The following is a 115,343-nucleotide window of genomic DNA, read 5'->3' as shown; positions in this document are numbered from 1 at the left end:
GCACCAGCATGCCCAGCGGCGGCCGGATCACCTCGGACACCTGCTGCGTCTGATCCACCGGCATACCGCACACCGAGCAGAACGCGGCGCGTGGATCGCTGGGATGCGCTCGCGCGCACTTGAATCCGAGCACCTTCGTGGTCAGCGCGGCCGCCTTGGCCGTCGCCTCCAGCCGGCGCTGCAGTCCCGGATCGGGTTTCGGCGCGGGGTTGGTGCCACCGGTCTCGGTGGGCGCGCGATGCGGATCGAATCCCGCGCTCGCGCGGGGTGATTCGGCGGTCGGGTCGAATCCCGCGGTGGCGGGCAGTGCGTCGGTGTTCGGTTCGAATCCGGCGGTGGCCGGCGGTTCGCCCAGCTCGGTATCGGATTCGGTGGGAATGCGATTGGAGGTGCGGGTCGGCGCGAGATCGGTGTCCGCCCGCGAATCCGCCGCCCGCGGCGTCGATTCCGGTTCGGGGTCGAAGGAGGCGGTGGGCGGCGGCGGCACGACGGGACCGCGCGCGCGAGCCGCGCCGGACGCCACGGACCACGCGCCCTCGGCGGGCCGCCAGGAGGTGACCGGAGCGCCCTCGAACCAGACGACCGCGCCCCCCGCGACCGCCACACCCTCGATGAGCGAACCGATTCCGCGTTCGGGCAGCTCCGGTGCCCGGCGCTTGCCCGCGTCGGTGAGCAGCGCCGCGGCCCGCGCGGGATGGGCGGCGACCCGGTCGACGGTGAAGGCGGCGTCGCTGCCGCGGTAGTACTCGAGCTGTTCCCCGGCCAGCACGGCGGTCACCGACCCGTGCAGGAAGATCGCCACCCCGCCCGTCTCGGCGGCGGACAGGATGCCGAACTCGATCGGTTCACCCGGTGAGATGCGCTCGGCGTCCTTCATCAGCCAGCGGGTGGCCTGGCGCGCGACCTGCCTGCCCGGCCCGTCCGGGGCCAGGCGGGTGGCCTCGGCCACCAGATCCGACAGCGCGGTCGCGGCCGCGAACGCCCGCGAACGCGCGGTGAGCGCGCCCTGTTCACGGTGCGCGACCAGGATGACCGCACCGGCCACCCGGGCGACGATGTGATTGCCCGCGACAACCTCGACCTGCCGATCCATCAATGGAACCGGCCCCCGATGTTCGCGCGGCACGGGATGTTCAGCACACGCACCAGATTACGTGGCCGGTTTCGTTACGTCCGGGCCGCCGTCGAACGATGAGCGGTAGGAAGCGCGACGATGCGCGACGGCCCACCGGCCGCCGGGTTCGTCCGCTACCTTGATGGCACCGTACGGGAGGAACGAGGACCTGACATGGTTCGCACAGCGCGCACACCACTATTGGCCGCCTGTCTGTCACTGACCGCGCTGTTGCTGACCGCCTGCGGCAGCATCGAGGGCACGCCGGTCGCCGGCGAACTCGATGTCCGCACCCTGGAGGTCGGCTCCTACCCGGTCGACAAGTACATCTACCCGCGCGACGCTGACGGCCAGGGCGCGCTGCTCGAGGGTTTCCGGATGGCCGATGCCGTGGTGCCGACGGTCGCCATCGACCCGTCGCTGACCTACGGTCGCGGCGGCCGGGCCACGGTGAGTACCGAGGACGCCACCAAGGTCGCTCTCGCGGCGCCCTCGCGCGCGGTCCTGGACCGCAACAAGCTGATCACCGCCTTCGCCGCCAGCGGCTCGGACAAGGTCGACGAGCCGGGCAAGCCGGATCCGGCGGGCGCCACCACCATCACCAACATGGTGCTGCGCTTCGGGGACGAGCGCACCGCCAAGACCGCCGCGAGCGAGCTCGAGGACGCCGACTTCGGTGTCGCGCCCGATCTCAACAAGAAGCTCACGCTGAGCCAGTATCCGAACGCCTTCATCCACTGGCGGCCGGGCATACCCACGATCGGCGCGTTCCTGCCCTACAAGGATTTCGTGATCTCGCTGTTCATCCAGCGCCCCGCCGCCGACGAGAAGGACCTGCTGGACTGGGTCCGCAAGACCTTCGACGCCCAGGTCCCGGTGCTGGCGAAGTTCGCGCCCACCCCCGAGTCCAATCTCGGTGAGCTCGAGGTGGATCCGGACGACCTGCTGGCCCGCGCCGTGGTCGCCGAACGAGGCGACGGCACACCGGAACCGCGCACCTTCGCCGCCTACGGCGGGACCAAGATCGTGCACAGCGCCAACGACCAGGGCAAGATCCAGCAGGCGGTGAACGCGTCCGGCGCGGACGGTATCGCCACCGTGGACACCGCGTCGGTCATCCGCACCCGCGACGACGCCGGCGCGACGGCGCTGCTGGACGCGCTGGTCGCCGACGAGAGTGATCACTACGACAGCATCGGCGCGCCCAACGACGTCCCCGGCGCCAAGTGTGTACAGCTGAACAGCAAGGGCGACACCGAAACCGAGTACAAGAACCGCTGCTACGTGACCTACAAGCGCTACGTCGGCGTGGTCAGCAGCGACGACGAACCGGACGTGCGGCAGAAGATCGCGGCGCAGTACGCGCTCCTCGCGAACAGCCTGTAATCGGTAGGCTCGCCAGCGCACCACCCGCCGTGCCGCCCGCGAGATGATCCAGGAGCCGAGTCTATGACGCTACGTGCCGGCGCCCTGCTCGGCGGGTACCGGATCGTCAGCGTGCTCGGCTCCGGCGGGATGGGCACGGTCTACCTCGGCAGGCATCCGAGCCTGCCGCGCATGGACGCGCTCAAGGTGCTCTCCGGCGAGCTCTCACACGATCGGGAGTTCCGCGGGCGCTTCCAGCGCGAGGCCGATGTCGTTGCGGGCCTGGATCATCCGAACATCGTCGCGGTGCACAATCGCGGCGAGGAGGACGGCCACCTCTGGATCGCCATGCAGTACGTCCGAGGCAGCGACGCCGCCGCCGAACTGCGGCGCGACCCGGCGGGTATGACACCTCTTCGCGCACTGACCATTACGTCCCAGGTCGGCCGCGGCCTGGACCACGCGCACCGCGCGGGCCTGCTGCACCGCGACGTCAAACCCGCGAATTTCCTGCTCGCCCAGCACGACGGCGAGGAGGAACGGGCGCTGCTCGGTGATTTCGGCGTCGCCAAGAGCACCGCCGACACCGTCGAGCTCACCAAGACCGGCAGTTTCGTGGCGACGATCGACTATGCCCCGCCGGAGCAGCTGGCGGGCCTGCCGCTGGATCCGCGCTCGGACGTCTACAGCCTCGGCTGCTCGTTCTACAAGCTGCTGACCGGCCAGAATCCCTATCCCGCGGCGCAACCGTCCCTGGTCATGCTCGGCCACCTGCATCAACCGCCGCCCCGGGCCACCGCGGTGCGCCCCGGCCTGCCGCCCGCGATCGACGCGGTGTTCGCCCGGGTGCTGGCCAAGAACCCGGCCGCGCGCTACGGCTCCTGCCGGGAGTTCACCGAGGCCGCCGCCGAGGTGCTGGTTCCCGGGTACCGCGCCTCCCACATCACGTCGCCGAGCGCACCCTGGTACACCGCTCCCCCGCGCCGGCCGAGCGAAAACGGTGCACCGGCAACAACTTCCGCGGCAGCGCCGGATGACCCGCACACGGCCGAGACCGCCGCACACACCACCGCCGGGCACACTGGTCCGGGCACACCGGGTTTCGACGGCCCGCATCGGGTCGGAACCGGCGATCCGGCCGCGTCGACGCACACGCATCCCACCGTCACCGGGAACACGGGACCACAGGCGTTGGGACACAACGGATCGGTACCCGCCGCGCCCGTCGCCATGGACATCGATCCGCCCCGGCAAGCCGCCTCGGACATCGATCCGCACCGGTCGGCCGCCGTTACGCGCGAACGTCGTGTCGGCTTGCGGCTCGGCCTGGGTGCGGCCGCCGTCGCGGTGGCGACCGCCGCGGGGTTCGGCGTGTACGCGATCGGCGGTGCGGGTGACTCCGGTCCGGGGACCACACCTGCCACCAGCGCCACCCCGTCGCCGCTGGAGACCGCCCGCGCGGAGAACCCCGCTTTCCAGGGCAAGACGATCACCGTCGTCGACTTCGCACAACACACCGCCGAGGAGCGCTACCGGGTCTACCTGGGCGGATCTCCGCAGGCCCGCTTCCTGGAAAACCTCGGCTTCGTCTACAACCCGGCGTACGCCCCGCGCGACGCCGAGATCTCGCCCCGGACAGAGGATCCGAGCGAATTGCGCACGCCCGCGGACTCGTATGTCCTGGCGCTGCACGGCAATCAGAAGGTGCGCGGCGGGCAGCCCACCGTGGTGTCGCCGTCCGAGATCATCGGCGCGCGCGGCAGGGTGATCGACCTCGAGGACCCCACCGCCGTCACCGCCTTCCAGCAGTGGGGACCGCGTACCGAGGAACTGCTGCTCGCCCGATTGATTCCGGTACTGCGCGGCGGCATCGAGTAGGGTGACCCCCGATTACCGGGGAGGGAATTGTGCGTAAGTTCGGGCGGTCCGTCGTGGCCGCCGCAATCGCGTTGACACTCGGATGCACCGCCGCCTGCGGGTCCGGGGACGGTTCGGGGGCGAGCGAACCAGAGGTGGATCTGGCCACGCTCGACGTCGGCAGCCTGCCGACCCAGCCGGTCACCTACGACAGGGTGACCAGCATCGAACAGGCCAAGGCGGTGGAGGCGATGCGGCTCGCGAACACCGTGCCGCTGCCGTCCGAGGTCATTCCCGAGGTCACCGTCCCGGCGCAGGCCGCGAGCGTCGTGGTGCGCACGTTCATCGACTTCTCCTCGCGCGCCATCAAATCGCGCACCAACGCCGCGCCCGCCGCGCTGAACGATGCCGCGCCCGGGTTCGTCGTGGGCTTCGTCAGCAGCGGCAAATCCGATGACGAATATCCGGCGCTCTCCTACGAATACGACAACCTCGTCATGCTGTTCGAGGATGACGCCGCCGCGAGTGCCGCCGCACAGGCGTTGGGCCGCCTGGACTTCGAATCCACCGCCGGCAACGAACGAGTGGAACTGGCCAAGTACCCCGGCGCGATCGTGCACGCCGACAGCAATCCGGCCAAGGGCGTCATCCGATCCTGGTACGCCACCGGCAAATTCGTCATCTTCACCTACGTGTGGGACAACCTCATGGCGGAGGCGAAAACCCGGGATCTGGGCAAGCTCACCACCCGCGTGGAAAGCGCCCTGGAGGTGATTCCCCCGGCGCTGAACGCTTTCCAGGCGACGCCGAAGGATCAGCTCATGAATCTGACGATCGACCCCGACCAGATCCTGGGCCGGACGCTGGCCACGACGGCGCTGGATTCGGCGCAGCTCGGCACGCCCGGGGTCTTCGACGCGCACGGCGGACGGCATGTCGTGCAGGGCGCCGACTCCGCAGAGTTGCTCGAACGCACCGGCGTGGACCGGGTGGCCTGGAACGGCGGCTACCTCTTCCGCGCCCGCGATGCCGATGCCGCCGCCGAGATCGTCACCGAGTTCAGCTCGACCACCCGGCTCTTCAAACGCGCGGACAGTCCGGAGAACCTGCCGAACGCGCAGTGCCGCAAGTACTCCGGCCCGGGTGCGGCCGACATTCCGTACTACTGCTACGTCTCGCACGGCCGCTACGCCGCGCAGGTGTCCGCGCTGCAGCTCAAGGACGCGCAACAGCGCGTCGCCGCGCAGTACGCCATTCTGGTCAACGCTCACTGACACGGTGCCGGGGGATTTCTCATGCTTTCACGACGTATTCGTCATGCCGCGGCGGCGACGCTGACCGGGCTCGCGCTCGCGGGCTGCACCGTCGCGGGCTCGGCCACACCGGGCGAAACAGATGTGCGCGCTTTCGATGTCGGCAAGTACGCGACCGGTCCGCTGGAGGAGCGGTACACCTACAACCCGGACCTCGCCAAGGGCCTGAACCTGGCGCTCATGCGGCTCGCGAACCAGGTGGTCACCGGTCCCGAGATCAACGCGCGGTTCAAGTACGGCACCGGGATAGTCCCGTTCCTGACCGCGGACAAGGCCACCAAGGTGCTGGCCGACGTCACCGAGCCCGTCCTCACCCGCAACAACATGAAATTCGGTGTGGCGGTGGGCCACAGCGAGCAGGAGCCGGTCAAGGGCGCGGCTCCCGAGGGCAGTCCGTTCACCACCGTCACCGTCATGCAGTTCCCGGACGAGGCGACCGCCACCCGGGCCGCGACCGAACTGGAAGAGGCGGACTTCGCGATCGCCGCCGCCGACAATCAGCGGGTCTCCCTGGCGAAGCACCCTACGGCCCTGGCACATTGGCGGCCCGGAGTGGCGAGCATGGGCGTCAGCATCGCGCGCGGCAGCTACGTTCTCTTCCTGTACGTCGGCGTTCAGGATCCCGAGCAGGATCAGCTGACCGCGCTCGCCGAGCAGGTGCTCGACGCCCAGCTACCGCTGCTGGACGCGCTGCGGCCGCTCGACACCGAGGCCGTGCTGCGCCAGCCGTACGATCCGGACAAGATGCTGCGCCAGACGCTCAACATCCAGGGCATCGGACTCCCGGACTTCGGGCAGCAGGCCGTCTTCGAGCAGCGCGCGTATCTACACCGGGTCGCGGACCAGGCGCACTGGCGACAGGTGCTGCAGGAGAACGGGGTCGATCGTTTCGCCATCTCCGGCGCGTCCTACGAGGGCACCACCACGCTGTTCCGCACCGCGGACGCGGACGCCGCGATCCGGTTCGGCGCGGCCATCTTGTCGGCCAACCACACCGGGCCCGCCGAGGCGCCCGCCAACGTCCCCGACACCACGTGCGGTGAGGCCCCGAAGGACTCCGCCAGCGGGCTGAAGCGCTACCGCTGCGTGGTTGCCTACCGGCAGTACGTGGCCGCCGTTCAGAGCGACCAGATCACCGATGTTCACCAGCGAGCGGCGGCCCAGTACGCCCTCATGGCGAATAGTTCCTGGTAACGGTGTTGTGAGCAGCCTCTCGAGTCGACCTTCTCACCCCTGACCCATCGGCTCTGGTCAGCTACAGCCCTCCTCGGTTAGGGTGCTGGCGAATTGCTGAACAGGGGTGGAACCGTCGGGCAGTGACCTACGTCCAATCAAGATGTAGAGCTCGTCCGCCCGTCATCGAGAGGAGGCACCGTGGCCGGTGCATTCGAAGCCAGTAATGAGCTCATTCAGGCCAAGGCCCGGGAGTTCAAGCAGACCCACGAGACGCTCATGCATCTCATCGCCGACCTCAAGCGCGACGAGGACGCGATGACCGTGGGCTCGAACTGGCAGGGTGGCGCGCGGAACGCCTTCAACGCGTTCATGGAGCGGTACTACTTCCAGGCCGACAAGCTCAACGACAAGCTGATGGTCACGACCGAGAACCTGATCAAGGTCGGGTCGAACTACGAAGAGCACGACCGCGATTACGAGGCGCAGGTCAAGGCCCAGACCTCGAGCCTCGATCTACCGCCGATCTAGGCCGCCGCTCTCCCACTCGACCCATCAGCAAAGGACACCACCATGGCAGCCGTATCCAACGGTCAGATCATCTCCGCACAGTTCGAGGGCGTCGCCGACGGCGCGAACTCGGTCATCCGCCGCGCGGAGAACATTCGCGACCAGCTCGAGGCGTTCCACCGCGCCGTCGAGGAGTTCGTCACCAACCACTGGAAGGGTGACGCCAACGAGGCGTTCGCCGACATGCAGCGCATGTGGAACACCCACGTCGGCCAGCTCAACGCCACCCTGAGCGGCGCGGGCACCCTGGTCCGCACGGGCAACGCCGAACTCCAGGCGAAAGACACCGCCCTCGCCGGGCTGTTCTGATCTGAATTTTCTGCCTCCGCTTCGCTCCGGCGGGTTCGCGGCCCTCTGGGCCCGGTTCTTCCCTCCCTCCGCTCCTCCGCTTCGCTCCCCCGCTCCACTCAGTCCAGAACCGGGCGGGCCGCGAACTACGGGCGGGGGGAGTTCCGCGTTAGTGACTCGCCGGGTAGGTCAGTCTGCGGGCAACCAGCCGAGCTGGATCAACTCCTCGCCCGACCGGGTCACGTAGGTGCCGCGGCCCGGGGGCATGAGGGACGGGCGGGTGTTGCCGAACAGGACGCCCTCGTCCCGGCTGCAGCTCATGATCAGGGCTGCGGAGTTCAGCTCCTTGAGGCGGTTGAGGGTGGCCTCGTACATCGCCCGGCCCGCACCACCCGACCGGCGGGCGATGATGAGGTGGAAGCCCAGGTCTCGAGCGTGCGCGAGATGGTCCAGGAGCGCGTGCAGGGGATTGCCGGTCGCGGTGGCCACGAGGTCGTAGTCGTCGACGACCACGTACAGCTCGGGCCCGGTCCACCAGGAGCGGTCGCGCAGCTGCTGCGGGGTGACGTCGGGTCCGGGCATCCGCTGGCTGACGTAGGCGGCCAGGTCGGACATCTGCCGGGTGAACTCCGGCGCGGTGGACCCGTAGCCCGCGAGGTAGCCCGCGGGCACGGTGCCGAGCATGGTGCGCCGATAGTCGCCCATGATGACGCGGGCCTGATCGGGGGTGTTGGCGGCACAGATGGACCGCACGATCGACCGCAGCAGGGTGGTCTTGCCGCTCTCGGAATCACCGATGGCCACGAAATGCGGACCGGCCGCGAAATCCAGGTACACCGGGGCCAATTCGGCCTCGTCGATGCCGAGAGGAAAGCGCATGTTCTTGTGCGCCGGGTCCGCGGCGGCGGGCCAGTCTTCCGCCAGCCGCAGCAGATCCGCGTACGGCAGCCGATCGGGCAGCATCCGCACGCGCGGCGCGGCGCGACCGGGCGTGCGCTGGGAGATCTCCGAAACAGCCTGTGCCACGCCCGTTCCCAGTGTCTCCGGTGCGGATTCGCCGTCGACGCGGGGCAGCGCGGTGAGCATGTGCAGCAGATCCGCGGTCATGCCCCGACCGGGACGACCCATGGGCACCAGCGCCGCGAACTTGCGCCCGAGATCGGAATCCATGGGGTCGCCCAGGCGCAGTTCGATCCGGGTGCCGATCTGATCCTTGAGCGCGGGCCGCGCCTCCGGCCAGCGGGCCAGTGAGATCACCACGTGCACGCCGTACGAAAGGCCCTGCACCGCAAGGTTCATGACGGTCTGTTCCAGCGCGTCGAATTCCTGGCGGAAGGTGCCGTACCCGTCGATCACCAGGAAGGCGTCACCGAAGGGATCCTCCTGCGCGCCGGCCGCCGCCCGGGCCGCGGCGCCGTCGGGCGCGGCGTTCTCCCCGGGCGAATCCGGCGCGCGCAGCCGCCGGAACTCGGCCATGGATTCGATGCCGAGCTGCCGGAATCGGGCCTCGCGCCGGCGCACCAGGGCGACCATCTCCGCGATCGTGCGCCGAACCTTGTCCGCTTCCATCCGGGAGGCGACCGCGCCCACGTGCGGCAGGCCCTCGAGCCCGACCAGCGTGCCGCCGCCGAAATCGAGGCAGTAGAACTGGGTCTGTTCGGCGGTGTGGGTGAGCGACATGGCCATGATCAGCGTCCGCAGTGCGGTCGACTTGCCCGACTGCGGGCCGCCCACCACCGCGACGTTGCCCCGCGATCCGGACAGGTCGACGACCAGCGGATCGCGGCGCTGATCGTAGGGCCGGTCCACCAGGCCGATGGGCGCGCGCAGGGTCGCGGTCCGGTTCCAATCGCCGGTGAGCACCGAACGCGGCAGCAGTTCATCCAGCGTCGGCGCCGCGTCCAGTGGCGGCAGCCATATCTCGTGCGCCGGGCGACCGTGCCCGCGCACCCGCGAGACCAGCATGCGCAGGTTGGAGATCTCCTCGGCGGGCGGCTGCGGCGTCACCGGCTCCGCCGGTCCGGGCGGCGGAATCCGGTCGGCGGCACGGAAATCCACGTGGGCCGCGGTGAAAGGCCGCGCCGTCACCTCGATATCCCCGGATCGGGTGGCCGCACCGGGATCGTGGGTCGCGCCGGCGCCGGTGTACGGCCCGGAGACATAGGCGGATTGGAACCGCACGATCTCCCCGGAATCGGATTTCAGATAGCCGCCGCCCGGGTTGCCGGGCAGGCTGTACGCGTCGGGCACCCCGAGCACCTGGCGGGATTCGTTGGCGGAGAAAGTCTTCAATCCGATCCGATAGGAGAGATGACTTTCCAGCCCCTTGAGCCGCCCTTCCTCGAGGCGCTGCGAGGCCAGCAGCAGATGCATGTGCAGCGAACGTCCCAGGCGCCCGATTCCGGTGAACAGTTCGGCGAAATCGGGGTGCTGGGACAGCAATTCGGAGAACTCGTCGAGCACGACGAACAGCGCGGGCAGGGGATCCAGATCGGCGCCCGCGGCCCGGGCCTTCTCGTAATCGGAGACATTGGCGAAATTGCCCGCCGCACGCAGCACTTCCTGCCTACGATTCATTTCCCCGTCCAGCGCGTCGCGCATGCGATCGACGAGATCGGCCTCTTCCTCGAGATTGGTGATGATGGCCGCCACGTGCGCGACGCCTTCGAGTCCCAGGAAGGTCGCGCCGCCCTTGAAGTCGACCAGGACGAAATTCAACTGGTCCGGGGAATGCGTCGCGATCAGCGAAAGCACCAGGGTGCGCAGGAATTCCGACTTTCCGGAACCGGTCGCGCCGATGCACAGCCCGTGCGGTCCCATACCGCCCTCGGCGGCCTCCTTGATATCGAGCACCACCGGCAGGCCGTCCGCGCCGACGCCGAACGGCACCCGCAGGCGTTCGCGCCCGTACCGCGGCTGCCAGGCGGTCTCGGGCGTGAACGCGCCGATGTCACCGAGGCCGAGCAGCTGCGACCAGCTCGAAATGACCTCGCCCGCATCGCCCGCCGTATCACCGGTGCGCTGGATCGCGGCCCGGTAGGGAGCGAGCCTGCGCGCCGCCTGTTCGGCCTCGCGCACGCCGATGCGGTCGATGCTCGCGAATCGTTCCATCGCACCGCTCGCGCCGCGGCCCGCGCATTCGCCGTTCTCGACAACCAACCCGATACCGCGCGCGACGGCCAGCCGCGGGGCGTATCCGCACAGATCGATCACCGTGACGCCCTCGAAACCGCTGTCGCGCAGGGGATCTTCCTCGGACTCCAGCAGCCCGCCGTCCACCACCAGCACGATCTGCACCAGATTCGGATCCGGCGGCTGATTGCGCGAGTACCGAACCCGGTTGAACAGCAGCGGATGCAGTCCCGCGTGCATCTCGCGAATGGATCCGTACACCATGCGCTCACTGCCGACGCCGTCGATCGAGTCCGGATGCTGGGTGTGCGGCAGCCATTTGGCCCACTCCCACTCGCGGGCCGTATCGGGACCGCAGACCACGGCGATCAGCACCTGATCCGGGCCCTGGAACATGGCCAGTTGCAGCAGCATCGCCCGGGTCAGCTCACGGGACTGGGCGCGGTCGCCGGTGAGCGCGATGCTCGCGAAGCCCTTCACCGCGATGGCTGTCGGCAGATCCGGCACCGTCGAATGCGTCCGGACGAAGCGCCGCAGCGACACCGCGGCTATCGGTTCGAGTTCTTCCACCGGACCGGTCTCCGGCGCCACCAGCCGGGTCGCGAGGCGCTGGCTGCCCAGCCCGATGCGGGCATGGCAGAAGTCCTTGTCCCCGGGCCGGCGCTCCCACATGCGGGTGGTGCCCGCGAGCATCCAGACCAGACCGGGCGCGGGGTGGCTCCATTCGATGGCGGTCCGCTGCTGCGCGGCGGTCTCGGCCACGTCGCGCCGGACCTGGTCGAGATAGCGCAGGTAGTCCTTGCGGTCCTCGTCCGCCTCGGATGCCTTCTGCCCCCGCCCGCCCTGCCCCGCGTACATGCCCACCATGGAGAACACCATCATCATGGGGAACATCAGGCTCATGGGGTTGGACGCGAACCCGCTGCCCGAGGTGAACATGAGCGCTACCATCCCGAGCATGCCGACCACCATGACCAGCGGCATGAGCTTGGTGAACAGGTTCGCCGGGACGGCGCGCGGGATCTCCGGCGGGGCCTGCAGCGTCACCTCGCCGCCCGGCGAGCGCGGGACCTCGCGCCGCGGGCGCCGCTGAAACCTGATGGTGCTGGGGATTTTTCTGCCCTCCGCTTCGCTCCGGGCGGGTTCGCGGCCCTTCGGTCTCGTTCTTCCCTCCCTCCGCTCCTCCGCTTCGCTCCCCCGCTCCACTCAGTCCAGAACGAGACGGCCGCGAACCTTCGAGGCTCAGGTCTCCGCGTGGACGGGTGCCGTGGTGCTTCGGGGTTCGAGTCCGGACGGGGGTCGATCGGCGGGGTCGCGGATGGGAATTGCGGCCCGCAGGGTTTTCGCGGGCTCAGTTTACGTGGGGTTATAGCCATCGCGTACAGTGCGGGCAACATTTCGGCACATGCCCGGCGCGGCGGCGGTGACTCGCGTGCCGGCGCGGACCAGAGGTCAAACCCGAGTTGGGGGCAGCGTGACGCTTGCGCGAAACGACCATATCGACGACGGGCGCGGCACGGTCCGGGCGCCGGACCTCGCGCGGGTGACGATCCTGGCCAAGCACACCCAGGTGGACATGGCCATTCCGGTCGACGTACCGGTCGCGCTGCTCATTCCGAGCGTGGTCGACATGGTCGCGCGGCACAGCCGGGCCAACGAGTTCGACAACGACGGCGAGACCTTCGAACCGCACGAATGGGTGCTGGCCCGCATCGGCGAACCGCCCCTGTCCAATTCGCTGAGTCTGGCCGAGCAGGGCGTGCGCGACGGCGAACTGCTCATGCTCGAGAACGCCGGGCACACCGCCCCGACCCCGCTGTTCGACGACATCATGTACAACGTCGCCATCGCCGACGCCGACCACTTCCGCGGCTGGAACCCGCGCACGGCGCGCTGGACCGGCTCGATCCTCGCGGTGCTCGCCATGCTGGTCGGCTGCCTCGGCCTGCTGGCCGCGCCCGCTGCCGTCCCCGGCTGGGTGAGCAGGACCATCGCCCTGTTCGTGACCGTGCTGCTGGTGGTCGCCGCCACCGTCCTGGCCCGCATGTACGACGACGCCGCCACCGCGCTGGTCCTGGGCGGCTGCGCCCTCCCGGCGGCGTTCACCGCGGGCATGCTCATCGTCCCGGGCGAGTACGGCTGTGCGAATCTGCTGCTCGGCGCGGTGCTCACCGGGGCCGTCGCCGTGCTGGCCCGGCGGGTGAGCGGCGTGGGCCCGGGCCTGTTCGCCGGCGCGGCCACGCTCGCGGTGTTCGCGATTCCCGCCGCCCTGGTCGGGCTGCTCACCGATGTGCCGAACAAGGCCGTCGGCGCGGGCATGGCCGCCGCCGGACTGCTCGGATCGGCCCTCGCGCCAAGGCTTTCCATTCTGCTGGCCGCGCTGCCCCTGCCGCCGGTGCCCTCGCCCGGCACGCCCATCGACCCGACCGAGGACGATCCCGACGATCATCGCGCGCTGCCCACCCTGGAGGCGCTGCGCGTGAAATCCGAACGCGCACGCGAGTATCTGGCCGGATTGGTCGCCGCGACGACCCTGGTGGTGGTCGCCGGTGCGCTGGCCGCGTGCGATCCGGCTGCCGCACAGCGCTACTGGCCCGGGATCGCGCTCGCGCTGGTGTGCGCGGCGGTCCTGATGTTCCGCAGCCGGACCTATGCCGGGGCGGAGCAGGCCGTCATGCTCATCGCGGGCGGCGCGGGCATCGTGCTGCTGCTGTTGATCGGCACGGCCGTGCGCTACGAGGCGCCGCTGCTGGTTTTCGGTGCGGCCCTGCTGATCCTGGCCACCGCCCTGGTGTTCGGCATCGTGCTCCCGCGCAGGCAGGCCACCCCGCCCGTGCGCCGGGCGGTGGAACTGCTGGAGTACACATGCGTCGCCGCCGTCGTGCCGCTCGTGTTCTGGGTGACGGGTCTGTTCGCCCTGGTACGCGGGCTCTGATTCCGCGATGCCGACCCGCCCGCCGAACCCGCTCCCGCGCGCGAGTGCCGCCGCGGCCGTGCTGGCCGTCGGCCTCTCCTTCGGCCTCGGCGCCGAACCCGTTGCGGCCCATGCCGACCGGCCGCCCGCCGTGGATCCGGGGCTGCTGCCGCCCGGCGGCCCCGCCGCGCCACCCGGCCGGACCGAACATCCCGCCAACTCCCCCTGCCTGAGCACGCAGTCCGGCGGCGACGGCCCGACCATTCCACCCACGCAGCGGGCGCTCGACCTCGAACACGCCTGGCGCTTCTCCCGGGGCGCGGGCCAGCTGGTCGCCGTCATCGACACCGGCGTCGTCCCGCATCCCCGCCTGCCCGGACTCGTTCCCGGTGGCGACTACGTCGCCAATTCCGGTGACGGAACCGAGGATTGCGACGCGCACGGCACCTTGGTGGCCGGGCTCATCGCCGCCACCCGCGTCGCCGGCCAGGGATTCGCCGGTGTCGCCCCCGAGGCCCGGATCATGACCATCCGCCAGACCAGCGCCATGTACCAGGCCGAGGGCGCGAGCCGGGACAAGGGCCCCGACGACATGCCCGACGGCTACGGCAAGATCTCCGCGCTGGCCTCGGCCGTGCGCCGGGCCGCGGACGCCGGTGCGCGCGTCATCAACATCTCGCTCGTCGCCTGTCCCGCGAGCCGGCCGGAGACCGTGGAGATGGGCAGGCTCGGCGCAGCGGTGCGCTACGCGGCGGTCGAGAAGGACGTCGTGGTGGTCGCGTCGGCGGGCAACACCGACACCTGCCGGGCGAGCAATCCCGGACCGGACCCGCTGCACCCGGACGCCGACCTCTGGAATCGCGTCTCCTCCTACGTGGTTCCGGCCTGGTGGGACGAGTATGTGCTCTCGGTCGGCTCGGTCGACGCCTTCGGCAGCCCGTCGGCGTTCACGGTGCCCGGCCCGTGGGTCGGCGTCGCGGCGCCGGGCGAGAACATCGTCTCCCTGGACCCCCGCAGCACCGGGCTGACGACCGCCAAGGTGTCCAACCAGGGCCAGGTATCGCGCTACAGCGGAACGAGTTTCGCCGCCCCCTACGTCTCCGGTGTCGCCGCCCTGGTGCGCTCGCGCTTCCCGGACCTGAACGCCCGCGCGGTGATCGACCGCATCCAGGCCACGGCCCACGCCCCCGGCGAGGGCTGGAACCCCTACGTGGGCTACGGCTCGATCGATCCGGTGGCCGCCCTGACCGCCGAGGTCCCCCGCACGCTCCCGCCCAAGCGCCCCAACGCCGCTCGCGATCAGCAGCTCCCCCTGCCCGCACCGCCGCCGCCCCCGGACAACACCCCGCGCAACGTGGCCCTGATCGGCACAGGCATAGTCGGCCTCCTGGTCGCGCTGGGCTTCCTCGCCTCGTTCCCTTTGCGCCGCAAGTTCGGGCTGGGCGACAAGGACTGAACGTCACTCATCCGCAGCGCATCTCGGCGACCTCGACTTCCGTCCGGCGATCAGCGTCGCCGTAACCGAACAGCCCGCACCGCCCGTTCAGTTCACCACCGCCAAGGGGCCGGAGTCGAAGGCGGTGGTTACCGCTCGGGACCGTACCCCTGTACTGCTCCCGGGCGGCGATTCCGGGCGCATCCGCATTGCCTATCGCCCTGACAGTCCGAACCTCACGGCCATCACCCGCATCGCCCCGCGGGACCAACAGCCGCCGGCATCCCATCCGTTGTGCAACGGGACGCCGGCCCGGCCTGGCACCGTCGACCGTCCGCCCGTACCGGCCCACGTGGCGCTCAGTTCTGTGTCTTGACAGGCTGTTTCGCCGGATCCGGGTCCGGCGCGACCCCGTCGTGGGCGACCATCGCCGCCTCGCGGCTCAGCGTGGGCCCGGGCGCGAGCAGGCCGATGATCTGCCACGGCGCGGGTTCCGGGCGCACCGACTCGGGATCCATGCCCAGTGCCTTCGCGGCCTCCAGGTTCTTGACCCCGTAGCGAACCCCGTAGTCGGACAGGAAGAACAGGCTGTCCCGGCGCTGGCTGTCCGGCTCGATCCCGGTGCTCTGGACGTACGCGCCCGTCCCCGGCGTCAGGTAGAACGCGTCGAGTTCGGGTCCGTCGCCGTCGGCCTGCGCCAGCGGAACCAGCCGCGCCCGATCGGGAATGGGCGGCGCGTGCCCGGTCAGTACCGTGAGTTCGGCGTGCCGGCTGCCGTCGGAGGTATCGGCGGAGTCGATGGGCCGCCACGAAAGACAGTCGACGGGTTGGTCTTTGCCGTCCACCAGGGTGGGCGCGGCCGCCGGGTAGTCGCCGACCGGCAGCGCGGCCGAGACCGGCGCGCCCGTGCGATCGGCCTGCGCGATGTCGTCGGTGGTAGCGGTGGAGCGGTAGGCGTTGCGAATGATGTCCGCGGTCAGCGGGGACACCGGCTGCAAACCGTCCGACAGCACCACGTAGTGCTTGTTGTCGGTGCGCACCCGGACCACGTCACCGATGCGATGCGCACCGATCGAATAGCTCGGCGCCGCACCGGCATCCGCGATGACCGGGGCGGTCAGCGGCAGCACCTCCGGAATGGCGTTGAGCAGTCCTTCGCTGATCGGCCGGGGCACGTGCCCGCGGATCTCGAGGGCGTCGACCACCGCGCGGTCGTTCATGTCCAGTCGCGCACGCTGATTGCCGTACACGAGGTACGTGTGGTCGCGCCCGCGCACCAGCAGGGCCCGGCCCGCGGCCAGCGGCGCGGCCTTGTCACCGAGATCGGGCGCGCCCGCGATGACCGAGGTGGTCAGGGTGGCGCTGCCGTCGTTGGCGAGCGCGTCGCACACGGTCCAGGCGCGGCCCGAACCGCCGCCGTCGAAGTTCAGCGAGGCGGGCGCGCCGGGAATTCCGATCAACTGCCCGCGCGGCTTCTTGGCGAGCTCGGATTCCTTGACCGTGCCGGGTTTGGCGGCCTCGCCCGCCGCCAGCCGCGCCGACGCCAGATTCAGCGCCGGGTGCACCACGTTGTCGATGACGACGTACACCGCGCCGGTGTTCTTGCCGAGCAGGATCTTGTTCGAGCCGATCTTGTCCTGCGGACGCAGGAGGGCTAACAATCCGCAACCGGCCAGTGCGACACACGCGAGGATCACCCCGACGGTGAAGGCGCGGGACTGGGCGCGCATGGGGTCGTGCAGCATCCGCACGTCCCTGCGAACCAGGGCGTGTTCCATGCGCCGAACCAGGAAGCGATAGCCACTGACCTGCCACCGCGTCGTAGGTTTTGACGGCATGCGAACTCCCCCGACCAGTCATTGCGTTCGCCGAACACAGTACAGTTCCCCCGAATCCGGATGAGCACTCGGCCGCCTCCGGCGGGCCGGGAATCGGCGATCGGGGAGCGATATGAGGCGCCGCGTGCGACTGATGAACCTGCTGGTCGCGCAGACGACCGCGGTGGCCGTCCTGCTCATCACGATGCTCTCCGGCGTGCCGCGCTGGCCCGCCGTCGGTGTGTCACTCGCCCTGGGACTGGCACTCCTCGCGCCGTTGGGCAAACGTTCAGTTGCCGAGTGGATCGCCACCCGCTGCCGCTTTCGCGCCCGCCGCCCGCGCGCCCTCGCCGACCCCGTCGACTTCAGCGCCGCCGACGGCCGTTCCCTCGGGCTGTACCCGGACCGCACGCGCGTGGTCGCCGTCGTGGAGGTACTGCCGCCCAAGGGCGGGCTCACCCGCCTGGGCCGTACCACCGTGCGGTCCTCGCACCTGCTGCCCCTGGCCGCCCTGGCCGAGCGGCTCGTCCAGCACGACATCCGGCTGGCGGGCATCGACATCATTTCGCACGGTCATCGCAGCCGGTCCGGAACCCCCGCGGGGGCCAGCTACGAAACCCTGCTCGGCCCGCTGCCCGCCACCGCGCACCGCACGGTGTGGCTGGCCATCGCCTTCGATCCCCTGCTGTGCCCGGACGCCGCGGCCCGGCGCGGCGGCGGCCCGGCCGGGGCATACCGCGCGGTCACCATCGCCACCCGGCGCATCGTGCGCACCCTGGAGGACGCCGGCTGCGCCGCCCGCGTTCTCACCGCACCCGAGATCACCCAGGCCGCCCTGCAGATCACCGGCGGCGCGGACCCCGGCGATCTCACCCAGCACTGGCGCTACGCCGAACTCGGCAACGGCGTGAACATCGGCGCGGCCCTGGACCCGGGCCGGATCGGCTCCGAGGCGCTGGATCGGCTGTGGGTGCCGCCGTCCCGCGGCACCACGGTCGCGGTGCGACTGCGTCCCGGCGATACCCCGGACACCGTGCGCGTCGGCGCGGCCTGGCGACTCACCGCCCGCGAGCTGCCCGACGAGCCGGTGCACAAACGCATGATCTCCATGAACGGCCGCCAGCGCGAGGGCCTGCTCGCCCAATTGCCCCTGGCCGTACCGGGATTGGACCACACCGTCCCGACCCTCGAACGCCCGCTGGCCGAGCTCGACGAGGTCCGGCTGCCCTCGGCGGGCTGCGGTCAACTCCTCGGCTCGGACGAGGCGGGCAACGGGGTCGCCGTACGCCTTGTCGGCCAGGGCATTTCGACCGTGTACATCTCCGGCGAGCTTTATCTGGCGCAGCAGCTGGTCTTCCGCGCGCTCGCCATCGGCGAACGGGTGCTCATCCGCACCGATCGCCCGGGGTCCTGGGACCACCTGCTCACCACGATCGGCAATCCCGAGCGACTGGCGCTCGCCGCCGAAACCCACCAGTCCGACGCGGGATTCACCGCCGTCCTGGTGGACGGCGTGCTCGCGCCCGGCCCGCACGCGGGCGTCACCACCCTGTACCTCACCGGCGATCCCCTGGGCTGGCCCGGCGCCGCCCCCGACCTGTCGATCCGCCAGCCCGGCGCGGCGGGCAATCGAATCACCCTGCGCTCCGGCATCACCGAGGTGGAACTGAACCTGGTCTCGATCCCGCGCGAGGCCACGTACATCGGCCGTCCCCGCGCCGCCCGGGCACTCGCGGACCAGGTGTAGGCCGGGTCGGGAGAGCGGCCGCGCCGGGGCGATAACCCGTAGCACCCGATCAGTACGGCCACCACACAGCCGGGCGGGCAGGCCTGCGGGGCAGGAGGTATCGGTGATCACGCCGAGCGCGCGGAGCCGGACACGATGCATTCGGCTGGACCCCGGCATTCCGGGTACCGGCCGCGCACGCGGAGGGCGTGATTCCGCCGGAATTGCCGGGCGGCCGACCCGCAGATCACGTGCGGGCGCGGTCTACCCCGGATACGGGTCGGTCGCCCGCGCCGCGCGCAAAGTCCGTCCCCACCACGCAAGTTGGTTCAACTGCCTGGCCGCGGCATCGACAGCCGCACCGTCCGAGGTCTCCCCCGCCGCGTCGAACTTCCGTTTGGCCTCGTGGAAACTGACCGTCTCGCGAATAGACACCATATGGATCTCGGCGACGACCTGGCGCAACTGCTCGACGGCGCGCAACCCGCCGGAGAGCCCGCCGTAGCTCACGAATCCGATGGGCTTGGCCCGCCATTCGCGTTTGGCGGTGTCGAGCGCGGTCTTGACCGACGCCGGGTAGCCGTGGTTGTACTCGGAGGTCACGACCACGAAAGCGTCTGCGGCGGCGATCCTTTCGCAGTAGGCCCGGGACTCGGCGGTGACGCTCAGATCCGTCGGCAACGGCGTCTCGGCCAGGTCGATGACCCGCACGTCGAAGCGCCCGTCGGCGCGGGCCGCGCGCAGGAACCACTCCGCCACCACCGGCGCGAATCGTTCCGGGCGCACACTGGCCACGATGACTTCGAGCCGCAGCGGGTTCTCCATACGCCGAGCCTAGTGCGGCCCGGCCCGTCCGGTCGCGTAGGACACCAGCCCCTCGGCGGGCGCGGTGCGCGCGGTGAAGTCGAGCGCCTGACGCGCTCGCTCGGCATGCGCGACCAGGTGCCGGATATCGGTGATCCGGTACTGCCCGGTGACCACCGGCGCGGGCCCGTCCAGCGCCTTGGCCATGGTCGAGGCCACCTCCCACAGCGTGAGCGGCTGTCCCGAACCGATATTCAGCGGCACGAAGCCGGGCAGCCCGCGCTCCACGGCGGCCACCGTCGCGGTCGCCACGTCCCGGACCTGCACGAAATCTCGGACCTGCCCGCCGTCCTCGAACACGTGCGGCGCTCGCCCCGCGCTCAGCTCCGCCCGAAACCGCGCCACCACACCGGTTTCCGCCGTCCGCACCGCCCGCGCGCCCGCGACCGGCTCACCATAGACGGGGTTGTACCGCAGCACCGTCGCGGCCGATCCGGTACTGACCGCCCACGCCAGCGCGTAATGCTCCTGCGCGACCTTGCTCGCCGCGTAGGCGCTGCGCGGCCGCAGCGGCGCGTCCTCCCCGAACGGCTCCCAGGTCAGCAACTCCCCCGTGCGCGGCGCCCGGTGATCGAACAGTCCTCGATCGAGATCACCCCGCCGTCGCAGCCCCGGAAAGAACGGCCCGCTCCGCACGGCCCGGTACCGCCCCTCCCCGTACACCGCCACCGTCGAGGCGAGCACGAGCCGCCGCACCCCCGCTCTTTCCATGGCGGCCAGCAGAATCGCGGTCCCCGCGTCGTTGTGCGTGGCGTAGGCCGCGGCCGCCTGCATCTGCAACGGGCCCCGCCGCGCCGGCGCGGCACTCCGCCCGCCGTCGCCACCGGTGCTCGGCCCACCATCGCCACCGGCGCTCCTCCCGTCATCGCTCTCGGTGCTCCGAGCTTCGTCGGGCCCGCGCACGCAGGGCCCGGCTCCGTGTCCGGCGTCCTCGCTGCGCCCACCGGCCGCGCCCCGGCCGCCGGCCTCGGCACCGCCGCGCACTCCACCGTGCCCACCCGGCGGCTGCCTATGGGTGGGAACTGTGCTGCGCCCCAATCTCTCTCCCGAATCGGGGTCACCATCACGACCCCCTGTGCCGGCCGAATCGCCACCCACGGCGGGGCCATCACCCCGCCCCGATGTGCTCGGCTTCCTTCCGGCAGAACCGGGTTCCCGCCCTAGTCTGCGACTTTCACGGCCGGAGCGCTCGGCAGCAGCACCGTCTCGTGCGACAGCAGCAGCGTCCCGTGCGGAAACAGCACCGTCTCGAACCGCAGCGGCACCGTCGCGTGCGGCACCGCCTACGGCACCGTCTCCTGCGGCGCGGCCGACGTCGCCAGTGCCACGGCCGGCGCGCTCTACCGAGCCTTCCTGTCGACCGGCCGGTTCACCCTGTCTCCCAACCGAATCGCTCGCACTCGGGGTGGCACCACCCGTCGGCTGGATCGAACCTGGCGATCGCCCGGCTGCGGACTTCCCCGAGGCGGAGTCGGCGGCTTCCCCCACCGCCGCAGCGGAACTCGCGCCCGACCCGGCGCGGCCGCCGGCCCCCTCGGCCCGCACCCGCACGCCCGGAGCAGCCACACGCTCCGGCCCCCGGGACATCGGCGGCGGATCCGGCAGCGGGACAGCCGCGGCCAGGTGACACACCACGTCGATCCCCCGCAGAAGTGGTTCCAGCGCTTCGGGATTGCGGATGTCGACCAGCGAAACCCGTTCGGGCGCCGTCGATGCCGGTCCGTGCACCGCGCCGAGCATGGCGTCGATGGCGACGACCTCGTGCCCCGCCTCCAGAAGAGCGCGATGCACGTGGGAACCGATGTAGCCGGCCGCCCCGGTCAGCAACACTCGCAACCGGCCCGCCACAGGTCTACCCGAGCTCATTCCTCCAGCGTAGGCGACCACGGCGGAGTGTGGACCGGGCACATCTCGATCCGGGCGCATCGGGCATGACAAAGGCCCGGCCCCCGATGGGGCCGGGCCCTGTGCGAGCGAGGGGTCAGGGCAGTTCGAAGGGCAGCTGCACGCCGGTGCCCGAGTGCACGCGGCAGGCGTCGCAGGTGTCGTCGCCCTCGACGGCGGCGACCGCGCGGCGCACCAATCCCTTGAAGGGCACCAGGTTTCGCTCGAACTCGGCGAACACATCGACCGCGCTCACACCGTGCCCGGACTCCACGCCGGCGTCCAGGTCGGTGACCAGAGCGATTGCGGAGTAGCACATTTCGAGTTCCCGGGCGAGCACGGCCTCGGGATGACCGGTCATATTGACCAGCTCCCAACCCAATCCGGCGAACCACTGGCTCTCGGCGCGGGTGGAGAAGCGCGGGCCCTGCACCACGACCATGGTGCCGTGATCCTTCAGCGGCAGTTCGTCGCCCTTGGCCCCGATGGCCGCGGTGCGCAGTTCCGCGCAGTACGGGTCGGCGAAGGAGACGTGCACGCCGCCCGCGTCGAAGAAGGTCTGATCCCGCCCGGAGGTGCGGTCCACCAGCTGGTCGGGCACGGCCACGGTGCCCGGCCCCCAGTCCGCGCGCAGACTGCCGACGGCGCAGGGACCGAAGATCCGCCGCACGCCCAGCGAGCGCAGGGCCCACATGTTGGCCCGGTAGGGCACGGTGTGCGGGGAGAACTCGTGTTTGCGGCCGTGCCGGGGCAGGAACGCCACCGACCGGCCCTCCACGGTGCCGATGGTGATGGGCGCACTGGGCGCGCCGTAGGGAGTCTCGACCTCCACCGCAGTCGCGTCGTCACCGAAGAAGTCGTAGAAACCGCTGCCGCCGATAATGGCCAGTGTGGCCCGAGTATCCGAACTCATGCGGCCAATTCTCGCCCATTTGCGCGTGAGTGGTGGTACCAGGGCGGACGCTGTACCCTAGGGGGGTATTGACGCCGGGAGTGAGGAAACCGTCGGTGACCAAGGATCAGATCAGCACGGCCGCAGCGGTGACGGACACCGCCGATGTGGCGCAGGCCACGACGGCGGCGGATCAGGCCGACAAACCCTGCCACGATCACAGCTCGCACGGCTACATCACCGCCAAGGACGACTACCTCAAGCGGCTGCGCCGCATCGAGGGCCAGAGCCGCGGCCTGCAGCGGATGGTCGAGGAAGAGAAGTACTGCATCGACATCCTCACCCAGGTCTCGGCCATGACCAAGGCCCTGCAGGCGGTCGCCATGGGCCTGCTCGAGGATCACATCAGCCACTGCGTGGTCGACGCGGCCGTCGCCGGCGGTCCCGAGGCCGAGGCCAAGATCAAGGAAGCCACCGACGCCATTGCGCGCCTGGTCCGATCCTGACCGTCAGCAGGCCGCCATGCCGGTCGCCGTCGAGCCGATGGTGAGCGGCATGGCCCAGCGATCCGAACTCGGAATCCGGCCGACCCCCGCCCGCGCGGTGCGCGCGGCCGTCTGCCCGCGCCGCTCGCGGGGGCGATGGGCGATTCCCACGTCCACCGTCCCCGTTCCGCCGCGCAGCTCCAGCTCGGCGTAGAGCAGGCCCTGCGCACCCTCGGCCAGCGGCGCGATGACCTCGATCCCGTCCGGACCGTAGATGCGGGCCCGCCCGGTGGGCCGCTGCCCGCCGTTCTCCCCCGCCCCGACCACCACGCACGGCGCGATCACGTACGCGCCCGCCTCGAGCGCGTACATCCGGCTCACGGTGGGTCCCGAATCCGGTCCCGGCGTATCGCCCGCCATCCCGCCCGGCCAGGCCGCGACGTGGATCTGCTCCCCGTCCGCGCGCAGCGCGCGGGTCAGCAGCGGCCGCTGGTTCTCCTGCCCGGTGAGCGCGCCCAGCGCCCCGAACGGCGTGCGATGCACGGCGGGCAGATTCGGCGCCCCCGAGGCGAACACCTTGCGCTCCACCCCGTTGAGCCCGGCCTTGCGCCGCACCGAGAGCACCTGCCCGGAATCGTCGATCACCGCCTGCGACATATAGATTCGGCGATCCTGCCGTTCCCCGAAACCCAGTACCACGTGGATGCCGTAGCGGCGCGCGGCCGCGGCGACGGTTCGCATTTCGGCGCCGTCGCGCGGCATCGAATTCTCGCGGCAGCGGGCCGAGTATTCGACGTTCCATTGATTGGTTTCCACCCAGCGCCACCAGGGATAGCCGGGAAGAAACGTCTCCGGGAATGCGACCAACTCCGCACCCGACACGGCCGCGGCGCCGATGAGTTCCACGACCTGCTCGACGCCTTCACGCAGCCGAAGCCATTTCGGCTCGGCCTGGACCGCCGCGACGCGCACCGTTTTTCTCATGGGACAACCCTCATGAGAGGTGATGCTCGCGAATGCCTTCCGATCACACCATGCCGAAAAGTGCCGTATTCCGGACTCTTCATGCCACCGCGATGTTCATACCAATGAACTGTTCAAAGCAATGTACGGAATGTACCCGGTGTAGTGCCAGTCTCGGTACGGAAGGAACGGTAGAAACTTCGCTCGGTAAGGAATCCCGAAGCGCTCGCGACCGCGGACAGCGGAAGCTGTGGCGCACTGCGCAACAACTCGCAGGCCCGTTCGATTCGCATGCGCCGCAACACCGCTCCCGGTCCGCCCTCGAACTCACCGAACACTCGATAGAGCGTACGCCGCGACATTCGGCAACCGGCCGCGATTCGATCAACTCCGAGTTCGGGATCGGTGCAGTTGTCCCGCATGAACACCAGCACGCGTTGACGATTCAGCGCGTCGGCCGAGCGTTCCCGCGCCACCCCGCCGGTGGCCGCGACCACCGCCGCTGCCAGCAGATCCAGTCCGGGCTCGGCGAGCAGCGCCGCCCCTCCGGGATCGGTACCCTGCAATCTCGCGATACCCCGGAAGAATTGCGCCACGATCGCGGGCGCCGAATCTCCCGAAAAAGCCGTAGCCGTAGGAACTTCCGAACCGAGAACACCGTGCCGCTCCCGCAGCCGGCTCAACGGGACCTGCAGTACCACCTGCTCCCACTCCTGCCCGAATTCCCAGTGGTAGGGCCGGGAGGTGTCGTAGAAGACGATGCCGCCGGGCCCCACTTCGGCGACTCGATCATCCTGATGCAGCCGCGCGGTGCCGGATAGTGGAATGCTCACCAGCAGGAACTCGTCCTCGGTCCGCGCGATCAACCGGGGCGTGCGCCGGATCTGCTGCGGCGTCGACCCGACGACGGTGAGCTCGAGATCCCCGTATCTGCCGTGTTCGATATGACCGCGAAAACCCCCGAAACTTCCGCTGGGCTCGGGTGAAACCGCAAGCGGCACATACGCCGCACTCACCTGCGCTTCCCAGCGCTCGAATGCCTCCACCGCCGGCGATTCCGATCCGGTTCGCACTTCGAACCGATTGATCGCTTCTGACCCTTCCACTCCCCATCCCTCGACAACCATCGACGGCCGCCACCCGGCCGAATATCGGGCAGTGTGTCAGATCCGCCCGTGGGCAGCCAGCGACGGCGCAGCCCTACGCCGCGGATTCACAGCTCGTATCGAGTTCCAGATCGGCGTACAGGATGCCTTCTTCGTGCCCGCCCAGCGGGGTCGCCAGTTCCTCCCCGCCCGGCGCGAAGATGCGCGAATGCCCGCCCGGGCCGCGCACCAACTGCTTCGCGGGTTCCGTTCCACCGTGCCGACTTTCGCTGCCGGCGACGTCCATGATGGAGCACGCCGCGACCACGTTCAACTGCCCCACCACCGCGTACCAGAGCGTCGCCGCGTTGTTCACTCGCACACCCCACTCCACGTCCCGCGCGATGATGAACCCCGGCCACGACACCACGTGCACCTGGGCGCCCGTGCGCTCGAGTTCGCGCCGGGCGGGCAGGTGCAGTTGCTCCGATCCACCCTGCACCCCGATCCGGCCGATATCGGTCCGGAACACGTAGGGCGCGGTCACCTCACCGCAACGAAAGATCTTGTGCTCCAGCGGCGTCAGCTCCGGCTTCCGCCGCACCCCGGCCAGCACGCCGCGATCGTCGATCAGGCACTGGGACATGTACAGCGAGGTGCCGCAGCGTTCGCTGAAGCCGAGCAGCACGTGCACGCGATTGCGGCGCGCGGCATCGGCGATGCGGCGGAATTCGGTGCGGCCCACCGTCATCGAGTTCGTGCGGTAGCGCGCGAAGAAGCCCTGTCCCCAGCTCACCGAATCCAGCCACAGCCACCACGGGTAGCCGGGCAGGAAGGTCTCGGGGAAGGCCACCAGCTGCGCGCCCCCCGCCGCCGCGGTCTCGATGAGTTCGATCGCCTGCTGGACGCCCGCCCGCAGGTCCAGCCATCGTGGTTCGGCCTGGACCGCCGCCACCCGCACCTTCGTCCGCACCTGGGCTCCCTTCGACACGCTCGGGAAGATCTGTGCAATCACCCTTCGCCGAACGGCCGCGAGGTGCAGCGACATACCGTGCCGAGCTACCGACCGGACGTGCCTGCGTCCATTTTTGGCGGAATTCGCCTCGATGGGCGGTCCGTGCCGCGCACGAGCGCGGGACCGGCAACACGCAACCCGGTCGTCGGCGGCTCGACGACGACCGGGCGGCGTCTCCTCCTCGCATGACCCGGCCGGTCGGCAACGTCGACGACTGCGCCTGACGTGCAAGCGGCGCTTCGCCCGAGGCACACGATCGGGACGCGAAGACCGGCGGTGCACGGGGTCAGCGATTTGGTTGGAGAAGATCAGCGGTGTGATCCGGATGCCCCCACAAGTATTCACATCGGGCACGATGCTGTGACTGTCCGGCCGTGCCAGATCACTGACCATTCACGTCATCGGGTTTACGGGCGACCCGTGCGCGGAATCCGATAGGGCTCAGGCGTACTCGGTCCGGAATTCGCCGGGCGTCATTCCCATCTCACGCCGGAAGGCGCGATAGAACTGCCGCTCGGAGACGAATCCCGAAGCGCGCGCGATGGAAAGCAGCGGCCGGGTCTGGTCGGTCCGGATCAGCGCCAGCGCCCGTTCGATCCGCAGTCGGCGCAGCACCGCCGCGACCCCGTCGTCGCCCTCCTCGAAGAGGCGATAGAGCGTGCGGCGCGAGACCGAGCACGCGGCCGCGACATCGTCGACGGTGAGTCCCGGGTCGGCGAAATGCCGCTGGATGTAGGACAGCGCGTGCTGCCTGGCCAGGGCCTGACCCGCCTCCTCGTGCGGGGTCTGCCCCGCCGCCAGCTGCACCACAGAGGCCAGCAGCCCGGTCCCGTGCCTGGCCAGTTCGGCGGCCTGCTCCGGCGCCGTCTGCTGCAATTGCGCCAGCCCGCAGAAGAATCGGCCGACGATGCCCGCCGCGCCCTCGGGCGGGAAGCGCACCGCGGTCGGGATGCGGTCGGAGGCGACCCCCGAGGCGCGTACCACCCGCGACAGCGGCACCTGCACCGCCACCAGGCCCCAGTTCTGCTCGAAATGCGCGGTGAAGGGCCGCGAGCTCACGTAGAGCATGAGCCCGCGATTCGCCATCTCCCCCACCCGGCCGTCCTGTTCGAGCCAGCCCCGCCCCTGCGTGGTGATGCTGGCGAACAGGTACGGCTCGTCGGGTTCGTGGATCAGCCGCGGCAGGCGCGAGATGTGCTGGCTCGTCGCGGTCACCGTCGACACGTCCATCTCGTCGAACCGCGACTGCACTATGCGAGCCCGGAACTCGCCCGGGTGGACCGGGGTGACGACCAGCGGTACATACGCCTGCGCGACCGCAGCCTCCCACTGCTCGAATGCCTGCTGTTCGGAAACCTCGGGAGTTGATCTGACATCGACCACCGCGGGATCGGAGCCGCCGCTCATGGGCCGATTGTCGCACCATTGGTGTTCCAGAAAGCCGAAATCCCTTCACATCTTCCAACTTTCGGAAGACGCGCCCGAAATAGGTAAGTTGCCCGAAGAAACCGAGACCGGTCGGCGAGTACCAACCGAACCGCACGCCCCGCCGCGAATCCATACGGCGGAGTTGAGCTTTCGCTCGGCAGTGCCCATGCCCGACCGCGACGGGCTGTCACCGGCGGAGAAAACGAAAACAATTCTCTCGAATTCTCGAACGGCATTCGGCCCTAAGACAATTCACTTCACCCCGCCGATCGACGGGGGCGGACGCGAGCGGGGGCGGGGTACGCAGCGGGAAACCCCTGCGTGGGCCGCTTCTTTTTTTTATCACCGCGGGGGGGGCCCGCGTGGGGGGGGGTGAGCCGCTCGTAACCCCGCCCCGCTCTGTCTTTCTCCCCGCGACTCAGTCGCCGCAGCACCCCTGCCCCGCGCTCGCGGGCCCCGGCACCGAACGCACCTCGCGGGTCTCCGCGTTCCGCGCCGCCAGCTCCGCGTCCGGCGGATAGTCCACCGCGACCAGACTCAACCCGTGCGCGGGCGCGACCGTCACCGCACTGGCCCGCTCGCGTTCATCCAGCAAACCACCGATCCACTCCGGCGTACGGCGGCCCTCGCCGACCGCGAGCACCCCGCCGACCAGACTGCGGACCATCGACCAGCAGAAGGCGTCGGCGCTGACGTACGCGGTGAGCAACTCGCCCTCGAGCTCCCAGTCGAAGCGCTGCAGCTCGCGAATGGTGGTCGCGCCCTCGCGCCGCCGGCAGAAGGCCGCGAAATCGTGCAGGCCCAGCAGCTTTCGGGACGCCGCCCGCATGGCCTCGAGATCCACGCCGGGACGGCACGGCACGATATGGCGGGCCTGCAGCGGCTCGGCGCCGAACGGCGCGGTGGTCAGGCGATACGCGTAGTGCCGCCGGATCGCCGAGAACCTGGCGTCGAACTCCGGCGGTACGAGCCGAACGTCCTTGACGCGCACGTCTTTCGGCAGGAAGCGCGCCAGCCGGTGCACCAGCCGCGGACCGTCCACCGCGGTGCGGGTGTCGAAGTGCGCCACCTGCCCCTGCGCGTGCACGCCGGCGTCGGTGCGCCCGGCGACGGTGAGCTGGATCGGCTCGCGCAGCACCTTGCTCAGCGACTCCTCCAGCACGCCCTGCACCGTGCGCAGCCCGGGCTGGCGGGCCCAGCCGGTGAAGTCGGTGCCGTCGTAGCTGATGTCGAGCCGAACCCGCGCGGGGTCCGATTCCGGCGCCGGCGACGCGGCCGCCTGATCGTCCACGGTCACAGCGATCTCCTGGTTAACATGAAAGAAGCCCGCCGACCCGGAGGGGACGGCGGGCTTCCTCATGGAATGAGCGGGAAGACTAGGCTTCCTTCTTCTCCAGGTCAGCGGCCTCGGCGGGAGCCTCGGCAGCAACCTCGACGGCCTCGTCGGCCTTGGTCTCCGCGGCCGGAGTCTCGGTGGCCTTCTGCGAAGCCGCGACGCGACGGGCACGATCGGCCTCGTTGGTCACGGTCTTCTCGCGAACCAGCTCGATGATCGCCATCGGAGCGTTGTCGCCCTTGCGCGGGATCGTCTTGATGATCCGGGTGTAGCCACCCTCGCGACCCTCGAACGACGGTCCGATGTTCGCGAAAAGCTCGTGCACGACGTCCTTGGAGCGGATCACCTTCATCACCTCGCGACGGTCGGCAAGGGTGCCGGCCTTCGCCTTGGTGACAAGCTTCTCGGCGTAGGGACGCAGCGCCTTGGCCTTGGACTCGGTGGTCGTGATGCGACCGTGCTCGAAGAGCGCCGTGGCCAGGTTGGCGAAGATCGCCTTCTGGTGCGACGCCGACCCGCCGAAGCGGGCACCCTTCTTGGGCTTGGGCATTGGAATCTCCTGTGTCTAAGACCGTCGGGGCGCCCGCCCCGTGACGGCCTAAAGCTGTTCGGTCTCGGCGTAGTCCTGCTCGCCGCTGTCGGTGTCGCTGAACGAACCGCTGTCGCTCCAGGTGCCGCTCGCCGCGTCGTAACCGACGACGGAGGACGGATCGAAGGAGGCCGGGGAGTCCTTGAGGGACAGACCAAGCGAATGCAGCTTGACCTTGACCTCGTCGATGGACTTCTGGCCGAAGTTGCGGATATCCAGCAGATCGGACTCGGTGCGGGCAACCAGCTCGCCGACGGTGTGCACACCCTCGCGCTTGAGGCAGTTGTAGGACCGCACGGTCAGGTCCAGGTCCTCGATCGGCAGACCGAACGAAGCGATGTGATCCGCCTCGGCCGGGCTGGGGCCGATCTCGATGCCCTCGGCCTCGACGTTCAGCTCGCGAGCGAGACCGAACAGTTCGACCAGAGTCTTACCCGCCGACGCCAGCGCATCCCGAGCGGAGATCGAGTTCTTGGTCTCGACATCCAGGATGAGCCGGTCGAAGTCGGTGCGCTGCTCGACACGAGTCGCCTCGACCTTGTAGGTCACCTTGAGAACCGGCGAGTAGATCGAATCCACCGGGATCCGGCCGATTTCCGCACCCGACGCCTTGTTCTGGACGGCAGGAACGTAGCCGCGACCGCGCTCGACGACGAGCTCGATCTCCAGCTTGCCCTTGTCGTTCAGGGTCGCGATGTGCATGTCCGGGTTGTGCACGGTGACACCGGCCGGCGGAACGATGTCCCCACCGGTGACGGCCCCCGGGCCCTGCTTACGGACGTACATGGTGACCGGCTCGTCCTCTTCGGACGACACAACCAGGCCCTTGAGGTTCAGGATGATGTCGGTGACATCTTCCTTCACGCCCGGAACCGTGGTGAACTCGTGCAGCACGCCGTCGATGCGGATGCTCGTGACAGCGGCACCCGGGATGCTCGAGAGCAGCGTGCGGCGCAGCGAGTTGCCGAGGGTGTAACCGAAGCCCGGCTCGAGCGGTTCGATGGTGAACCGCGACCGGTTCTCGGACACAACCTCTTCGGTCAGTGTCGGTCGCTGTGAAATCAGCATGGATTTCTCCTCCTTCGAGCGTCCGCTATTTGACGCTCACGATGGGAACTGTTCCCGCCCCGAACAATTCGAGGCGGCAACCAGCGGCGCGCGTCAGCGCACCTATTACTTCGAGTAGAACTCGACGATCAGCTGTTCCTGCAGCGGAACATCGATCTGCGCACGCTCGGGGAGCTGGTGCACCAGAATGCGAAGACGGCCGGGAACGACCTGGAGCCAGCCCGGAACGGGACGGTCACCAACGGTTTCGCGCGCAACCTGGAAAGGCAGGGTGCCCAGCGACTTCTCCTTGACATCGATGATGTCGTACTGAGAAACCTGGAAGCTGGGGACGTCGACCTTCACGCCGTTGACCACGAGGTGGCCGTGGCTGACGAGCTGACGAGCCTGACGACGGGTACGGGCCAGACCGGCGCGGTACACGACGTTGTCCAGACGGGTCTCGAGCAGACGCAGCAGGTTGTCGCCGGTCTTGCCCTTCTGGCGGTTCGCCTCTTCGTAGTAGCGGCGGAACTGCTTCTCCATGACGCCGTACGAGAAGCGAGCCTTCTGCTTCTCCTGCAGCTGCATGAGGTACTCGGATTCCTTGATCCGCGCGCGGCCGTGCTGGCCCGGCGGGTAAGGACGACGCTCGAACGCCTGGTCGCCTCCAACGAGGTCAACACGAAGACGACGCGACTTGCGGGTGATGGGGCCTGTGTAACGAGCCATGATTCTCTACCTTTTCCTTCCCGCTTAGACGCGACGCCGCTTGGGCGGACGGCAGCCGTTGTGCGGCTGCGGGGTGACATCGGAGATCGTGCCGACCTCGAGGCCTGCGGCCTGGAGGGAACGGATCGCGGTCTCGCGGCCCGAACCCGGGCCCTTCACGAACACGTCGACCTTCTTGACACCGTGCTCCTGCGCCTTGCGGGCAGCGTTCTCGGCGGCAAGCTGCGCGGCGAACGGGGTCGACTTACGCGAACCCTTGAAGCCGACGTGGCCCGAGGACGCCCACGAGATGACGTTGCCGGACGGGTCGGTGATCGACACGATGGTGTTGTTGAACGTGCTCTTGATGTGCGCGTGGCCGTGCGGGACGTTCTTCTTATCCCGGCGACGCGACTTCTGAGTCTTCTTCGGGCCCGAGGCCCGGCTCTTCGGAGGCATGCGCTATCCCTACTTCTTCTTGCCGGCGACGGTCTTCTTCGGACCCTTGCGCGTGCGGGCGTTGGTCTTGGTCCGCTGGCCGCGCACGGGGAGGCCACGACGGTGGCGCAGACCCTGGTAGCAGCCGATCTCGATCTTGCGACGGATGTCGGCCTGAACCTCGCGGCGCAGGTCGCCTTCCACCTTCATCGCCGAGCGCTCGATGTAGTCACGAAGAGTCGTGACCTGCTCATCGGTGAGGTCCTTGGAACGGATGTCACCGCTGACGCCGGTGGCCTCCAGGATCTCCTTCGCGCGGGTCCGGCCGATGCCGAAGATGTAGGTCAGCGCGATCTCCATGCGCTTTTCGCGCGGGAGATCGACGCCCATCAGACGTGCCATGTGGCATTTCCTTAATGGTTGCGGAGGTCTGCTCCCTGACCGTCCCCTCGTGTGGGGCCCCGGCCTCCGTACCGGGGGAAGGCCGCCATCCGCCCACTTGCTGGGCTCGACAACGGCGACTGGCGCTGGGAGTTACTTCTGTGTGTCTGCCAATCCGAATCGCGTTCGGTGCTTGGCTGGTGAACGACCGGAGTTTCCTCCGGCGATCCGGCTAGGCCGAGATCAGCCCTGACGCTGCTTGTGGCGCAGGTTCTCGCAGATCACCATGACCCGACCGTGACGGCGGATCACCTTGCACTTCTCGCAGATCGGCTTGACGCTGGGGTTGACCTTCACGTCAGTTCCAATCTGGTTCCGTGTGCCCACTGGCCGTGAACACAGTTTTTCCCCGGCCGGAAATGGCCGGGGAAGACCGGGGCTCAGGGCCCCGGAAACTCGGTTGTCCCCCTGCGGGGGCTCACTTGTAGCGGTAGACGATGCGACCGCGGGTCAAGTCGTACGGCGAAAGCTCCACGACGACGCGATCCTCGGGCAGAATACGGATGTAGTGCTGCCGCATCTTGCCGCTGATGTGCGCGAGAACCTTGTGACCGTTCTCCAGCTCAATCCGGAACATCGCATTGGGCAGCGGCTCGATAACCCGGCCCTCGACCTCGATGGCCCCTTCTTTTTTCGCCATATCCTCCGCGATCCCGGTTGGGCTGAACCTGGTTGGTTGCAGCTCATTACGGCTCCACCCGGCACGCATGCGGGAACATCGCTGTCCTGCACGAGAGCCGAGGCGGTGCGATACTTCGCTGGAGGTAAGTATGCGGACATGCCACAACCAGCGTGTAGATGCACCGCCGACTAACTTTACCCGGTCGCGTAGATCCGGCCAAACCAGGGTCGTCCGGGGTGTGCGGGAACACTCGCCGCACCCACCCGAAGCGTGCGAGGTGCAAGCGGGCTGAGCACGCCGGCCGGGGCGATCGCTAAACTACGGCCTGTCCTTGCAAGATCGTCCAGCACATCGGGGGTTGATGTGAGCCGCAACAACGACGGTCTCCCCATGCTTCCGCCATGGCTCTCCGAGAGCGACGTCTCCGAATCCGGCTACGAAGCGCCCGTCGAGAACCTCCCCCAGGACGACTTCATCCCCGAGGAGAAGGCCTCCCGCCGCCTCTTCGGCCGCCGCAAACCCCGCAAGGACACCGACACCGCGCCCCAGCCGGACTCCCCGCCGCCCGCCCGCCGTCCGCAGCAGCCGCCCGCGGCCGCCGCCCCGTCCCCGGGCCCCGGCGTGAGCTCTCCCCTCGAGTTCACCCCCGACCCGCCGCGCCCCGCGACCCCGCCGCCGACCGGCCAGGGCCCGAACGCCGGCGGCCCGAGCCGGACGGCCTCGTCCGGCACCGGCCGGTCCCCCGCGTTCCAGCAGTCCGCGGACCCCCGGACGAACGGCCTCCCCGCCGGCGATGTCCCCCGGCACCCGGGCGCCGACGGCCGCCCGCAGCACCCAGTCGATCCGCGCACCTCCGCGAACGGCCACCGCCCGCCCGGTGGCGAACACGGGAACGGCCCCGAACTCGAACGGCCCGGCGACGCCCACCCGCAGCCCCAGGGTCCGTCCGCGAACGGCCGCCCCCGCCCCCAGATTCCCCCGCAGCCCGCCACCGGTGACGCGCACGGCGCCCAGCCGCAGGGCCCGAGCGCCCGCGATCAATCACCCGCGCCGGCCGACGCGACGACCCGATTCCCCACCACCCCACCGCAATCCACCGGCCCGCACCCGGACCTCCCGCCGCCCCCGCCCGGCCCCCACACCGCACCCCCGGCCCCCACCCGGAACCAGGTCGCTCCCCCACGCCTGCCCCCACTGGACGCGCCGTCCCCCGGCCCCCTGGATTTCCCCGCCACGCCCCCTGTGCGCCCCGAGAACACGACGGGCCCGGCCCCCGGCCCCTTCGACGTCCCCCCGCCAGCCCGCCCCCCGCTGCCCGAGTCCCCCACACACGGCGGTGCACCCCAGGGCTCCGCCCGTCCTCCGCTGCCGGATGCACCGTCCCATACGCCGGATTCTTCTGCGGAACAGCCGAACTCGGCCGTCCCGCCGTCGCAGCGCCCCCCGCTCCCCGAGAGCCCCGCGCGCCCACCCCTCCCGGACGCTCCGACCCAGGCACCATCAGCACCAAGCTCGGCCGGGCCCTCGGCACAGCGGCCCCCGCTCCCCGAAAGCCCCGCACGTCCGCCTCTCCCAGAGGCACCATCCGCACCGAGCTCAGCCGACCCCTCGGCACAGCGGCCCCCGCTCCCCGAGAGCCCTGCCCGTCCGTCCCTCCCCGAGGCACCGAGTTCGCCTGCGGAGCAGCTGAATTCGGCGGACAGGTCCCCGCAACGTCCCCCGCTGCCCGACGCACCCGACAGCGCCCCCTCCGACCCCCGCTCGTCCGGTGCCGGTCGATTCACCGCGCCGCCGGTCGCCCCCGCTCCGGCCCCACAGTCCGGCCGCCCACCCCTGCCCCCGGCTCCTGATGTCGCACGCCCTGTGCCGCCGGGCATGCCCCCACTCCCCGACGCACCTCCCGCCTCCGCCACGGGCCCGAACCCGCTTGCGCCGAGCGATGATTCACGTCCGCCCCTGCCGCCCGCCCCCGAGGCGCGCCAGGGCGTCCCACCGCTCCCTCCGGCCCCGGACGCACCCACCGGTTCGACCAGGCCCCTCACCGGCCCGACGCCCCCGGGGCTCCCCCCGCTGCCCCCGGCACCGGACCTCCCGGCACCCGGCCCGAACGCCGCGTCGCCCGAACGTCCACCCCTGCCCCCGGCCCCGAGCGGTCAGGGCTACACGGGCGAACGCACCCCGGATTCCGCCACGGGTGATCAGGAACGCGGGGCTCTTTCTGCCGCGGCGACCCCGCGTATGCCGCTGCCACCCACCGCTCCCGCCGAAGACGCGCTGGGCAGGCCGCTCTCCGAGACCTCGGGCTCGGAAGGCCACGGCGCGGTCGATCCGACCGGGCGCCCGACGCCGATTCCCACCCCCGGCGAGTCCGCGCGGGAAACCACCACGGACACAGGGCAATCGGCAGGCTCCGTTGCCTCACCGTCGTCGAATCGGGACGCCACACCGGCCGGTGCGGACGCGACGCGGGTGGCTCGACCGCCGCTCCCCCCGGCGCAGGATGAGCGCACTCCCGGCGAGACAGCCTCGCAGGGAGGCGATTCGCCCGCAGACTCCGGCGCAACGGTCCCGCCCGCGGCCGAGGTCACGGGTGATGCCGACTCCGCTTCAGGAGGCGCAGCGGTCGACTCGTCAGGGGCGGCACAACTTCCCGGCCGGCCCGCGGCGGCAGCGGATTCGGCTGCGGCTTCTGTCCACGACGTGTCGGCCGACCCGTCCGACGCGACCCGGCACCACGACGCGGCGTCGGGCACCTCCGAGTCACCCGACGCCGGAACGACGGGCCACACCAACTCGTCGACCCCGGTCGGTTCTTCTGGCACCGCGGTAGGCCAGGCTCCGCTCGATCCGCTTGCGGCCGACGACGCATCGGGATCATCAGCGGATGAGGGCCGGACCCCTGAGTCGAACCTTCCAGCCGACGCCTCCGAGACGCCGCGGCCGGCGTCCGCCACCGCCGGATCGCCCGAGGCCGGGCGTGTGGCGGCGGAGAACTGGGCCACCGGCGGGAACGCGTCTACCAGTACCGGCAGGCATCGGGCCGTGCACGGCCCCGGGGGTGCGGAGTCGCACCGGGCGCCGGGGCGGGACGATTCGTGGTCCGAGTCCGGAGACGGGACGCAGGGCGGAAACAGGGCTTGGGCGAATCCCGCGGGTGGTTCCGCAGGACAGGCGGGCTCGCCTGCCGCGCAGCAGTCTTCCGTCATGCCGGGACAGCAGCAGCCGGCCGACGGTCAGGGTGGATTCCCCGGTGCGCCGCAGCAGGGGCCGACGAGTGGTGCACCGTATGGCCCGCACGGCGGATTCCCGGGTGGGGCGTACAGCCCCGACGGCGGTCAGTGGGGCGAAATCCCCGGGCAGGCACCGGGTCCCGACGGCGGGCCGCAGGGCGGCGCCTCGGGTGCACCGTACGGTCCGCAGGGCGGATTCCCGGGTGCGCCGCAGCAGCCTTGGCCCGGCGACCCCGCGACGGGGTACGGGCCGGGGGCGACCGGAGGACCGGGCCAGGGCCCGGGTTTCGGTGGCTCGCAGCAGGGTTCGTGGCAGCAGCAGCCCCACGGCGCGCCGCAGCAGGGCTGGGCGCAGCAGGGCGGCGCGCCCGCTCCGCATGGCGGTCCGTCGACCGGCGGGTGGGCGCAGGGTCCGCACCCGGCCGCGCAGCAGATGCCTCCCACAGGTGAACAGGGCGGCGCGTACGGTCCGGGGCCCGGCGACGGGCAGCAGGGGCAGCACCAGATGCCAGCCACCGGCGGGCAGGGTGCGCCCCAGTCCCAGGGCTGGGCGCAGCCCAACGGCGCGGCGACCGGAGCCGCGCCGCAGCAACCGGGACCCGATCCGGCACAGGCCAATTGGGGCATTCCGGGCCAGCAGGCGGCACAGGACGCTTCCGGCGCACCGGTCGGCTACGGGCAGGGCCCGTCGGCCGATCCGGCCACCGGGCAGACAGCCGGCGCCGGACAGCCACAGCAGTTCGGTGATCCCGCGCAGGCGGGCCAGGGACCCAACGGGCAGCCGTCCTACGGGCCGGGTGCCTCCGGCCGTCCGGATGGCCAGTTCGCGCCGCAGCAGTACGGCCCCGGGCCGGATGCCGCCGCACCACAGTCGAATTCGCCGCAGCACGGCTACCAGGGCCCCGGTGGGCAGGTGGGCTTCGGCCCGGGCGCTTCCGGAGCACACGGCCCCGGGCAGGGCCCGCGATACGCCACGCCCGGCGCGCCCGTGCAGTACGGCGGCGCCCAGCCACCGTCGCTGGACGACGTCCCGCTGCGGCGCGCCAAGAAGGCCCCCGGCTCGGGCTGGCGCAAAGCCGTGCACCATGTTTCGGGCGGCGCCATCAATCCCGGTATGTCCGCGGAAGAGCGCCGACTGCAGGAACTCGTCGCCAGGATCAGGCAGCCCGTGCGCGGCGACTACCGGATCGCGGTGCTCTCGCTCAAGGGCGGTGTCGGCAAGACGACCACGACCATGGGCCTGGGTTCGATCTTCTCCTCGATCCGCGGCGACCGGGTCATCGCGGTCGACGCGAACCCGGACTTCGGCACCCTCTCGCAGCGGGTGGCGCTGCAGACCCGTTCGACGGTGCGGGATCTGCTCCTGGACCCCTCGATCACGCGCTACTCCGACGTGCGCAGGCATACCTCGCAGGCGTCCAGCCGCCTGGAAGTGCTTGCCAGCGAGCGTGATCCGGCGGCTTCGGAAGCGTTCAGCGAGGACGAGTACCGCTCGGTGGCCCGCATCCTGCAGCGCTTCTACAACATCATCCTCACCGATTGCGGTACGGGACTGATGCATTCGGCCATGGCCGGCGTACTGGACCTGGCGCACTCGCTGGTCCTGATCTCGTCCTCGGCGATCGACGGCGCCCGCAGCGCCGCCGCCACCCTGGACTGGCTGTCCCTGCACGGCCACGACCACCTGGTCCGCAACGCCGTGGTGGTGATCAACCTCCCGCGCCCCGGCTCCAAAACCGTTGGCATCAACCAGCTTCGGGACTACTTCCTGTCCCGCTGCCGCGCGGTCCACATCATCCCCTACGACGGCCACCTGTCCGAAGGCGCGGAGATCGACCTGACCCGCCTCGGCAAGGAGACCAAGCGCGCCTACGTCGAGCTCGCCGCGACCGTGGCCGACGACTTCGCGACGGACCACCGCAGACACGGCTGACCGTTCGGCTCCCGGGCCCAACACCCGGGAGCCGAACGAGCAGCGCGGTGAATCGTCCCGCCGGATCCCACCCTCGAGGTTCCGACGGGACCGTCAGGGGCCTTTACCAGGCGGGCAGCCGACGTCTGCCGGCGAGCACGTCGCGCACGAGATCGTCGTAAGCATCAGACAATTCAGCCAAATGGTGCCAGGCACCATGCAGCATCTCGTCGTTGGCGTCGAGCGTCATCAGCGCGTGGTGCGCGCGGATCGACGCCTCGGCCAAGCGATCGATGACCGATCCGACCGTTTCGGTGTGCAGGGTCGCCCCGAGCCGGTGCTGGGGTACCGAGCGCACGATCCAGTCGTCGATGGCCATGACCAATTCGACACGCCGACGCTTGTTTTCGACTATCGCGGCCGGATCCATCTCCTGACCGACGCCGCCGCGACCGACGATGCGCCGCTCGTGCAGCACCGCGAGGTCATGGGCGAACCACAGCAGTGGCCCGCCGATGACGCGGTGACCGCGGCAGGCGCGCAAAAGTAGGTCGGAGGTCGGCAATAGCCCGGAGGTCAAGCCCTGCGTATCGACGACGTCCGCGTACTGCTCGCACACGTCGGGCAGCGCCACAACTACCGTATTTGATGTCTCCGAACCTGCCACGTTGCCTCGCGTTCATGAACGTACAACACGCATCCAGGACGTTCATTACAATAAACCTCCGAATGTCCCTGTCAAGCCTTACGCGGCGATTCGGCACCCGGAGTAGACTTCGGGGCCTTGAAGCAACAACCGAGGAGCGAGATGGCGGACGGTCCGAGATACCAACGGATCGCAGACCTCCTCCGCGAGGAGATCCGTGCCGGTAAGTGGAAGCCGGGCGATCGACTTCCGAGCCACAACGAGCTGGCCGACCAGATGCAGGTTTCGATCACAACCGCTCGCAACGCGATTCAACTCCTGGTCGCCGAGAACTTGGTTTACACAGCAACTTCCAGAGGCACGATCGTCCGCAGTCAAGAGGTGCTCGAATCGGTTGTCACCAACCATGTTCGACCCGACCGGCCGCGGGCCGCACACGATATCTTCGTAGAGATCGCCCGGGCAGCCGGGCGCGAACCATCCAAACAGTTCACTGCCAGAATGGAACCGGCCAGTCCGGAGGTTGCCCACTGGCTCGGCGTGGAAAGGGATGCCTGGGTCGTGTCACGAACCGTCATGCAGTACCTGGACAATGAGCCGTGGTCCTGGGAGGTCAGCTTCTATCCACGCGACCTCGCCGAGGCCACCGGCATCGATGTACCGCACGACATCCCCGAGGGCACCACGCGACGGCTGTCCGAGCGCGGGTACGCCGAGACCGCGCATCGCGACACCGTCGTGGCGCGCCCGGCGACCGCGGAGGAGGCGGCCGTGCTCGGCGTCGGTCCCGGCACGATCCTGCTGGACCATCTGCGTATCGGGGCGAACCACGAACGCATCACCCGCGTGACCCGTCATCGCTCCACGGCGGCCCGCAATCGCCTCGCCTACGAGCTGGGCGACGACGAGGGCACCGACGTCATACGCAAGACCCTGGGCGCCCCGCCGCCTCCCGCCAATTCCCACTCCTTCGAGAGTTCGCTGCTACCCGGCTCCTCATGACCCCACTGATCCGCCCGGCCCGCCTCTCCGATATCGGGACCATCACCCGGTTCCGCCTGCAACGTACGTCCTGGCTGGCCGCTCGCGGCAGTGACCAGTGGACCCGTGCGGGCCGAGGCCTGCCCATAGAGACCTTCGTCCGCTCGGTGGCCCGCGCCGTCGGCAACGGCGAGACCTGGATGGCCGAGATCGACGGCGAGGTGGCCGGCACGATCACGGTCAACGACCGCGCCGACGAAGGTCTCTGGTCCCCCGGCGAACTGGCCGACGCCGTGATCGTCCACTACATGATCGTCGACCTCCGGTTCGCGGGCCATCGCATAGGCCACGCGCTCCTGGAGCACGCCGCGATGATCGCCGCCCGCACCCACCGCGACTGGGTCCGCCTGGACGCCTGGACGACGAACACGGCCCTGCACGACTATTACGTCCGCGCAGGCTTCCGCCAGGCCCGGTTCGCCGGCCCCGAGGCGACTGGCCCGTCCGGCGCCCTGTTCGAACGCCCGACGTCGAGCTGGGTTTCGACCCGCAGACTGACCCCCCTCCCGATCTCCGCGACGGTGCAGCAACAGCTGCACGCGGGGTGAACGGCGGATCAGCGACCGATGGCCGGGTACACCTGGTCGGTCAGATCCTCGACGGACGTGCACAGTTCGGCTTCGGTGAGGCTGGTCCGATTGTCCTGCATCGCTATACGGACATAACCGAACGACGCGAGCCACTCGATGGAGCAGGTCGGGTATCTGCGCGGGCTGGTACTCGCGGCGGCGAAGGCACGCGCACCGTCGGCGCTGCCCGCGACCACCACATTGGGCCGGAACCGTTCCGAGAGCACGGGATCCGGCAGGCCGATGATGATGGTGACGGCCGGTGTGTCCGAATTGGTCTGCCATGAGCACTTGCGCTCGGTCTCGGTATTGACCGCGGACGCGTTCATGGCCAGACCGAAGCGCTGTCGCAACGACGGCGTGAGGAGCGGGCACGGATTCTGCAGCACCATCGACGCGAGCGCCGCGGTCGGTTCCGCTGGGGCTACCGAGCTCGGCGACTTCTCCGTCACCGCGTTGTCGTTGCCAGCGGACATCCGGGTGCCCACCGTGATCGCCACCGCGACAGCCAGAATCGCCGCACCGAGCCCCCAGGCCCACCGGACCCCGCGGGTACGAGCGGGTGCGGCCGAAACCGATGGCGGAGGGGCATCGGCCACCCCTGTTCCGGCCGAGCCGAATCCCATCTGAGTCGAGCGGATCACGGTGCGCAGCGGATCGAAATCTCCCGATGCCGAATTCAGCGCTGTCTGGTCGGGATTGCGCATCGTGCGGTCCGGATCGGGCTGCACGTGTACATCGTCGGCGCTGACCAACCTGGCGAAGGGGCGCACACCCGTTCTGGGCGGCTCTGCCGGCTGCTGCGCGGCCGCTCGCTCGGTGGCGAGTTCAGCGAACTGTGCCGGGGCAGAGGACCCCTTGGATGCGCTTCCGTTCGAGCCGGCACGCGGGCTGGGCGGGGACGCGGTCTCCGACGTGCCCGTGGGCGCGCCGGCCAGCGCCGCCGCCGCTGCATCGGTGAACTCGAGGCAGGTGCCATACCGGTCTGCCGGATCCTTGGCTAGAGCACGAGCCAGGACGTCGTCCAGTGCGAGCGGCAGATCGGGCCGCAGCGCGGTGATTCGAGGCGGCGGCTTCTGCAGGTGGGCGGTCATCACCACCATGGCCTGGGTCCCGGGAAAGGGCGGCTGCCCGGTGATCAGCCGATAGAACGACGCCCCCAGGCTGTAAACGTCGGTGCGCGAGTCCAAATCGCCCCCGGAAAGCTGTTCCGGCGAGGCGTAGGCGACCGTCGCCAGAAACGTCCCGGTCCGGGTCAACTCGGTGGCGTCGCCCGACGGCTTGGCAATGCCGAAGTCCGCCAGCAGCACCCGCTCGTCACCGTGCGACTGGGGCGCCAGCAGGAAGTTGGCGGGTTTGACATCGCGATGCAGCAGCCCGGCGCGGTGCGCGTGATCGAGCCCCTGGCCGATCTCGGTGACTATGCGCAACGCCCGTGCGGGGGCCAACCCGGCGGGTGCGGTTTCGAGCGCGGCGGCGGCATCGGTGCCGTTCACGTACTGCAGTGCGATCCACAGGCAGCCCGCATCCTCGCCCCGGTTCTGCACCGACACGATGTTCGGATGATCCAGGGCCGCCGCGAGATTGGCCTCCCGCTCGAACCGCGCCCGGTACTCCGGATCGTCGACCAGATGCGGCCACAACACCTTGAGCGCGTCGTAGCGGGGCAGGGTGGGATGGCGGCCCAGATAGACCGTCCCCATCCCACCGCTGCCCAGCACCCGTTCGATGTAGTACCCGCCGAGGGTGGCGCCGGGTCGGATGATCAACGCCTACAGCCCCGGGAGCTCGGCGATTTGCACCATCTCCTGCCCGCGGGAGCGGGACACCAGGATCCCGCGGCCCGGGGGGAGCTTCGAGGGGCGGACGTCGCCTATCAGCTTGCCCTCGTCGCGGGGCCCGCTCATCAGCAGCGCGTCGACCGACATGTTCTTCATCGCGCCCAGGACGCCGTCGTAGAGGGCGCGCGAGACACCGCCCATCCGGCGGGTGATGATCACGTGCATGCCGATGTCGCGGGCCTGGGGCAGGTACTCGACAAGGGGGGCAAGGGGATTGGTCAGGCCGCCGGTCGCCACCATGTCGTAGTCGTCGATGATGATGTAGATCTCCGGACCGCTCCACCAGCTGCGCTCGCGCAGCTGCTGCGGGGTGATGTCCGAGCCGGGGATCCGCTTGGAGAGGTAGTTCACCACCTCCTGGATCATCGGCCCGGACGTCTGCGACGAGGTCGAATACCCGGCCAGCTGATCGCCTTCCAGCGCACCGAGCAGCGTGCGGCGGTAGTCGATCAGGATGACCCGGGCCTGCGTGGCGTCGGAGCTCTCCGCGATGCCGTGAATGATGTTGCGCAGCAGCGTGGTCTTGCCGGACTCCACGTCGGCGAAGGCCATGAGGTGCGGGTCGGCGCCGAAATCCAGGACCAGCGGGGCCAATTCGGCCTCGCCGAGCCCGACCACGATCTTGGTCGGCCCCTGCTGCACGCGGTGCGCCCGCGCGATCTCGAGCACCTGCTCGCGGTGGATGTTCTGCGGCAGCATGCGCACCTCCGGCGCCCGCCGATCGCCGTACATCGCCTGCATCTGCGCCTTGGCCGCGGCCACGCCCTCACCGAGGTTCTGCGCGTTGGTGTCGGAGTCCAAGCGCGGCAACGCGATCAGCATGTGCAGCTGGTCCGCGGTCAGACCGCGACCCGGCCGGTTCAGCGGCACGTTCACCGCGATGCGCCGGCCCATCTCCGAATCCGACGGATCACCCAGGCGCAGCTCGATACGGGTACCGATCTGGTCCTTGATGGCGGGCCGGATCTCGGCCCACCGGGAGGTGCCGAGGATGACGTGGATGCCGTACGACAGACCCTGCGCGCCGAGCTGGGTCACCGCGGATTCGAGGGTGTCGAACTCCTCGCGCAGCACCGCCCAGCCGTCGACGACCAGGAACACGTCGCCGTACTTGTCCGAGAGCAGCGGATCATCGTGTGCCCCCTGCGCCAGCGCCGCGTGCTTGCGCCGCCGGTACTCGGCCATGGACTCGATGCCCAGCTGCGCGAACCGCTCCTCGCGCTGGTGCAGCAGCGTGCTGAGTTCGGCGATGGTGCGCCGCACCCGATCCACATCCAGCTTGTTGGCGACCGAACCCACGTGCGGCAGTCCGGACAGACCCGCCATGCTGCCGCCACCGAAGTCGAGGCAGTAGAACTGCACCTGCTCCGGGGTGTGCGTGGCCGCGGCCGCCATGATGATGGTGCGCAGCGTGGTGGACTTACCCGCCTGCGGACCACCGACGACGGCGATATTGCCCTGTGCGCCCGCGAGATTGATCTGCAGCACATCGCGCCGCTGCTCGTACGGCTTGTCGATGATGCCGATGGGCATCCACAGCTGTCCGTGCCGGTTGACCGGCGAGCGCCAATCCGGGTCGGGCAGCAGCATGTCCACGGTCGGCGATTCCTCGAGCGGCGGCAACCACACCTCGTGGGCGGGCCGCCCGTGCCCGGTGAGCCGCTTGACGACCACCTGCAGCAGGCTGTCCGGAATACCCTCGTCCGCCGCGGGCGGCGGGGGCAGCAGATCCAGCGGGTCCAGGCTCGGTTCGGGCGCGGGCAGCGCCAGCTGCTCCACCGGCCCGGCGATGAACTCGCGCGGCGGCGCTTCGGCCACGGCGGTGCCGTCGGCCTGCCGCACCGCGCGCGGCGCGACGTAGGGCCCGGACACGTAGGTGGCGTTGAACCGCAAAGGATCCGAGGCGTCGCTCTTGAGATAGCCCGCACCCGGGACACCCGGCAGGTGGTACGCGTCGGTGATACCGAGTACCGCGCGGGATTCGTTGGCGGAGAACGTCCGCAGGCCGATGCGGTAGGACAGATGCGCGTCCAGCCCGCGCATCTTGTTCTCCTCCAGGCGCTGCGAGGCCAGCAGCAGATGCACGTGCAGCGACCGCCCGAGGCGGCCGATCATGACGAACAGGTCCGCGAAATCCGGCTTCTGCGAGAGCAGTTCGGAGAACTCGTCGATGACCACGAACAGCGCGGGCAGCGGATCCAGCGGGACACCGGCCGCGCGCGCCTTCTCGTAGTCGGTGACGTTCGCGAAATTGCCCGCGGTGCGCAGCAATTCCTGCCGCCGGTTCATCTCACCGGCGAGCGCGTCGCGCATACGGTCGACGAGATCGAGTTCTTCCTCGAGGTTGGTGATGACCGCCGCGACATGCGGCAGCGGGTCCAGACCGAGGAAGGTCGCACCACCCTTGAAGTCGACGAGCACGAGGTTCAGCTGATCCGGCGAGTGCGTGGCGACCATGGAAAGCACCAGGGTGCGCAGGAATTCGGATTTACCCGAACCGGTCGCGCCGATGCACAGCCCGTGCGGGCCCATACCGTTCTCGGCAGATTCCTTGATGTCGATCTCGACGGGGGTGCCGTCGGGCGTGGTGCCGATCGGCACCCGCAGCCGCTCACGCCCCGCACGCGGCCGCCACACCTTGGAGGCGTCGATCTGCGCCGCGTCCGGAATCTTCAGCAGCGCCATGAGTCCCGGATCGGCGGCGCCGGTGCTGTCCCCCAGGCTCACGATCTGCGCGGCGGTGGCGATGCGGAAGCGCGCCAGACTGCGCGAGAACGCCTCGGTCTGCGCCCGTGTGACGATGTCCGCGGTGGCGAATTTCTCGGTGCCGGAAGCACTCTTGGCGAACACGTCGCCGTCGGCGGCGACCAGCTGCAGCCCGCGCCGCGCCGCCAGGCTGTTGTCGACGGCGCTGAGGTCGATGACCGTCACCGCGTCCAGCCCGGATTCGCTGATGAGCCGCTCGGTTCCGTTCACGTAGCCGTCGTCGATGACCACGACCAGGTGCAGGCGTCCCGCGGTGGGCTGCGGGTTGCGCATGAACCGCCCGCGTTCGAGCAGATCCTCCGCGAGCGCGGTCTCCAGCTCCCCGAGCGAGCGATAGATCATGCGGACCGCGCCCATACCGTCGCGGTGGGTCGAATGCTGAATGTGCGGCAGCCATTTCGCCCAGGACCAGGCCGGATCGTCGGGTTCGGCGCAGACGATGGCGACCGCGACGTGGTCGGGTCCGTGGAACGCGGTCAGCTCCATGATCATCGACGCCACCAGCGCCCGCGAATCCTCCACGGGGCCTTCGACATTGATCGCCGGGAACGCGCGCAGCGACACCGCGGTCGGCAGGTGGTGCACCACCGAGTGGGTGCGCACGAACCGGCGCAGCGCCACCGTCGAGACGGGTTCGAGGTCCTCGAGCGGCCCGGTCTCGGGCCGCGCGAGTTTGGCCGCGAGCCGGTGGGTTCCGATGCCGACCCGCACGTGCCCGAAGTCCGGATCGTTGGGCCTGCGCTCCCACATGCGCCGGGTGCCGATCACCGAGGGCAGATCCGCCGGTTCCGGGTGACTCCAGACCAGCGTCTCGAGCTGCTTCTGCGCGGTGCGCCGCACCTCGCGCCGGGTCTGGTCCAGGTAGCGGAAGTAGTCCTTGCGATCCTCGTTGAGCTCGGCCGAGCCCTTGTTGTTGCCGCGCTGGCCCATGAACATGCCGGCCATGGACATGACCATCATGAGCGGGAACATCATCATGAACGGGTTGGTCAGGATCGACCGGCCCATCATCGCCATCATGGCGATCATGCCGATCATCGCGATGATCATGATCACCGGCATGAGCTTCTGGATCAGTGGTGCGGGCACCGCGCGCGGAATCTCCGGTGGCGCGGTGAGCGCGAGTTCACCGCCGGGTGCGCGGGGCGGGGCGATACGTGGCCTGCGTACGAATCCTTCGGTAGCCATGGATGTTTCTCCGGTCCTTGCTAATCGAGGTCGGGCAGCTCGTCGTCGCGGTGCGCGCGGCGGAACGGAATCGAGATCGCGAGACCGATTCCCAGCGCGGCGAGGCAGACGATGGACCCGATGACGGCCACGAGACGGGGGAACCGCGCGGGCCCCTCCGGCGTCTGCGGCTCCGGGAAGATGAAGGCCTGATCGGCGCCCGTACTCACGTGCTGTGCGGGCAGTTTCGCGGTCAGCGCGGCGAGGGGATCGATGAGCCCGTAGCCCATGCGATCGTCCCGGCCGGTGCCGGGACCGTGCGCGGTGCGGGTGATGCGATCCATGACCTGCTGCGCCGAGTACTCGGGATGCTGCTCGCGAATGAGCGCGGCGAGCCCGGCCACGTAGGGCGCGGCGAAGCTGGTGCCGTTGATCGGCACGAATCCGCCCTTGTCCCCGGGCAATCCGTTGATCAGCCCCGTGCCACCCGGCTTGTTGTCGAGCGAGACGATGTTGGTGCCGACCGCGGCGACCCCGACCCACGGCCCGTACAGGCTGAAGCTCGACGGCCCGCCGGTGTCCTGCACCGATCCGACGCTGAGCACGTACGGCGTGAACCAGGCCGGGGTGGCCACGGTACTCACCTGTCCCCAGCCGCCGTTGCCCGGATTCTGTGTGCCGCACCCCTTGTTGGAGGTGTTGCCCGCCGCCACGACCACGACCACGTTGCGTTCGTAGGCGTAGCGCACGGCCGCGCCGAGCGAGCCGTCCGCGCTGTCGCCTGACGCCGCCGAACAGGCGACCTCGGAGATGTTGATGACGGTCGCGCCCATGTCCACCGCGCGCACCACGGCCGCGGCCATGGTCAGGGTGCTGCCGTATCCGCTGTCGGTGATGCTGCCCGGCGCGGCGTCGCCCTTCTTGTCCTTCTCCCGATACGCGATGCTGTACTGGCGAATCGAGAGGATCTCGGCGTCGGGTGCGACGCCGACGAAACCGTCGTCGGGGCTGGGCCTGGCGGCGATGATCCCGGCCACCAGCGTCCCGTGCCCGTCGCAGTCCCAGGTGCCGTCGGAGTCGTCGGCGACGTAGTCACCGCCGGCCTGCAGCGCGGGCAGGCGCGGATGCCGGTTCACCCCGGAGTCGATGACCGCGACCTTCTGCCCCTTGCCGGTGGCGAACTTCCACGCGGCGGGCAGGTTGAGCACCTTCTGCGAGACCGGTTCGTCGCGCGGAACGATGCCGTCCGGCTTGACCTTTCGGCCGTCGCTGGTGTCGACCGCGGTGCCGACCGTGCCCTCGATGCAGATGCCGTGCTTCTCGGTGGTGACCAGCGGAGCAGGCTTGCCGCTCAAGCCCTGTGCCTCGCCGAGCAGCCCGAGATCGGCGGTGGGCGGCGAGACCGTCGCGAGCGGCCGCGCACCGGCCCCGGCCGCCGGCCCCATCAGGGCGGCGCCGAGAACGGCTGTGGCGCAGGCCACCCGGGCCCAGTTCGTGAAGCGCCCGCTCATATGTTCCGCGCCATCGAGTAGACGCCCGTGAGCCAGAGCACCAGCGGGATGATCGATACGATCAGGCCGTATTCGAAGATCTCGTTGAAGCGCCGCTGCACCGGGGTCACCTCGATGTGCGGGCCGATGACCCCGAACCCGATGGCGCACACCGCGAAGATGAGCAGCAATCCGGCCGAGAGCAACAGCTTGTGATTGTCGCTGAGCGCCAGCAGCACCAGCAGTCCCGCGAAGGTGCTCATGCCGCCGACGATGAGCACGCAGGCCTGGGTGAGGTCGGCGAAGGACCGCCCCCGCAGGCACAGGATGATGGCGACCACGACGGCCAGCGTGATCCCCTGCCAGCGCGGAGATCCCAGCGGATCCGCCGCCAGCAACGCTCCGGCGACCGCGCCGAGCGTGCTGCCGATCACCATGCCGGTCTGGAACTGGTTGGCGGTGCGCGCGCGAATGCCGAGCCCGTGCGCCGAGGGCAGCACGGTCGCGCCGATGGCGCCGATGCCCTCGATGGTCGGCCGCGGTTCGTGGTCGGCCGGGTCGATGGCGGCGCCCGCGGTGGGCACCGGCGGCACCGGCAGCCGGGCCAGGGTGGCGGCCAGGCGCGGCACGGACGACAGCACGATCAGCGCGACGACCAGTGCGCCGCCGCCGAGTTGGGACATGCCGACGTCCCAGATCATGCGGACCGCCGCGGCGCCGCCGATCAGGATCGATAGTGTCACGCCCGCCGCGACGACGGCCGCGCCCACGCGGATCAGCCGGTATCCGACGATCGCCATGAGCAGCGTGGCCGTGGCCCCGAGCAGGGCGTTCGGACTGCCCAGGTCGCCGGGCACCATGAGTGCACCGCCGCCGAAGGTGAGCAGCAGCATGAGCAGCGTCAGAACCGTGGCGGTGAGTTCGTCCTGGTACTTGCGCTCGGTGATGACCGCGGCCACCAGCGCCGCGATGGCCCCGCCCATGAACATGGCCGCGGCCACGAACGCGTCACCCGCGCCGCGCGCGAAAGCACCCAGTACCAGCGCGAACAGTGTCGCGAAGACCGCGGCCGCCAGGCCGGTCCAGCGGGCCGAGCCCGCCGACCAGCCGCGGAATTCCTCTGCGGTGAGCCGGGATACGGCGTCGATCACATCGTCGAAGAGCGCGGGCGCTTCCTTCGCGGCGACCGCGCGCAGCACCAGCAGCTCACCGTCGAAGATCTCGGCGTCGTTGAGCGTCTGACTCGGCGAGATCATGTCGCGGCCCAGTTTGGCCAGCGTCCAGTGCTGCGGCTGAAGTGGTGTTCCCCCGTCTTCGCTACCCAGTGGCTCCGGGTTGCGGGATTCGATCAATTTTACGAGATCGTCGATGAATGCTGCGATTGGCGTGTTTGCCGGCAGCCCGACGTCGAGCTGGGTATTCCCCCCGATGACGGACACTCGGCACAATTCGGGTTCGGCGGCTCCCAGGCCGCCGAGCGAAGGTGCTGTTGTCACTTGCTGAACTGCCCCTAACGTCTCCACAGTTGCCCACCCCGGGCGGATAACCATAATGTATCCGACTGTCCGCAACTGTGCGAAGAGCACGTGTGGCTGGGGATTGTGAACGAAAGCCTAACCAGGTTCAACGAATTCGGGGTTCGAGCAGCATGATCGACACTCGCCAGGCCCAGCGCGCCTTCGATGCCGGAGTGCTGTCTCTGGGGCTGAGCATCGACGGACAGGAATCGAATCGGGACCTCGAGTACGCGAAGCTGGCCTTCCAGCGCGCGACCGAGTGGGATCCCACCATGTGCGACGCCTGGCTCGGCCGGGCCGTCGCCGGTGAGGTGACCAAGGACGTTCTGTACAACCTCTACAAGACCAGCTCCGAGACCCTGTCGCGCGAACAGCGCCGCCTCGGCCTGCAGCCGCGGGTGATGGCCGGGCGCTTCCTGCCCGGGCTGTACATCGACTACCCCCTCGCCAGCTACACCGAGATCCACCTGGCCTATGCCGCGCATCTGATCGCGGACAAGCAGTTCGACGAGGCCGAGCGCGTGCTCGACGAGCTCGAGGAATACCGGCGCGGGCGCACCTCGGATCCGGACTTCGCGGTCGATGGGCGAATCACCAGCTACATTCGCGGCATCCTGCACTACAACACCCAGCGCTGGCCCGATGTCATGACCATTCTGGCCGGTTCGGCCGAGTGGGAGGACCCGTACCTGGCGGCCGGCGCCCATGTGATGGTCGGCACAGCCTGCGCGCAGCTCGGCCTGTTCGCCGAGGCCATCCGGCGCATGGAAAAGGCCGAGGCGGGCCCGATTCCGGCCGCGCGCACCGCCGCCATGTTCTGCCGCGGCCTGAGCCTGCGCGAATCCGGCAACGCCGACGAGGCGCAGTCGCTGTTCGAGAAGGTCTACTCCCAGGCCCCGGACTTCGAGGCCAACGCTGCGGCGATGCGCGACCGCACCTACCGCATCACCATCACCTCCCAGGAGGTGATCGACGCCCGCACCGACAAGTGGGATCCGGCGTCGGCGCCCTCGCTCGCGGAGAAGCAGCAGGCCGAACACGAGGATCGCGCCAAGCGGGTGCTCGCCGAGGCGCGTGCCGAACTCGACAAGCAGATCGGTCTCACCGCGGTGAAAACCCAGGTGGCCAAGCTGCAGTCGAGCGCGCAGCTGGCCAAGATCCGCGCCGAGAAGGGCCTGTCGAGCTCCGCGCGCGGCCAGCACCTGGCCTTCACCGGCCCGCCCGGAACCGGTAAGACCACCATCGCCCGCGTGGTCGCCAAGATCTACTGCGGACTCGGAATCCTCAAGACCGACAAGGTGATCGAGTCCAAGCGCTCGGACTTCGTCGGCCAGCACCTGGGTTCGACCGCGATCAAGACCGAGAAGCTGATCGACTCGGCCATGGACGGCGTGCTGTTCATCGACGAGGCGTACACCCTGATCCAGCAGGGTCTGTCCGGCGGTGACGCGTTCGGCCGCGAGGCGGTGGACACGCTGCTGGCGCGCATGGAGAACGACCGCGACCGCCTGGTCGTGATCATCGCCGGATACGACGGTGAGATCGACCGCTTCCTGGCCGCGAACGACGGTCTGTCCTCGCGCTTCGCCAAGCGCCTGCAGTTCCCGTCCTACTCCGCAGAGGAGCTCGGCGACATCGGCCGGGTCATCTCGAACAAGCGCGATTCCGAGCTCTCGGACGAGGCGCTGGAACAGCTGGTGCAGACCTGCCGCCGGCTGTACGAGCTGGAAAGCACCGATCAGAGCGGCCAGCCCCGCCGGGGCGTCGACGTCGCCGGCAACGGCCGGTTCATTCGAAACCTCATCGAGGCAGCCGAGGAAGAGCGCGAATTCCGGCTGGCCAACGACGAATCCATCGATCTGAGCGCGGTCGACGAGGCGGTGCTCATGCGAATCGAAGCACCGGATATGAAGGCTGCGTTGGCCACCATGCTCACCTCGCTCGGCTTGGCCTCGGCAGTAGGTTAGAGCTAGGGGGGAACACCTGTGAACGACTTCCCGAACCGGGGATCCGGGGTCGCTACACCTGAACGTCCGGCGCCGCAGGCGCCTCCGGAACAGCCGCCCGCACCGCCGCGGCCGCCGGCCGAACTGCGGTCGGACGAGATGTGGCTGTTCCGCAATCTGCCACTGCGACTGGTGATTCCGGTCGCGCTGTTCGGCGTGCTCACCTCGCTCATCGCCGTCATGCTGGACGGCCCGTGGTGGGCGGCGGCGCTCGCCGGGATCATTCCGGCGCTGATCTTCCTGGCGCCCTTCCGGGGTGTGCCGATCGGGCTGCGCCTGGGCCGCTGGGCGGGCTTCCGCTGGCGCCAGGCCATGCGCGCCGATTTCGAGGAGGGCACCCAGTTCGACGTGCCGCTGCCCGACGGCGGCAGCTACGGATTGCGCTGGGACGGAACCCTGCTCACCACGATGCTGCGCATCGACAATCCGCCGGACACCCTGACGCTGCTGCGCCGCGGCTCGCTCAGCACCGACCAGGTGCTGCCGCTCGCCGAGATCGCCTCGTGCCTGCGGCAGTACGACGTCGAGCTGGATTCGGTCGACGTGATCAGCAACGGCACCCGCACCGCGAGCACCGAGGCGGTGCTGTCCGGCTACGCGTCGAGCATCGCCCCGCTGGGCCACCTGTACGACGAGATCCTCGGCCCGCTACCGGCTATCGCGCACCGCACGGTGTGGTTGGTGCTGCGGCTGAACCCGCTCACCAACAACAAGGCGGTGCAGAATCGCGGCGGCGGCCCCGAGGGCGCGCTGCGCTCGGCGATCATCGGCACCCGCCGGGTCGCCAATCGCCTTGCCGCCCGCGGCATCACGGCCTCGGTGCTCACCACCGCCGAAATGACCCTGGCCAGTCGTGAACTCACCCGCGGCATTCCGCTGGAGGAGTTCACCGAGCACCCGGATTCACTCGAGCACAACGGCATTCACCTCACCAGCTTCCAGATCGATCCGCAGCTGTTCAGTCTCGACGGCCTGGCCAAGATCTGGGCGGTGCGCAGCCTGGCCACCACGGTGACCGTGCGCCTGCGCCCGACCGCCGACGCCGACGCGCGGTTCGAGGCCATCGAGGTGGACGCCCGTGTCCGCTACGACACCCAGCAGCCGGTCGAGGAGCCGCCCGTTCCGGGTCTGCTCGAACTCCCCCGCCGCCAGCTCTGGGCCCTGGCCGACATCCTTTCCTATGGCGCACAGGAGATCCGGCCCAGCGGCTATCAGGGCCCGATCGAGGCGCTGTCGGAGATCGCGGTGCCGACCGCGGGCTGCGGTCAGCTCATCGGCGCGGATGCCACCGGCAGCGGCGTGGCCGTGCCCCTGATCGGCAACGGCTCGCGGCGCATCGACATCATCTCCGACCTGCACCTGGCGCAGCAGGTCATCCTGCGCGCCATCGCCCTGGGCGCGGGCGCGGTGGTGCACACCGCGCGCCCCGGCGCGTGGCAGCACATGATCGCCAATGTCGGCGCCTCCCACGCTCTCTCGCTCGCCTCCTCGGTCACCCACAGCTCGCGCCACAGCACGATGACCGCCCGCACCCCCAACCCGGCCGCGACCGTGATCGTCTTCGATGGCGTCCCGGCCACCGCTCCCCCGGGTTCGGCGACCGTGGTCACCCTGCACCAGGGCGTTCCCCCGGGCTACCAGCCCGACGCGGACGTGACGATCATGCAGCACCGCAACGCACCCCACACGGTCACCGTGCACACCCCGGCCACCAAGACCACCGCGCAGTTGGTCACGACTCCGGCGGAGCAGCGGTACATCGGGGCGGCGCAGCCGGCGGCTCGGTACTGATCTCGGGGCGGGACAGTAGACTCACGACGCCGGTAGGACAAACGACCGGATAAGCGGTTCGGGGGAAGACACACATGCGGTACACCGATGCCCGGCGGGGGCCGGCGCGACGAGGTCTGCGCGCGGCTCTCGCGTGCGCCGCGGCCGCCTCGGTTCTCGCGACAGCGGGCTGCGGCTCGGACTCCACTGCGGCCGAACCGGTTCCGGACATCGACCTGAGCAAGCTGGACACCGGCGCCTACGACACCAAGCCCCAGGTACTGGCCGCGAAGAACCCCGCCCGCATGGCCCGCACTCTGGAGGCCCTGCGCCTGGGCGACGCGATGCCGCTGCCGCAGGAGATCGACCCGGCCATGACCTACGGCTCGACCGGCGGCGGGCCGTTCACCGCCGCCGATTCGTTCGACGGCAAGTACGTTTTCGGCTGGCTGGACAAGACGGAGTTCGACGCCAATACGGCGGGGTTGGTCGGGGGGTTTTCCACCTCGGCGCGCTCTCACGAGGACTCGGATGTCGCGTCCTCGATCACCGTGGCCGCCATGCTCTTCGAGAGCGAAGCCGCCGCGGAGACGGCCGCGATCGCGCTCGCCCACAAGGGTTTCGACGACAACAGCAGGGCCGAACCGGCGGTCCCCCAGCAGTATTCCGCCGCCCGGATGTCCTGGATCCCCAGTTCGCAGACCCTGGCGTCCTGGTACGCGACCGGGAAATACGTGATCAACACCCTGGTCCGCGACAGCGTGAACTACCAGCTGAAGATCTCCGACCAGCCGGCGCTGGTGGCACTCACCGAAAAAGCCATCACCGTCACCTCGGACCGCCTCGGCAGGTTCGAACCGACACCGGTCGAGAATCTCATGGCCCTCCCGATCGACCCCCAGGGCATGATGCGCCTGACTCTGCTGCGCCCCAACGGCGACAAGACCGCCGCCGCCTTCGACGGCGCGCTGACGGCCCGCGCGGCCCTGCACCGCTGGGTGGACGACACGAAGACATCCGCGATATTCGACAGGGCCGGAGTCGATTACATCGGCTACGGCGCGGGCGAACTGACCCGAACCCGGGATACCCCGGCCGCCCGAACGTTCATCACCGAACTCTCCGCCAACAAGTTCCAGCAACGGATAGACCCGCCACCGGGCCTCCCGACGGCCCTGTGCTTCAAGTATCGAGGCCCGGCGACCAATGAGTTCCCCTACAACTGCTACGTCTCCTACGGCCGCTACGCGGCCCAGGTGTGGTCCTACCACCTGCAAGACGCGTACCAGCGCGTCAGCGCGCAGTACGCGATCCTGGCGAACGACAGGTAGGGCGAACCCATGTGGATTCACGCACATCGGCGGCACGTCAGGGTCGTGGGCGCGCTCGTCCTAGCGGCGTCACTAGCCGCCTGCGGCAGCGACATCGAGGGCTTCCCCTCCCCCGGCGAGATCGACATCCGGCAGCTGGACGTGGGTAACTACAACACCGATCCGGCAGAGTATCGAGGCAAGTCCCGTCACTCGGTCGCGGCCGGCGAGATGCTCGACTTCTCCCGCCTGGTCGACCACGTCGTCATCGGTTCGGATGTCGACGAGAAGTTCGCACACGGCCTGCTGTCCAAACTCCTTCCCACACCCACACATACGACAAATGTGCTGACCGAGGCGGCGAAGCCCATTCTGGAAGCGACCGGAATGCTGTACGGCTTCTCGGCGGCCGCCAGCACCCACCCCCTGGTCGACACCACGTACTACGACAGCACCGGCAACTTCAAGCCGTTCGGCGGCGCGGACACGAATCCCGAAGCGAAGTCGTTCAATATCACTGTCCTGCGGTTCCCGGATGACGACGGTGCCCGGACCGCGGCCGAACAGATCGAGGCCGCCGACTTCGATGTCGCGCTCGACGTGAATGCCCGCGTGACCATCGACGGCGTGCCCACGGCCCGAGCGCACTGGCGGCCGGGCGTCCCGTCCCTGGCCGCGACGGTGTCGTACGGCAGCCACCTGATCAACGTGTTCGTCCAACAGCCGACCGCGGACCTGCCGGAACTGAAGAGCCTCGCCGAGCGGGTCTTCGCGGCCCAGATCCCCCTGCTGGAGCGGATGCCGGTTCTGAGCCCCCGCGACTCACTGCTCCAACCTCCCGATCCCCACGGTATCGCCCGCCGGACGCTGAGTCTGAACGACGGCCTCGCGGTGGACGCCGACAGCAACGCGATCCGAACGCCCCGTGGCTGGCTGCATTTCGTGCCGGAGCAAAGGGTGTGGGAGCCAATGCTGGAGTCCAGCGGCGTGGACTACATCGCCACGACCAAGAAGACCGCGATCCTGTTCCGGGCGCTCGACTCCGATGCGGCGCGATCTCTCCACACGGCGATCGACGCCTTGCAAGCCCTGCCGGTCGAAGCTCCACCGAACTCCCGTGATGTCACGTGCGCAGAGAACCCGAAGCCGAGACCTGCTGTGAACGTCTCGCAGGCCTGGGACGCCAGCGACCGATTCCTGTGCACCATTCGCTACGACAGGTATGTGGCCCGGGTGGCCAGCGCCCAGCTCACCGATGCCCAGCAGCGTGCATCCGCGCAGATCGCGCTGCTGGCCAAGAGCGAGTACATGTGAGGGGCTCGTGCGATTGCCATCAGACGAAAGACATCCAGTCCGACGGACGACGCGGAACACGATGAGCAGGGCATCGGTACCGACCAGTACACTCTGCAAGCCATAAGAAAAAGTGCCGATTGTCTGGTACCTGTGGGGGGATTCTCGACATGCTGATCGACCATGGCCCGAACAAACTGGCGGGCAGAGCGCTACGTGCCCTGGGATGCGCAACCCTCGCGCTGTCGGTGCTTGTCAGCACAGGATGCGGCTCGGATTCCGATGCGTCCGCAGCACTTCCCGCGATCGACCTCGGCAAGCTGGACACCGGTGGCTACACAACGACACCGCAGGACCCGGCACCCTTCAACCCCACAGCCGCGGCCCGAAATCTCGAAGCCCTCCGATTGGGCGAGGTCATACCGCTACCGAAGGACATCGATCCCGCGCTGACCTACGGATCCGGTCGAGGAAAGTCGTACACGAATCTGGCATCGTTGACTCCCACGGTGGAATTGAGCTGGATCGACGGGAAGAACTTCGATTCCGATACGGTCGGCCTGATCGGCGGGTTTCTCACCACCGCACAATCGAATCAGAGCGAAAGTCTCTCGTACGCGCTGACAAACAATGTCATGATCTTCGAGAGTGACAGCGCCGCTGCTGCCGCTGCGGTCGCGCTGGCCCGCTCCGGGTTCACCAGCTTGGACTACGACAAGAACAACAATCAGACTCCCCCCGAGCCGACCGCTTCGGCGAAGTATCCAACCGCCCAGGTCATCTGGAAGCCGAAGAACCAGATTCTTGCCTCCTGGTACGCGACGGGCAGATTCGTGATCAACACGCTTGTGCGGCACCCGGAGAATTTCGAGCTGGAAATCTCCGATCAACCCGGACTGCTGTCCCTGTCGGACAGAACGATCGCCGCCACCGCCGACCGCTTGAGCAAGTTCGTTGCTACCGCTCCGGACAAGCTGACAAGCCAGGCGCTGGACCCGTCGAAAATGGTCCGAATCACTCTCCCGATCCTCCCCAGGGAGGCGGTGGAAACCAAGTTCAACGGCGTCCTGAGCGCAGTCGGCGAACTCCATCGCCGCACCGACCAGGACAAGGCACGCGCCTTGTTCGACAGGACGGGGGTAGACAGCGTCAGCTATGGCGCGGGCATGCTCGTCCGCACCCGTGATGCCGCGGCTGCCGAGACATATATCGACGAAGTGTCGGTCAACAAGTTCCGAGTGCGGATCGATTCGCCACCGGGTCTACCGACAGCGCGGTGTTTCAAGTACCACGGTCCAGCCTGGAATGTGTTCGCTTTCGACTGCTACGTCTCGCAAGGCCGGTACGCAGCGTATACCAGGGCCGATCAGGTGCAGGAGGCGTACCAGCAGATATCCGCGCAGTACGCCATCCTCGCGAACGACAAGTAGGGACGATCGAGTTGAGCATCGGGAAGCGTTGCCGCACAGCCGGAAACACGATTGTCACCTTCGCCCTCGCCGTTGTTCTCGCGGCCTGCGGCGGCGAGATCGACGGCGCCGCAGGTCCCGGAGAAGTCGACATACGTTCGTTGGTCGTCGGAAAGTACGAGACCGATCCGCTGGAGTATCGGGGGACCTACCAGCACAGCGCGGCATACGGCCGTTCTCTTGCGTTGGGACGGTTGGCCGACTCCGTCGTCATCGGCCCGGACGTCGACCCGAAATTCACGAATGGATTTTCGGCCCGATCGATCACCCAGCCCGCCCTGACACGATTTCTGCTGGTATCGGCGGCCGAAACGATTCTGGCAACCAACGGCATGATGTTCGGGTTCATGGCATCGTCGAGCACACACCCGCCGATCGTCGATAAGGCGTGGGATGGGTCCGACGTATTCAGCCCATTCGGACTGGGAACGACCAATCGTCCCGAAGCGACGTCCTTCAGCGTGATGGTGCTCCAGTTCCCGGACGATCAACGCGCGAAGGTTGCTGCCGAACAGGTGGAGCAGGCCGACTTCGACATCGCAGCGAGTCAGAATGTCCGTGTCACCCTCGACGGGCAGCCGGCCGCAAGAGCCCATTGGCGGCCCGGTGTGCCGTCCATGGCGGCCACCATGGCGTATGGGCAGTACTTCATCAATGTTTATGCCCAGCAACCAAATCCGGAAGAGTCCGGCCTCAAGGACCTGATCCAGCGAGTATTCACGGCTCAGCTGGCGCTCTTGAATCAGTCCCCACCGCTCAGTGCCCGCGACTCACTGCACCAGGATTACGATCCGCAGTCGATGCTGCGCCGAACCCTGACCGAAGGCGACAACCCTGCACCGGACCCCGACGGACAGATCACCCGCACCCCCCGCGGCTGGCTGCACTACGTGTCAGATCAACGAGCCTGGAAGCAGTTGCTCGACGACTCCGGCGTAGACCACATAGCGGTTTCGGCTGCGCTGCTACTGCGCGCCCGTGACAGCGAGGCTGCGGAAGCCCTGTGGTCCGCGATCAATGATCAGTTGCCGAAGTCGGTGGATCCCCCCGCCAACACCAGAGATGTGGTCTGCAAGGAAAATCCCGAGCCCGAACGCAGTAGAGGGTTGCGTCCGGCGTGGAACGACAACGGCCGCTTCTACTGCAACATCCGCTACGACCGTTATGTGGCCAGGGTGGCCAGCACCCAGTTGGCCGACGCTCAACAACGAGCCGCGGCACAGTACGCGTTGCTCGCCAAAAGCCAGTATCTCTGAGGAATCACATGGGCATCGGACCGGGAGACCTGGTCGACGGGTATCTCATCGAGCGGCCCTTGGGTGTTGGCGGTATGGGCACCGTGTTCCTGGCTCGGCATCCGGAACTGCCTCGATACGATGCCCTCAAGGTGCTGAGCCCGCAGTACAGTCGCGATCCGAACTATCGAGCGCGATTCGCACGTGAAGCGAATCTCGCTGCGGCACTGGATCACCCGAATATCGTCTCGATCTACACCAGAGGCGAGTGCCGGGGTCAACTGTGGATCGCCATGCAGTATGTGGACGGGGTCGACGCCGCGAACGCCCAGGCCCGGTCCCCGCAGACGATGACACCCGAGCGTGCCCTGCGCATCGTCGGTGAAATCGGGCGTGGTCTCGATCACGCACACCGCCGGGGCATGCTGCACCGGGATATCAAACCGGCGAACTTCCTGCTCTCGGCCGGAGACGGCAACGATGAGCGAGTGCTGCTGACCGATTTCGGAGTCGCGAAAGCCAACGACGACACCACGGAAATAACGCAGGCGGGCAGCCTGGTAGCCACAATCGCATACGCCTCACCCGAGCAGCTGAGTGGTGGCCACCTCGATCATCGCACCGATATCTATAGTCTGGCGTGTTCGTTCTTCCGGCTGGCGACCGGGCGAAACCCGTATCCCGGCCCACAGCCCGCCATGGTTATGGTGGGCCACCTCAACGAGCCGCCGCCGCAGGCGAGCGCTCTGAATCCCGCCCTGCCACCGGCCGTCGACCGGGTACTGGCCACCGCCATGGCCAAAGATCCCGCGGCTCGTTTCGACACGTGCCACGATTTCACCGCCGCGCTGAAATCCGCGCTGGAGCACAGGCCTTCGGCCTTCGATGAGCGAACTGTCCCCCGGGACGTACCCGCTTTCGCGGATGCTCCTCCACTCTCGCGCGGCACGAACGGGACAGAGCACCCCGGACCTGATCCTCGGAAAACCCGAACAGCCAAACGGCTATTGTTCACTGCCGTCGGGATGGCAGTCGCTGTGGTAGCAGGTATCGGAATCTGGGCGAACGTCAGCGACGACACCGGCACAACGATTTCGGCCACATCGACCCCTCCGAAGAGCATTGATCAGGCACGTGCCCAGAATCCCGCGTTCGATGGAAAGCGGATCTCGCTGGTGAACGTGTCGGAAAGCAACCCTGACGATCGTGCTGCCGCTCTGACCGTCCAACTGAGCCCGTGCCTTCAGTCGGACTTCCTGGAGAAGCTGGGCTTCCGCTACAACCCTGACTTCCGTCGTGATGGTGAGGAGCCGAACCCCCGCCCGGTTTCCAACACGACGACCAAGCAGTTGAACGGCATGAACTCCGGCTACCTTCTCATCGCCAGAAGCGACCCGAAGGCGGGCAGCGGCAGCTTGGTGGATCTCCCGGACTTTCTGCTCTCCTCGAAAGCGACCGTCATCGTTCTCGACGACCCCGTCGCGGTGACAGCCCTCCGGCAGTGGACCCCGGCCTCGGAAGACGTCCTGTTGGAGAAGCTCGTTCCTATTCTGAGCACATCGGTCAAGTAGCAATGCCGAACGGCAGCGGAGATTGCACACTGCACAGCCGACCAGTGTCGGCCAGTACACTCTCCGACCAGTAGTACGTTCGACCAGTCAGCGGTAACGGTGGGGGAAGTCAGACATGCGGTTCGACGATCGTAGGAATCGAAAATGAGCATCGGCCCGGGTTCTCTGGTCGGGGGATATCGCATCGAGCGGGTGATCGGCGCCGGCGGTATGGGAACGGTCTATCTGGCCAAGCATCCGGAGCTGCCACGACGCGACGCGCTCAAAGTGCTGAGTACCCAGTACAGCCAAGACGCCGAGTACCGCGCCCGATTCGAGCGTGAAGCGAATCTCGCTTCGGCACTTGATCATCCGAACATCGTCTCGATCTACAACCGCGGTGAGGACCACGGCCAGCTGTGGATCGCCATGCAGTATGTCAACGGCATCGACGCCTCCGACGCCGCCAAGAAGCAGCCGCAATCCATGACTCCGTGGCGTGCACTGCACATCGTCAGCGAAGTCGGGCGCGGTCTGGATCATGCGCACCGCCGAGGCATGCTGCACCGCGACATCAAACCAGCCAACTTCCTGCTCTCGCACGGTGACGGCGGCGAAGAGCGGGTGCTGCTCACCGATTTCGGCGTCGCCAAGTCCACCGAGGACACCAACGAGCTCACCCAGGCCGGCAGTTTCGTCGCGACAATCGCCTACGCCTCGCCGGAGCAGCTCAGCGGCCAGCATGTAGACCATCGCGCCGACGTCTACAGTCTCGCCTGTTCGTTCTTCCGTTTGGTGACGGGTCAAAACCCCTACCCCGGAACACAACCGGCGATGGTGATGATGGGTCACCTGTACGAGCCCGTTCCGCGTGCGACCGCCGTCGACAGCAGCTTGCCGCCAGCGGTCGACGAAGTGCTGGCGGTCGCGATGGCGAAGGATCCGGCAGATCGATTCGACAACTGCCACGAGTTCACGACTGCACTCAAATCTGCTCTCGAATACGGCGTTTCAGGTCTCAACCTGCAAACGCTACCGCTCGCATCACGGCATCCGACCACCACGACCGATCCACGCACGACAACGGGCGCGCAGTTCACGGGAACCGGAACGGCCACTACTCAGCCCCCGAAGGCAGCGGTCGCGAAGCGCCCACTGCTGATCGGCGCCGCCGCGGCTACGGCACTGGCACTTGCCGCAGGAGTGGGGATCTGGGCAATGCAGGGCGACTCTCCGTCCACGACCGGCGGATCCACAACCTCGACGGTCGTCGCCGCACCCAAGACGCTGCCCGACGCCAAGGCTCAAAATCCCGCCTTCGCGGGCAAGACCATCATGATCGTCGATATTTCGGGCAGGAGCGGTTACAACGCGACCGTGAATATCCAACTCAGCCCGGGGCCACAGGCACAGTTCCTGGAAGGTCTGGGTTTCATTTACAACGCGGGCTACTCACGCCAAGGTGACGAGCCCAACCCCCGACCTGTCGAATCGTCGTCAACGGCTCAGTACAAAGCGATGGAGCGCGCGACCTCCGGATATGTGCTCGCAGTCCGTAGCGACAGCGATGCAGGTGGAGGCGGCCTGGTGAATCTGCCCAGTGGCATTTCCGCTACCACGGCAACTGTTCTGGTCCTCGACGACCCGGCGGCTGTCGCCGCAATGCGACAGTGGTCGGACGGATCCGAACAGGTCCTGCTCGAGAAGCTGGTACCCGTACTGCGTAGAAATGTGAAGTAGTCGCTGCCCCGCGCACGATCGACACGGGCGCGGGGCCGTGGCGCTACTTGGTGGGTAGTACGTCGTGCTGTACCTGTGCCTCGGCTTTGGACAACGTGGGCCCCGGAACGAGTTCGCCGATGATCGCCCACGGTGCGAGCCGCGGTGAGGTACCGAGGCCGAGGATCTTCGCAGTCTCCAAATCGTCTATGCCATAGCGGATTCCGGTATCCGTGACATAGAACAGAGTGTCGCGACGCTGACTGCCGGGCTCCACGCCGGTTACGCGTACGAACTCACCGGAGGCGGGCGGTACGTAGACAGCGTCGATCCGATCGCCTGTGGTGTCCGTGGACGCCAGCGTCACGGGCGTGGCCTTGTCCGGCAGTGGAAGACGCGTGCCCACCAATAGATTCACAGTGGCGCGATCGGTGGGACCTTCGGCGGCGTCCGATGCCGACCGCCCGAAACCGCTCTCACGAGCCCACGCGATGCAGGCGACCGGATTATCTTCCGCGGTGATAATTCTCGGCGCCGTCGTCGGGAAATCCTCGACCGGCAGCGACTTCACGACAGGCACGCTGGCAAGCAGATCCGGTGTTACGGACTTGATCTCGCTCATTCCCTGCGAGTTCTCATTGCGAATCACCGTCGCGGTGAAGGAAGAGATTCGCTGACGGCCTTCGGCCAGTACGACATACAACTCGGGCTCCGCGGAGCCATCGAGCCCGGTCACCTTGATGACACCGCCAATGGGAACACCGTTCAAACGTCCCGGGCCGGGTTGTCCGGCTTGCGGAATCGAGGGCGCCGCCAGCGCGGGCACGGAAACCGCGGCGTCGAGCAGACCCGTCGAGATGGGCCGGGGCCGAACGCCACTCAAGCCCAGTGAGTCCTTCATGATCGCGTTCTGCGGGTCCACTTCGGCCTTCTTGCCGTCGTAGATCAGGTAGGTCTTGTTGTCTTTGGTGGCAAGAATTGCGGTGCCGGAATCCGCCTGTTTGATGCGGTCACCAAGTTCCAGAGCTCCGGCGATGGCGGTGGTCGTGGACCCGGTAGTCGAAGCCGAGCCGCCGGTGGCCGAAAGTTGGACGGTGTCACACAGCGTCCAGCGTGAGCGATCGCCCTGATCCGATCCCGGCAGTGCTCCCGGCGCGCCGGGAATCCCGAGTATGGGCCCCCGCGCCACAGAATCGAGCTTGCTGTCCTTCACCGACTTCGGCGAATCGGCCGACTCGGCGATGAGCCGCGCCGATGCCAGGTTCAAGGCGGGGTGCAGGGTCATCTTGGATTTGTCGCTCTTGTCCCGAATCACGACATACAGCGCGCCGCTGTCTTTACCCATCACGATATTGGCGTCACCGATGGAACCCTGCGGCTTGATGAAGGCCAGAATCGCGCAACCGGCGACCACCAACAGCGCCAGAATCGCACCGGAGATCAAGGAACGCGATTGCGCGCGCATGGGATCGTGCAACATGCGCACATCACGACGTACCAGCGCGTGATCCAGGCGGCGCAGCAGGAAGCGGTACCCATTGACCTGGGCACGAGTGGTCAATTGGGCTGGCACAGATCCTCCGTGGGGACAAAGACTAAAGGCACGAGGTTACTTCGGCAGCGAGCGGCGAACAGCGCACCCCTCCACCGTGGAGAGATGCGCTGTTTCGCGGTGCGGAACCAAGGTTCAGAACGCGCCGAAGCCGTCGCCGATCTTCTGGTCGGCGCCGAGCGCGCGACCCATCGCGTCCTCGACGGCCGCCGCGACAGCGTTCAGCTTGTGCAGCGAGTCGCTGTACTCGGTGGTCCACTTCGTGTAGACACCGGAGAAGCCGGCCCAAGCCTGCGCGGACCACGCCTGCTGCAGCTTGCCGGCGGCGGTCTCCATATCGGTACCGGCGGCCTTGAGCTGACCGAAGTTCTCGCGCAGCTCGCTGACCAGCTGGCTGATCACCGCGGGGTCATAAAGCATTCCATCATCAGCAGCCATGATTCATTCCTCCATCAAGATTTGTGGGTACAACAGCGACCTGGGTGGTCAAGGGATCAGAGATTGGTGAGCTGCTTGAAGCCGCCCTCGTTCTCGGCTTCGAGGTTGCGGAAGCTGGCCACACCGACGCCGACCTGCTTCTCGACCTCGTCGAGCCGGTCGTTCAGGTTCTTGTTCTCCAGGTCCCACTCGTTGGCGACCGCGTTGAACGCAACGGCGGCCTGACCGTAGAAGCCCCGGCGCGCGCCGTCGACCGAATCGGTGGTCTTGGCGAGGATCGCCTTGACCGTGGCGACGACATCGGCCATCTCGTTCTGCGCCGCGGTCGCGGCGTCGTGATTAGACTTGACTGCGTTCTCTTCGGACATTTTCCCTACCTCTGGTAGTTCCTTGATTTGTCGAACGATGCGGTACTGCATCGCCCATTCGGAGTGGACCAGCGGCCCCCGTCACAGCGGCTCAAGAGAGCCACCTCCGCCCAGGCATCGAATCGATCAGTCCCGTAATCGCTTGTGCGACACGGTGATCGGTGCCCGGTGTCAATGTGGACCAGATCTGCTGGTCCCCAGCGACCCCGGGTGCCGAAGCAATGCGACCCCTTGCGGTGTCGTACACCACCACGGCTCCCGGAGATCGTTCAGTGACGCCGTCGGTGTAGGCGTAAGCCACCACCTCGGCGTAGGCATGGCACGACCCGAGCGCGAGACCGTATGCGGTGGCATCGGTTTCGTTCATGCCCAGGGCGTAGCAGGCATTGGTGTAGTCCGCCGAAGCCTCGGCCGCGTCCAGGCGCTCGCTCAATTCCGAAGCGGCGGCGCTGAAGTTGGCAACCTCGGCGGGTGGGCAAAGGCCCAGGACGTCCAGGATCGGGCGGGCCAGGGACGCGCCGGAGCCGTCGGTCCAGAGCGAGCTGATCGCGAACCTGTCGTCTCGGCGGACCGCTACGGCGTTCGCCTCGCCGCGGCGGGCTACGCACAGGCGAACCAGGCCATCGGGGGTGACTATGCGTGCGGCCAACTCCCGGTCCGGCTGGGCCAGGACGAAAAGAGACTCGGCCGCATCGGCGTTCACGTCACCGTGCGCGTCCAGCAGGCGGGCGGCGCGGATCTCGGCCCGCGCACGGTCCTGGGCCGCGTTCCATTCCGCGTGGGTGGTCTGGCGCGGGCCTACCGCGAGCACCAGCGGCAGGGTCTGCACGCCGAGTTCGGCGGCCAGCGCCATCACGCCCTCGTTGGTCAGGGTGATCATGTGGCCGACTCCGTCCGCGTCGCCGCCGGACCCGGTCCCGCGTTCTCCGTGCCGGTGCTACCGGCCGTGAACGCGATGTCCGGCGCCCGCTGGGCATTCGGATCGACCCCGCCGAGCACCGACGGCGCCACCTGCATGCCCGAGGCGAGGCCGAGTTCGGCATCGCTGGCCTGCGGGCCCGCCAGGCCCTCGCGGGTCGTGTGCTCGTCGTCCTGACTGTTCTGCGTACCGGCCATGGGCGCCATGGGCATCGACGAACCCACCTGCTGCACCGTAACCGGTTGCACCACCGTCTGTTTCGTCGTCGAGTTGGTGGTGGTCGCGGTCCGGGCCGTCAGGTTCACCGGCACCAGGGGCACCGAACCCAGACTCAGGCTCGGGATGCCGCCGGGGAACGACGGTGCGGCAGGCGCTTCCGCGGCGGGCTCGGCCGATGGGGCGGCCGTGGTGTTCATGCCTTCGGTGATGGGCGGGGGCGTCTGGTGTTCCCACGGCGTGGCCAGCGACTCGGTCGCGGCCTCGTACGTGCGCATCACCCGTGTCGCAACGGCTTTCGCCGCGTCGGCATCACCGTCGACGGTGGCGAGCTTGGCGAGCATCGGCGCGCCCATGGCGGTGCCGACCTTCTCCAGCATCTCCTGCAGCTGCCGCAACTTCTCCACGTCACCCGCGTCCGGCATGGCCAGTCGCGCGATTTCGTAAGCGGCGGCATGTGTTTCGGCCTGCACCGCGTTCCCGGCCGCCGAAGCCGCCGAATGTGTCAGCCAATCCCGCAGCGCGCGAATGCGTTCGATGAACGCGGTGCTGTTCTTCGACTCCCACGCCTCACTCAGCACGCCGAGGATGCGTTCGTAGTCGATGGCCGCCGCGCCGAGGTTCGCACTCAACCGGGCCCAGGCGAGGCCGGCTTCGGCAGCGGGCACGGCGCCCGCCCCCGTCACCAGATCCCGGGCCAGTTCCTCGGGGGGTTTGGCTTCCCAAACTTCCCCCGTGAAACCGGGTTTCGTCGGCTCGAGCATCGGCGGTTGTCCGATCAGACCGCGAAGCCGAGGGAGTTCTGCTCTTCGACCTGGCCGAACTGCACCGACTGGGCCCGCAGGGCCGCGGCGAGCTGCCGCACCTCGGTGACACCCGCGCCGGTGGAGACGCCGAACGAGTCCGCGACCGCGGTCAGCGTCTGCGCCGCGCGCACCGAGACCTGATCCGCGCCGGCCGCGACGAAGCCCAGCTTGGACTGCTCCGCGCCCAGGCTGCTCTCGATCCGGTCGGCGAGCGCGTCCAGCTGCGCGGCAGCGGACAGCGCCGTCGCCGCGTCGAACCGCACACCTTCGAATGCATTGGTGGTCATGTCAATTCTCCTGTTCCCCCGGATATTTCAGAGTGTGAGAGCTTTGTCCGGCGATTCCTCGACAACCTCGACGGCGCCGACGACCGGAATGGATACGCCTTCGATCTGCCCGACGACCTCATCGCCGTGCGCACCGGTGACGAGGTTGGAGCGATCCGCGCCCGACCCGGACTCACCGGCATCGCCGGCCCGGCCCGCACCGGCACCCATACCGCCCATCATCGGCGTCGTGCCGGCCCGGGTGGTCTGCGGCACCGCGCTGGTGGTGCTGGTGCGCGGCTGGCCGGACAACGGACTGGATTCACCGGTCGGCACGCGCGCGGCAACGTTGTTCAGCGGCGAGGTGGTGGTCGGCACCCCGCCGAGCCCGAGGCCGCCGCCACCGCCGCCACCGTCTCCGGCGCCGCCGTCTTCGGTGGTGACCTTCTCCTCGGTCTTCTTCTCTTCGGTGGTCGTGGTCGTCTTCGGATCGGTCGTGGTCTTGCCGTCGGTGGTGGTCGAGGTCAGGCCGCTGAGGATCTCCTGGCCGGTCGAGCTGATCTCACTGACCACCTCGGAGCCGGCGGAGACGACCTCACCGCCCTTCTCGATCACCTTCTCGCCGACGGTCTTGGCGATGTTCCCGTACGGTTCCAGCGCCGAGATGACGTTGTTCGCCAGGGTCGCGGCATCGGCGAGGTTGGGCGCACCGGTGATCGGGATCTTGACGCCGGCGGCCGCGATCTCGGCGGTCTTGACCGACAGCTCGACACGGGTCTTGGCCACGATGGCGGTGCCCTCGGAGATCGCCTCCGTCGCGAGCGCGATCAGCGTGGGCAGACCGGCCGGGGTCCAAATGAACGCACCGGCAGCCGACGCCGAGGCGATGAACCGCGAAATCAGCGCCGTCAGTTCGGCGTAACCCTGCGCGACCACGCGCTGAGCATCGAACAGAATCATCTTCTGCTGATTGCCCTGCGCGGTGACCTTGGGGTAATCCGCCTGCACCGCCAGGCTCTTGGCCTTGGCCTTCTCCGAAGCGTCGCTGGTCCAGCTGGTCGAGACCTGGTTGATCGCCGACTGGCTGGTGGACGCCGCCGAGGTGAGCGCGCTGGTGACCGCCGTGAAGATCGACGACGGATCGAATCCGTCACCCAGACTTCCCGAGCCGAACGACGACAGCAGCGACGTGATCGGCTCGATCAGGGTGGTCAGGTCGATCGTCGGCAGCGTGGGCAGTTCCAGACCCGACAGGTCGGGCAGGGTGATCTCGGGCAGCGTCGGCAACTGCGGCAGGCCGAGATTGCTGAGCACGTCGCTGACCGGCTGGTCCATCAGGGGACCAACCGGGCTGTTGTACAGCACATCCGCGACGGTGGGGTTGGCGGCGACTCCGGCCGCCGCGCCGACTTGTTCGCTCACAGGGTCGAGATGAAGCTTGCCGCCGAGGCCAATTCATTGCCCTCGTAGATGCCGACCGCGGAGTAGGCGGTGACCGCGGTCTGACCGTGGACCGCGGCGATCTCCGCCGCCGAGGACAGGTAGCTCGCCTGAGCGCCCGCGAACGCGAGCAGGAAGTCCTGCCCGATCAGTCCGAACACCGGTACCGCCGCGGCCAGCGCGCTGATCGAATCAGCGGCTGCCGCCCCCGCGAGTTGCACGGCGGTGGTGGCTTCGGACGTGCCGTAGGCGGCGATGTCGACGAAATTAGCCTTCACGAGATCAGCCATCGGTGGTCCCTCCCAGTACATCGATCTTGGATAACAGTACAAGTACGAAAATGGTTGTGCCAGTAAGTAAAGCGCTAACACTGACGCACGGTTGCGTAAACGGACGGCTCAGCCGGCCATCTCCTCGTTGAACCGATTCACCACTTCGGCCCTGCGCATGAAGGCATTTCGAGCGGCGGCGGCGGCCGTGCTCACGACGGCCTGTTCGAACTCGGCGGGCGTCATTCGCGATATGGCGCCGCTGAACTGCAAATCACGCAGCGCGCCATTACCGTCGACCTCTGCCATCACGGCGCCGTCCTCGGAGGTCTCCCGCCCCCGCACGGCCTTCATCTGATCGGCCAGGTCCTGAAACCGATACAGCTGCCGACGAACCCGATCCTCGAGTTCATCCATGGATCCGACCATCGAGCCCCCCTCTCACACAGTCCGAAGCCAGCTCTGCGGTTCCGTATCGTAGTCCTGCTCCTCGACAATCTCCTGTCGAGCGAGGTCGGCCTCGGTGGGCAACCCCGTGGCAGCGAGGGCGGCCGGGCTCATACCCGCTGCCTCGAGCTTCTTACGGGTCGCCAATCCGGCCTCGTCGGCGGCCCGCCGACAAATCCGCAGCATCTCCGCCGCCAAATGCGCCGGGTCCCGATGCAGCTCGGCCGGATCGATCTTCACCGACAGCGGAATCCCCTGTTCGGTAATCCGCATCCGAATGCCGCCGTTGCGCGAGATCGCGTTGACCGCGGGCCACTCCCCAGTGCCCGATGTCACCGCCTCCGCCTCGGCCATACAGAACTCCCTCCCCCGGAACTACCTTGCGTAGAAGTACCATACGGCACGACCGGGGAGCAATCTTGTTTCCGCCCCCGGGGCACCCGTGTGAGCAGCGCCGCACCCTGGTCGTCGGGGTCATCCGGCTTCTCCACGCCCGTCACGCCGGTCCCGGAGCCGCTGCAGGTACCGCAGCATCGGGCAGTCGTTCTCCTCGCATTCGTCGCCGTGCTGCTCGAGCCTGCGCTCGATGTCCCGGTCCGGGAACCGGGTGTCGGATGCGGGCTCGCCGTGATAGACGGCGGGACGGTCGGTCCGTGGGATGTAGGCAAACGGGTTCGTCATGCCCGGCCCCGATGCTGGGCGCGATGCCACCGGCCGCCGCGACCGCTCGCGGGCGGCACGAGGAGCGAGCCGCCGCCGGCGAGCGCGATCCGTAGAGGGCGGGCATCACGGGACTCCTGATGGAAACCCCATGCGGCCCATGCGATGACGGCTACGCACAGCAGGTTGATGGCGAGCAGAGCCCATGTGTCCCACGACATTTGAACCACCTCCGATTCGATAGGAAATGCGATCTCGACTGACGGACTGAATGTCACTGCCCGACCGAGCCTTTCGATGAACGCAATTTTCCTGCCGAATCGCAGTTCGCATGCTGAATGCGCAAACTATTCTGGAAGTGCGGCACGCACGTGTGCGCTACAAACACTCCCCGGATAGCAAGGCTAACGAAATGGCCGGTTTGACGGTTTCGCGGATGGATTTCGGCAACTTCATGCAGGGAATACGCAAGCGGGCTCCGCAAACAGCACTCCTCCGAGCTGCGGCACATCTCGAAGTGACGCGATTCGTGCTGATGCGCATGGAAGATGGCTGCGCCACCAAGCTGACGACACCACAGCTCGAGAGCTTGCTGGATCACTACGCGGCCAATGCGGAGGAACGCGCAGAAGCGCTCAGGCTTTGGGCCGAGGTCCGCCAGCAGGATAAAGTCGCCAAGACACAGGGTAATTCGAAGGGCTTCTGGCACGCGTACAGCGATCAGGTCGCACCGAACATCCCGAAATTCCTTCGACTCGAGAGTGCGGCGAGCCACATTGTCGCGCACCAGCTGACAATCGTGCCCGGGCTACTGCAGATCCCGCAGTACCGCCTGGCCATTGTGCGATTGAAGAGGCCGAACCTCGCGGACGCGGATATGGAACGCCGCCTCGAACTCACGACTCATCGGCAGAATCGCTTCAAAGACAGTGACTTTCGCTTCGAAGTCTTTCTGTCGGAAGCGGTGCTGCGACATCAGCCGGCCAGTCCACCGGTCATGGCAGCCCAGCTCCGTTCGATCGCGGCAGCCGGAGATCGCGAGAACACCAGCATCCACGTCATCCCGTTCTCCCACGGGGCACATCCGGGGTTGTCGATGCTCACTTTCACGCTGCTTCGTTTTCCCAAGGGAAGCAGCGGAATGTCCCTGCCGCCGGTCGTTTACGCAGAGGGTGCGATCGGCAGTACGTTCCATGAGCAGCGCGAGGAGGTCGAGCAGTATCAAGAAGCTGTCGACGGCCTGCGCGCGGTATCGTTGGGCACGGAGCACACCCGGCAGTTCGTGCTCGACATCGCGAGGGAGTACGAGCCATGAGACAGACGCCGCGAGGTGCGTGGTTCAAGTCGAGTAAATCCGACGGGGCGGATCAATGCGTGGAGATCTGCCACGAAGGCACCCGGACCGGCGTGCGCGACTCGAAACATGCTGGCGGCCCGGAGCTCTGGTTCACAGCCGACCAGTGGAACAGCTTTCTACACAGCAGCATCTGGCAGCGCTGACCCAACCGATCAACCCACCGATTCAGCCCGCTTGACACACGCTCCGTGACCGTGGTCACATCCGTGAACGCATTTGGAAACAAGGCGTTTCAGTAATGTGCACACGAAATAGGAGACAGTGCGTTGAACAGCACTCGGGCCCGCTGGGCTCGTATCGGCGGGGGATTCGTGGCGGCGGCGACCACCGCGGTGGCAGCCACCGGAATCATCATGGCGCAACCGGCATCCGCCGACATCGTCAGCTTCGACAAGAGCATCATCATCGCCGGCGACACCCTCCACGCCGGCACCACCTACACGGTCACCCTCTCCGCCACCCTGGATATCTGCACGGCCAAACTCCACCGCATCGTCGACGGCAAGATGATCTTCATCGCCGAAGCCCTCGGCCAGGGTAGCTACGGCTCCGCCGTCGCCACCGTCCAGTGGACTCCCGCCACGCCCGGCGAGTACCTCCTCCGCAGGTCCCTGTCCTGCACCAACGGCTACTACTCCAGCGGTAGCGAGCTGACCGTCACGGTCCTGTCCCCCACGACAACCAACCCCACCACGACCGCCCCGACAACAACGGTTCCCACCACAACGGTCCCGACAACGACCGTCCCCACCACGGAACCGACGACGACGGCCCCGACGACCACCGTCCCGACGACAGAACCCACGACAACGGAACCGACCACGACGGCCCCCACCACCACCGTCCCCACCACGACCGCTCCGGCGACAACCGAGCCGAAACCGGCCACCGGCAGCGCCTGACCGAGTCGCACCCGGCGCTTCGCGCGCGAAGCCCGCAGCGTCCCTTCGGCTCTCAGTCGAAGGGCCGCGTTTCGCTCAGCCCGCCTAGGATCATCCGATGCCATTGATCCCGGTTGGTATCTACCGAGAGATGTACGAGGGCAAGCACACCGAGCTGCCCTCGATCTTCGACTCCCGCAGCGACCACCCGATCGCGGACCGCGACGCCGTACTCACCTACATGCGCTCCGCGCCCGTCGCGTTCGACGTTCTCGACGTGGCAAACGATCTGATCAACGGGACCGACCGGATCATGAGCGCGTCATCGCTGGTGTGCGACGGCGTGTGGATCTGGCGAGTCGACTCGATGCACTACCTGAGCCGCTACGCCCTGACCGTCCCCGAGGGTTTCCTGCGCCACGTCCGGGAACGGAAGTACCGCGCCCCCGCCCAGGTCGACTTCACCCCGGAACTTCACGCCGACCTGCTCGTCTACTTCTGATCGGCTATGAAGGTGCCTTCTCCGACGGGCGAAGGGGTGTCGGCCTACCCGCTCGACGAGCTCACTGTGCGCCGGCTCCGCTACTGAGGGCCACAACCGCCTTATCCGCCGCCGAACTCGTGCTCGGACCATTGTCCTTCCACGGCACGCTGTAGCTCACCGGCGTATCCGGTTTCACACCTTGCAGTTTGGAGCCGCAAGTCGCGAAGCAGGGCTGGCGTTCGCTGTACATCGCGGTGATCTGGCTCGGGTTGTAGCCTCGCGCCGTCAACTGATCCCGAACATCGGACTCGGCTCCCGCCGTGGCGCTGCTGTTCTCGCTCGCTCCGCTACCGACGACCAGATCGCCGGTCTCGGGATCGTTCCAGCCGGGCACCAACGCCACCAGAATGTTGTTGTTGGGAGCGGTTCCGGCTACCTGTCGCTCACGTCCCGCAGCCTGACTCAGGCTATCGCCGCCGTAGGGAACCAGCTGATAGCTGCAGTTCGGCCCACAACTCGTACCGCTGCGTGCCTTGTCCTGATCGCCGCGCACCTGTTTGACGACCCGATCGATATCTGCCTGGATCATCGGCGCCACCTGGAAGTCGACCGAACCCTTGTAGTTGATCACATATTCGACTGTGACGCTGCGCCCCTGCGCTCGGGCCTGGGCATCGGCCTCGGCCTGCTTCCTCGCACCGATCGCCGCCACCAGCGCCGCGACCGATACATCGGTGCACGTCATGGTTGCGCTGCCGTTGATCGCAATCTTCTGCGCGGCTACACATCCCGCGCTGGGCGTGCCATCGACGGTGATCGACGCCTTCATCACGGTATCGACGCCCCCGGTCAACCTCGTACCGGCGGCCGCAGTCGTCGAGGTCCTCACGGTCGCGGTGACCACACAACTGTCGTTGGCGCACTTCATCTCAGCCGACGAGTTGTAGTCGAACTGCACGCCGAGGTCGGCAACATTGCTCAACCCCTGTAACTGCGCGGCGATGTCGTTGTATGTCTGCTCACGCGCCGCGGGAGTCATCAGAACGAAATTCAGCGGCACCGCCAGCGGATCGAATCGCGGTGCGACTCCCCCACTCTCATTGTCGGAGGGCACGGTGGCGTCCGGCGTCAGAGTCGCGCTCGGGGAGTCGGCGGCCGGAATGAACCGCAGCACCCGATACGGCTGATTGGCGGAAACCGCCAGCGTCCCCTTTGGGGTGACGACTTCGTATGCCAGATCGGCGCCGATCTGGATCGTGCGGTCGCCGGCACGGGGAAACTCCTCGGCCTCGCCGAGAGCCGTCAGCAGTTCTTCCGCGAGCTCATCCGGCTCCAGCCGGCCAGGAACGCCTTCGAAGAACGACTCGGAGCCGGTGAGCCACCGTCCTTCCAGATCTGCGGCCGATTTGCCGCGCGGAAGATTCGACGCCAAGACCGTCCTGGGAGGTTTCGCGTATCGCGAGGTTCCGGTCTGCAGCAGCTCGGTCCGCTGGTCCCCCGTACCGACGGTCCCCGTCGACCATCCATCGGAGGTGATTCGCAGATCCCATTCCTTGCCATCGGAATCCGGACTCACCACGTGCGCCACGGGCTGCGTCATCAGGTCCAGCACCGCCGCGTAGAACAGTCCCTCGTTGGACACCGCGACGGGGTTTCCGGGCACCGATGAACATCCCGCCACGACCGCTACCGACAGCAGTGTGCCGATCAGCCCGGCCCAGCCGCCGGGCGATCTGCCGCCGAAGACGACACGCTTCCGGTTCATCGCACACCCCCGCATAGACGCGATCACTCGGCCAGGACGCTATCGGCAGGTGACCGGGCGGGCAAACCGAGTCCGTTCTGCAGCGTGCTTTCACTCGGCCAACACCGGGTAGATCCGACTCGGACGGAGCAATACGAATTCTGAAGCGCCTCCGGCCAAGATCAGCATAAAATTACTGATCAAGCTTGTTGATCAGGGCGTTAAGGGGGAAGTCGATGCCGGCCAAGCATTTTCGACCTGCCCCCGCACGATCGACGATCAAGATCCGGCTACCCGGCCGGCGGATCGCCGTGGCGGCGAGCGTGCTGGTGATGATATGCGTGCTGGTCGTCGTCGGCCGCGAACCGATACCGGGTCATGCGGTGGCTCGGCAGCAAACCTCGCCCTTCTACGGTGCGATCGTCGACCTGCTGACCCAGTCCGCCGTTCATCTCACCGGTTCGCGAACTCAAGGCGGCACCTGGGATGTACGGGCCACCGCAAGCGGGGAGATGCTCGGGCAGGTGACCGAGTACGGCCGGCGGACCGACCTGCTGGCCGTGGACGGCCGCGTGTACGCCAAACCACCGAGTGCCACCCTGGGCGCGAATCTCCCTCCTGGACTCCAGCTCTCGGCCGTCGAGGGCCGCTGGCTGACCGGTTCGGACGAACTCGCCGAAGGCATTCCGGATGGCGTGTGGGCTCCGAGAGATCTTGCCGTCGAGCTCACGAGGGCACTCGACCGCACCCGGGACTTTCCCCGCATAGGCGATCCCGCCCTTCAGGTCGGCGCGGTCAGGGCACTCGAGGTCACGACTCCGGCGGGCAGGCTCACCGTGGCGGCGAACGCCCCGTACCGAATGCTGATGTTCACGCCGAATCCCGATGCCGATGCTTCTTCGAGCGCCGCACCGTCCACTACCGAGCGAGGCGGCGAAAAGCCAACCGCACCTGTCAGTTTGCTGCGCCACTCCATCACGTTCGTACCGATGTCATCCGACGAACGTTCTCGCATGTTCGATGACCTGGTGGCCGCGACGCAAACCCTCGACGCCGCTGTCGATATCGGTGTCAGGCTCGACTACAAACCCTCGGGGACCGTGCGGTGTGGGAACCAAATCTGCACTGTCGATGCGATTGTCACCAACTTGGCGACCAAGGCCAGCGGGGCCCGCACGCCGGGCAGTATCGCTGTCGTCCTGCGGGCCGCTGTCACCGTCGACGGTGTTCCCAGCGCGGGTTGCACCGCTGTCCAGAGCATCCCCATCAACCGTCAGGTGACGCTGACGTGCAACGACACCAGCGTCGGCCCCCTGATAACGGCGGCCGAGCGCAAACAGGCTCTGACGGGCTCGCCCGCCAGGATCGACTATGCCGCCGAGGTGGATGTCCGGGCTCAGCCGCTGCCCCGGGCCGAAATAGACAGATTCGTCGCCGGATTACGCGCCGCGCGAGCGATCTCCAGCAGCGCGGCGACCTGCGGCCCGGCCTGCACCTACACTCAGATCGCCTACGGCAGTGATTCATTGAGCCGGGCAGCGAACCGCGCCCGGCTCGATGTCCGGGGCCGCCCCTGGCGCAACACGGTCGTGGCGCTGGTACCGGGATGGAACGACCCGACCAACGGCGACATGGTCATCGGGATCGCCGATGGTCAATCGGAGAACGCGACCGGCAAGTCGGAGAATCAGATCCTGGATCAGTTGGCCGCCAAGGGATTCAAGGTCGACCAGATCACCTCGCTGTTCAGCGAGCGACAACCCTGCTTCGTGACCTGCGGCTCACGCCTCGCCACCGAACTGCGACCGAAAACCACGGTGGCCTACTCCATTCCGTGGCTGCCGAACAACGCACAGGGGTACATCGCCGGGAACGATCTGCTCGACCGCCTGACCGTGGAGAGCGGCGGCCGAGCCTCGGTGGAATGAGGTCAGCGCTGGATCACGTTGACCGCACCACCGTTTCTGACGTAGAGGATCCGCGTGGTCGGATCAACGACCAGGCCGCGAGTGACCTCGACATCGATGGAGTCGGTCACCCGGCGGGAAGCGACGTCGATTTCCACGACACGATTCACATCGTCACAGGTGACGTAGACCTTGCGCGCGGTCGGATCCGCGGCGACATCTTGTGTATCGCACTCGACGGGTATCTCACCGGTCACGGCGTGGGTAAGAGTATCCACCGTGACGATCCGGGTGCCGGTGGCCATGTAAACGGTGTGGCCTTCCTCATCGACGGTAATGGCCTGCGGCATACCGGGAACCGGTATGGAGGCCACCATCGACCGGGTAACCGTGTCGATGACTCGCACGGTGGCGTCGGAGTAACTCGACACGTACGCGGTGTGCGTCCACGAGTTCACAGCAATGCGCATCGAGCCGAATCCGGCGGTCATCGTGGCGGTCACGGCCTTCTTGACGGGGTCGATGACCGTCACGTAGCTCTCGTTCGCATCCTTGGAACCGGATTGGGATACGGAAACGACGAAGACCTCATGGGTTCCGGTGTCGACCGCCACTCCCCAGGCGTTCTTGTCGATGGCGACGGTGTCCGCCACCGTGTTGGTGACCGTGTCGATGATGACGAGCTCACTGCGATTGCGAAACTCGGCATCGGAGGTGACCACGTAGGCCTTGCCGATGGTCGCGTCGATGGCGACACCGAGCGGGCGGCTACCGACCTCGATCGTGGCGGTGACGCTGTTGGTCTCGGTGTCGAATGCGGTAACCGTGCCGTCGTACGCGTTCGCCGCGTATGCCACACGGCCTTTGGGGTCGATGGCCATCAGGCCTTCACCGCCGCCCCCGACCGGAATGGTCTTGGCGGCCACCGGGTCCTGCGAATCATCGGTCATTACCGTCGATGCGACCACGACACCGGCGACGGCCGCGAGTGCGATCGCCACGATCGCAGCTGTCAGCCGCGTGCGGCGCTTCGACGAATCGAAGATCCTGACGGGCTTCGAAGCCCGTTTCGGCCCCGTCGGTTCCGCGGCGACTCCGAGCAGGACCCGCGCCGCGGCGTGCTGTGATTCGGAGGGCGTTGGCGTTCGGAAGTCGCGAGCGATGATGTGCTGCACGAGGTCCGGCTCCGGCGGCAGGCCGTGCTTGCGCAAGTAGTGCGGCACCGCGTCCGACCAGACCCAGGTTCCGTCCGTGCGGTAGGTCAGGGGCACATCGATGTCGGACGGAACAAATGCGTCGGCTCCGAAACCGCCGGCGGACACCACCACCGGGGCGGAGTCGAGGTAGGCGAGCAGTTGGTCCCGAGTTCGTGGATCGACGAAGGGGCGGACTACCGTCGGGCGGCCGCCGGCATCCTGACCGTCGTGCACCCGCGCAAGGCGGAGCTGTTGTTCGAACCGTGTGGTCATAGGTGCTGTCCTGGAATCCAATTCCCGTACATGTCTTGGACCGGAGCCGCGCCCCTGGGCGCCCTGATTACGAGCAGGGCTACGACCAACGCGACCACCGACAGCACAGCCGCGGCGGTGAGCAGCCACAGCCCTGGACCGAGTACAGCGCTCTCCTCGTCGAGCACGTTCCTCAACGGAACGAAAGCTATGGTCACAGTGGCGCCGAAACTTATTCCGGTAGCGATGGTTCCAGCTATTTGAGCCCGACCGCTCCGCGCGCCGATTCTGAGACAAAGCAGGACCCCCGCACCCAGCGCGACCACGCTGGACAGCACGAGAGGAACGCCGAAAAGCTGCGGATTGTAGACACTGCCGCGGGAAGAGGCCCACTGCTGCTGCCAAGCCGACAAGCCCCAGTGGCCGGCTTCACCTTCGCCGCCATAGAACTCCGGGAACGAGCTGGAGAAGGCCACGACGGCGGTGAGAGTCAGCAGTGAACCCAAAACCAAAGGCCAACGTCCGCCGCGAGATCCGGGAGTCGACGAAACGGCTACGCTCGCAACCATCGCGAGCAGGGAAGAAAGAGCCGCCGCGCCGATGAGCCAGAACCCGGCACCCAGCTGGTACTCGAAAACGTCGTCCTCGACGAGGAAGGACCCGGCGAGCATGAGGATGCTCAATGCGACTCCGAATCCCAGACCTGAGGCGACGGCTGCCAGCCAGCGCGCCAGCGGATTCGAGGAGCCGAGCAGACACCACAATCCCGAGACCACGGCGACCACTGCTGCGGATACCGCGGCGGCCCCGATCAGTGGGGAAATGGTCTCGAATCCCCCCGCCGCACGTTCGGAGTAGATCCGCCACGACGTCCAGCGAGCGGCCGGAACAGCTTTCTCAGTGCTGATCAAGGTTGCGAATGAGCCGACGAACGAGAGCGCACCGGCGACGATCAGCAGGGCGCCGGTCACTCGGTGAACGACATCACTCAGCGAATCCGGCACGGGCCCGGTCGAAATGCTCGGTGCTGCCACTGGTTCCCCGCTCTCGTTCCACCCCACGATGATCGACACACCGATCCTGCCGCACCCGCCGTACCCATGCCAATCGTCGGGCCCGATCCAGCCGCCCTCCTCACCGGCACCGATCTTCTCGCATCGGACGTCCGCATCGAGCCGGGCCGCACCGACGACGTCCAAGTACCGGGGAGACACCTCGGCGTCGGATAGATATGCTCGACACCGCCTCGACTGGGGAAGGCAACGGGAGGGAGACTCGGCGGTGGGCACTACGTGGACAGAATTTCAGGCCAAGACCACAGATGCGAACCAATTGAAGTTCGATCCCGCCGACGTCAAAACAGCGCTCGACGCCTGCTCGACCCTGCTCGGTCACCTGCTCGCCGTAAAAAATACTTTGAACAATGGATCCGTGGACGGCGCAGCCACACTGACTGACTTCGCTGGTCCCCACGACCCATTCCGCTCCGGCCGCCAATGGACCGAGGGGTTCCGATCCCTCGGTCGCGATATGCAGTCACGGATCGAGGCACACATCGCAATTGTCAACGCGATGGCCGAGACCTTCCGTGCGGCGGCGATCACATTCGCACGCACGGAACAGGAATCGCAGGATTCGTTTCGCCGGCTGACGCAAGAACAGTTTCAGCAGAAGATCGACGGAATCACGAACCAGAAGTTGACCACAGAGGCGAGCAGCCCCGCACACGAACGACCCTCAGTATCGAAAATAAATTCCGACATTCCGGATGTCCAACGGCGAAACGTCAAGACTCCCGATAAGCTCGTCGACTACCGCCTCCCTGATGACAATCGAGCGACTCGGCCGGAGAACCCAGACAGTCTCAGCTGGGAGAATCTCGCCGATCTGCGTACACACATCATGGCTACCCGCGCCGTCGTCGCAGCCGCGGAATGGTGTTGGATGGGCGGCGAGCTCACGAAGGCATACACGGCCTTCAATATCGAAATCCAGAAGACCGAGAATTCCTGGAAAGGGCTATCCGGAAAGGACGCACGCGGCGCCGTAACCAAGTTCGCCGCTGATGGCAAAGAGCTGGCGACGAAGACAGAGGACGTGGAAAACGCCCTCCTGTCGGCGGCCGGATGGCTGAGGGCCACGAGTGCGGGAATGCCTCAGGACAGAGATAGAGAACGGGCCATCAACCTCAAAGGAAAAAACGACGATTGGACTGGTTACGACGCCAACTTCAATGATACTGATCATTACTACAGTGGCACGAAGCAGCAGTGCCTGGATGACGCACTGAAGCTGCGCAGAAAACACTTCAAGCAGTACTACGTCGCTGGGATCATAGAGTACAACGACTCGCTTTCGAAGCTGATCCTCCCCCTACCGAGTACTCAAGCCGGGGTGCCGGCTCCCGCACCGGCGCCTGCGCCGGCTCCGGAGCCAAATACCAACCCGAATGCAGGACTCGGCACACAGCCCGTTTCCAATGGCGGAGGTGGTTCACCCGCGACCAATCCCGGTGAGAAGACCGACGACGCGGAACTGGCCAAGCTGAAAGAAGAACTGGAAGCGAAGATCCAGGAGCTCGAAACAGAAGAGCAACCGGTCACCAACAATCCTGCGAACACCACCACCGATCAGACTTCGCAGCTCACGTCGCTGCTGTCCACCCTGGCGCAGCAGGGCGCCACATTGGCGGAGTCGCTCGCGTCGACAGGCTCGGGCCTGGTCGAGAAGGCGATCGAGGCAGCCGAGACCACTGCCAAGGACCTGGCAACTCAACTGCAAGAGCAGCTTACGTCCCTGACGACCGTGCCGACCGCCCCGACGGACATCACTTCCCCCGGTGCGAACCCCAATTCGCCGGGGGGCTCCCCCGGAGGCTCTCCGGGAGGTTCGCCCGGGGGCGGTAGCCCCGGCGCGACCGTTCCCAAGGAGACCAACCCGCAGAGCCGCCTGTTCCCACGTTCCACCGTGGCGGGCGAAACCACCGAGACCGTCTCTACCGCGCGCGCTGGGCTGGCGACAGGTGCAGGTACCACAACGGGAACCGGCATGACCGGAGCTTCGGGTATGCCGATGGGAGGTATGGGCGCCGGCCAAGCCGGAGCGGGCAGCGGCAAGGAGCACAAGCGGCCGGAGTTCTTGCGCTCAGGAACCAATCTCGACGAGGTATTCGAGCAGGGACCGGCCGCTGTACTCCCGGTGGCCGAGAAATGAGCGCCACGTGGAGTTTCAGCGATCTCGAATTCGTGTCGCTGTGGGAACGGATCACCGGCGAGGACGATCTTCCATCGCCCTTTCTCTTCACGAGCCGGAATCCGGATTTCTTCGACTTTCTCCGGGAAAAGCGTGAAGTATCCGAGCGATTGAAGGCGAACACGGATCGGTCGTTCGAGAGAGTCGAAAACGCCATCACACAACAGGATCTAAGCATCGTCGTCGATGGTGTGGACAGCAGCGATCCGGAAAAGCCCGAACGCAGGATCCGCCTGCTGGCACTCCGCAGCGGTGGCGAAGGTTTCGTCGTGAACCAGGCTCCAGGCGAATCCCGTTTGTACAGCGGCGGTTTCACCGTCACCGAATGCGACCCCCTGCGCCTGTCCGATGCCGTGGTCGCAGCACTGCCGGAGATGGCCGCGGGCAAGCGTGGCGATATCCCCCTGACCGACGAGGATACGACCGATCACGAATTCCGCCACTCGCTGGTGAGCGCGGACATGGCGGACTCGGTCACCAATCGCCAGAATCGATTTTTCTCGATCCCCACGGTGTCGAGCGGAACGATCGATGTACGCCAGGCACATTCCAAGTTCGGCCCGCGGGGTATCACCGCGCATCGTCTCTGGTGGCGCGATCTCCAGGATGATGGCAGGTACCTCATCAGCCTGGCGCCACCCGAGATGGCGATGTCCGCGGACAGCCGGCGTGCGGTGGCGCTGATCAACCAGCGTGTCGCGGCCGTCGTGCGCGCGATCAAGGACGAGCGCGGGGTCCTGAGTTCCTCCGAGTAGCACATCCGCCTTGTTGCGGTGTCAAAACACGTATGGCAGAGTTCGAATCACCGTGTCCGGCCCAGACGAGCTGGCCGAACGCCGGACACAGTTGGCAGACTCGGAGGGGGATTCCATGTCCGGTAACAAGGTTGGTGTGACGCCCGCAAACGTGCGTCAGGCGGGCAACTCGGCGGGCGAACTGGCGTATCGGCTGGAGCGCATCGCGATGATGGCCCGGACCGCCGTGTCCCCGGGCTCCTCGGCCTGGGGTGACGACAAGTTCGGCGGCAAGTTCGCCTCCGGCGAAAACGGATTCGCCACGGGCGCGGGCAACACCGCCGACAGCACGGCGAGCTTGGCCGAGTCGTTCCAGACCTTGAGCGATGGCTTCGGAACCACGGCGGATCGCCTGGCTGCGGTGGAGCTGGCGAACGCCGACAAGTTCAAGAAGTAGGCGAGCCGAGGTGGTCAGGGAACACGGGGAGGCCGAGGCCGCCTCCATCATGGAGGAATTCAGCGCGCAGATGCGGGCCATCGCCGAAATGAGCCGCAAGCGCGCTCAACTCACCGCGATCGGGACGGCATCGAGCGGGCGAGTGACGATTACCGTGAACGCCGACATGATTGTCATCGCCACGAAGTTCTCCTCCGAGATCGACGAACTCACCCACGATGAGATCGCCAAGGCCGTAACTGCCGCCTCACAAAACGCGGCAACCGAAATGAAACGCAAAGCAGCGGAATTGATGGCGCCGCTCCAGGACGAGCGAGCCAAGATGCCGAAACTCTCCGAGTTGTTCGAGGGCATGCCGGACCTCGTCGACGAGGCGCCGCTGACGCTGCCCGCCTCGCTGGCTGCACCGAATTCACGGGAGCGACTCGCTGCGGAGGCCGAACCCGCGCCGGAGTTCGACGGTGCGCTGGACTACGAGGATTGGCAGTCCGGACAATCCAGCGGCATCACCGACCGGCGGTGGTAATCCGACCCCGGCACGTCACACCCCGTACATGTTGAGTTCAGTTGCGGTGATGTGGCACAGTCGGTCTCGCCAAGATCAGCCTGGGCCAGCGGACGGGCGACAGTGACACAGGGGGACTCGTGCACGAACAGACCCGGACCAGCCGCCGGTGATGCGATGCCGTGCTGTCCGCCGCTCTGACGGCTGAGGTGTTCGATGGCACTGCAGTTTCCGTCGTGGATGGAGCCACTCGAATGGCTCGTGGGCTCGGACTGGCCACATGGCAACGAAGATCTCATGTGGCAAATGGGCCGAGATCTGCAGGCGGCCGCCGACGAAGCGGATCTGCTGCTCGGTGACATCGACGACCTACTGTCCGATGTCCGCAAAGCATATCCGGAAGGCACCGGCGGCGAGCAGATCCTGACCTGGTTGCAGCCACTGCGCGACGGCACCGGCCCCGAAAAGAATGGCTCGGTACAGGAACTCGCCGAGCACTTTCAGAAGCTCGCCACCGCGGCGGACGGCCACGGTGACCAACTCCAGGCCGCGAAACTCAACTTCTATATCGCCGGCGGCTGGCTCGTCGCCGAAATTCTGTGGGCCCTGGCCGGCGGTCCCTTCGCGCCCGCCCTGCACGCGGCGGCGATCGCGGCCGGACGCGTTGTGTTCAAATCCCTTACCAACGCCTTCATCAGGCGAATTCTTACGAATATCGCCAACCGCATCACTTCTTCTGTCCTGCGCAAGATTTCGCCCAAATTGATCTACGAGATCGTGCAGGAGTCCCTCGAGGAGACACTGCAGGGCACTTCGCAGGAAATGCTGGTGCAGTACATCCAGAAGAAGGGCGGCCACATCGATGAGTACAACTGGCAGGCGGTGCGGGACAACGCGAAAATCTCTGCCATCGCGGGCGCTGCGGGCGGTGCCGCCGGATTTCACGCGAACAAGCTGTTCCCAACGAACATGGGTGGCTTCCGAGGTACGTTGAACGGAGCGCTCACCGGCGCATCCGCTGGTGCGGTAGGTGCGCTGGCCGCCCACGGCGGCGGTCGTCTGGTCACCGGCGAATGGGGCGAGTTCGACCCCCGGTCGCTGACCGGCGGCGCGCTGTCCGGCGCGCTTCCCAGCGCCATTCATGGCTACCGGGGAATGTCCCCGGATGCGGGACCGGTGCGGGCTCCCGGTACCGATCCCACCACGGTTCCGGGTACCGACACCCCGGGCACGACGCCCGGCACCAACCCGAGCTCGGATAGCCCCGCCGACACCAACGGGGCGAACAACAACCCCGGCGCAGGCCAGAACGGCGCAAACGCGCAGGGCGCGAACCAGAACGGCGCGACCAACGGGGAGAACGGCGGATCTAACCAACCGGCCAACTCCGGTGACTCCGGAGGCAAGGGCTCCGATACTTCCGGGGCGAACCACCAGGGCAGCGAATCGGCGCCGTCGAACAATGGCGAATCCGCGCCGTCCAATGGCAAGGAATCCGGGGACTCGAGCGGGCGCGGCGACGGTCCGGCCGCGGACACCAAGGGCGATAGCACAACAACCGGAAACGACTCGAATACCAAGTCCGACAGCACAACTAGCACGGACGGCAAGACCGATGACTCGGCCACCACCGACGGCAAAACCGAGCAAAATTCGAGTCCGGATACCAACTCCGACAACAGGACCGAGACCCGGAGCGAAGCGGACACGAAGGCCGATCAGACCGGCACTGCGCTGAAAGACAGTTCTTCACAACCGAATACGGCGGCCTCGCTCGATACGAACACCACAACGTCGCATCACACGACGAACACGACGACCACCACCGCGAACGCAACACCGAACACGACGGCACCGAATACCACGGCGCCAACCACGAACGCGCCCAATACCTCGACCGCCACCACCGCGAATACCAGCACCACGACGTCCACCGCGAACACCTCGACCTCGACCTCGACGACCACCCCCAACAGCGCCGACACTCGCGCCGGCGACCCGGCCAAGTCCGCGCCCGGCCCACGCGCCGATGTCGGAGCCCCCCGCCCCGTCGCCGCTCCCGTAATGACCACCCGCGCATCCATCGGCGACGCCACCTTCGCGCACCCCGGCGCGGGTATCCCGATCCAGGCCGCGCAAACCGGCGTCGAGGCCGCCGCCAAGACCGAACAGGCCGTCGAACACCAAGGGCCGCAGTCGAGTCCGGATGCCGAGCAGGCCGTGCCTATCCCGGTGCCGATGCTGCCGATCGGCGTCGACCCACCCGCCCCCACCCCACCTGCCGACACCACTGCCGAGCCGCAGAGCGAGCGGCAGATGGCGAAGAACTTCAAGGCCAACTCCACGCTGCCCGGCGGGCAGATCACCTTCGGTGAGCTCTCGCCGAAGGCGAAGCAGTTGGTCAACGCGCTCGCCGAGAACGCTCACATCCCGATCAGTCCGGGCGAGGTGAGCATCGCCCATCTCGCCGAATTGCAGAAGTTCGCCGGGGTCGAACACGCGATAGCGCAGAACAAGAACGGCGACCTGAGGCTGTTCCGAGGCGGAACGACAAGAACCCGAATTCCGGACGACCTCAAGGGCGAGTACGACTTCATCGTGCACACCCACCCGGAAGATCGGATGCCCGGTCCGCCGTCGCAGTGGGAGCTCTACATGGGCACGCATTCCCACGACAGCATGGATTTCGACCTTCGTACCAAGACCAGCTCGTACACCGAAGCCGTGGTCAGTCGCGATGGTCAAGTCCGGTTTTTCAACAACGAGGGCGTCTTCGACCTGCCCGTCGGCGAATACCCCAAGGGCGGTCCGATCAGCGACCGGGGATACGTCGTTCCGGTGCCGAACCTGGACTCCGACTTCGTCGGCGAGAAGAAGATCTCGCAGGACTCGGACCCCGACCCACTCACCGAGAACGACCCCACGCCCGATACCGACCGGCCCGAGTCCAAGTCGACACCCGACACCCGACAACCAGGGCAGGATCCGGGCGCGCGGCAGCCGGCTCCCGACCGCAGCGACACCGCGCCCAACGTCGACACCCACCTCGACGAGGTCCTGGCGACCCATCCGGATCCGGATTCAATCCTCACCGACCTCGACGGCACCACGACGGTCGCCGCGATCGCCGACCAGATGGGGATCACCGATCCCGAACAGCGCCAGGCGCTTCAGGACGTCTTCGAGGCATCCCGGGACAACGCCGCACCGTTCATCGTGAAGGTCGCCAGCGACATGCTGACGAACCTCATGGCGGCGGCCGCACTGAACCCGGACCTGCGGGTGGTGTTTCTGGGACGCGACGGGCACAGCCTGGCCATGGCGATGAGCCAGCTGGATCCGGCGTTCGTGGCACAGCACGGTCACGAGGTCACGCTGTCGCGGGCCCTGGTGGAAACCGCGGTGCAGGACCTGGAGAAGAACGAGGGGCTGGATGTCTCGGATGTCGACGGGTTCCGCAACACCAAGGGCAAGGTCGATCCGGATTCGGTCGACGGCGCGTTCGTACGTCTGACGGAATACTTCGAGCGACTCGGTATCCCCATGGGTGTGCCGGGTTCCGATGTGGCCCTTGTGGATACGAGCTACAAGGGAACCGTTCAAGAGCTGCTGAACGCGATCTACCCGGAGACGAACTTCCAGGGCCACTTCATGTTCTACGCGGCATCCCCCGTGGACCCGCACCCGGACAACAAGCTGGGCTACGCGCTCGATCTCGATGTCGAGAACGGCAACGACGGCTACCCCGTCAAGGAGATGCCCGCCGATCCGGCCCGCACCTTCCAGCAGCAGGACGCGCTCGGCTCGATCGAGGAGGTCTTCCACGGACCGCTCGGCAGCCCCAAGTCGATCGGACCCGACGGGCTCCCGTCCCAGGAGCTGCAGCGCCACGAGTCCGATCCCCTGGTCGGCCTGAACCCCGAAACCGTCTCCGACCGCTTCTCGGATCCGCTCCTGCGCGAGGCCGCGAAACGTGTTGCGCTGCTGCCGGTCGCGCAGATCGCCCACGACATCGCGACACAGCGCGCCGCAGGCGTGGACGTCGATGCCGACCTGCAGGCGCGCTACGACAACTACGTCGATCAGGTCCGCGCGTGGGTCGAGGGTGATCCGTCGGTCAACCCGAAGTTCGCTGAGGTCATGGACTCCTTCGTCCGTCGCGCGGACAAATCCGAAGTCCGGAGCCTCGCCGACCTCATAGACCAGGCGGGGCTCAATCCAGACGAGGCCAGACAGGTCTGGCGCGACTACGCCGACAACACCACCCTTGCCGACAAGAAGGCGTTCGTTCAGCAGTTCGCCGACGCGCACCCGAATCCGGAGAGCACGCGCGAGATCACTCGCCCACCCGAGAACAACCAACCGCACCCCGAATCAACCGACCCGAACGATTCGGATCAGAACGATCCGCTGCAGAGCGGTGGATCGACCCGCCCGCGTGACGTGCTGGACCCCGAGATCCAAGGCGCCTGGGCGAACGCCGCCTACGACGCTTTCCGCGCCTCGCCGTCCGACGTCGACGATATGCACCGGAATCTCGCCGATGTCGAACGACTCGACGGCACAACCGGTTTCACCCGCCAGGAGATCGAGCAGGTCAAGCGCCACCTGTTCGAGCAAGAACATCAGCTCAGCGTGTTCGACGACGACGGGAACGTCGTCGGCTACGAATCCCGGCGCTTCGACGCGGACCCCGATATCGCCGAAGCCTGGATGCGGCTTTCCCGCGGCGTGCCGCTGCCCGCCGATATCCGGCTGCTCGAACACGAGCTCGCCGAGGCCGACTTCCTGCGTCGCAACCCGGACGCCACCTATCGAGAGGCGCACGCATACGCTAACTCGCAGTCGAACTGGGAATCCGATATCCCGAACCGCACCGGCGAGAACTACGAAAGGTGGGCCGCGAAGGATGGCGGTGTACATCGTGTACCGGAAATCGACCCAAACACCGACAACCCTGACGTACCTGTTCGGGAACAGCCTGGAGAATCTCGACCGCCAAGTGGTGATCCGGACGGACGACACGGGCGCCAAACGGGTGGACGACTCGAGCAGCCCACTGGCGATGAAGGTCGCGGCCCACATTCTGGGCCGGTTGAAAACGGACGGGACCTGGCCGGGCGGGGGCGGGATTCAAGCCTAGAACCGGGTCGGCGTGAGGAGGCCGGGAATCGGCCTCCTACGCCACCGCAGGATTCGGCGCGCCCGGATCGCGCTCAGCAGGAACCCGGGCATTCGCCGCAGCCGAATATGGCTGTGCCGCAGCCGAATTTCCAGCAGAGCCAGAACCCGCACATCCCGAATCCGACGTCCAGCCAGCTGCAACAGGCGAATGACGCTCGGCAGTTCCGGGAGGCATTGCGGAACAAGCCGCCGGAGAACCACCGGGTCCTACCGGTTTCGACGACGAACGCACCCAATTCCGACACCGCCTACCAATTCCGACGCTATGAGAACCAGCCGGGCGGGCCGGTGGGCGTTGTGGGCTTGAAGCTGCAGATCACCCACGACGGCACCGTATCCCAGAGCGAGCTCATGAAGCTGTGGGAACGGGCGCAGATGGCGGTGGATCTACAGTTCAACCACGCTCAAAAGCTGCTGTCGGGCGATCGAGTGCTGGTCGATCTCGAGTATGCGATCGACCCCGCCACCGCGAATGTGAAGCTGCACGTCGGGCAGAACGCTCCCGGCACCGTTAGCCCAAATATGGATCTGGGCTCGCTTGCGGGCCAGATCAGTCAGCAGCTGGGCCTGTCGCCACAACAGGGCCCTGGACTGGATCCGGCCGCGGTGCGCAAGATCAGCAATGACATCGCCAAAGCCAATACGCCTGCCAGGTTCCGGAGGCTGGAGGAAGGACATCGGTACCAGCCTCGGAAACTGAAGCCGGTCGAGCACGCCGCTTATCAGCATGCGGTCGAAGATGCACTGCGCCGAGGCAACCAGTTCATGATCGGTGCCGATCCACGCACGAATCCTTACGGGCAATTGATCAACGACGGCGGACCAGCTCACCCGGGACGGTCGAACAATTGCTTGGTTCAATCACTCGCGGCGCTGTCTTCGTTCCATGGTGACCCGCAGGTCGGGCCACCCCGGTATCCAGATCTGCTTCCCGATGGAACGATTGATCGACGATCCGGTGAGGCCGATGGCCTCCAGCGTGCGGAAGCCTTTCTCGGTGGCAAGTGGCAGGACTTCAACACACCTGGCAAGCCGATCGGACAGCAGTTCGCCGATCTGCACAATTGGATCCGCCACCTGGGCCCGGGGTCTTCCGCGCTGATTCACAACACCTGGCAGGCAGTCGATCCGCAAACCGGACAACCGTTGTTCAACCCCGACGGCTCTCCCAAGCCCGGGCCTTCGCATGCCACCGTGATCGTCTTCCCTTTCGGAGCCAAGGAACCCGTCTGGTGGGACCCCCAGCAGGGGACGATGTCCGATACGCCACCGCCGGGAATGGTGGCCCGGACCGTCGCCCTAGAGTTCATGACCAGCCCGACGAATCCAGGAGCCGCTCATGCCCCCAGTAACAACCAGGGAACACGCCCAGCAGTATCTGGACCAGATCTTTCCCTCACGGGAACAGTGGGCGATCCATCAGTTCAATCTGGGATGGGTAGTACTTCCGATCCTGACACCCGAACAGATAGCGAACGGCCAGAGCCTGGGCCAGACCGCGATGGTGATCGACGCGAGCAACGGGACAGTCCTCGGGTACCCGAGCTGGTCGATCGAGATGGTGATCGAGGACTTCACCCGGTCGAAGGAGACCGGGCAACCGTCCCGGAACGCGGCACAGATCTACCCGCGCCTGACCCGAGTGAATCTGACACGGACACACGAGGACCCCGAGACGATTCGGTACCAGATTCAAGTCGTCTCGATGGCAACCCCTCCACTCCCGACACAAGAGTTCCCACTGACCATCGACAAGCGGACACTGCACCACGAACCGACCGTGAGCGAAGCGACGATCGCGGTGTCCTGGGCGGACTGGAAACGGAAGCAGCAGAACGGAGTCTGGCCCGAAACGGGCTCGACGGAGTACTGACACCTGATTCGACTGCAACCCAACCAAATACGAACGAATCCGTCGAGACCGATACCGATCGGCCCGCGGATCTCACCGACGACGCCGGCACAACCCCACGGACGCAGGACCCGGACGACAGCGCTCCGTCCCCGCAGGAACAGGCGATTCTCGACGCCGTCGAACGGCTCACCCCCGCCGAACGCGACGCGCTCCAGGACTACGCCGGTGACGCGTACAACGAGATCAACCGTCACCTGCGCTTCGGCGAACCGCTCGACACGGTCTCCCCCGAGACGATCGACCTGATTCGCAGTGGCCTGGACAAACTTCCGGACTACGTCGGCCCGGTCAAGCGGTCGATCATGCTGTCGCCGGAGCAGATGGAGAGCTTCTGGAACGCCAACCGGAAGGGGGCCGTCGTCGAGGATCCGGCCTTCGTGTCGACCTCGAAGACCAAGTTCAAGTGGAACCCGAACGTCAAGCTGACGATTCTGTCGGCGACCGGCAAGGACATCTCGTACCTGCAGCCACCTGCCAAACGCGGCGAGCAAGAGGTACTCATCCCGGACGGCCGGCAGTTCCGGGTACTCAACCGCGTCATGGACGAGAACGGCGTCATGCACGTGACTTGGGCCGAGATCGCCGACGCGCCACGCTCACCCGATCAGGGCGACACGAATCCCGTTGTGGCTCAGATGGATCAGGAGGACGATCAGCCGTTCCCGCAGCACCTGCTGCCGAATCTCGACACACCGTTCTCCCTGGACTTCGGCGATCCGGCGCCGTCGGGAACGACGCCGGCCGCCCCGGACACGGCAGCCCGCGGAGATGACCCGCCCCGGGATACACACGCGCCCACGACCAAACCCGAGGAAAGCCCCGACTCGCGGGAACGGCGTTCGACCGTCCCCGACGAATCCGGTTCCCAGCCGGCCGATCCCGACAGCACCCCGCCCAGCGAGAACGACCGGTCCCCGCGTCCGGACGACGAATGGTCGCGGATGGAGCCGCGCCAGATCGCGGAGGAGCTGGAAAACCGCTGGGACGTAGAGGCGGTCGGCTTCGACAACCCGGATCTCGATCCGGAGGCGGTGCGGGAATTCGCTCGCGCCGTGGACACGATGCTCTCCCGCTACCCGGATGTGGACCTCGAGCGGGTGGTGATCGAACCGCTGGGCCGCAATACCTACGCGCGAGCCATGTCGTACAAGAACTCCGACGGCACGATGTCCGTGGACTCGCTGGCGCTGAACGCACGCTACGCCACCGATCCCGAATTGATGGCTCGGCATGTGGCCGAAGACGAGGCGGACGGCCACCTGGTGCCGGGCTCCGCCGACCGTCCCGTCTATTCGACGCTCGTGCACGAGTTCGCGCACGCCATCGCCTTCGAAGGCCAGGAGCGCTCCGCCGCAACCGCGCAGGAAACTCTGGAGAAGTACTACGAGGCGACCCGCGGCGGAATGGACAGGGCAGGCTTCGATGCCTGGCTGTCCCAGCTCAGCGGGTACAGCTTCGACGATAACGGGCTGCTCGACGGGGACGAGGCGCTGGCCGAGGCCTTCACCGATGTCGAGCTCAACGGTGAAGCCGCGAGCGAGCCCGCGAAGGTGCTGTTCTGGCATCTGCTGGACGGTGCCCGGCAGGACAGCCCGATTCCGAACCTGTTCGACGTCCTCCCGGCCGATGTCATCGCCCGGCCGAGCGGTCTGCCGACACCGGACACAGGTACGCCCAAACCTGTCGCTCCCGTGACGTTTTCACACGCAGATAATCAATCGAACCACCAGCGAAAGCGATCGGAGGAGGGTTCACCGGAGTCGGGACAGCAGCCGAACACCGATCAGGAGCCGGACGCCACCGAGCTTTCCGAGTCCGAGACATCTCAGCCCGAGACCTCCGAATCTCCGCAGAACGGCACACCAGCAGTCGAGCCGTCTCCCGACATCCCCGAGAACGACCGGCCCAACACCCTGACGGACCACCTGCGGAGCCGGTTCGAGCAGTTGCGATCACTCGCCACCGACATCATTCTGGCCGAACAGGATTCTGCGCGTCACGATGAATTACCCTCGCTGCGTGCGGATTACGCGAGTCTGCTCGACAAGCTCGGCATGCTGGACCCGGCCACCGCCGATACGTCCTGGCGACTGCTCGACCAGCATCAGTCCGCGCTCGCCGAATATCTGTCGACCAACCACGCGTTCCTGGTCCCGAGCGTCTCGAACCCGGTTCTGAACTCCGACGAGAGTGCCACGACGGCAGAACCCGCCGGTACCGGTCCAGACATCGGGCGTACAGAGGCGGATCATGACCCAGACAGACCCGAAGCGCCAGAGCATGATTCGCGTGACCAGCAACCGACCTCGGCCGAGCACTCCCCCGAGCGGAATACGCTCGACCCACACGCGCAGGAGGTTCGCGACAAGGCTCGACTTCGTACGAACGGCCGTGACGCACTTGCCTGGAATAGCCCCGTGCGAGAGCTCAGCAGTGCTGATATCGACCAGATCGAACGCATCGAAGCCCTGCGCGACGACCTGAACCGTCCTGGCGTCGATCCGGTGGAGGTCACGGCGAAGCTGCGCACCGAACTGGAGGCCGCGGGTGTCCTGCGGCGCGGCAAGCAGTGCTTGCGCAACGATGGTCCGGCCATGCAGCGCCGCGCCTTGCTGACCGAGGCCGGAATTGATGTCGTAGCGATCGCCGATGAGATCGGCTTGGATCGACCGCGACCCCCTCGAACAGACAACGAAGGACTTCCGCTCCGCGGCGACCACGCCGATCCCGACGCAGTGACGCGGCGTGATGTCACCTTCGAGGAGGTCGACGCGGTCGTGCCGGACGCGCTTATTCGCGCGCTGGAGAAGTTTGGCGTGAGCCGGAGCGTGGCGGTGGATTACATTGTCGACGTCCACAACGACCGTAGCCGTCAGCGCTACCTGCCGGATCTCGAGGGTCTGGCCCGCAAGTACAACATCCCCCTCGGGGACGTCTTCGCCATCGACCTGTACACCACCAAGCTCTACTACGAAGAACTCAACCGCCGACTGCGGGCCAATATGGATGTCGACACCGTTGAGGAGCTGCAGCAGGCGGTCAACGAATCGCTGAGCAAGCTCCCCCCGGCCGCTGTGCCTGAGCTATTCAGGTCGCTGTCCATCGATTCATTCGACCTGGCCGACTTCCTGGCGAAGTACACCACGGGCGCCGTCATCGACTGGGAAGCGTTTACCTCCGTCGCAGACGAGGAGGGCGGGACCTGGTGGGGAGAACCCAACGAGAACATTCTGTTCAAGATCACGGGTGGCGTGGCCTTCGATATCTCAGATTTCGCGGATGGCCTGAACTACAAGGATCCGGCGAACGAGGGCAAAGAGCTATTACTCCCGGCGGGCAAGGTCGTGCGGGTCGAGAGTATAACCCCGCACGTTTTGCCGGACGGAACAACGGGTTACGTCATCGAATTGGAGGTTCTCGGGGGTCCCAGTACTACGATCCCCGCCACGACTGCGAGCGACCCCACCGGTGTTCTGTCCGATCCCTCGACCGGAACACCATCGGACACAACGCAACACACTCCTGAATTCGAGCAGACCACGGCACCCTCGGACGTAGTCAATTCCGTACCGCCATCCGACCCGGCCGGGGCGGGACCGATCGACACCGGTGACACCGACGGGACCGGCCGCAACGACACAACCCCGTCCGAAGAAACACTGCCGCAGCAGGATTCCGATGACATCCCCCCGATCGCGCGCGGAGTCGATCCGGTCACTCCCGAGCAGCTAGAGCGGATCTTCCACGAGCAGATCGTTCCCAAGCTGCTGTCCGGAGCCACGTCGGTGCCCGATACCGAGACGCCCGAGGTGGTGGTCGTCGGTGGTCAGATGGGCGCCGGCAAGTCCACCATGATCGCGGATGTCGTGGCCACGTTCGCCGATCGCGGGGGAGTCACCCAGATTTCGGGCGACGACTTCTTCAAGTTCCACCCGCGCTACCCGGAACTGATGGCCACGCACGACGCCGATGCCATCCGGCACCTGCTCGCCGACGCGCGCCCGTGGTTCCGGATGGCGCTGGAGCACGTCATGGCCAACCGCCAGAACGTGATCCTCGAATTGGCGATGGGCGATCCCGTGAAGGAAGCGGGTCTCATACGCGAGTTCGTCGACAACGGCTACACCGCGCGGGCCGAGGTCATGGCGGTGTCCGAACCGCAGAGCCGGCTTTCCACGATCAACCGCTACCTGTCCGAGCGCATCGACGACGGGGTGCACCGCTATACCCCGCCCTGGCTGCACGACGCGTCGTACACCGGGTCGCAGCAGATGGTCGGCGAACTGGAGTCGGACGCGCCGCCGGTTCGCCTCGAATCCCTGACTGTTCGCAGCCGCACCGAGACGCTCTACCAGAACGCGCGCGACGAGGACGGGAACTGGGCGGAGCCGCCGCGTGCGGCCGAAGTGCTGTCGGGCGAGCGCGATCGCCCGTGGACCCCGGACGAAAAGCAGCTCTACCAGGAGCAATTGGCGCAGGTTCGCCAGCGCATGGCGGAGATGGCCGCCCAGCGGCCCGCGGAGACCGAGACGCTGGAAACACTCGGTCGGGATCTGCGCGCGACGGAGGACAACGCCCGGCCGCGGTTCGACACCGAGACACCGCCCGTGCGACTCGACGAGGACACCGGGCGGCCGCCCGAACCCGCTGACACCGAGACCGCGACCCGGCAGACGCAGACGGCGCAGGCACAACAGCAGGTCACTACCGTCGCGGAGCAGCAGCACGAGTTCCTTCGTGCCGCCGAACAACGCGATCTGGACGCGTCCGATCCCGCTGTGCACGAGCAGATTCGGGCCACTTACGCACGTGCGCACGAATTGGTAGATCTGGCAACGGCTTCGAACAAAGCGGCCTTGCGGATTCTCGCGGTCATCGACGAATGGCATCCCAGCAAGGGCGGCGTCATCGCGGTGAACAAGAACCTCTGCGAGGCGCTGGCGGCTCTCGGCCACGACGTGTTCGTCCGGGTCGGGCACGAGCTGACCGGCAATGAAGGGGCCGACACGGTCACCCTGATCGCGCCGCGCACCTCCGACCCGAACACGCCGCTGCGTGACCAATTGGTCTCGGACATGGGCGATTTGCCGGCCGGGATCGACGCGGTCATCGGGCACACCCGGTTCTCGGGCCCGGCCGCGCGTGACATCCGGAACGCGATGTACCCGGAGGCGACGCTCGTGCACATGGTGCACATGGTCACCGACGCGCTGGGCCGGGTACAGGGCAAGCCGGAGAAGGCCGTGGTCAACCACGAGATCGAGGCGGATCTGGTGTCGACCTCGGATGTCGCGGTCGGCGTCGGGCCGGCGCTGTCCGAGGAAGCCGCCCGGCTGGCCGCGATGACAGACGCCTCTCCCGTTCTGCACCAGCTGAATCCGGGTGTCGAGTTCTTCGACCAGGTGCGTCCGCCGGCGGAGCGGCAGACGATGCGGATGCTCGTTTTCGGTCGGGCCGACGATCCCGTCAAGGGTGCGATGCAGGCCGCGAAGATGGTGCAGGCGCTCAACGCACGCGGTATCGACGTCGATCTGATCGTGCGCGGCGTGCCGGAGGCGAAGGTCGCCGATCAACGCCGGCTTCTCACCCGCGCGGCGGGTCGTGAGGTCGATGTCCGCCCGTACACCCTCGACCGCGACGAGATACTCGCCGATATGCGCGATGCGAACGTGGTGTTGATGCCTTCGCTCGCAGAAGGATTCGGGCTCGTCGCTACCGAGGCTGCGGGCGCGGGCGTGCCGATGGTGTTGCCGAGCACCAGCGGTGCGGGCCGGTTCTTCGGCGCCCACACGGTGTTCCCGAGCGAGCTCACCGACGGCATGTTCGTGGAACAGGGCTACGAGAGCCCCGTGTCGGTCGAAGCCTGGGCCGCGGTGCTGGAGAGCCAGCTGTCCGATCAGGACGGCGCCTGGGATCGGGCGTTGCAGCTCCAGCAGATCCTTCGCGACCAGCAGTTCACCTGGGGATCCGCGGCCACGGCGCTCATCGACGCCACGCGGGCGGTGCCGCCCGCCGATAAGCCGGTGGCAGGGATTCCGGGACAGAGTCCCGACGTCGGCACACCGCCGTCCGCCCGGGCCGGGCTGCCCTCAGCGCCGTCGAATCCCGTTGCGAACAGCGAGCTTTCGTCGGAAGACACCATCCCCCGCCGCGGGTCGGAACCGGACTCGTCGGCATCCGGCCGCGCATCGGTGCCGGACTCGTCGGCACCTGGCCGCGCATCCGTGCCGGATTCGTCCACGCCGTCCGAGCCGACGACACCGAACATGACGCCGCCCGCCGACGAGTCGACCATGACGGGCCCGCAGCCCGAGCAGACGCCCGCCGGCGCCTCGTTCCACCCGGACCCCGCCGACCCCGTCGCCGAACTGGCCCGCCGCGTCCAGCCCGACCCCGACCGGTTCACCGTCGACGCGCACGTGGACGCGAACGGCAATTTCCGCGTCGGCGACCGCACCTACACCCCCGAGGAGTTCGCGAACCTCCTGCGCCGCACGGGCTGGGACGGCACCACCCCCATCCGCCTGATCGGCTGCGACGCCGCCACCAACGGCGCCGCCACCCGCCTGGCCCAGGCCCTCGGCGTAGATGTCCTGGCCCCCACCAAGCCGGCCTGGACCGACGCCCGCGGCAACGTCTTCACGAGCTCGACCGAGATCGGCCCCGACGGCAACCGCCGACCCCGCATCCCCCCGGACGGGGTGTGGGAGACCCATCACGCGGACGGTTCGAAGACCAAGGCCACCGACGACGGCTACGCACCGGGGAGCCGCGCGGATAGCGCACGGCCTACGGATGCGGATTCCGCTCGAGATCGCGCGGCGGGCCCGATCGACCCTGGAAAAACCAACGAAAGCACGGATGCCGCCAGCTCACACGATTCGAGCACAAGCTCGGGTCCGCGTGGCTCTATGGCCGATCCGCAACCAACCTGGCACGGACAAACCGCCGCCAAGATGCGCCACTATCGGCTGCCAGTCGAGGACGTGTCGGCTTTGAGCCCGGCAGAACAGCTGGAGGCACTGCGCCAGCGGACCCAAGAACTTGCGAACGAAGCGCGGAAACCCGACATGACGGAGGCGGAGAAGCAGGCCTATTCCAGGATGAGTTTTCCCAAAGGCCAGAATAAGATCCCGCAAGGATGTGCGGGCACGCTGCTGCACAACGACACGATGACCTCGCATACGAGTGTCACCAAGATGGACAATCAGGCACAACCGCTGACCCACCCGGTACTCCAAGCGCTCTACGACCAGGTTCGTGCAGACTACGTCGCGGGCAAGATCCAGGAGATCGGCAACGGGCATGGCAAGTGCGCGGAGGTTGCACTGATCAGTGATCGCCTTTTACAGCTCGAAGCCGCCGGTATCCGCATCGACAGCGTCGAAGCAGCTCGTCGCGCACTGGAGGGCGCACAGATCAACACGCGTAGGATCGGTGACTTCCGAGACAAGGAAGGAAACGTGATTAATCACCACGGTCAGCCAATTCCGCCTTGTGATAGCTGCAAACACGTTTTGCCACAGCTCGGCATCGAGCCGGTATAGCAGCAGAACGAACACAGAGGACAATCATGACGTTACGAGCCCAGGCCGGCGATGTGGATCGTTGGCTCCGAGACAGCGGCTGGTTTCCTACCCGCGACGTGGGGGCACGCGCAACAGAATTGATCCAGCTGGCCTGTGCCGATGCCGCGCGGCAGGGATCGCCACTGGAGGTCATCGATCCGGCCGTTCGTTTCGTGCACGCGTACGGTGATCTCGAGCTCCAGCTACCGCGAAAGTCCCCGCCGGGCGCCCTCGTACTGAAGCCAACCGGCGGATACGAAGGCGACGCAGACGATTTCGCCGAGTTGAGTATGAACCTCGGGAAGAAGCTGTTCCCAGTCGCGTATGAAACCTACGAGAGCGGTGTTTGGCTCGTCGACGAAGCGGGCAGATACTTCTACCTGCACTCAACAGGAGCATACTTTCTCGGCGAGACCGAGTACGAGGCTTTCGAAGCAGCCTTTACAGGCCGGATATTCGCGGATGCGGAGGACTACTTTGTCTGATTCACGACCCACGGTTGCGTCATCGATTCTTATTCATAATCACGTCTACAGCCAAACGAACGCTGTCGGAGCCAGCTCCCCCGATCTCCACCCTGCTATTCGCGAATTTCTGTCCGGCTTACCGAAATCCCAGCAGTTGCCACCACAGGGATTGTGCGCCGAAGCCGCACTTATCTCCGATCAACTATGGGGGCTCGAGTCAGAAGCTTCCGATAGCCCGCAGGTGACGCTTCAGGAATCCTGTCGGCACTTCGAAGGCGCCGTCATCATCTCGCGAAGAATCGCTTCGAACGGAGAAGGCGGGGAGGGAGACCCAGCCGAGCCATGTCCTGCCTGCCGCGCACTGATCGACGCGTTGGGAATCCGAGTGCTCAGCAGTTAGAGCCCGATGTCGATCATCGTGAGAAGTGCTGTAACAGACGTCAACCCGGCATGCAGCGGGGCGAGACCGGACTTTCGCGACCGGCTATGGGGAAGTAGCTATGTCTGATTTTACGGATGAGACCGAACGCGTCCTTCGGATGGCGGGATGGATGCCAGGACGTCAGGTCGACACAGCTGAATGGCGACGAGGAGTGGAAAACTGCGGCTTTCAGTGGGGCGACGCGGCCGATCGGTTTCTCGCGGAGTTCGGCGGCCTCACAGTCGAATTCAACGGACCGGGAATCACCGTCGCCCGTGAGCCATTCGATCTCGACCCGATGCTGGCCTATGGTGAGGCCGACCGGTTTGGTGAATGGGCCGACGTGGTCGGTGAATCGATCACACCGCTCGGTGAGCTCGACTCCGGCCGCTACCTCCTCGGAATATCGGAATCCGGGGTGCTCTACCTGGTTGCCGACTGGCTTGCCTCGTACGGCCGGGTTCCAGAGGCTATCGAATCTCTGATTCTCGGAAAAAAGCCCGTACCAGTGGACCAAAACGCTGCGTCACTACCCTTACCTAAGCTGAGCAACGGGGAGATCGCGTCGGGGAACCGGACGGTTCAGCACATTCCCATGAACTTCGAGGAGCACCGGGTGGACAGCAGCGCAGGCTCGACCGTGAACGACCGGGAGAAGGCGGGGTCACGGCTGCGTGACGCAGGTATCCGCGCCCTCGGCGTGCTGGCCGGGGCGGACGACGCCGGGCCGGGCGACGCCTCGATGAAGCGCGTCCTGGCCGACCTCGGCCGGGCGCTGGACGGGCTGGACCCGGTCGGCACGGACACTCAGCCCGTGCTCGACCCCGCGCGGCACAGTATGAGTGCGATCGACTACCGAGGTAGGCACGGTCGGCCGATCACGTTGCGGCAGCGGGCGCTCGATGTCAGGGCGTTGCTGGAGGCGGAGCGGGAGACGGTCGACGACCGGGTCGTCATCACATCCATGCGGGGACTGGTCATCGGGAACCTGCTGCGGGAGCTCGCGAGCAGGCTGGGCGCCGGCGAAGCGTTCGGGGCGGGCGAAGACGGCGCGGACCTGGCCATCGTCGCGCTGGACATCGCCGAATGGCTCAACGACATGCAGTCCGGATACCTCGAAAGCGAGTGGGCGGAAAGGACTCCCATGCCGCTGCCCACCACGGTCGATCCCGTTGCCGCGGAACAGCGGTTGCGGGCCGCGGCCGGGGATGTACTGGCCGCCTTCGGCGACACCGCCGGTGGCCCGCGTGCCCGCCTCGAGGCGCTGACGGCGCTGCACGCGGCCATCCGTGGTCCGATCCCCCAGCTGCGCAAGATCCCCGGCCGTATCCCCGGCGACGCTGCCTACCATCTGCTCTGGGCCTTGGAACCGGCGGCGATCCTGAAGGAACCCCCCACCACGCTGCTCGGGGAAGCTGAGCACGCACGCGACAGCCTCGCCGGAGACCGCGCGGTCACCGAGCGCCGGGACGGCGACTTCAACCTCGAATTCGGCGAACCGCGGGCGCTGGCCTGTGCGGCGCTGCTCGACGAGTTCTCCGCGCGCCTGCGTCCGGGCGCGGCATTCGGGCCGGGGCGGGACGGGATTCCGCTCGCGGCGATCGCCGACGAACTCGCCGAGTCCCTGCGTTCCCAGACCGTCCTCGGCTCGCGCTGATACCAGGAGTTGCCGTGTCATCACCCGTTCTGCCCACGAAAATCCTCGTCTTCGCCCAGGCGGAGGATTCCCGGGGCGGCGCGAGCGCTGCCGCGCGCCTGGCGCGCGCCCTCGACGAGCGTGGATTCGATATCGAGCTGACCGTTCGCGGTGTGGATCCGGCGGTGCGGGAGTCGGTTCGCCAGAGTCTGTCCACGCTGGCCCGGCGTGAGGTCACGGTCCTCCCGGCCACCGACGACCGGTTGGCGCTCATCGCCGACCTGCGCGCCACCGACCTCCTGATCATGCCGGGACAGACCGGCCGATTCGGCTTGCTGGGTCTGGAAGCTGTCATGCACGGCGTACCGGTCATCGCGCCCGCCGACAGCGGTATCGGCCTGTATCTCGCGGACCGGCAACAGGTCCCGTCCGAGCTGCGCCCGCCGCTGATCGCCGAGGAGTACGGGCAGCCGATCCCCGTCGAACGATGGGTCGAGCAGTTGGACTCGGTGCTGAGCGACCTGCCCGCGATTCAGGCCGATGCTCTGCGCCTGCAACAGCATGTACTGCAGCGCAACAAGACCTGGGACGGCGCTGCGGCCACACTCGCCGCGATCGCGCGGTACACCGATGCAGTCGAAGGGCTCATCGCCGGGCGCGCGCGGCAGCCGTTGACGGCACCGGTCGCTGCGCCCGGGGCGGACGCCTTCGATCCCGGCCTGTATTACGAAGCGGCCGTGGACATTCTCGGCAGCCTGATGGCCGCGTATGCGGCATCGGAATGGCTCGCCGAACACGGCGGCCCCCGCGATCTCGTGACGCCCGCCGCCCCGGTCGGTCCCCGCGGCGACTATCTGGGTGCCATCGCCCGGCTGAACCCCGCCGATCCGCAGGCGATTACCGAAGCGATTCGCGTGTACGGCGAACAGCTCGCCGCACTCGGGGCCACCACGGCCGTTAGACCGCGCACCGATCCCGAACGATTCCAGCTGGCCCGAGGCGACCACCAGTGGGTCTTCCTGACCAAGATCGCTCCGGAGCTGTACGGAAACCTCACCGCCGCAACCGATCCAACCGCGGTCATCGTCATCGGCCCCCCGGGTTCGGGCAAGACGACCGCGATCCAGTCGTTGCGCGAGGAACGACCGGACGCGGCCGTCATAGATCCCGAGTTGCTGTTCACCTACCACCCCCGGGCCTGGGATCTCACCGTCGCCGACGATCCGCGCGCCGGCGATATCGTTATGTGGGACGCGATGGGGTGGACGGCATTGGCGGTCGAGCACGCCGGCTCCGCCCGCGCGGACATCCTGCTCGAGCTGACGACCGAGAAACAGGCCACCGAATTCGCGCTGGCCCTGCGCGAGTGGGGATATCGGGTCGAGCTGCAGACGATGGCGGCGCCGGCCGCCCTGTCCACCCTGCACGCATCCCTGAGATTCCATTGCCGCCACGGGAATTGGCAGGTGCTGGGCACCGGACTTACGGCCGGAGGGTAGCGCGGAAGCGACAGCGCGGATGCCGCGACAGGGTCGTTTACGATCGAGAGAAGTTGAACCGGGGAGCGAAAGGGCTGATTCATGGTCGGGGGTTCGGGACCGGCGCCACGGCTGGCGCGAGTGTACGAGGGCAGGGACGCGAACGGGCGGCCGGTAGCCGATCGAGAAAGCGTGCCCCCGCGTCTGCTCGAGTCTGTGCTCGCCTACCTGGAGTCGGCGCCCGTGGTGCTGGCCGCGCGGAGCTTCGACACGGACGAATTCGCGCCCGGGGACCGAGACGTGCCGCTGAACTTCCGGACCGACGGCGTCTGGATCTGGGCCGGTTCCGTACCGCACTACCTGCGTAAACACGGTCTGCCACCGGAACCCGGGCTGGTGTCCCACATCGTGAACCGGAATTTCGAAGTGGGTACGGTCGACGACGCGACGACGAGCGCTGCAATTCGGGCCGTCACGGGTGGCTGACCTTCGCAGCACGACAAATCATGCCAACCAACGAGCAGTAGGAGATGCACATGACGTCGGAAGTGGTGCCGGATCAGGTGCGGGACACCTTTGCAACGACTTTGTCCACGGTGACGAGTCACGTCTCCGCGCTCCCGAATCCGCTGCCGCTGGGAGCCCGAATCGGGCTGGTCGCGCCAAGGGGCTCAGCGCGTGAGCGAATCTGTATCGGCACAGAGCGGGACGAGTCCGGCTACTTCCTCGATTTCTACAAAGAGGGCAACGACGGGGAAACCTCCTCACACTGCCGCGTTCGCGAGGACGGATCGATCACACGGCTGGAGAATCTGATCCTGGTGCAACGCCACTTCGATGACCCCGAACAGGCTCGGCAGGAGAAAGCACGCCTCGCTGAGCACAACAGGCAGGTCGTGGAGATTCTCCGTGCGAAAGGCCTGTACATGTGAGGGTCGGAGAAGACCGAGCACGCCCCGGCTCCGACCGGCATACGGGACGGCTGGCCCATGCCGCTGGATCGAAGACGAACAGCAGGCCATCCGGCTGTCGACCGTGATGTGAAATGCTGAAGCCTGTTCGAACAAGGAGGGTGAGCGAACATGCGGCACGGCTATCCCGACAGGGAAGAGCTCGAGGAGAGCTTCGAAGAGGTGCTGGCCGGGGTGCTCACCGGACGCGGCGTTCCGAGTGCGTCAGGGCTCGACGAGGACACCAAAAATGCCCTCCGGGCGATCTTCCGCGCGCACCCGGACATCACCGAAGAGCTGGTGGACAATGCCCGGCGCGCCTTCGCCGGCCAGCTGGACGGCAGCAATGCCGCGCGCCGGCGAGCTGAAATCGATCGCCGCCTCACCGAACGTGAAGAGCGGTCGAAGAATTCGCGCCAGACACCACCCGGCTGGGACCCTGAGGTATTCGCCCGCATCCGAGCCGAATCCGAGGCCGAGAACGCGGCACTGACGCCCGAAGAACGCGCGGAGCTCGACAAGCTGGCCTGGGACCAGCCGGACGACGGCGAGGAATTCGCCTCCGACAGCATCCGCGAGAAGATGCGCGACGTTCCCGGCTTCGACGAGAACATGAACCCCTTCCCTCTCACCAGGGAACCCGGCGACACCGGCCGCTGACCGTGCCGGTGACGAGAGGACCGAGAGTTGTTCCACGAGGATGAGCACTGCCACTTCTGTGGCCGATACGTGCTGGAGGTCGAGGGGTGGGCGGCATCGGTACAGCCGTATCACCGGGTGCTCGCCACCTGGGATGACGAGCGGGCATTTCTCAGCGGGGCGTACTACCACCTGGAATGTGTTCGGACCTTCGAACGCAGGACCGAGGTTCGACGGGCCTTCGCGGAGTGGCTGACCACCGATGACATGGTGGTGAGCATCAAAGGCCCCGACGGGCAGGTGCGGGAGTTCGATCGCGCGGGATTGGGATTCACCGAACGGATCGCCGAACTGCCCAGCGGGGAGATCTTCGAGAACCCGCGATTCGATCGATGGGTTTTCATCGAATACGCGGGGCCGTTCCACATTCTCGACGCGCGGAACGCGGAGACATTGAGCCGGGGCGGCCGGGTACGCGGCGACAACGGCGGCGGGAAGGCCGTGTTGCCTGCCGTGCCGCCCGCCCGGATAGCCAAATGGGGACTACCTGAACTGCTCGAATTCCTCGAGGTCACCGACCTCTACCGGGAGATGATCGACACGGCCGAGCCCGACTATCGGTACCTGAGCAGCGGCAAGAACGCCTTCGGTGTCGTGCTCGGGTACTCACTGTCCGCGCTGCTGCCCATCCCGGATGACGTGGTGGAGTTCTTTCGCCAATACATCCCGGAATACATTCCGAAGCGGCTGGAGGACGCCTGATGACAGCGCCCGAGAACCCCGCGGAACTCTCGACCAACGAGTTGCGGGACGCGCTCGTCGAACAGGCGCGCGTACTCGGATTGACCGGGACCGCAGCGCGTTTGGCTGCCAACCCCGATCTGCTGCCGCCTCCTTCGAGTATGCCGTTGATCATCGACACCGACATCGGCAGCGACCCCGACGACGCGGTGGCGCTGGCCGTCGCGGCGGGGCTGCCCGAACTCGCGCTGGTGGTGACCAGTGACGAGCGCGGTGGACGACGGGCACGGCTGGCACGGTATCTACTGGACCTGCTCGGGCGGCCGGAGGTTCCGGTTGTCGCCGGAATCGACCTCGGGAACGAGACGTATTGGTCGGCAAGGAGTCTGGTTCCGGAGTCGGTTCCAGAGCAGGACACCGATGTGATCGGCGCGGTGCGGCGGGTTCTCGACGGCATCGAGGGCAGAGTGCGGTGGCTCGGGATCGGGCCGATGTCGAATCTGGCCACCGTCGTCACCGAGATTCCGGAAGCGGTACCGCGCCTGGTGATTACCCAGATGGGCGGCGGACTCGAACACGGCGAGCGTGCCGAGCACAACATCCGCCTCGATGTGCCGGCGGCGCGTACCGTGCTGGCGGCCGAGCCTCGAATGTGGATCGTCCCGGCCGATGTGACATTCCACCCCGAAAACGAAATCACCACGGAATCACCGGAATACAAGCTGATGTTCCGCTCGGGCGGACCCTGGGCGTTGATCTGCGAGCACATGGTCAACTGGTTCATCACCTGTCATCCCGGCACCATGCAGCACGACGCCCTCGCCCTGTCCCAGGCCATGATGTTGCCGTTCACGCGGTTCACGCGCAAAGGTGTGACGCTGGACGACGCCGGGCGGATGACGAGCGGCGATCATCAGGTCATGCTGGTCCACCGGGCGAACTACGCGGCGTTCCGCAGATGGTTGCTGAAGCGGTTGACCGCTGGGATCCGCGCGGGAGCGGATCCGCAGAAGGTGCTGAAACCTGTCGGGATCTACCGTGAGATGTACGACGGCGACCGGGACGACCTACCGGCGCTGCGCGATGCACTGACCGCAGAGGCCATTGAGGACCGCGAACTCGTGGCGCGCTACATGGATTCGGCACTTCGGATAACCGAGGGTGTAGACCCATCCCCCGACCTCATCGACGGCGTCAACTCCATTGCCTCGGGCCGGACCCTGGCCACCGACGGCGAATGGGTATGGCGCGTCGACACGGTGCACTACCTGCGCGATTACCCGCTGGAGCTACCGATCGAGTTCCTGCAGCATGTACGGTCACGCGATTACGTCATGGCTCCGTTCTCGGTCGAGTACGTCTACGCGGACATCGCGACGGAGGCCTACTTCTGAACTGCCATGGGAGAACTCGATAAACCTGCCACCCCTGGCTAGGGCTAGCGCTCGTAGGCTCTCGCCCGTGTCAAAGATCCCGCGAACACCGCCGCTAGCGCGAGCACCGTCGCGGCGGTCAGCAGCCACTCGCCGAGCACGAACACCTCGGTGAACTGCCAGCTGCCGACCAGTTCGGAGGAGGCTTCCAGGACGGCGGTGGCGGTTACGCCGAGCAGTGTGCCGGTCGACAGGAGCGTGCAGTGGCGGCGAGCGGGGCCGGCGGGGGTGAGCAGGAGAAGGATCGCCAGGGCCGCGGCGGGGAGAGCGGTGAGGAGGAGGGCTATGTCGGGGCTTTGGAAGGTCGCGTCGGGGTCTACGCCGAAGTAGGCGAAGTAGCCTGCATCGCCGCGATTCGCTCGGCCGAGGAAGGGCGTGACGAGCGCCAACAGTGCTGCGGACGCGAGCAATACGCCGGTCAGGCGGTCGGTGCGCGCCGGTTTTGGCGCGTCCTCTAGAGGGGTGGACATTGCCGCATCTGCCAAAGAAGAGGCAAGGGCAGCCAAGGAGGTCGTGGCCGCGCCGATCAGGAACCAGCCGCCTGTACCGAGGACGAAGTCGGTGTAGGCCGGGGACTGGTACTCGAACAGGTCCAGGATCGCGGCCAGGTTCACCCCGAAGCTCAGACCGGCGGCCAGGGCGCCTATCGACCGTGCCCGGGAAGCGTTGCGGAGCAGCAGGATTCCAGCTGTGGTCGCCAGGACTATCGAAACGGCGAACGCGACGCCCAGCAGGTGGGCTGTCGAACCGGTGCGGCCGGCCATGCTCTCGGTCTCGACCTGCCAGGCGTACCAGCGCTGGAGGCCGAGGGGATTGAGCCAGACGCTGACGATGGGCAGGAGCGACGCGCCCAGGCCGAGTAGGGCACCCGCGAGCAGGAGGCCGCCGGTTACCCGGCCGAGGATCGAGGCGGACGGCGATGCAGGGGGTGCGGCGGGACGATCCGAGGTCGGTGTGCGCGGCCCTTGGGAAACAGGCTGCGGTACAGCGCCCCTGGGTGCGACGGAAGCGCCACCGGCCGCTGCGGGGTTGCGACCGGCGAAAGACTCGCCGGCGGCAGCAACTCGCTGGGGATGTGCGGCATCCACTTGTTCGGCCGTGCGCCCCAGAGGAGCTTCCCCGCCCGGGCTCGAAAGGCCATCCCGGGCCGGTGCGGGGAGCCCACCTGACAGTGCCTCGGCTGCCGCGGCCGCAAACTGTGTGCAAGTCGGATAGCGATCCTCACGGCGCTTGGCGGTCGCGCGGGCGAGGACACGATCGAGTTGCGGGGGTAGATCGCGGCGAAAGACGCTGAGCCGGGGTAGATCCCGGTTCAGGTGGCCGGCGGCTATCTCGCCCGGATTCTCGGACACGAAGGGCGGGCGCCCGGTCAGCAGATTGAAGAGTGTGCAGCCCAGGGCGTATTGGTCGGCGCGGTGGTCGACCGGCGCTCCCGTCAGTTGTTCCGGGGACGCGAACGCCATTGTGGCGGCGAAGGTTCCGGTCGCGGTCAGCTGCAGGTTCGAATCGATCATGCGGGCGATGCCGAAATCGGTCAAGACGGCGTGTTCCGCGTTATCGGGACCCGACGCAGAGAGCAGGATGTTCGCGGGCTTCACATCACGGTGCAGCACACCGCGACTGTGCGCGAAGTCCAGCGCGGCGGCCGTCTCGGTGATGATCCGCACGGCACGCTGCGGGGAAACCTCCTGCGGCATCAGCTGTGCGGCGTCGGTGCCGCGAACGTACTGCATCGCTATCCACAGCTGTCCCTCGTGGACGCCGCGATCGTGCAGGCCGACAATTCCCGGATGACTCAGCCGGGCAATGGCATTGGCCTCCTGCTCGAACCTCGAGCGCAGCTTGGGATCCGAAGACACCTCACTGGCCAGCAGTTTCAGTGCCACCTGCCCCGGCATACGCGGATGTCTCGCCAGAAAAACCGTTCCCATACCCCCGCGGCCCAGCACGCCATCCAGCGTGAATTCCGCGAACGACTGACCCACCCCGAGCTTAACCATTTGGGCTCCCCTCCCAACAATCCCTACCAGGTCAGGAGCATACCCAGGTCCGGTCGATCGTTCCTGCCCGGCCGACACGGCGGGACACCTCGATGCCGACGGGCAACGGCCGAACCAACCGTGTTCATAAGCCAGTCAGCCACAGAGGGATTCGATTCGGCTCTGGCCGTGCACCGCAACCCGTAGTCATCGGCTCGGCAAGAACCGAGAACGAGTCAGCGTTTTTCCCAACCGTGAGCCTCGCCCCGTGGACATCGCAGCATGCTCCGGTCCGAGCGCACCGGCCGAGTACACGCGCGATCAGGATTGAACAGCGCGCGTGCTCGTCGTCCCCGCCGCGCCGACCACCGGGACACCGGTGTTGCCCAGCTCGCCCACGACGTCGTCGCCGTGCTCGCTGGTGACCATCTGCGTGCGGACGTCGTCGCCCTCGGACTCGTCGAGACCGGCCCTGCCGCCCATCCCCGCACCCATCATGCCCATCGGCGGCATCATGCCCGTGCCGCCCGTGGCGGCAACCCGCGCGGCGGCGGGGGCGTCGGCGGCGACGCCGGGTGCGACGGGCCCTGCCGCGGCGGTGCGCGGGGTCATGGACTGCTGTGCCACCGGTGCGGATGCACCGACGAGACCGCCCACGGGCATCGCGCCACCGCCTCCGCCGAGACCCGCCGCGCTGTCGATCGGGTCGGCGACCGGCGCGATCTCCTCGGTCACCTCGACCGGCTGCGCGATGTCCTGCAGTTTCTGCACGGTTTCCGCACCCGTGGTCGCCACGCTCGCCAGCGGCGAGATGAGGCTGAGCAACTGGGTGACCTGAGACAGCGCATCCACGCCGCCGGGGGCCTCGGTGACCTTCACCTTCTCCCCCGCGGTCGTCATCTGCGCGCTCTGCACGGTCAACTCGGCCTTGGTCTTGGCGACCACCGCGGACGCTTCGGCGGCGGTCTCGGTCGCCATGGACAGCAGGAACACCTGTCCGGGCGGTGTCACCAGGAAGGGGGCCGAGGCGGTGACCGCGGCGAGAAACTTCGCGATGATGGCCGAGATACTGGCCGCACCGGTCGCCACCGTCGTCGAGGCGTTCACCAGGATCGCCTTCTGCTGCACGTTCTGACCCTGCAGCTGGGTGGTATTCACCTGCGCGGCAGCGGCTTTGTCGGTCGCACCGGTGGCGCCGGAGCCCTGCCAGGAACTCGCGAGCTGCGCGACCGAGGAGGCGAGCGACATGGCCGTCTCCAGCGCGCTGGAGATGCCGTCGAGCACCGCGGTGGGATCGACGTTCAGGCCCTGGCCGAGCTGGCCGGTGCCGAAGGACGCCGCCAGATCCGTGAGCGGGCGGGTGAGCACCGACAGGTCGAGCGTGGGCAGCGGCGGCAGCTCGAAAGCTATCGGGGCAGCGGGCAATTGCGGCAGATTCGGCAGGCCCATCCCGGTGAGGATGTCGTTGATCGGGCGATCCAGGCCCGCACCGAGCGCGGTTCCGGACAGCACGTCCGCCTGCGCCCCGGCCATCGCGCCGGGCGCACCGGACTCCACCGAACCCGAGGCCGCCGGCGTGGTCATAGGTCGTGCGACAGCGAGAGGAAGTCGACGCTGGAGTGATCCTCGACCGACTCGTAGGAGGCCGCGGCCTCGTGCGCGGTCACCGCGGTGCCGGCGAAGACGGCGGCGAGTTCGGCGGTCGCGGCGTAGTGATTGCCCTGTGCGCCTACGAAACTCAGCAGGAAGTCCTGGCCGATCAGGCCGAACACGGGGATCACCGAGGCGAGCAGGGCGGCCTGGTCAACGGTGGCCGCACCGGCGACAGCCGAGGCCATGGCGGCCGAGGCGTCCCCGTAACCGCGAATCGCGTCGGGCGTGGCAACGAGGTTGGTCATAGGTCCCCCATCAGGAAGATCAATTCGATATGAACTATACAGAGCGGGGATTCGCCCGGCATAGCGAGCAATGCCCCAATTCCTGGGGTCGCAGGTGAACATTCGGTGCCGATACGACGTCTACCTGCACTCGTATGGCATTGCGGTACAGGTGTTTTGATTTCGTCAAATCGGTCGCAGCCAGCTGTCCGGCTCGGTGTCGTACTCCTGCTCCTCGACGTATTCCTGGCGGGTCACCTCCTCGACGGTGGGCAGGCCGGACAGCGCCAGCATCTCCGGAGCGAGACCGGCGGCCTGCAATTGCGCGCGGCGTTCGATCCCCGCGCGGGCTGCTGACTGGGCGCACAGGCGCAGGATCTCACCGGCCAATTGATCGGGGTCGCCGCGCAATTGGTCGCGGTCGACCTCGAGGCCGACCGGCAGGCCCTGTTCGGTGGTCGTCACCACGACCGCGCCCGTGCGCGAGGACATGCTGAAGTGCGTCGGGAACATGTCGAAGGACGTCATCGAAGGGCCTCCCGTGCTGCGATCATTCATCGGCCATGGCCAGGTCGACTTCGGCGATAAGGGTTTCCAGGGTCGTGATCATCCGCCGCCTGTCGGCCGGTGCGGCGACGGACGGATAGCCGGTCACGACGTAGCGGCCGTCGTCGACGACATCACGCCATTCGAGCTGATGCCGGGTGATGCCGCGCGGGCCGAAGCGCGAATGTCCCTGCACCACATCTACGGTGCCGCGGCCGGTGGCGGGGGCCGCGAGGAACTCCGCGGCCCGGTCGATCACCGTGCCCTCCAGGGTTTCGTGCGCCGGGGACATGCCGAAGGCGTAGTCGAACTGTTCGACGTGCTCGGGCTCGGCGAGCACGATGTCACGACCGCGAGCCGCCGCGGTGTCCGGCAGCGTCGCGATCAGTTCGCCGGCCAGCCGTGTGGCCGGGAACTCGGCGGCAGTGAATCCATTACTGTGCCGGTAGGTTTCGCCGGGCAGCTGGGTGAGCAGGTATCCCAGTTCGCCGAATCGAACGCCCAGTGCGCGCACACTGCCCGCACCGGACTCGATATCGCGCGGATCCCAGCCGTGGACCTGCACCAGCAGGTCCGGGTTGCGCAGCGCGTATGCCAGGTCGGGGAGGTCTTCGAGTTCGGATTCGCGGTGGCGCAGTGACTCTCGGGCCCGCGCCAGGTTCTCCAGGTGGTCGTCCCACCACTCGGTGCGACTGGTGAACATGAGCGGCGCGGGCAGGAATTCCTCGCCGAGGTCCGCCCACCAGGCCACGAACTCGAGGTCGGTGAAGGTCCAGGTTCGATCCATCGAGTCAGCCCTCGACCACCGGCTTGGCCACGATCGGCGGTGCACCGATGGCGTTTTCGAGGTGCTCGGAGTTGTCCAGGTAGTCGGGTCGCTTGTGGTCCTTGCCCTGGCCGCCCGCGCCCTGGGCACCGCCCATACCGCCCATCGGCATGCCGCCCATAGGCATCGCGCCGCCGGCGATTCCGGCTCGCACCGAGCTGGACGTCGTCTCCGCGTTGGGGGCCGCCACGGCGGCGCGTGGGAACAGCTTGGTCTGCGCGGGATCTCGCGCCGGAGTGGTGGCGGGTCCGCCGCCACCGCCGCCACCTCCACCGCCGCCACCACCCTTGAGGTCATTCAGCAGCGTATTGAGGCCGGGCAGACCCGCGAGCGTGGCGGGATCCTGGGTGGTCTCCTGGCCGGTGAGCGACTCCAAGCCCTTGGTGCCCTCTTCCAGCGCACTCGTCAACTGCGACAACCCATCCTGGCTTGAGGAGCCGCTCTGATCGCCCGATCCGTTCTGGCCGCCATTGTTGGTGGGGTCGCCGTTCTGGTTGGGGTTCTGCTGGTTCGGGTTCTGCTGATTCGGATCCTGGTAGCCCGGAGGCTGGTTCGAATTCGGGTTGTTGCTGTCGGGATTCTTGGTATCCGGGTTCTTGCTGTCCGGCCACGTGGTCGTGGCGTTGCTGAGGACGTTCTGTGTCTTGGGCCTCGGGCCGGTGGTGGTCGTGGTCGGGCCGGTCAGGCCTGGCGACTCAGAGTCTGGGAAGGCGAGTTTGGGTATCGCGGTACTCGCCTTGGCCATCCCCGGGAAGTACCAGTTGGTGAATCCCGCGATGGCGGTGTTGATCTGGTTCCGCTCTCTGTTGGTGTTGACATCGTCGGAGTAGTACTTCTCGGGCATGGCGTTCCTCGTGTTCTGCAGCCAGCCCGAGATAAAGATGAGGTTGTTGCCCATGAGCCGTAGGTCGGCGGTGAGATCCGCGGCCTGCTTCTCGAAGCGGTCTCCGGCGCGGATGGCGCCGTCGATGCCCTGGCCCTTCCACTTATTGTTCTTCTCGAGCGCCTGCAGCTGCGTGTTCAGCTTCTGGAAATCCTGATCTATGGACTCGGCCATCCATTTCCAGTCACTCGCGCGGTCGGCCACGGTCTGGGCGTTGATGCCGTTGCGTACGTTCACGAACCACGTGACGCTCCTACTTCCGACGTCTTCCACGCCGATCGCGTCCGTGTAGTGAACGTTGTCGCCCTTGGCGATCTTCTTGACCGGGTCGAAACCGTTCTTGCTGTTGTCGACCACCAGATTCGCGTTGGACTCCTGCCATTGGGGAATCTCGGTCTTGCCGTTGAGAACGATCGGCGGGGCGTCGTCGCGTTTCGCAGCTTCGGTTTGCAGGGCCCGAAAATGGGCGACGGACTCTTCCTTCTGGGCGTCGTACAGTTGGCCGGCGGTTACCAGGGTGTCGCCCATCGCGTTGACCAATGCGATGTACCTGCTCAAAACGTCCGTCAGGCGTCCGCCCTGGGTGTCGAAGCGACCGGCGAGCTTGGTCGCGGAGACGAGATGATCGTTGTCGCTGAAACCCTTGTGCGAAGCCACCAGCGCGGAAACCAGGCCCCGCATGCGTTCGAGCGAGTAGACGCAGTCCGCTGCGGCGTTGGCCGCCGTCTTGGCCGCGTCGTCGTCCAGTGTCAGGCCGCCCTGGTGCGCCCGCTTGGAAAGATCGTCCCACTCGCCCACGTCTTCAGCTCCTCACTCACCAACGCCTTAAGATAGGTCCCCGGCGGCGAGACCTCTACTCCACTACGCCTGCGAGTAAGAGCTGGTAATTCGCTGAATCCAGATCCGCTGCGGCGCCGAATGTCTCGATGAGCAGCTCGCGTGTGACGCGGCCCTGTTCCGCTGCTGCGACCAAAGCCGCTGCGGCAGCGCGCTGTTCGGCGGACGGGTCGTCCGCGAGCAGACCGCTGACCACGCTGGCGGTGCTGTCGGCGGTCCAGATACCCGGTACGGCGGCGGCGAGTTCCCTTGCCGCGGGGGACTCTCCGCGATACCAGCCGTCCTTCTCCCACCAGTAGCAGAACGAGAGCAGGCCAGCGCCGGCACGAGTGTTCAAGACCGGGTTGGCAACCCACTCCGGGGCGCCGTCGTACAGACGCGGAAGCGCGGAGTGGCCGTTGTAGGCGGCACGCAATTGCGGTGCGTCCCATACGCCGCCGGAGAGCACGGCCCGGCCGCCCGGGAGTTGATAGAGCGAAGCCCCGGACCGGCGGGAGCCCTCGAACCAGGCGAAGGAGGGCAGCACGCGGGGGCCGCGCTCGGAGCCGACTGCGACGAACGCGGCCGCGATGACCGCCCAGCGGGCCCACAGCAGAGGGAAGTCGGGGAAGTCGTCCCGCGAGCGAATCGGTCGCGCGCCGGTCGTGGCGTCCACGCGTGCCATCTCGGCGGCGTCGCGCGGCGGGCGCGACTGGCGGTTGCCGTGGCGCAGGTAGGCGGCCAGCCAGGTCGGCAGCTCGGCGCGGGGGTAGACCTCGAGATCGGCCAGATAGGCCTGGGGCGCGAACAGTTGGTCGTCCGGGAACGGCTCGTCGCCGTAGTCGTGGTCGACGGTGAGCTCACCGGCAGCGGTGAGTACCAACTCCAGACGCCACCAGGGATCACCGAGCTGGGCTGCCAGTCCGCGATGGGACTCGACCATCGCCAGGGCCTGGGGCGAGGGCAGGATCTGCGCCTGGCGCTGCTGGGTGTCGGCGAAGACGACCTTGGACACCTGGCCGGTCACGGTGACCGCGAAGGCGGCGGTGAGGGTATCCCAGCCGGTCGGGGCCTCGGCGATGAGTTCCTGCGCGATGCGGTGCGCGAGTCTGCGGGCGCGTTCGGTGAGGTCGGGTTCCGGCTCGGGTTCCGGTGGGGTGAGGCTGAAGCCGATGTCGGGGGCGGGATCGGTGGTGGCGCCGGCGAGTTCGGGATCCGAGTTCGGAGATTCTGGTGCGGCGTCCACTCGGAGGTGTGCCGGCGGATCGGATTCGGCTGGGGAGAGCGGTGATTCGGGTGCGGAAGGGATTTCGGACTCCGGCGTCATGTGCGCGGACGGCACGTGCTGCTCGGCGGACGAGTCCGATACGGGAGCGGAGAAGCCCTGATCCGGATCCGAGGATCTACCGGGATCCGTTGCGGCATCGTGCTCGGCGAGGTTCGCACCCGCGGGTTCGGCGGGGTTCACCGAATCGCGGAACTCGGTGAACTCCGGTGCGGGTTCGGTGGACTGCTGTCGCATCGCGTGGGCTTCGGCGGATTCGTAGGACATCGTCACGTAGTCGTCTCCTGGGCGGCGGTCACGTCGAGACTGCTTGGCATCCCGAGTTGCTGGAACGCGCGGCGGTCAGCGCTTGTTGCGGGCCGCGCGCTCGGCCAATTTGCGATCGAACTCCGCGCGGCGGGCGACGGCGTTGCTGCCGTCCAACTGACCGGCGAACGCCGCGCGGGCGGCGGCGACGAGTTCGGGCGCGACATTCGGCGCGGCCTTGGCGATGGCCCAGAGCGCGTTCTCGGTCTGCTCGTCGAGGCCGGTCTCGGTGCGCACTCCGCGCCCGGACGACACGTCCGCGAGAACGGCGTCGAAGTTCCGCCGCAACTGCTCCTCGCTGGGGCGGCCACTGCGCACGTTCGTCTCCTTTGCTGTCGAATCAACTGTCAGCATCACATATCCGAGCCGACCGTGTGGTTGCCGGAACACCAATAACCGGCCAACTCAGGTCGAGCGAATCATCCGAAAATCCCCGCTCTACGGGCCGGATCAGCGAGGACGTCCCTGATCAGGAGGCCGAGGTCGGCGTCGGCGGGCAGCGGGGCGTACTTCAGGTCACACACCGGATTTCCGGCCGCGAGCACCAGCAGCCGATGGAAGCCCTGGCCGCGTTCCCACACGGCCTCGCAGCCCACGCGGTCCAGGGCGACGGCCTGATCGGCGACGCGCAGCATCAGGCCCGCCTGGGGGTCGCGGTAGAACAGGACCTGCATACCGGACAGGTCCGCGTACAGTCCGGCGACCGCGCTGACCGCACCGGCGACGCCGCGCAGCGCGCCGGTGCCCGGGTCGAGGACGGCGAACTCGCCGAACCCGGCGTGCGCGCGCAGCAGGAGTTCGCCGTTGCCGGCGCTCGGTGCGGACGCGCGCGGGAAGCGTTGTGCCGCACGGGCGGGAGCGGAGGCGGGGGCCGGGGGCTGGCCCATCATCGGGGGGCCGCCCATGGGCATGCCTGCGGCCGGCTGGGATTGGGTGGGGGCCGGGCCCCCTGTTCCGCCGGGTGCGTAATCGGATGGCGAACTCTGTTGTGAGACAGGTCGTTCGACCGTGTCCGTGCCGTCTCCGGTGGACCCCGGGTATCCACCGAAGGGCCGCGCGGAATCTCCTGGAGCCTGCCCGTTCGGGCTCTGCGGACCGTCGAACCCTCCGGGCGGCTGACTGGCCGGTGCGCCGTAGTGAGGCTGCGTGGCGTCGAGTCCACCGGGCGCCTGGACGTTCGGGTCCCCGAATTGCGACCAATCGGTGTCGAGGCTGCCGCGTGCCACGTTGCCCGGGCTCGGCGACTGCCCGTTCGAGTCCGCGCCGCCGGGAGTTTGCGGCCACACGTCCTGCTGCTGGAAGCCGGACCCACCCGGCTGGTTACCCCAGCCCGACTGCGTTAGTCCGGGGATCTGCTCCGGAATGTAGGGCGGCCCGTCCGGCTGCGGAATGGCAGGGAACTCGCCCGAAGCGTAGGACGGCTGGCCGGGCTGCGGTATCGCCGGGAAGGATCCTGGCTGCCCGGACTGCGATCCCGGAAGGCCGGGGAGTTGCGGAATTCGACCCGACTCGGCTCCGGGAGCGTTCGGGAACTCGCCCGGCGGCACTGGCAACCGATCTGGCTGAGCGCCAGGAATATTTGGGAATTCGCCGGGGACGTGCGGCGGCTGTTGAGGCTGCGGGATGGAGGGGAACCCACCCGGGAACTGCGGCGGCTGGCCGGGCTGGGCACCCGGGATGCTCGGGAACCCACCGGGGAACTGCGGCGGCTGCTGGGGCTGCGGTACGCCGGGGATTTCACCTGGAACGTATGGCGGGCGCTCCGGCTGCGGGGTGCCCGGGACCTGGTCCGGGACATAGGGCGGGCGTTGGGGTTGGGGTTGCGACGGAGGGTCGCCGGGCACCTGGTCAGGAACGTACGGCGGCTTCTGTGGCTGTGGCTGTGGCTGTGGCTGTGGCTGCGGCTGCGGCTGCGGCTGCGGCTGCGGCTGCGGCTGCGGCTGCGGCTGCGGCTGCGGCTGCGGAGGATTGTGCGCCGAGTCCTCCGGTGGGAGGGTCCAGGGGTAGGGCTCGCGCGAGGGTTCCGGGGTGTATTCCGGGAATTCGAACTCTTCCTCGTCGTGCGGTACGCGCGGCAGATGCGAGCGCCAGTTCGAACGATCCGGCCGGCCGCGACCGGGGTCGGTGTCACTTCGATCGCCGGGATCTCTGTCTCCACCGTCGACCGAGTTCGCCTCGGCATCATCATCGGAGGTCGGCTCGCCCTCATCTTCGGACCGCGCCGACCGATCGCCGGCTGCGTCGCCACCGGTTCGATCGGGACTGCCCGAGCCGACATCGGGGGCATCGACGCCGGGAGCACCCGAATCCTCACCGATATCGTCGGTTCCGGACACAGCCGAGTTGTCTTCAGCCTCGGCCGGTTCGACGGCGGGATGCTCCGATTCGACCGGTGAGGCGGTCCTGTCAGCGGCACGCTCCCCCGGCGTCTCGGAACCATCCGACTCGCGCGAATCGCGGCCTGAAGCGGCTGAATCGTCGCCCGCCGCTGCATCGGCGGTTCCCGAAACAGCCTGTCCTTCAACGACCTCGGCAGGACCGACTTCGGGTGCAACAGGAGCGGGAGGCTGCGGCCGGGATTCATCCGGCACCATTGGTGACTGCCCCGGGTTCGCCGACTCGGGTGGCGTCGAGGGGGCCTCGGGGGCCGGAGTCTCCGCGGTGAGGTCCGGAGAATCGGTCGATTCCAACTCGGTCCGCGTGGTGGAAGCGATGTCCCGCACCGCCGGTTCGGCCGCAGAGTTCTCGTGCCGCACCGCGGGTTCGGGAGCTGGAGATTCGGCCACCGGGGCCGGGGCGGCAGGCGGTCGCGAGGACTCCGGATCGACGAATTGGGGCTGCGTCCTCGAATCATCGGACCCCGCAGCCTGTTCGAGCTCGACAGCCTCGCTGGAGGTGGTCGCCGGGTCCGTGGAGGATGCTGGTTCAGCGGCCGATCGCCCGGCCGAACTCTCCGGAGCCGTTGCGGGGGCTGGCTGTTCGAGCTGCGCGGGCGCGGCGCTGCCCGGTGCGGGTGGGGGCTCCACCGGCATCGGCGGATACGGCGGGCGGGGCGGTTCCGACGGCATCGGCGGATAAGCCGGACGCGGGGGCTCGGACGGCATCGGCGGGTAAGCCGGACGCGGGGGCTCCGACGGCATCGGCGGATAAGCCGGACGCGGGGGCTCCGACGGCATCGGCGGATAAGCCGGACGCGGCGGTTCCGACG

General features: G+C 67.5%; 86 protein-coding genes and 2 pseudogenes (1 of these 88 running past the window's edge). 40 read left to right on the top strand and 48 right to left on the bottom strand.

Annotation, left to right across the window (positions count from 1 at the left end):
- Positions 1–1,093, bottom strand: partial view of an FHA domain-containing protein gene (locus ACWIGI_RS11825; RefSeq protein ID WP_454202354.1) — the 5' portion only. It extends 335 nt beyond the left edge of the window; 1,093 of the gene's 1,428 nt are visible here — the first part of the coding sequence; it begins with the start codon at positions 1,091–1,093; its stop codon lies off the left edge, out of view.
- 195 nt (positions 1,094–1,288) lie between these two features.
- On the opposite strand from ACWIGI_RS11825, the gene ACWIGI_RS11820 reads away from it, so the two are divergent.
- From ACWIGI_RS11820 to ACWIGI_RS11795, 6 genes are all read left to right on the top strand, one after another.
- Positions 1,289–2,500 (top strand): DUF7373 family lipoprotein, encoded by a 1,212-nt coding sequence (locus tag ACWIGI_RS11820; RefSeq protein WP_454202353.1) that lies wholly within the window; start codon positions 1,289–1,291, stop codon positions 2,498–2,500.
- Positions 2,501–2,563: 63 nt separating this feature from the next.
- Positions 2,564–4,357 carry a serine/threonine-protein kinase gene (locus tag ACWIGI_RS11815; RefSeq protein WP_454202352.1) on the top strand — a complete coding sequence of 598 codons (1,794 nt, stop codon included), beginning with the start codon at positions 2,564–2,566 and terminating at the stop codon, positions 4,355–4,357.
- A 134-nt stretch (positions 4,358–4,491) separates the two neighbouring features.
- Positions 4,492–5,610, top strand: a complete 1,119-nt coding sequence (locus ACWIGI_RS11810; RefSeq protein WP_454202351.1) for a DUF7373 family lipoprotein — start codon at positions 4,492–4,494, stop codon at positions 5,608–5,610.
- Positions 5,611–5,631: 21 nt separating this feature from the next.
- On the top strand, positions 5,632–6,843 hold the full coding sequence (locus ACWIGI_RS11805; RefSeq protein ID WP_454202350.1) for a DUF7373 family lipoprotein: 1,212 nt from the start codon (positions 5,632–5,634) through the stop codon (positions 6,841–6,843).
- A 180-nt stretch (positions 6,844–7,023) separates the two neighbouring features.
- The gene (locus ACWIGI_RS11800; protein WP_454202349.1) at positions 7,024–7,353 is read left to right on the top strand and encodes a WXG100 family type VII secretion target; all 330 of its coding nucleotides are present in this window, start codon (positions 7,024–7,026) and stop codon (positions 7,351–7,353) included.
- A 42-nt stretch (positions 7,354–7,395) separates the two neighbouring features.
- Positions 7,396–7,701 carry a WXG100 family type VII secretion target gene (locus ACWIGI_RS11795; RefSeq protein WP_454202348.1) on the top strand — a complete coding sequence of 102 codons (306 nt, stop codon included), beginning with the start codon at positions 7,396–7,398 and terminating at the stop codon, positions 7,699–7,701.
- A 168-nt stretch (positions 7,702–7,869) separates the two neighbouring features.
- Here ACWIGI_RS11795 and eccCa (ACWIGI_RS11790) read toward each other — a convergent pair whose 3' ends face one another.
- Positions 7,870–11,859: a type VII secretion protein EccCa gene (eccCa, locus tag ACWIGI_RS11790; protein WP_454202347.1), complete on the bottom strand. Its 3,990-nt coding sequence runs from the start codon at positions 11,857–11,859 to the stop codon at positions 7,870–7,872.
- Positions 11,860–12,286: 427 nt separating this feature from the next.
- Here eccCa (ACWIGI_RS11790) and eccD (ACWIGI_RS11785) point away from each other — a divergent pair, with 427 nt between their 5' ends.
- Both eccD (ACWIGI_RS11785) and mycP (ACWIGI_RS11780) read left to right on the top strand, forming a co-directional pair.
- The gene (eccD, locus tag ACWIGI_RS11785) at positions 12,287–13,747 is read left to right on the top strand and encodes a type VII secretion integral membrane protein EccD (RefSeq protein ID WP_454202346.1); all 1,461 of its coding nucleotides are present in this window, start codon (positions 12,287–12,289) and stop codon (positions 13,745–13,747) included.
- 7 nt (positions 13,748–13,754) lie between these two features.
- Positions 13,755–15,182 (top strand): type VII secretion-associated serine protease mycosin, encoded by a 1,428-nt coding sequence (gene mycP, locus ACWIGI_RS11780; protein WP_454202345.1) that lies wholly within the window; start codon positions 13,755–13,757, stop codon positions 15,180–15,182.
- Positions 15,183–15,520: 338 nt separating this feature from the next.
- On the opposite strand, the gene eccB (ACWIGI_RS11775) is transcribed toward mycP (ACWIGI_RS11780), so the two are convergent.
- Positions 15,521–16,999, bottom strand: a complete 1,479-nt coding sequence (gene eccB, locus ACWIGI_RS11775) for a type VII secretion protein EccB (protein WP_454202344.1) — start codon at positions 16,997–16,999, stop codon at positions 15,521–15,523.
- Positions 17,000–17,132: 133 nt separating this feature from the next.
- Between eccB (ACWIGI_RS11775) and eccE (ACWIGI_RS11770) the strand changes: the two genes are divergently transcribed.
- On the top strand, positions 17,133–18,725 hold the full coding sequence (gene eccE / locus ACWIGI_RS11770) for a type VII secretion protein EccE (RefSeq protein ID WP_454202563.1): 1,593 nt from the start codon (positions 17,133–17,135) through the stop codon (positions 18,723–18,725).
- A 243-nt stretch (positions 18,726–18,968) separates the two neighbouring features.
- Here eccE (ACWIGI_RS11770) and ACWIGI_RS11765 read toward each other — a convergent pair whose 3' ends face one another.
- From ACWIGI_RS11765 to ACWIGI_RS11750, 4 genes and pseudogenes are all read right to left on the bottom strand, one after another.
- A complete protein-coding gene (locus ACWIGI_RS11765; RefSeq protein WP_454202343.1) occupies positions 18,969–19,529 on the bottom strand; it encodes an NADPH-dependent FMN reductase in 561 nt (186 codons plus the stop codon).
- Between the two features lie 9 nt (positions 19,530–19,538).
- Positions 19,539–20,351 (bottom strand): annotated as a pseudogene (locus ACWIGI_RS11760) (NAD-dependent epimerase/dehydratase family protein); the annotation flags it as partial.
- 825 nt (positions 20,352–21,176) lie between these two features.
- Positions 21,177–21,404, bottom strand: a pseudogene (locus ACWIGI_RS11755) (NAD-dependent epimerase/dehydratase family protein); the annotation flags it as partial.
- A gap of 145 nt (positions 21,405–21,549) precedes the next feature.
- Positions 21,550–22,365, bottom strand: coding sequence for an S-methyl-5'-thioadenosine phosphorylase (locus ACWIGI_RS11750; protein WP_454202342.1), 816 nt, complete (start codon positions 22,363–22,365; stop codon positions 21,550–21,552).
- 146 nt (positions 22,366–22,511) lie between these two features.
- On the opposite strand from ACWIGI_RS11750, the gene ACWIGI_RS11745 reads away from it, so the two are divergent.
- Positions 22,512–22,850: a metal-sensitive transcriptional regulator gene (locus tag ACWIGI_RS11745; RefSeq protein ID WP_454202562.1), complete on the top strand. Its 339-nt coding sequence runs from the start codon at positions 22,512–22,514 to the stop codon at positions 22,848–22,850.
- A 3-nt stretch (positions 22,851–22,853) separates the two neighbouring features.
- Here the strand turns inward: ACWIGI_RS11745 and ACWIGI_RS11740 are convergent, their stop codons facing one another.
- The 12 genes from ACWIGI_RS11740 to infA form a co-directional block, all read right to left on the bottom strand.
- Positions 22,854–23,813 carry a nitrilase-related carbon-nitrogen hydrolase gene (locus ACWIGI_RS11740; protein WP_454202341.1) on the bottom strand — a complete coding sequence of 320 codons (960 nt, stop codon included), beginning with the start codon at positions 23,811–23,813 and terminating at the stop codon, positions 22,854–22,856.
- A 113-nt stretch (positions 23,814–23,926) separates the two neighbouring features.
- Positions 23,927–24,808: an AraC-like ligand-binding domain-containing protein gene (locus ACWIGI_RS11735; RefSeq protein WP_454202340.1), complete on the bottom strand. Its 882-nt coding sequence runs from the start codon at positions 24,806–24,808 to the stop codon at positions 23,927–23,929.
- A gap of 184 nt (positions 24,809–24,992) precedes the next feature.
- The gene (locus ACWIGI_RS11730; RefSeq protein WP_454202339.1) at positions 24,993–25,868 is read right to left on the bottom strand and encodes a nitrilase-related carbon-nitrogen hydrolase; all 876 of its coding nucleotides are present in this window, start codon (positions 25,866–25,868) and stop codon (positions 24,993–24,995) included.
- Positions 25,869–26,333: 465 nt separating this feature from the next.
- Complete coding sequence (locus tag ACWIGI_RS11725; protein WP_454202338.1) at positions 26,334–27,299, bottom strand: helix-turn-helix domain-containing protein; 966 nt, start codon at positions 27,297–27,299, stop codon at positions 26,334–26,336.
- A gap of 439 nt (positions 27,300–27,738) precedes the next feature.
- Positions 27,739–28,680: a tRNA pseudouridine(38-40) synthase TruA gene (gene truA, locus ACWIGI_RS11720; RefSeq protein WP_454202337.1), complete on the bottom strand. Its 942-nt coding sequence runs from the start codon at positions 28,678–28,680 to the stop codon at positions 27,739–27,741.
- A gap of 16 nt (positions 28,681–28,696) precedes the next feature.
- Entirely contained in the window at positions 28,697–29,206 is a 510-nt protein-coding gene (rplQ, locus tag ACWIGI_RS11715) for a 50S ribosomal protein L17 (RefSeq protein ID WP_454202336.1), read from the bottom strand.
- 48 nt (positions 29,207–29,254) lie between these two features.
- Entirely contained in the window at positions 29,255–30,313 is a 1,059-nt protein-coding gene (locus ACWIGI_RS11710; protein ID WP_354986070.1) for a DNA-directed RNA polymerase subunit alpha, read from the bottom strand.
- A 105-nt stretch (positions 30,314–30,418) separates the two neighbouring features.
- On the bottom strand, positions 30,419–31,024 hold the full coding sequence (gene rpsD, locus ACWIGI_RS11705) for a 30S ribosomal protein S4 (RefSeq protein WP_375963197.1): 606 nt from the start codon (positions 31,022–31,024) through the stop codon (positions 30,419–30,421).
- A 24-nt stretch (positions 31,025–31,048) separates the two neighbouring features.
- Positions 31,049–31,462 carry a 30S ribosomal protein S11 gene (rpsK, locus tag ACWIGI_RS11700; protein WP_454202335.1) on the bottom strand — a complete coding sequence of 138 codons (414 nt, stop codon included), beginning with the start codon at positions 31,460–31,462 and terminating at the stop codon, positions 31,049–31,051.
- A 9-nt stretch (positions 31,463–31,471) separates the two neighbouring features.
- On the bottom strand, positions 31,472–31,843 hold the full coding sequence (gene rpsM / locus ACWIGI_RS11695) for a 30S ribosomal protein S13 (protein WP_454202334.1): 372 nt from the start codon (positions 31,841–31,843) through the stop codon (positions 31,472–31,474).
- Between the two features lie 222 nt (positions 31,844–32,065).
- Positions 32,066–32,179 (bottom strand): 50S ribosomal protein L36, encoded by a 114-nt coding sequence (gene rpmJ / locus ACWIGI_RS11690; RefSeq protein WP_067561702.1) that lies wholly within the window; start codon positions 32,177–32,179, stop codon positions 32,066–32,068.
- A gap of 121 nt (positions 32,180–32,300) precedes the next feature.
- Positions 32,301–32,522 carry a translation initiation factor IF-1 gene (infA, locus tag ACWIGI_RS11685; protein WP_040804562.1) on the bottom strand — a complete coding sequence of 74 codons (222 nt, stop codon included), beginning with the start codon at positions 32,520–32,522 and terminating at the stop codon, positions 32,301–32,303.
- A gap of 3,186 nt (positions 32,523–35,708) precedes the next feature.
- On the opposite strand from infA, the gene ACWIGI_RS11680 reads away from it, so the two are divergent.
- Positions 35,709–37,667, top strand: a complete 1,959-nt coding sequence (locus tag ACWIGI_RS11680; RefSeq protein WP_454202333.1) for a nucleotide-binding protein — start codon at positions 35,709–35,711, stop codon at positions 37,665–37,667.
- A gap of 103 nt (positions 37,668–37,770) precedes the next feature.
- On the opposite strand, the gene ACWIGI_RS11675 is transcribed toward ACWIGI_RS11680, so the two are convergent.
- On the bottom strand, positions 37,771–38,280 hold the full coding sequence (locus ACWIGI_RS11675) for a DUF4254 domain-containing protein (RefSeq protein WP_454202332.1): 510 nt from the start codon (positions 38,278–38,280) through the stop codon (positions 37,771–37,773).
- Positions 38,281–38,454: 174 nt separating this feature from the next.
- Here ACWIGI_RS11675 and ACWIGI_RS11670 point away from each other — a divergent pair, with 174 nt between their 5' ends.
- Both ACWIGI_RS11670 and ACWIGI_RS11665 read left to right on the top strand, forming a co-directional pair.
- Positions 38,455–39,294 (top strand): GntR family transcriptional regulator, encoded by an 840-nt coding sequence (locus tag ACWIGI_RS11670; RefSeq protein WP_454202331.1) that lies wholly within the window; start codon positions 38,455–38,457, stop codon positions 39,292–39,294.
- Entirely contained in the window at positions 39,291–39,881 is a 591-nt protein-coding gene (locus ACWIGI_RS11665; RefSeq protein WP_454202330.1) for a GNAT family N-acetyltransferase, read from the top strand. Before ACWIGI_RS11670 ends, ACWIGI_RS11665 begins: the two co-directional genes overlap by 4 nt.
- An 8-nt stretch (positions 39,882–39,889) precedes the next feature.
- On the opposite strand, the gene ACWIGI_RS11660 is transcribed toward ACWIGI_RS11665, so the two are convergent.
- The 4 genes from ACWIGI_RS11660 to eccD (ACWIGI_RS11645) are packed head-to-tail and all read right to left on the bottom strand — an operon-like array spanning position 39,890 to position 48,716.
- Entirely contained in the window at positions 39,890–41,671 is a 1,782-nt protein-coding gene (locus ACWIGI_RS11660) for a serine/threonine-protein kinase (protein ID WP_454202329.1), read from the bottom strand.
- A 3-nt stretch (positions 41,672–41,674) separates the two neighbouring features.
- Positions 41,675–45,697, bottom strand: coding sequence for a type VII secretion protein EccCa (eccCa, locus tag ACWIGI_RS11655; protein ID WP_454202328.1), 4,023 nt, complete (start codon positions 45,695–45,697; stop codon positions 41,675–41,677).
- A gap of 20 nt (positions 45,698–45,717) precedes the next feature.
- Positions 45,718–47,187, bottom strand: coding sequence for a type VII secretion-associated serine protease mycosin (gene mycP / locus ACWIGI_RS11650; RefSeq protein WP_454202327.1), 1,470 nt, complete (start codon positions 47,185–47,187; stop codon positions 45,718–45,720).
- Positions 47,184–48,716 (bottom strand): type VII secretion integral membrane protein EccD, encoded by a 1,533-nt coding sequence (eccD, locus tag ACWIGI_RS11645; protein WP_454202326.1) that lies wholly within the window; start codon positions 48,714–48,716, stop codon positions 47,184–47,186. The genes mycP (ACWIGI_RS11650) and eccD (ACWIGI_RS11645) overlap by 4 nt, the downstream gene beginning before the upstream one ends.
- Before the next feature lie 98 nt (positions 48,717–48,814).
- Here eccD (ACWIGI_RS11645) and eccA point away from each other — a divergent pair, with 98 nt between their 5' ends.
- The 8 genes from eccA (at position 48,815) to ACWIGI_RS11605 (ending at position 61,056) form a co-directional block, all read left to right on the top strand.
- A complete protein-coding gene (gene eccA / locus ACWIGI_RS11640; protein ID WP_454202325.1) occupies positions 48,815–50,650 on the top strand; it encodes a type VII secretion AAA-ATPase EccA in 1,836 nt (611 codons plus the stop codon).
- An 18-nt stretch (positions 50,651–50,668) separates the two neighbouring features.
- Positions 50,669–52,480, top strand: coding sequence for a type VII secretion protein EccE (gene eccE, locus ACWIGI_RS11635; protein ID WP_454202324.1), 1,812 nt, complete (start codon positions 50,669–50,671; stop codon positions 52,478–52,480).
- 74 nt (positions 52,481–52,554) lie between these two features.
- Positions 52,555–53,790, top strand: coding sequence for a DUF7373 family lipoprotein (locus ACWIGI_RS11630; RefSeq protein WP_454202323.1), 1,236 nt, complete (start codon positions 52,555–52,557; stop codon positions 53,788–53,790).
- Positions 53,791–53,799: 9 nt separating this feature from the next.
- Positions 53,800–55,083 carry a DUF7373 family lipoprotein gene (locus tag ACWIGI_RS11625; RefSeq protein WP_454202322.1) on the top strand — a complete coding sequence of 428 codons (1,284 nt, stop codon included), beginning with the start codon at positions 53,800–53,802 and terminating at the stop codon, positions 55,081–55,083.
- 149 nt (positions 55,084–55,232) lie between these two features.
- Entirely contained in the window at positions 55,233–56,492 is a 1,260-nt protein-coding gene (locus ACWIGI_RS11620; protein ID WP_454202321.1) for a DUF7373 family lipoprotein, read from the top strand.
- 11 nt (positions 56,493–56,503) lie between these two features.
- Positions 56,504–57,787 carry a DUF7373 family lipoprotein gene (locus ACWIGI_RS11615; protein WP_454202320.1) on the top strand — a complete coding sequence of 428 codons (1,284 nt, stop codon included), beginning with the start codon at positions 56,504–56,506 and terminating at the stop codon, positions 57,785–57,787.
- 8 nt (positions 57,788–57,795) lie between these two features.
- The gene (locus ACWIGI_RS11610; RefSeq protein WP_454202319.1) at positions 57,796–59,337 is read left to right on the top strand and encodes a serine/threonine-protein kinase; all 1,542 of its coding nucleotides are present in this window, start codon (positions 57,796–57,798) and stop codon (positions 59,335–59,337) included.
- Between the two features lie 144 nt (positions 59,338–59,481).
- On the top strand, positions 59,482–61,056 hold the full coding sequence (locus ACWIGI_RS11605) for a serine/threonine-protein kinase (protein WP_454202318.1): 1,575 nt from the start codon (positions 59,482–59,484) through the stop codon (positions 61,054–61,056).
- A 43-nt stretch (positions 61,057–61,099) separates the two neighbouring features.
- On the opposite strand, the gene eccB (ACWIGI_RS11600) is transcribed toward ACWIGI_RS11605, so the two are convergent.
- The 12 genes from eccB (ACWIGI_RS11600) to ACWIGI_RS11545 all read right to left on the bottom strand — a co-directional run bounded on the left by eccB (ACWIGI_RS11600) (position 61,100) and on the right by ACWIGI_RS11545 (position 68,637).
- Positions 61,100–62,608: a type VII secretion protein EccB gene (eccB, locus tag ACWIGI_RS11600; protein WP_454202317.1), complete on the bottom strand. Its 1,509-nt coding sequence runs from the start codon at positions 62,606–62,608 to the stop codon at positions 61,100–61,102.
- Positions 62,609–62,722: 114 nt separating this feature from the next.
- Positions 62,723–63,025, bottom strand: coding sequence for a WXG100 family type VII secretion target (locus ACWIGI_RS11595; protein ID WP_454202316.1), 303 nt, complete (start codon positions 63,023–63,025; stop codon positions 62,723–62,725).
- 56 nt (positions 63,026–63,081) lie between these two features.
- Positions 63,082–63,393, bottom strand: a complete 312-nt coding sequence (locus ACWIGI_RS11590; protein ID WP_454202315.1) for a WXG100 family type VII secretion target — start codon at positions 63,391–63,393, stop codon at positions 63,082–63,084.
- A gap of 91 nt (positions 63,394–63,484) precedes the next feature.
- A complete protein-coding gene (locus ACWIGI_RS11585; protein WP_454202314.1) occupies positions 63,485–64,273 on the bottom strand; it encodes an ESX secretion-associated protein EspG in 789 nt (262 codons plus the stop codon).
- Entirely contained in the window at positions 64,270–65,292 is a 1,023-nt protein-coding gene (locus ACWIGI_RS11580; RefSeq protein WP_454202313.1) for a PPE domain-containing protein, read from the bottom strand. Before ACWIGI_RS11580 ends, ACWIGI_RS11585 begins: the two co-directional genes overlap by 4 nt.
- Before the next feature lie 14 nt (positions 65,293–65,306).
- Complete coding sequence (locus ACWIGI_RS11575) at positions 65,307–65,621, bottom strand: PE family protein (RefSeq protein ID WP_454202312.1); 315 nt, start codon at positions 65,619–65,621, stop codon at positions 65,307–65,309.
- 27 nt (positions 65,622–65,648) lie between these two features.
- Positions 65,649–67,022 (bottom strand): hypothetical protein, encoded by a 1,374-nt coding sequence (locus ACWIGI_RS11570; protein ID WP_454202311.1) that lies wholly within the window; start codon positions 67,020–67,022, stop codon positions 65,649–65,651.
- Positions 67,019–67,330, bottom strand: a complete 312-nt coding sequence (locus ACWIGI_RS11565) for a hypothetical protein (protein WP_454202310.1) — start codon at positions 67,328–67,330, stop codon at positions 67,019–67,021. Before ACWIGI_RS11565 ends, ACWIGI_RS11570 begins: the two co-directional genes overlap by 4 nt.
- 108 nt (positions 67,331–67,438) lie before the next feature.
- Complete coding sequence (locus ACWIGI_RS11560) at positions 67,439–67,726, bottom strand: YbaB/EbfC family nucleoid-associated protein (protein ID WP_454202309.1); 288 nt, start codon at positions 67,724–67,726, stop codon at positions 67,439–67,441.
- Between the two features lie 24 nt (positions 67,727–67,750).
- Positions 67,751–68,110, bottom strand: a complete 360-nt coding sequence (locus tag ACWIGI_RS11555; RefSeq protein ID WP_454202308.1) for a hypothetical protein — start codon at positions 68,108–68,110, stop codon at positions 67,751–67,753.
- A 120-nt stretch (positions 68,111–68,230) separates the two neighbouring features.
- Positions 68,231–68,437 (bottom strand): hypothetical protein, encoded by a 207-nt coding sequence (locus tag ACWIGI_RS11550; RefSeq protein ID WP_454202307.1) that lies wholly within the window; start codon positions 68,435–68,437, stop codon positions 68,231–68,233.
- Positions 68,434–68,637, bottom strand: coding sequence for a hypothetical protein (locus tag ACWIGI_RS11545; protein ID WP_454202306.1), 204 nt, complete (start codon positions 68,635–68,637; stop codon positions 68,434–68,436). Before ACWIGI_RS11545 ends, ACWIGI_RS11550 begins: the two co-directional genes overlap by 4 nt.
- 110 nt (positions 68,638–68,747) lie before the next feature.
- Here ACWIGI_RS11545 and ACWIGI_RS11540 point away from each other — a divergent pair, with 110 nt between their 5' ends.
- The 4 genes from ACWIGI_RS11540 (at position 68,748) to ACWIGI_RS11525 (ending at position 71,156) form a co-directional block, all read left to right on the top strand.
- On the top strand, positions 68,748–69,731 hold the full coding sequence (locus tag ACWIGI_RS11540; RefSeq protein ID WP_454202305.1) for a DUF5753 domain-containing protein: 984 nt from the start codon (positions 68,748–68,750) through the stop codon (positions 69,729–69,731).
- Positions 69,728–69,916: a DUF397 domain-containing protein gene (locus tag ACWIGI_RS11535; RefSeq protein ID WP_454202304.1), complete on the top strand. Its 189-nt coding sequence runs from the start codon at positions 69,728–69,730 to the stop codon at positions 69,914–69,916. Before ACWIGI_RS11540 ends, ACWIGI_RS11535 begins: the two co-directional genes overlap by 4 nt.
- Before the next feature lie 123 nt (positions 69,917–70,039).
- Positions 70,040–70,675: a hypothetical protein gene (locus ACWIGI_RS11530; RefSeq protein ID WP_454202303.1), complete on the top strand. Its 636-nt coding sequence runs from the start codon at positions 70,040–70,042 to the stop codon at positions 70,673–70,675.
- A 97-nt stretch (positions 70,676–70,772) separates the two neighbouring features.
- Positions 70,773–71,156, top strand: coding sequence for a hypothetical protein (locus ACWIGI_RS11525; protein ID WP_454202302.1), 384 nt, complete (start codon positions 70,773–70,775; stop codon positions 71,154–71,156).
- Between the two features lie 61 nt (positions 71,157–71,217).
- On the opposite strand, the gene ACWIGI_RS11520 is transcribed toward ACWIGI_RS11525, so the two are convergent.
- Positions 71,218–72,903 carry a nucleic acid/nucleotide deaminase domain-containing protein gene (locus ACWIGI_RS11520; RefSeq protein WP_454202301.1) on the bottom strand — a complete coding sequence of 562 codons (1,686 nt, stop codon included), beginning with the start codon at positions 72,901–72,903 and terminating at the stop codon, positions 71,218–71,220.
- A gap of 185 nt (positions 72,904–73,088) precedes the next feature.
- Between ACWIGI_RS11520 and ACWIGI_RS11515 the strand changes: the two genes are divergently transcribed.
- The gene (locus ACWIGI_RS11515; protein ID WP_454202300.1) at positions 73,089–74,810 is read left to right on the top strand and encodes a nucleic acid/nucleotide deaminase domain-containing protein; all 1,722 of its coding nucleotides are present in this window, start codon (positions 73,089–73,091) and stop codon (positions 74,808–74,810) included.
- Between the two features lie 2 nt (positions 74,811–74,812).
- Here the strand turns inward: ACWIGI_RS11515 and ACWIGI_RS11510 are convergent, their stop codons facing one another.
- Together ACWIGI_RS11510 and ACWIGI_RS11505 are read right to left on the bottom strand one after the other, a co-directional pair.
- On the bottom strand, positions 74,813–76,258 hold the full coding sequence (locus ACWIGI_RS11510; protein ID WP_454202299.1) for a YncE family protein: 1,446 nt from the start codon (positions 76,256–76,258) through the stop codon (positions 74,813–74,815).
- Positions 76,255–77,436, bottom strand: a complete 1,182-nt coding sequence (locus tag ACWIGI_RS11505; RefSeq protein WP_454202298.1) for a hypothetical protein — start codon at positions 77,434–77,436, stop codon at positions 76,255–76,257. The genes ACWIGI_RS11510 and ACWIGI_RS11505 overlap by 4 nt, the downstream gene beginning before the upstream one ends.
- An 82-nt stretch (positions 77,437–77,518) precedes the next feature.
- Between ACWIGI_RS11505 and ACWIGI_RS11500 the strand changes: the two genes are divergently transcribed.
- The 14 genes from ACWIGI_RS11500 (at position 77,519) to ACWIGI_RS11435 (ending at position 103,578) form a co-directional block, all read left to right on the top strand.
- Positions 77,519–79,450, top strand: coding sequence for a hypothetical protein (locus tag ACWIGI_RS11500; RefSeq protein ID WP_454202297.1), 1,932 nt, complete (start codon positions 77,519–77,521; stop codon positions 79,448–79,450).
- A complete protein-coding gene (locus tag ACWIGI_RS11495; protein WP_454202296.1) occupies positions 79,447–80,244 on the top strand; it encodes an ESX secretion-associated protein EspG in 798 nt (265 codons plus the stop codon). Before ACWIGI_RS11500 ends, ACWIGI_RS11495 begins: the two co-directional genes overlap by 4 nt.
- A 115-nt stretch (positions 80,245–80,359) precedes the next feature.
- Positions 80,360–80,680 carry a hypothetical protein gene (locus ACWIGI_RS11490; protein WP_454202295.1) on the top strand — a complete coding sequence of 107 codons (321 nt, stop codon included), beginning with the start codon at positions 80,360–80,362 and terminating at the stop codon, positions 80,678–80,680.
- 49 nt (positions 80,681–80,729) lie between these two features.
- Positions 80,730–81,206 carry a YbaB/EbfC family nucleoid-associated protein gene (locus ACWIGI_RS11485; protein WP_454202294.1) on the top strand — a complete coding sequence of 159 codons (477 nt, stop codon included), beginning with the start codon at positions 80,730–80,732 and terminating at the stop codon, positions 81,204–81,206.
- Between the two features lie 195 nt (positions 81,207–81,401).
- Positions 81,402–95,831 (top strand): zeta toxin family protein, encoded by a 14,430-nt coding sequence (locus ACWIGI_RS11480; RefSeq protein WP_454202293.1) that lies wholly within the window; start codon positions 81,402–81,404, stop codon positions 95,829–95,831.
- Positions 95,832–95,857: 26 nt separating this feature from the next.
- Positions 95,858–96,337: an SUKH-3 domain-containing protein gene (locus ACWIGI_RS11475; protein ID WP_454202292.1), complete on the top strand. Its 480-nt coding sequence runs from the start codon at positions 95,858–95,860 to the stop codon at positions 96,335–96,337.
- The gene (locus ACWIGI_RS11470; protein ID WP_454202291.1) at positions 96,315–96,719 is read left to right on the top strand and encodes a YwqJ-related putative deaminase; all 405 of its coding nucleotides are present in this window, start codon (positions 96,315–96,317) and stop codon (positions 96,717–96,719) included. The genes ACWIGI_RS11475 and ACWIGI_RS11470 overlap by 23 nt, the downstream gene beginning before the upstream one ends.
- Positions 96,720–96,819: 100 nt before the next feature.
- Positions 96,820–98,397 (top strand): SUKH-3 domain-containing protein, encoded by a 1,578-nt coding sequence (locus ACWIGI_RS11465; RefSeq protein ID WP_454202290.1) that lies wholly within the window; start codon positions 96,820–96,822, stop codon positions 98,395–98,397.
- Positions 98,398–98,411: 14 nt separating this feature from the next.
- On the top strand, positions 98,412–99,875 hold the full coding sequence (locus ACWIGI_RS11460; RefSeq protein ID WP_454202289.1) for a zeta toxin family protein: 1,464 nt from the start codon (positions 98,412–98,414) through the stop codon (positions 99,873–99,875).
- 171 nt (positions 99,876–100,046) lie between these two features.
- Complete coding sequence (locus tag ACWIGI_RS11455; RefSeq protein ID WP_454202288.1) at positions 100,047–100,340, top strand: hypothetical protein; 294 nt, start codon at positions 100,047–100,049, stop codon at positions 100,338–100,340.
- Between the two features lie 50 nt (positions 100,341–100,390).
- Positions 100,391–100,786, top strand: a complete 396-nt coding sequence (locus ACWIGI_RS11450; RefSeq protein WP_454202287.1) for a hypothetical protein — start codon at positions 100,391–100,393, stop codon at positions 100,784–100,786.
- Positions 100,787–100,936: 150 nt separating this feature from the next.
- Positions 100,937–101,464 (top strand): hypothetical protein, encoded by a 528-nt coding sequence (locus tag ACWIGI_RS11445; RefSeq protein ID WP_454202286.1) that lies wholly within the window; start codon positions 100,937–100,939, stop codon positions 101,462–101,464.
- 27 nt (positions 101,465–101,491) lie between these two features.
- Positions 101,492–102,205, top strand: a complete 714-nt coding sequence (locus tag ACWIGI_RS11440; protein WP_454202285.1) for a hypothetical protein — start codon at positions 101,492–101,494, stop codon at positions 102,203–102,205.
- Positions 102,205–103,578: a nucleoside hydrolase gene (locus ACWIGI_RS11435; RefSeq protein WP_454202284.1), complete on the top strand. Its 1,374-nt coding sequence runs from the start codon at positions 102,205–102,207 to the stop codon at positions 103,576–103,578. Before ACWIGI_RS11440 ends, ACWIGI_RS11435 begins: the two co-directional genes overlap by 1 nt.
- Before the next feature lie 44 nt (positions 103,579–103,622).
- Here the strand turns inward: ACWIGI_RS11435 and ACWIGI_RS11430 are convergent, their stop codons facing one another.
- The 9 genes from ACWIGI_RS11430 to ACWIGI_RS11390 form a co-directional block, all read right to left on the bottom strand.
- Positions 103,623–105,617, bottom strand: coding sequence for a serine/threonine-protein kinase (locus ACWIGI_RS11430; protein WP_454202283.1), 1,995 nt, complete (start codon positions 105,615–105,617; stop codon positions 103,623–103,625).
- A gap of 300 nt (positions 105,618–105,917) precedes the next feature.
- Complete coding sequence (locus ACWIGI_RS11425; RefSeq protein WP_454202282.1) at positions 105,918–107,180, bottom strand: hypothetical protein; 1,263 nt, start codon at positions 107,178–107,180, stop codon at positions 105,918–105,920.
- Positions 107,177–107,494, bottom strand: a complete 318-nt coding sequence (locus ACWIGI_RS11420) for a type VII secretion target (RefSeq protein WP_454202281.1) — start codon at positions 107,492–107,494, stop codon at positions 107,177–107,179. The genes ACWIGI_RS11425 and ACWIGI_RS11420 overlap by 4 nt, the downstream gene beginning before the upstream one ends.
- A gap of 165 nt (positions 107,495–107,659) precedes the next feature.
- Positions 107,660–108,001 carry a hypothetical protein gene (locus ACWIGI_RS11415; RefSeq protein ID WP_454202280.1) on the bottom strand — a complete coding sequence of 114 codons (342 nt, stop codon included), beginning with the start codon at positions 107,999–108,001 and terminating at the stop codon, positions 107,660–107,662.
- A gap of 22 nt (positions 108,002–108,023) precedes the next feature.
- The gene (locus tag ACWIGI_RS11410) at positions 108,024–108,806 is read right to left on the bottom strand and encodes an ESX secretion-associated protein EspG (RefSeq protein ID WP_454202279.1); all 783 of its coding nucleotides are present in this window, start codon (positions 108,804–108,806) and stop codon (positions 108,024–108,026) included.
- Positions 108,807–108,810: 4 nt separating this feature from the next.
- The gene (locus tag ACWIGI_RS11405; protein ID WP_454202278.1) at positions 108,811–110,526 is read right to left on the bottom strand and encodes a hypothetical protein; all 1,716 of its coding nucleotides are present in this window, start codon (positions 110,524–110,526) and stop codon (positions 108,811–108,813) included.
- Positions 110,527–110,581: 55 nt separating this feature from the next.
- Positions 110,582–112,102 carry a hypothetical protein gene (locus ACWIGI_RS11400; protein ID WP_454202277.1) on the bottom strand — a complete coding sequence of 507 codons (1,521 nt, stop codon included), beginning with the start codon at positions 112,100–112,102 and terminating at the stop codon, positions 110,582–110,584.
- Between the two features lie 69 nt (positions 112,103–112,171).
- Positions 112,172–112,453 (bottom strand): hypothetical protein, encoded by a 282-nt coding sequence (locus tag ACWIGI_RS11395; RefSeq protein ID WP_454202276.1) that lies wholly within the window; start codon positions 112,451–112,453, stop codon positions 112,172–112,174.
- A gap of 101 nt (positions 112,454–112,554) precedes the next feature.
- A complete protein-coding gene (locus ACWIGI_RS11390) occupies positions 112,555–113,040 on the bottom strand; it encodes a hypothetical protein (RefSeq protein ID WP_454202275.1) in 486 nt (161 codons plus the stop codon).
- Between the last annotated feature and the right edge of the window lie 2,303 nt (positions 113,041–115,343).

The sequence above is a fragment of the Nocardia sp. NPDC055321 genome (assembly GCF_053645575.1).
This window is presented reverse-complemented; position numbering and strand designations above follow the sequence as displayed.

Excerpts from the sequence above, each read along its gene's own strand:
- ACWIGI_RS11820 (WP_454202353.1), top strand. The coding sequence starts at position 1,289 with ATGGTTCGCACAGCGCGCACACCACTATTGGCCGCCTGTCTGTCACTG.
- ACWIGI_RS11815 (WP_454202352.1), top strand. The coding sequence starts at position 2,564 with ATGACGCTACGTGCCGGCGCCCTGCTCGGCGGGTACCGGATCGTCAGC.
- ACWIGI_RS11805 (WP_454202350.1), top strand. The coding sequence starts at position 5,632 with ATGCTTTCACGACGTATTCGTCATGCCGCGGCGGCGACGCTGACCGGG.
- ACWIGI_RS11795 (WP_454202348.1), top strand. The coding sequence starts at position 7,396 with ATGGCAGCCGTATCCAACGGTCAGATCATCTCCGCACAGTTCGAGGGC.
- mycP (WP_454202345.1), top strand. The coding sequence starts at position 13,755 with ATGCCGACCCGCCCGCCGAACCCGCTCCCGCGCGCGAGTGCCGCCGCG.
- eccB (WP_454202344.1), bottom strand. The coding sequence starts at position 16,999 with ATGCCGTCAAAACCTACGACGCGGTGGCAGGTCAGTGGCTATCGCTTC.
- eccE (WP_454202563.1), top strand. The coding sequence starts at position 17,133 with ATGAACCTGCTGGTCGCGCAGACGACCGCGGTGGCCGTCCTGCTCATC.
- ACWIGI_RS11765 (WP_454202343.1), bottom strand. The coding sequence starts at position 19,529 with ATGGAGAACCCGCTGCGGCTCGAAGTCATCGTGGCCAGTGTGCGCCCG.
- ACWIGI_RS11750 (WP_454202342.1), bottom strand. The coding sequence starts at position 22,365 with ATGAGTTCGGATACTCGGGCCACACTGGCCATTATCGGCGGCAGCGGT.
- ACWIGI_RS11740 (WP_454202341.1), bottom strand. The coding sequence starts at position 23,813 with ATGAGAAAAACGGTGCGCGTCGCGGCGGTCCAGGCCGAGCCGAAATGG.
- ACWIGI_RS11725 (WP_454202338.1), bottom strand. The coding sequence starts at position 27,299 with ATGAGCGGCGGCTCCGATCCCGCGGTGGTCGATGTCAGATCAACTCCC.
- truA (WP_454202337.1), bottom strand. The coding sequence starts at position 28,680 with ATGAGGAAGCCCGCCGTCCCCTCCGGGTCGGCGGGCTTCTTTCATGTT.
- rplQ (WP_454202336.1), bottom strand. The coding sequence starts at position 29,206 with ATGCCCAAGCCCAAGAAGGGTGCCCGCTTCGGCGGGTCGGCGTCGCAC.
- ACWIGI_RS11710 (WP_354986070.1), bottom strand. The coding sequence starts at position 30,313 with ATGCTGATTTCACAGCGACCGACACTGACCGAAGAGGTTGTGTCCGAG.
- rpsD (WP_375963197.1), bottom strand. The coding sequence starts at position 31,024 with ATGGCTCGTTACACAGGCCCCATCACCCGCAAGTCGCGTCGTCTTCGT.
- rpsK (WP_454202335.1), bottom strand. The coding sequence starts at position 31,462 with ATGCCTCCGAAGAGCCGGGCCTCGGGCCCGAAGAAGACTCAGAAGTCG.
- rpsM (WP_454202334.1), bottom strand. The coding sequence starts at position 31,843 with ATGGCACGTCTGATGGGCGTCGATCTCCCGCGCGAAAAGCGCATGGAG.
- infA (WP_040804562.1), bottom strand. The coding sequence starts at position 32,522 with ATGGCGAAAAAAGAAGGGGCCATCGAGGTCGAGGGCCGGGTTATCGAG.
- ACWIGI_RS11680 (WP_454202333.1), top strand. The coding sequence starts at position 35,709 with ATGCCGGGACAGCAGCAGCCGGCCGACGGTCAGGGTGGATTCCCCGGT.
- ACWIGI_RS11670 (WP_454202331.1), top strand. The coding sequence starts at position 38,455 with ATGGCGGACGGTCCGAGATACCAACGGATCGCAGACCTCCTCCGCGAG.
- ACWIGI_RS11665 (WP_454202330.1), top strand. The coding sequence starts at position 39,291 with ATGACCCCACTGATCCGCCCGGCCCGCCTCTCCGATATCGGGACCATC.
- eccCa (WP_454202328.1), bottom strand. The coding sequence starts at position 45,697 with ATGGCTACCGAAGGATTCGTACGCAGGCCACGTATCGCCCCGCCCCGC.
- mycP (WP_454202327.1), bottom strand. The coding sequence starts at position 47,187 with ATGAGCGGGCGCTTCACGAACTGGGCCCGGGTGGCCTGCGCCACAGCC.
- eccD (WP_454202326.1), bottom strand. The coding sequence starts at position 48,716 with ATGGTTATCCGCCCGGGGTGGGCAACTGTGGAGACGTTAGGGGCAGTT.
- eccA (WP_454202325.1), top strand. The coding sequence starts at position 48,815 with ATGATCGACACTCGCCAGGCCCAGCGCGCCTTCGATGCCGGAGTGCTG.
- ACWIGI_RS11630 (WP_454202323.1), top strand. The coding sequence starts at position 52,555 with ATGCGGTACACCGATGCCCGGCGGGGGCCGGCGCGACGAGGTCTGCGC.
- ACWIGI_RS11625 (WP_454202322.1), top strand. The coding sequence starts at position 53,800 with ATGTGGATTCACGCACATCGGCGGCACGTCAGGGTCGTGGGCGCGCTC.
- ACWIGI_RS11620 (WP_454202321.1), top strand. The coding sequence starts at position 55,233 with ATGCTGATCGACCATGGCCCGAACAAACTGGCGGGCAGAGCGCTACGT.
- ACWIGI_RS11610 (WP_454202319.1), top strand. The coding sequence starts at position 57,796 with ATGGGCATCGGACCGGGAGACCTGGTCGACGGGTATCTCATCGAGCGG.
- ACWIGI_RS11605 (WP_454202318.1), top strand. The coding sequence starts at position 59,482 with ATGAGCATCGGCCCGGGTTCTCTGGTCGGGGGATATCGCATCGAGCGG.
- ACWIGI_RS11595 (WP_454202316.1), bottom strand. The coding sequence starts at position 63,025 with ATGGCTGCTGATGATGGAATGCTTTATGACCCCGCGGTGATCAGCCAG.
- ACWIGI_RS11590 (WP_454202315.1), bottom strand. The coding sequence starts at position 63,393 with ATGTCCGAAGAGAACGCAGTCAAGTCTAATCACGACGCCGCGACCGCG.
- ACWIGI_RS11585 (WP_454202314.1), bottom strand. The coding sequence starts at position 64,273 with ATGATCACCCTGACCAACGAGGGCGTGATGGCGCTGGCCGCCGAACTC.
- ACWIGI_RS11580 (WP_454202313.1), bottom strand. The coding sequence starts at position 65,292 with ATGCTCGAGCCGACGAAACCCGGTTTCACGGGGGAAGTTTGGGAAGCC.
- ACWIGI_RS11575 (WP_454202312.1), bottom strand. The coding sequence starts at position 65,621 with ATGACCACCAATGCATTCGAAGGTGTGCGGTTCGACGCGGCGACGGCG.
- ACWIGI_RS11565 (WP_454202310.1), bottom strand. The coding sequence starts at position 67,330 with ATGGCTGATCTCGTGAAGGCTAATTTCGTCGACATCGCCGCCTACGGC.
- ACWIGI_RS11560 (WP_454202309.1), bottom strand. The coding sequence starts at position 67,726 with ATGGATGAACTCGAGGATCGGGTTCGTCGGCAGCTGTATCGGTTTCAG.
- ACWIGI_RS11555 (WP_454202308.1), bottom strand. The coding sequence starts at position 68,110 with ATGGCCGAGGCGGAGGCGGTGACATCGGGCACTGGGGAGTGGCCCGCG.
- ACWIGI_RS11550 (WP_454202307.1), bottom strand. The coding sequence starts at position 68,437 with ATGACGAACCCGTTTGCCTACATCCCACGGACCGACCGTCCCGCCGTC.
- ACWIGI_RS11545 (WP_454202306.1), bottom strand. The coding sequence starts at position 68,637 with ATGTCGTGGGACACATGGGCTCTGCTCGCCATCAACCTGCTGTGCGTA.
- ACWIGI_RS11540 (WP_454202305.1), top strand. The coding sequence starts at position 68,748 with ATGCTGAATGCGCAAACTATTCTGGAAGTGCGGCACGCACGTGTGCGC.
- ACWIGI_RS11535 (WP_454202304.1), top strand. The coding sequence starts at position 69,728 with ATGAGACAGACGCCGCGAGGTGCGTGGTTCAAGTCGAGTAAATCCGAC.
- ACWIGI_RS11525 (WP_454202302.1), top strand. The coding sequence starts at position 70,773 with ATGCCATTGATCCCGGTTGGTATCTACCGAGAGATGTACGAGGGCAAG.
- ACWIGI_RS11520 (WP_454202301.1), bottom strand. The coding sequence starts at position 72,903 with ATGAACCGGAAGCGTGTCGTCTTCGGCGGCAGATCGCCCGGCGGCTGG.
- ACWIGI_RS11510 (WP_454202299.1), bottom strand. The coding sequence starts at position 76,258 with ATGACCACACGGTTCGAACAACAGCTCCGCCTTGCGCGGGTGCACGAC.
- ACWIGI_RS11495 (WP_454202296.1), top strand. The coding sequence starts at position 79,447 with ATGAGCGCCACGTGGAGTTTCAGCGATCTCGAATTCGTGTCGCTGTGG.
- ACWIGI_RS11490 (WP_454202295.1), top strand. The coding sequence starts at position 80,360 with ATGTCCGGTAACAAGGTTGGTGTGACGCCCGCAAACGTGCGTCAGGCG.
- ACWIGI_RS11485 (WP_454202294.1), top strand. The coding sequence starts at position 80,730 with ATGGAGGAATTCAGCGCGCAGATGCGGGCCATCGCCGAAATGAGCCGC.
- ACWIGI_RS11480 (WP_454202293.1), top strand. The coding sequence starts at position 81,402 with ATGGCACTGCAGTTTCCGTCGTGGATGGAGCCACTCGAATGGCTCGTG.
- ACWIGI_RS11475 (WP_454202292.1), top strand. The coding sequence starts at position 95,858 with ATGACGTTACGAGCCCAGGCCGGCGATGTGGATCGTTGGCTCCGAGAC.
- ACWIGI_RS11470 (WP_454202291.1), top strand. The coding sequence starts at position 96,315 with ATGCGGAGGACTACTTTGTCTGATTCACGACCCACGGTTGCGTCATCG.
- ACWIGI_RS11465 (WP_454202290.1), top strand. The coding sequence starts at position 96,820 with ATGTCTGATTTTACGGATGAGACCGAACGCGTCCTTCGGATGGCGGGA.
- ACWIGI_RS11450 (WP_454202287.1), top strand. The coding sequence starts at position 100,391 with ATGACGTCGGAAGTGGTGCCGGATCAGGTGCGGGACACCTTTGCAACG.
- ACWIGI_RS11445 (WP_454202286.1), top strand. The coding sequence starts at position 100,937 with ATGCGGCACGGCTATCCCGACAGGGAAGAGCTCGAGGAGAGCTTCGAA.
- ACWIGI_RS11435 (WP_454202284.1), top strand. The coding sequence starts at position 102,205 with ATGACAGCGCCCGAGAACCCCGCGGAACTCTCGACCAACGAGTTGCGG.
- ACWIGI_RS11430 (WP_454202283.1), bottom strand. The coding sequence starts at position 105,617 with ATGGTTAAGCTCGGGGTGGGTCAGTCGTTCGCGGAATTCACGCTGGAT.
- ACWIGI_RS11425 (WP_454202282.1), bottom strand. The coding sequence starts at position 107,180 with ATGACCACGCCGGCGGCCTCGGGTTCGGTGGAGTCCGGTGCGCCCGGC.
- ACWIGI_RS11420 (WP_454202281.1), bottom strand. The coding sequence starts at position 107,494 with ATGACCAACCTCGTTGCCACGCCCGACGCGATTCGCGGTTACGGGGAC.
- ACWIGI_RS11415 (WP_454202280.1), bottom strand. The coding sequence starts at position 108,001 with ATGACGTCCTTCGACATGTTCCCGACGCACTTCAGCATGTCCTCGCGC.
- ACWIGI_RS11410 (WP_454202279.1), bottom strand. The coding sequence starts at position 108,806 with ATGGATCGAACCTGGACCTTCACCGACCTCGAGTTCGTGGCCTGGTGG.
- ACWIGI_RS11390 (WP_454202275.1), bottom strand. The coding sequence starts at position 113,040 with ATGGGCGGCCCCCCGATGATGGGCCAGCCCCCGGCCCCCGCCTCCGCT.